This is a genomic window from Bifidobacterium adolescentis ATCC 15703 (assembly GCF_000010425.1).
Lineage (GTDB): Bacteria > Actinomycetota > Actinomycetes > Actinomycetales > Bifidobacteriaceae > Bifidobacterium > Bifidobacterium adolescentis.
Genome location: NC_008618.1, coordinates 692059 through 807401, shown reverse-complemented (window position 1 = coordinate 807401; position 115343 = coordinate 692059). Strand labels below are relative to the sequence as shown.

The 115343-nt window shown below is 60.0% G+C and carries 97 protein-coding genes and 2 tRNA genes (2 of these 99 only partly in view); 39 read left to right on the top strand and 60 right to left on the bottom strand.

Going from position 1 to position 115343, the window contains the following annotated elements; translation table 11 throughout:
• The 4 genes from mfd to BAD_RS03410 form a co-directional block, all read right to left on the bottom strand.
• Positions 1–1903, bottom strand: the 5' portion of a protein-coding gene (gene mfd, locus BAD_RS03425) for a transcription-repair coupling factor (RefSeq protein ID WP_011743074.1). Its footprint begins 1664 nt before the window's first position; the window shows 1903 of its 3567 coding nt (coding positions 1–1903); its start codon is at positions 1901–1903; its stop codon lies off the left edge, out of view.
• On the bottom strand, positions 1893–2492 hold the full coding sequence (pth, locus tag BAD_RS03420) for an aminoacyl-tRNA hydrolase (protein WP_011743073.1): 600 nt from the start codon (positions 2490–2492) through the stop codon (positions 1893–1895). Before pth ends, mfd begins: the two co-directional genes overlap by 11 nt.
• A gap of 73 nt (positions 2493–2565) precedes the next feature.
• Positions 2566–3090 (bottom strand): GNAT family N-acetyltransferase, encoded by a 525-nt coding sequence (locus BAD_RS03415; RefSeq protein WP_011743072.1) that lies wholly within the window; start codon positions 3088–3090, stop codon positions 2566–2568.
• A gap of 94 nt (positions 3091–3184) precedes the next feature.
• Positions 3185–6436, bottom strand: coding sequence for a UPF0182 family membrane protein (locus tag BAD_RS03410; RefSeq protein ID WP_011743071.1), 3252 nt, complete (start codon positions 6434–6436; stop codon positions 3185–3187).
• Positions 6437–6574: 138 nt separating this feature from the next.
• Here BAD_RS03410 and BAD_RS03405 point away from each other — a divergent pair, with 138 nt between their 5' ends.
• Positions 6575–7804, top strand: a complete 1230-nt coding sequence (locus tag BAD_RS03405; RefSeq protein WP_035011272.1) for a glycoside hydrolase family 3 N-terminal domain-containing protein — start codon at positions 6575–6577, stop codon at positions 7802–7804.
• A 30-nt stretch (positions 7805–7834) separates the two neighbouring features.
• Here the strand turns inward: BAD_RS03405 and BAD_RS03400 are convergent, their stop codons facing one another.
• On the bottom strand, positions 7835–8170 hold the full coding sequence (locus BAD_RS03400; protein WP_026645783.1) for a branched-chain amino acid transporter permease: 336 nt from the start codon (positions 8168–8170) through the stop codon (positions 7835–7837).
• On the bottom strand, positions 8170–8946 hold the full coding sequence (locus BAD_RS03395; RefSeq protein ID WP_003808935.1) for an AzlC family ABC transporter permease: 777 nt from the start codon (positions 8944–8946) through the stop codon (positions 8170–8172). Before BAD_RS03395 ends, BAD_RS03400 begins: the two co-directional genes overlap by 1 nt.
• A gap of 238 nt (positions 8947–9184) precedes the next feature.
• On the opposite strand from BAD_RS03395, the gene BAD_RS03390 reads away from it, so the two are divergent.
• The 4 genes from BAD_RS03390 to BAD_RS03375 all read left to right on the top strand — a co-directional run bounded on the left by BAD_RS03390 (position 9185) and on the right by BAD_RS03375 (position 12537).
• Entirely contained in the window at positions 9185–9700 is a 516-nt protein-coding gene (locus tag BAD_RS03390; RefSeq protein ID WP_011743068.1) for an NAD(P)H-dependent oxidoreductase, read from the top strand.
• 182 nt (positions 9701–9882) lie between these two features.
• Positions 9883–10728, top strand: coding sequence for a DUF3737 family protein (locus tag BAD_RS03385; RefSeq protein ID WP_021913604.1), 846 nt, complete (start codon positions 9883–9885; stop codon positions 10726–10728).
• 20 nt (positions 10729–10748) lie between these two features.
• Positions 10749–11954, top strand: coding sequence for a MalY/PatB family protein (locus BAD_RS03380; RefSeq protein ID WP_003808927.1), 1206 nt, complete (start codon positions 10749–10751; stop codon positions 11952–11954).
• 52 nt (positions 11955–12006) lie between these two features.
• Complete coding sequence (locus tag BAD_RS03375; RefSeq protein ID WP_231837107.1) at positions 12007–12537, top strand: flavodoxin; 531 nt, start codon at positions 12007–12009, stop codon at positions 12535–12537.
• Here the strand turns inward: BAD_RS03375 and BAD_RS03370 are convergent.
• Entirely contained in the window at positions 12506–13063 is a 558-nt protein-coding gene (locus BAD_RS03370; RefSeq protein ID WP_041777283.1) for a methylated-DNA--[protein]-cysteine S-methyltransferase, read from the bottom strand. The genes BAD_RS03375 and BAD_RS03370 overlap by 32 nt on opposite strands.
• A 242-nt stretch (positions 13064–13305) precedes the next feature.
• On the opposite strand from BAD_RS03370, the gene BAD_RS03365 reads away from it, so the two are divergent.
• The gene (locus BAD_RS03365) at positions 13306–14100 is read left to right on the top strand and encodes an SDR family NAD(P)-dependent oxidoreductase (RefSeq protein WP_041777282.1); all 795 of its coding nucleotides are present in this window, start codon (positions 13306–13308) and stop codon (positions 14098–14100) included.
• On the opposite strand, the gene BAD_RS03360 is transcribed toward BAD_RS03365, so the two are convergent.
• Positions 14090–15538, bottom strand: coding sequence for an MATE family efflux transporter (locus BAD_RS03360; protein ID WP_113736391.1), 1449 nt, complete (start codon positions 15536–15538; stop codon positions 14090–14092). The genes BAD_RS03365 and BAD_RS03360 overlap by 11 nt on opposite strands.
• 89 nt (positions 15539–15627) lie before the next feature.
• Between BAD_RS03360 and zwf the strand changes: the two genes are divergently transcribed.
• From zwf to pgl, 3 genes are read left to right on the top strand one after another with little or no spacing between them, the layout of a single operon-like run.
• Positions 15628–17190: a glucose-6-phosphate dehydrogenase gene (gene zwf, locus BAD_RS03355; protein WP_011743063.1), complete on the top strand. Its 1563-nt coding sequence runs from the start codon at positions 15628–15630 to the stop codon at positions 17188–17190.
• Positions 17187–18134, top strand: a complete 948-nt coding sequence (locus BAD_RS03350) for a glucose-6-phosphate dehydrogenase assembly protein OpcA (RefSeq protein WP_011743062.1) — start codon at positions 17187–17189, stop codon at positions 18132–18134. Before zwf ends, BAD_RS03350 begins: the two co-directional genes overlap by 4 nt.
• Before the next feature lie 35 nt (positions 18135–18169).
• The gene (gene pgl / locus BAD_RS03345) at positions 18170–18961 is read left to right on the top strand and encodes a 6-phosphogluconolactonase (RefSeq protein ID WP_041777281.1); all 792 of its coding nucleotides are present in this window, start codon (positions 18170–18172) and stop codon (positions 18959–18961) included.
• Between the two features lie 522 nt (positions 18962–19483).
• Here the strand turns inward: pgl and gndA are convergent.
• The 3 genes from gndA to BAD_RS03330 all read right to left on the bottom strand — a co-directional run bounded on the left by gndA (position 19484) and on the right by BAD_RS03330 (position 25092).
• Positions 19484–20932 (bottom strand): NADP-dependent phosphogluconate dehydrogenase, encoded by a 1449-nt coding sequence (gene gndA, locus BAD_RS03340; protein ID WP_041777280.1) that lies wholly within the window; start codon positions 20930–20932, stop codon positions 19484–19486.
• A 120-nt stretch (positions 20933–21052) separates the two neighbouring features.
• Positions 21053–23641 (bottom strand): bifunctional lysylphosphatidylglycerol flippase/synthetase MprF, encoded by a 2589-nt coding sequence (locus BAD_RS03335; protein ID WP_011743059.1) that lies wholly within the window; start codon positions 23639–23641, stop codon positions 21053–21055.
• A gap of 50 nt (positions 23642–23691) precedes the next feature.
• Entirely contained in the window at positions 23692–25092 is a 1401-nt protein-coding gene (locus BAD_RS03330) for an alpha/beta hydrolase (RefSeq protein WP_011743058.1), read from the bottom strand.
• Between the two features lie 139 nt (positions 25093–25231).
• Between BAD_RS03330 and BAD_RS03325 the strand changes: the two genes are divergently transcribed.
• Both BAD_RS03325 and BAD_RS03320 read left to right on the top strand, forming a co-directional pair.
• Positions 25232–26005 (top strand): ABC transporter ATP-binding protein, encoded by a 774-nt coding sequence (locus tag BAD_RS03325; protein WP_011743057.1) that lies wholly within the window; start codon positions 25232–25234, stop codon positions 26003–26005.
• Positions 26002–26790: an ABC transporter permease gene (locus tag BAD_RS03320; protein WP_011743056.1), complete on the top strand. Its 789-nt coding sequence runs from the start codon at positions 26002–26004 to the stop codon at positions 26788–26790. Before BAD_RS03325 ends, BAD_RS03320 begins: the two co-directional genes overlap by 4 nt.
• 84 nt (positions 26791–26874) lie before the next feature.
• Here BAD_RS03320 and BAD_RS03315 read toward each other — a convergent pair whose 3' ends face one another.
• The 9 genes from BAD_RS03315 to BAD_RS03275 form a co-directional block, all read right to left on the bottom strand.
• Positions 26875–29061, bottom strand: a complete 2187-nt coding sequence (locus BAD_RS03315; protein ID WP_011743055.1) for a DEAD/DEAH box helicase — start codon at positions 29059–29061, stop codon at positions 26875–26877.
• Between the two features lie 97 nt (positions 29062–29158).
• Complete coding sequence (locus tag BAD_RS03310; RefSeq protein WP_003808901.1) at positions 29159–29869, bottom strand: SDR family NAD(P)-dependent oxidoreductase; 711 nt, start codon at positions 29867–29869, stop codon at positions 29159–29161.
• A 157-nt stretch (positions 29870–30026) separates the two neighbouring features.
• Positions 30027–31316 carry a uracil-xanthine permease family protein gene (locus tag BAD_RS03305; RefSeq protein ID WP_011743054.1) on the bottom strand — a complete coding sequence of 430 codons (1290 nt, stop codon included), beginning with the start codon at positions 31314–31316 and terminating at the stop codon, positions 30027–30029.
• A gap of 160 nt (positions 31317–31476) precedes the next feature.
• Complete coding sequence (locus tag BAD_RS03300; RefSeq protein WP_003835331.1) at positions 31477–32289, bottom strand: histidine phosphatase family protein; 813 nt, start codon at positions 32287–32289, stop codon at positions 31477–31479.
• Between the two features lie 223 nt (positions 32290–32512).
• Positions 32513–33259 carry a helix-turn-helix domain-containing protein gene (locus BAD_RS03295; protein ID WP_011743053.1) on the bottom strand — a complete coding sequence of 249 codons (747 nt, stop codon included), beginning with the start codon at positions 33257–33259 and terminating at the stop codon, positions 32513–32515.
• A 55-nt stretch (positions 33260–33314) separates the two neighbouring features.
• Positions 33315–34154, bottom strand: coding sequence for a sulfite exporter TauE/SafE family protein (locus tag BAD_RS03290; protein ID WP_011743052.1), 840 nt, complete (start codon positions 34152–34154; stop codon positions 33315–33317).
• 120 nt (positions 34155–34274) lie between these two features.
• Positions 34275–34865 (bottom strand): hypothetical protein, encoded by a 591-nt coding sequence (locus BAD_RS03285; RefSeq protein WP_003808861.1) that lies wholly within the window; start codon positions 34863–34865, stop codon positions 34275–34277.
• Between the two features lie 49 nt (positions 34866–34914).
• The gene (locus BAD_RS03280) at positions 34915–35541 is read right to left on the bottom strand and encodes a uridine kinase family protein (RefSeq protein ID WP_041777279.1); all 627 of its coding nucleotides are present in this window, start codon (positions 35539–35541) and stop codon (positions 34915–34917) included.
• 11 nt (positions 35542–35552) lie between these two features.
• A complete protein-coding gene (locus BAD_RS03275; protein ID WP_041777278.1) occupies positions 35553–36467 on the bottom strand; it encodes a DUF362 domain-containing protein in 915 nt (304 codons plus the stop codon).
• A 177-nt stretch (positions 36468–36644) separates the two neighbouring features.
• On the opposite strand from BAD_RS03275, the gene BAD_RS03270 reads away from it, so the two are divergent.
• Positions 36645–37709 carry a YeiH family protein gene (locus tag BAD_RS03270; protein ID WP_041777492.1) on the top strand — a complete coding sequence of 355 codons (1065 nt, stop codon included), beginning with the start codon at positions 36645–36647 and terminating at the stop codon, positions 37707–37709.
• Here BAD_RS03270 and BAD_RS03265 read toward each other — a convergent pair.
• The 8 genes from BAD_RS03265 to BAD_RS03230 all read right to left on the bottom strand — a co-directional run bounded on the left by BAD_RS03265 (position 37706) and on the right by BAD_RS03230 (position 45845).
• Positions 37706–38653 (bottom strand): DMT family transporter, encoded by a 948-nt coding sequence (locus tag BAD_RS03265; protein ID WP_011743048.1) that lies wholly within the window; start codon positions 38651–38653, stop codon positions 37706–37708. The genes BAD_RS03270 and BAD_RS03265 overlap by 4 nt on opposite strands.
• Positions 38654–38721: 68 nt before the next feature.
• Positions 38722–39582 (bottom strand): hypothetical protein, encoded by an 861-nt coding sequence (locus BAD_RS03260; RefSeq protein WP_050731450.1) that lies wholly within the window; start codon positions 39580–39582, stop codon positions 38722–38724.
• 47 nt (positions 39583–39629) lie between these two features.
• Positions 39630–39962, bottom strand: coding sequence for a hypothetical protein (locus BAD_RS03255; protein WP_011743046.1), 333 nt, complete (start codon positions 39960–39962; stop codon positions 39630–39632).
• 5 nt (positions 39963–39967) lie between these two features.
• On the bottom strand, positions 39968–41935 hold the full coding sequence (gene feoB / locus BAD_RS03250) for a ferrous iron transport protein B (protein ID WP_011743045.1): 1968 nt from the start codon (positions 41933–41935) through the stop codon (positions 39968–39970).
• A gap of 137 nt (positions 41936–42072) precedes the next feature.
• Positions 42073–42414: a FeoA family protein gene (locus tag BAD_RS08620; protein WP_050731449.1), complete on the bottom strand. Its 342-nt coding sequence runs from the start codon at positions 42412–42414 to the stop codon at positions 42073–42075.
• A 108-nt stretch (positions 42415–42522) separates the two neighbouring features.
• Positions 42523–43623: a redox-regulated ATPase YchF gene (gene ychF, locus BAD_RS03240; protein ID WP_011743043.1), complete on the bottom strand. Its 1101-nt coding sequence runs from the start codon at positions 43621–43623 to the stop codon at positions 42523–42525.
• A gap of 17 nt (positions 43624–43640) precedes the next feature.
• Entirely contained in the window at positions 43641–44441 is an 801-nt protein-coding gene (proC, locus tag BAD_RS03235) for a pyrroline-5-carboxylate reductase (protein WP_011743042.1), read from the bottom strand.
• Between the two features lie 60 nt (positions 44442–44501).
• The gene (locus tag BAD_RS03230) at positions 44502–45845 is read right to left on the bottom strand and encodes an alpha/beta fold hydrolase (RefSeq protein ID WP_011743041.1); all 1344 of its coding nucleotides are present in this window, start codon (positions 45843–45845) and stop codon (positions 44502–44504) included.
• A 177-nt stretch (positions 45846–46022) separates the two neighbouring features.
• On the opposite strand from BAD_RS03230, the gene BAD_RS03225 reads away from it, so the two are divergent.
• The gene (locus BAD_RS03225) at positions 46023–48632 is read left to right on the top strand and encodes a sensor histidine kinase (protein ID WP_011743040.1); all 2610 of its coding nucleotides are present in this window, start codon (positions 46023–46025) and stop codon (positions 48630–48632) included.
• A 76-nt stretch (positions 48633–48708) separates the two neighbouring features.
• Positions 48709–49458, top strand: coding sequence for a response regulator (locus BAD_RS03220; protein ID WP_011743039.1), 750 nt, complete (start codon positions 48709–48711; stop codon positions 49456–49458).
• A 66-nt stretch (positions 49459–49524) separates the two neighbouring features.
• Here the strand turns inward: BAD_RS03220 and BAD_RS03215 are convergent, their stop codons facing one another.
• The 7 genes from BAD_RS03215 to BAD_RS03185 all read right to left on the bottom strand — a co-directional run bounded on the left by BAD_RS03215 (position 49525) and on the right by BAD_RS03185 (position 58871).
• Positions 49525–52170: an ABC transporter permease gene (locus BAD_RS03215; protein ID WP_011743038.1), complete on the bottom strand. Its 2646-nt coding sequence runs from the start codon at positions 52168–52170 to the stop codon at positions 49525–49527.
• A gap of 57 nt (positions 52171–52227) precedes the next feature.
• Positions 52228–53019: an ABC transporter ATP-binding protein gene (locus BAD_RS03210; protein ID WP_011743037.1), complete on the bottom strand. Its 792-nt coding sequence runs from the start codon at positions 53017–53019 to the stop codon at positions 52228–52230.
• Positions 53020–53151: 132 nt separating this feature from the next.
• Positions 53152–54171 carry an Lrp/AsnC family transcriptional regulator gene (locus tag BAD_RS03205; protein WP_011743036.1) on the bottom strand — a complete coding sequence of 340 codons (1020 nt, stop codon included), beginning with the start codon at positions 54169–54171 and terminating at the stop codon, positions 53152–53154.
• Positions 54172–54180: 9 nt separating this feature from the next.
• On the bottom strand, positions 54181–54993 hold the full coding sequence (locus BAD_RS03200; RefSeq protein ID WP_011743035.1) for an energy-coupling factor transporter transmembrane component T family protein: 813 nt from the start codon (positions 54991–54993) through the stop codon (positions 54181–54183).
• Positions 54993–56618 carry an ABC transporter ATP-binding protein gene (locus BAD_RS03195; protein ID WP_011743034.1) on the bottom strand — a complete coding sequence of 542 codons (1626 nt, stop codon included), beginning with the start codon at positions 56616–56618 and terminating at the stop codon, positions 54993–54995. Before BAD_RS03195 ends, BAD_RS03200 begins: the two co-directional genes overlap by 1 nt.
• A 157-nt stretch (positions 56619–56775) precedes the next feature.
• Positions 56776–57327: an ECF transporter S component gene (locus BAD_RS03190; protein ID WP_041777277.1), complete on the bottom strand. Its 552-nt coding sequence runs from the start codon at positions 57325–57327 to the stop codon at positions 56776–56778.
• 233 nt (positions 57328–57560) lie between these two features.
• Positions 57561–58871: an O-acetylhomoserine aminocarboxypropyltransferase/cysteine synthase family protein gene (locus BAD_RS03185; protein WP_003808765.1), complete on the bottom strand. Its 1311-nt coding sequence runs from the start codon at positions 58869–58871 to the stop codon at positions 57561–57563.
• Between the two features lie 330 nt (positions 58872–59201).
• Here BAD_RS03185 and BAD_RS03180 point away from each other — a divergent pair, with 330 nt between their 5' ends.
• From BAD_RS03180 to BAD_RS03150, 7 genes are all read left to right on the top strand, one after another.
• Positions 59202–60077 carry a PfkB family carbohydrate kinase gene (locus BAD_RS03180; RefSeq protein ID WP_003808760.1) on the top strand — a complete coding sequence of 292 codons (876 nt, stop codon included), beginning with the start codon at positions 59202–59204 and terminating at the stop codon, positions 60075–60077.
• A gap of 169 nt (positions 60078–60246) precedes the next feature.
• Entirely contained in the window at positions 60247–60699 is a 453-nt protein-coding gene (locus BAD_RS03175; RefSeq protein WP_003808759.1) for a YraN family protein, read from the top strand.
• Complete coding sequence (locus tag BAD_RS03170; protein ID WP_011743032.1) at positions 60699–62228, top strand: YifB family Mg chelatase-like AAA ATPase; 1530 nt, start codon at positions 60699–60701, stop codon at positions 62226–62228. Before BAD_RS03175 ends, BAD_RS03170 begins: the two co-directional genes overlap by 1 nt.
• The gene (locus BAD_RS03165; protein ID WP_011743031.1) at positions 62225–63529 is read left to right on the top strand and encodes a DNA-processing protein DprA; all 1305 of its coding nucleotides are present in this window, start codon (positions 62225–62227) and stop codon (positions 63527–63529) included. Before BAD_RS03170 ends, BAD_RS03165 begins: the two co-directional genes overlap by 4 nt.
• A gap of 68 nt (positions 63530–63597) precedes the next feature.
• A complete protein-coding gene (locus tag BAD_RS03160; RefSeq protein WP_011743030.1) occupies positions 63598–65454 on the top strand; it encodes an FAD-binding protein in 1857 nt (618 codons plus the stop codon).
• A gap of 58 nt (positions 65455–65512) precedes the next feature.
• Positions 65513–66430, top strand: a complete 918-nt coding sequence (locus BAD_RS03155) for a succinate dehydrogenase/fumarate reductase iron-sulfur subunit (protein ID WP_011743029.1) — start codon at positions 65513–65515, stop codon at positions 66428–66430.
• 1 nt (position 66431) lies between these two features.
• Complete coding sequence (locus BAD_RS03150) at positions 66432–67103, top strand: O-methyltransferase (protein ID WP_011743028.1); 672 nt, start codon at positions 66432–66434, stop codon at positions 67101–67103.
• Between the two features lie 96 nt (positions 67104–67199).
• Here BAD_RS03150 and nhaA read toward each other — a convergent pair whose 3' ends face one another.
• The 8 genes from nhaA to BAD_RS03110 all read right to left on the bottom strand — a co-directional run bounded on the left by nhaA (position 67200) and on the right by BAD_RS03110 (position 74929).
• On the bottom strand, positions 67200–68561 hold the full coding sequence (gene nhaA / locus BAD_RS03145; RefSeq protein WP_041777276.1) for a Na+/H+ antiporter NhaA: 1362 nt from the start codon (positions 68559–68561) through the stop codon (positions 67200–67202).
• Between the two features lie 190 nt (positions 68562–68751).
• Positions 68752–68825, bottom strand: a tRNA-Arg gene (locus BAD_RS03140).
• A 41-nt stretch (positions 68826–68866) separates the two neighbouring features.
• Positions 68867–68943: transfer RNA gene (locus BAD_RS03135), tRNA-Arg, on the bottom strand.
• Positions 68944–69030: 87 nt separating this feature from the next.
• Positions 69031–70344: an ATP-dependent Clp protease ATP-binding subunit ClpX gene (clpX, locus tag BAD_RS03130; protein ID WP_041777275.1), complete on the bottom strand. Its 1314-nt coding sequence runs from the start codon at positions 70342–70344 to the stop codon at positions 69031–69033.
• 104 nt (positions 70345–70448) lie between these two features.
• A complete protein-coding gene (locus tag BAD_RS03125; protein WP_011743025.1) occupies positions 70449–71150 on the bottom strand; it encodes an ATP-dependent Clp protease proteolytic subunit in 702 nt (233 codons plus the stop codon).
• 2 nt (positions 71151–71152) lie between these two features.
• Positions 71153–71773: an ATP-dependent Clp protease proteolytic subunit gene (locus BAD_RS03120; RefSeq protein ID WP_011743024.1), complete on the bottom strand. Its 621-nt coding sequence runs from the start codon at positions 71771–71773 to the stop codon at positions 71153–71155.
• A 105-nt stretch (positions 71774–71878) separates the two neighbouring features.
• Positions 71879–73390 (bottom strand): MDR family MFS transporter, encoded by a 1512-nt coding sequence (locus BAD_RS03115; RefSeq protein ID WP_011743023.1) that lies wholly within the window; start codon positions 73388–73390, stop codon positions 71879–71881.
• 138 nt (positions 73391–73528) lie between these two features.
• Complete coding sequence (locus BAD_RS03110) at positions 73529–74929, bottom strand: replication-associated recombination protein A (RefSeq protein WP_003808733.1); 1401 nt, start codon at positions 74927–74929, stop codon at positions 73529–73531.
• A gap of 83 nt (positions 74930–75012) precedes the next feature.
• On the opposite strand from BAD_RS03110, the gene BAD_RS03105 reads away from it, so the two are divergent.
• Positions 75013–77571 (top strand): DEAD/DEAH box helicase, encoded by a 2559-nt coding sequence (locus tag BAD_RS03105; RefSeq protein ID WP_011743022.1) that lies wholly within the window; start codon positions 75013–75015, stop codon positions 77569–77571.
• Here BAD_RS03105 and BAD_RS03100 read toward each other — a convergent pair.
• The 9 genes from BAD_RS03100 to hisS all read right to left on the bottom strand — a co-directional run bounded on the left by BAD_RS03100 (position 77553) and on the right by hisS (position 87969).
• Positions 77553–78554: a PPK2 family polyphosphate kinase gene (locus BAD_RS03100; RefSeq protein ID WP_050731448.1), complete on the bottom strand. Its 1002-nt coding sequence runs from the start codon at positions 78552–78554 to the stop codon at positions 77553–77555. The genes BAD_RS03105 and BAD_RS03100 overlap by 19 nt on opposite strands.
• 118 nt (positions 78555–78672) lie before the next feature.
• Positions 78673–79800, bottom strand: a complete 1128-nt coding sequence (locus BAD_RS03095) for an amino acid ABC transporter permease (RefSeq protein WP_003808726.1) — start codon at positions 79798–79800, stop codon at positions 78673–78675.
• A gap of 6 nt (positions 79801–79806) precedes the next feature.
• Positions 79807–80484, bottom strand: coding sequence for an amino acid ABC transporter permease (locus BAD_RS03090; RefSeq protein WP_011743020.1), 678 nt, complete (start codon positions 80482–80484; stop codon positions 79807–79809).
• Complete coding sequence (locus BAD_RS03085) at positions 80484–81296, bottom strand: glutamate ABC transporter substrate-binding protein (RefSeq protein ID WP_011743019.1); 813 nt, start codon at positions 81294–81296, stop codon at positions 80484–80486. The genes BAD_RS03090 and BAD_RS03085 overlap by 1 nt, the downstream gene beginning before the upstream one ends.
• Before the next feature lie 66 nt (positions 81297–81362).
• Positions 81363–82121, bottom strand: coding sequence for an amino acid ABC transporter ATP-binding protein (locus tag BAD_RS03080; RefSeq protein WP_172458549.1), 759 nt, complete (start codon positions 82119–82121; stop codon positions 81363–81365).
• 173 nt (positions 82122–82294) lie between these two features.
• Positions 82295–83035, bottom strand: coding sequence for an amino acid ABC transporter ATP-binding protein (locus BAD_RS03075; protein WP_003808719.1), 741 nt, complete (start codon positions 83033–83035; stop codon positions 82295–82297).
• Positions 83032–84582, bottom strand: coding sequence for an ABC transporter substrate-binding protein/permease (locus tag BAD_RS03070; protein ID WP_041777273.1), 1551 nt, complete (start codon positions 84580–84582; stop codon positions 83032–83034). The genes BAD_RS03075 and BAD_RS03070 overlap by 4 nt, the downstream gene beginning before the upstream one ends.
• A gap of 148 nt (positions 84583–84730) precedes the next feature.
• Entirely contained in the window at positions 84731–86530 is a 1800-nt protein-coding gene (gene aspS / locus BAD_RS03065) for an aspartate--tRNA ligase (RefSeq protein ID WP_003808714.1), read from the bottom strand.
• 47 nt (positions 86531–86577) lie between these two features.
• A complete protein-coding gene (gene hisS / locus BAD_RS03060; protein ID WP_011743016.1) occupies positions 86578–87969 on the bottom strand; it encodes a histidine--tRNA ligase in 1392 nt (463 codons plus the stop codon).
• Positions 87970–88083: 114 nt separating this feature from the next.
• Here hisS and BAD_RS03055 point away from each other — a divergent pair, with 114 nt between their 5' ends.
• A complete protein-coding gene (locus BAD_RS03055; protein ID WP_011743015.1) occupies positions 88084–89511 on the top strand; it encodes a DUF349 domain-containing protein in 1428 nt (475 codons plus the stop codon).
• Positions 89512–89705: 194 nt separating this feature from the next.
• On the opposite strand, the gene BAD_RS03050 is transcribed toward BAD_RS03055, so the two are convergent.
• Positions 89706–92300: an ATP-dependent Clp protease ATP-binding subunit gene (locus BAD_RS03050; protein ID WP_011743014.1), complete on the bottom strand. Its 2595-nt coding sequence runs from the start codon at positions 92298–92300 to the stop codon at positions 89706–89708.
• Positions 92301–92439: 139 nt separating this feature from the next.
• Between BAD_RS03050 and BAD_RS03045 the strand changes: the two genes are divergently transcribed.
• Entirely contained in the window at positions 92440–93447 is a 1008-nt protein-coding gene (locus tag BAD_RS03045; protein ID WP_021913929.1) for a universal stress protein, read from the top strand.
• Positions 93448–93524: 77 nt separating this feature from the next.
• On the opposite strand, the gene BAD_RS03040 is transcribed toward BAD_RS03045, so the two are convergent.
• The 5 genes from BAD_RS03040 to BAD_RS03020 form a co-directional block, all read right to left on the bottom strand.
• Positions 93525–94922: a DUF3027 domain-containing protein gene (locus BAD_RS03040; protein ID WP_011743006.1), complete on the bottom strand. Its 1398-nt coding sequence runs from the start codon at positions 94920–94922 to the stop codon at positions 93525–93527.
• Positions 94923–94928: 6 nt separating this feature from the next.
• Positions 94929–95321, bottom strand: coding sequence for a cold-shock protein (locus BAD_RS03035; protein WP_003808704.1), 393 nt, complete (start codon positions 95319–95321; stop codon positions 94929–94931).
• A gap of 151 nt (positions 95322–95472) precedes the next feature.
• Positions 95473–97254, bottom strand: a complete 1782-nt coding sequence (locus tag BAD_RS03030) for a HAMP domain-containing sensor histidine kinase (protein WP_011743005.1) — start codon at positions 97252–97254, stop codon at positions 95473–95475.
• A gap of 74 nt (positions 97255–97328) precedes the next feature.
• The gene (locus BAD_RS03025; RefSeq protein WP_003808701.1) at positions 97329–98060 is read right to left on the bottom strand and encodes a response regulator transcription factor; all 732 of its coding nucleotides are present in this window, start codon (positions 98058–98060) and stop codon (positions 97329–97331) included.
• Between the two features lie 3 nt (positions 98061–98063).
• Positions 98064–98957 (bottom strand): TPM domain-containing protein, encoded by an 894-nt coding sequence (locus tag BAD_RS03020; RefSeq protein ID WP_041777272.1) that lies wholly within the window; start codon positions 98955–98957, stop codon positions 98064–98066.
• Positions 98958–99036: 79 nt separating this feature from the next.
• On the opposite strand from BAD_RS03020, the gene BAD_RS03015 reads away from it, so the two are divergent.
• The gene (locus tag BAD_RS03015; protein ID WP_003808696.1) at positions 99037–99327 is read left to right on the top strand and encodes a WXG100 family type VII secretion target; all 291 of its coding nucleotides are present in this window, start codon (positions 99037–99039) and stop codon (positions 99325–99327) included.
• A gap of 104 nt (positions 99328–99431) precedes the next feature.
• Here BAD_RS03015 and groL read toward each other — a convergent pair whose 3' ends face one another.
• Both groL and BAD_RS03005 read right to left on the bottom strand, forming a co-directional pair.
• On the bottom strand, positions 99432–101048 hold the full coding sequence (gene groL / locus BAD_RS03010; protein WP_011743003.1) for a chaperonin GroEL: 1617 nt from the start codon (positions 101046–101048) through the stop codon (positions 99432–99434).
• A 274-nt stretch (positions 101049–101322) separates the two neighbouring features.
• On the bottom strand, positions 101323–102021 hold the full coding sequence (locus BAD_RS03005; protein ID WP_021913933.1) for a LytR C-terminal domain-containing protein: 699 nt from the start codon (positions 102019–102021) through the stop codon (positions 101323–101325).
• 152 nt (positions 102022–102173) lie between these two features.
• Between BAD_RS03005 and BAD_RS08995 the strand changes: the two genes are divergently transcribed.
• From BAD_RS08995 to BAD_RS02935, 14 genes are all read left to right on the top strand, one after another.
• The gene (locus BAD_RS08995; protein ID WP_011743002.1) at positions 102174–102878 is read left to right on the top strand and encodes a uracil-DNA glycosylase; all 705 of its coding nucleotides are present in this window, start codon (positions 102174–102176) and stop codon (positions 102876–102878) included.
• Between the two features lie 18 nt (positions 102879–102896).
• Positions 102897–103964 carry an AAA family ATPase gene (locus BAD_RS08990; RefSeq protein WP_011743001.1) on the top strand — a complete coding sequence of 356 codons (1068 nt, stop codon included), beginning with the start codon at positions 102897–102899 and terminating at the stop codon, positions 103962–103964.
• A complete protein-coding gene (locus tag BAD_RS02990; RefSeq protein WP_011743000.1) occupies positions 103961–104914 on the top strand; it encodes a DUF58 domain-containing protein in 954 nt (317 codons plus the stop codon). The genes BAD_RS08990 and BAD_RS02990 overlap by 4 nt, the downstream gene beginning before the upstream one ends.
• Positions 104911–105435 (top strand): hypothetical protein, encoded by a 525-nt coding sequence (locus tag BAD_RS02985; protein WP_003808681.1) that lies wholly within the window; start codon positions 104911–104913, stop codon positions 105433–105435. Before BAD_RS02990 ends, BAD_RS02985 begins: the two co-directional genes overlap by 4 nt.
• Positions 105436–106503, top strand: a complete 1068-nt coding sequence (locus BAD_RS02980) for a VWA domain-containing protein (RefSeq protein WP_011742998.1) — start codon at positions 105436–105438, stop codon at positions 106501–106503.
• The gene (locus BAD_RS02975; RefSeq protein ID WP_003808678.1) at positions 106500–107519 is read left to right on the top strand and encodes a VWA domain-containing protein; all 1020 of its coding nucleotides are present in this window, start codon (positions 106500–106502) and stop codon (positions 107517–107519) included. Before BAD_RS02980 ends, BAD_RS02975 begins: the two co-directional genes overlap by 4 nt.
• A complete protein-coding gene (locus BAD_RS02970) occupies positions 107516–108088 on the top strand; it encodes a DUF6466 family protein (protein WP_011742997.1) in 573 nt (190 codons plus the stop codon). The genes BAD_RS02975 and BAD_RS02970 overlap by 4 nt, the downstream gene beginning before the upstream one ends.
• A 146-nt stretch (positions 108089–108234) precedes the next feature.
• Positions 108235–108564, top strand: a complete 330-nt coding sequence (locus tag BAD_RS02965; protein WP_011742996.1) for a hypothetical protein — start codon at positions 108235–108237, stop codon at positions 108562–108564.
• A 401-nt stretch (positions 108565–108965) separates the two neighbouring features.
• Positions 108966–110120, top strand: a complete 1155-nt coding sequence (locus tag BAD_RS02960) for an alpha/beta hydrolase (protein ID WP_229084238.1) — start codon at positions 108966–108968, stop codon at positions 110118–110120.
• Positions 110121–110159: 39 nt separating this feature from the next.
• Entirely contained in the window at positions 110160–111602 is a 1443-nt protein-coding gene (purB, locus tag BAD_RS02955) for an adenylosuccinate lyase (RefSeq protein WP_011742994.1), read from the top strand.
• Positions 111603–111749: 147 nt separating this feature from the next.
• Positions 111750–114185, top strand: a complete 2436-nt coding sequence (locus BAD_RS02950) for a lysylphosphatidylglycerol synthase transmembrane domain-containing protein (protein ID WP_011742993.1) — start codon at positions 111750–111752, stop codon at positions 114183–114185.
• Positions 114186–114339: 154 nt separating this feature from the next.
• Entirely contained in the window at positions 114340–114621 is a 282-nt protein-coding gene (locus BAD_RS02945; RefSeq protein ID WP_003808664.1) for an HU family DNA-binding protein, read from the top strand.
• 144 nt (positions 114622–114765) lie between these two features.
• Entirely contained in the window at positions 114766–115125 is a 360-nt protein-coding gene (locus BAD_RS02940; protein WP_011742992.1) for a hypothetical protein, read from the top strand.
• Positions 115122–115343 carry the 5' end (the start) of a dioxygenase gene (locus BAD_RS02935; protein WP_003808645.1) on the top strand. 579 nt of this gene lie beyond the right edge of the window, so 222 of the gene's 801 nt are visible here — the first part of the coding sequence; its start codon is at positions 115122–115124; the stop codon falls past the right edge of the window. The genes BAD_RS02940 and BAD_RS02935 overlap by 4 nt, the downstream gene beginning before the upstream one ends.

The window sequence follows — 115343 nt, the reverse complement described above, 5'->3', positions numbered from 1 at the left end:
AAGCGTCCTCCAGCTCCTTCTGCCACGGCGTGTCCTTGCTGAAGGCATAGCCTTTCGTACGCTGGCGTGCCGAGTAGAGCTTGACCAGATCCTCGGCGATCTCATGCACATGCTTGCGCGCCTTGGCTTTGGTGGCGGCCCAGTCGGAACCGCCCAGCTTGTTGAGTTTCGGCGTTTCGGCGCCGATGTATTTGCTGACCTGGTCGAGCTGGTCGGTGGGGATGAACAGTTTGTCCGCCGGCGCGCCTCGTTTGCTGGGAGCGTATTCGATGACCAGGTATTCTCGGGTGGTCTGGTTCTCGCCTTTGCCGATGGTACGTTGGCGCATCTCGACGAACCGGCCGATGCCATGCTGTTCGTGCACGACGTAATCGCCCGTTTTGAGTTCCATCAGGTCGATGGCCTTGCGTCGGCGTTTCGGCGTTTTCGCCTGTCCTGCGGCGGATGTGCGGCCGGTCAGGTCGCGTTCGGTGAGCAGGGCGATTTTCGCGGCGTCGTCCACGAAACCGTCGATGGCGTGCGATCGGACGCAATCGAAATTCGCGATGCCGGTTTCGTTGATCGCACGCTTCAGTCGGGTGAGTGTGCCTTGGGCCGCGGCCGTGATCGTCACCGCATAGCCGGCGTCGAGCAGTCCTTCGATGCCGGAGGCCGCTTTGTTTTCGTCACCGCGGTATTCACCGGGTTTGGTGGCATCAAGTTGGATGTGGCCTTCCCGGGTGGCGTCGACGCCGAAGCTGGTGAGTTTCCACACGTCATGTTTGGAGAAGACGAGTGCGGAGATGGTTTCCTCGAAATCGTAGAAATTCGCCTGGTCGAAGGTGATCGGCGCTCCGGCGCCATGTCCGGATGCGGCGACGTGCCAGCTTGCGGCAAGGAATTCGTTGGCGGTTTTCGCCAGATCGTCGGCGGCGCGACGAAGTTTTTCCGGGTCGGACAGCATGACCAGCGCATGCTTGGGCAGCATGCCCTGCACCGGTTCCATATCGTCGACCAGCGCGGGCAGCAGCGATTCCATGCCTTCCACCGGGATGGCGTTGGCGATGGATCCGAGCATGTCCTCGGCGTTGGGAATGGAGCCGATCAGCGATTTCGCACGTTGGCGAATCTGGTCGGTCAACTGCAGTTCACGGCATGGCGTGGCCCATACGGTGGAAATATCCTTACCGTAGGTGCGCTGGTCGGATGCGTGGAATTCACGTATGGTGTCGATCTCGTCGCCGAAGAATTCGATACGCACCGGATGCGGCAGAGTGGGCGGAAAAACGTCGATGATGCCACCGCGGACGGCGAATTCGCCACGGTCCATCACCAAGTCGACGCGCGTGTACGCGTTTTCCACCAGTTTGCGGGATGCTTCGTCAAGAAGCAGTTCCTCGCCTTGGGAGAACACGAGTGGTTCGACGTCCCCCAAGCCTGCGACCACCGGTTGGATGAGGGAGCGCACCGGCATGACCAGAATGCGGATGGGGCCGAACAGCGTGCTGCCCTCTTCGGGATGCTTCAGCCTGCGGAACACCGCCATGCGGCTTGCCACAGTGTCCGCGCGTGGTGAAAGCCGTTCATGGGGAAGGGTCTCCCATGCTTCAAGCTGCGCCACATCGTTTGGGTCTCCGTCATACCAGGAACGGATGGACTCCACGGTTTCCTCAGCTTCGCGGCTGGAGGCGACGACGAGCACGACCGGCTGTTTGCCCGCAGCGCCGGCTGCGAGCGCCGGGCGTAGGCCGTCCGGCACACCGACGGTGATGCTGGGGTCGATGTCTGATTCCGGTTCTTCGATTTCCCCGGCGATGAGCGCGCGGAAATCGTCATCGGTTTCCAGCACGTCGAGGATGCCGGCAAGCGAGCCTGCGGTCGGCAGTTGCGGTGGTTGCGCCGGAGACGTCGGTTCAGCGGCCATTGAATCGCTCCTGGGCTTTGGCGAGACCGTCGAAGATGATGGTTTCGGCCGCGTCGGCACCGTCGGCGAGGAATTCGGGGAGCTGCTTGCGTTGGTCCGGTCCGAAGCCGCCCAGCACCCAGTTCACGGTGTTGTCGTGCGCGTGGGCTCCGCGTTGGGCGTGGCCGACGCCCATGCGCACGCGCGCGTATTTCGGGGTGCCGAGCGAACGGTCGATGGATTTGATGCCGTTGTGCCCGCCTGCGGAGCCGCCGGCTTTGACTTTGATTCTGCCGAAGTCGAGGTCCATGTCGTCGTGGATAACCACGATATGGTCCGGTTCGATCTGGTAGTAGGCGCTGATGGAGGCGACCGCGTTGCCGGATTCGTTCATGTAGGTGAGTGGCTTGGCGAGGAAGAATTTGACGTTGCGGCCGGATAGGTTCATCACGCCTTTGCCGAGCATGGCGAGTCCCTTGTGGTCGGAGAAGTTGACGGACCAGCGTTCGGCCAGCACGTCGGCGGTCATGAAGCCCATGTTGTGGCGGGTGCCCTCATATTTGGAGCCGGGGTTGCCCAGTCCTGCGATCAGCCAGAAATCAGATGCCATAATAATCGTCCATTCCTCTGTGTTCTTGCGTGCTCTCGTCTTGTTTAACCGCACAGATTCTACTGTCAGGTGCTTACAGGTCGAGATGCCAGTAGCTCATGTCGCGCATGGTTCCGGTGGAGTCGGTGGCGGCTTGGGGCATGAGTCCGAATTGGGTGAATCCGAAATGTTTCATCAGTGCGATGGATCCGCGGTTGTCGGCGAAGATGATGCCGCAGGCTTTGCGCATGTGGCGGTTTCGGCATTCGTCAAGCAGTCTGGCCAGTGTGAAGGTGCCCGCTCCCCTGCCCTGCCATTCGGGGGCGATGTAGTAGGCGAGGTCGGTGACGCCGTCGTAGCCGGCGCGGTCGTAGAACACGGACAGCGCGGAGAAGCCGATGATCCGTTCGCCGCCTTCCGTGGCTGCATCCGTGGCAGGCACGGTGGTGACGAACACCGCATATGGATCGTGGTGCGATTCCACCCATGCCTTGCGTTGCGCGTAGGTACGTGGCGTGGTGTCGGCGGACGAGCCGCCGCGGATGACTGCCGCGTTGTAGATGTCGGTGATCGCTTGGATATCGTCTTGCGTCGCGATGCGGAAAGAATAGTCGGCCATGCGCCCAGCATACCCGGCGGCGAACGACAACAGGGGCCGGTTCCTTTGGAAGGAGCCGGCCCCTGCGTATTTCATGAAGGGAATCGGACGGGAATCACTGTTCGAGTTCGATGGCCTTGTTCAGTGCTTCCTGAAGCTGCTTCTGAGCGTCGCCGTAGGCGGACCAATCGCCCTTCTTCATGGCGGCATCGGAATCCTTCATGGCCTGTGCGGCATCGTCGAGTGCCTTCTTCAGGTCGGCGCTCATCGTGCCGGACGAATCGCCATTATTGCCGCCGGTCTTACCGTCGGTATTGGATGGCGTGTCCTGCTTGCCGTCAGTGTTGGTCTTGCCATCGGCGGAATCGTCGTTCTTAGCATCCTGCTTGTCATCGGTGGTGTCGCCCACGTTTTCGGCGTCGCCTGCGGACGCGCCGGAATCGCCGCCGAACACCTGGTCGAGAGCCTCGTCCAGCGTGTCGGCGAAGCCGACCTGGTCGCCGAATGCGACGAGCACCTTCTTCAGCAGCGGGAAGCTGGTGGAGCCGGACGATTTGACGTACACCGGCTGCACGTAGACCAGGCCTCCGCCGAGAGGCAGGGTGAGCAGGTTGCCGCGCTGCACATTGGTCGAGCCGGATTCGAGCAGGTTGAGTTCCTTCGACACGTCGGCGGACGCGTTGAAGTTGTTCTGCGCCTGGCCGGGGCCCGGCACGTTGGAATCCTTCGGCAGTTCCTGCAATCGTATGGTGCCGTAGCTCGAGCCGATTTTGCCTTTCTCGTGGCCCGCGTCGGAATCGACCGACAGGAAGCCGGTCAGGATTTCCCTGGTGGACGAGCCTGCGGGAATGTACGACGAGGTCAGCGAGAACACCGGTTCGCTGGAGCCGCCGGTCTGCAGCGTCAGATAGTACGGCGGCTGCAGGATGTCTCGCTGTTGCGCCTGCTGCGATTCGGTCGGGTCGACGGGGGTCTGCCAGAAATCCTCTCCGGAGAAGAACTGGTTGGCGCTGGACACGTGGTATTTGGCCAGCAGTTCGCGCTGCACCTTGAACAGGCTTTCCGGATAACGCATGTGGCTCATCAGGTCGCCGGAGATTTCCGACAGCTGGTGGTACTGGCCGGGGAAGATCTTCTCCCAGGCTTTGACGACCGGGTCGGACTGGTCCCATACATACAGGTCCACGGAACCGTCGTATGCGTCCACGGTGGCTTTCACGGAATTGCGGATGTAGTTGGCGTTCTTCGAGTTCAGGCTGCTTACCGTGTCGGAGGATTCCGTGGTGGAGTCCTTGGTGGCCTCGCCCAAGTCGGTCATCTGAGAGTATGGGTAGGCGTCCGAAGTGGTGTAGCCGTCCACGATCCACTTGACCCGTCCGTCCACCACGGCCGGGTATACGCGGCCGTCAAGCGTCAGATACGGCGCGACTTTGGCCACACGTTCCTTCGGGGAACGGTCGTAGAGAATCTGCGAATTGGAGTTCACACGGTTGGAGAACAGGATCTGGTCGGAGCCGAAGCGGATGGCGTACAGCAGTCTGGAGAAGATGTTGCCGATCTTCGGACCGCCATCGCCCTTGAAGGTGTTGGTGGCGCCTTCCGAACCGGTCGGATAGTCGAATTCCCAGGATTTGGTGCCTTCCGGAGCGCCTACGATCGAATATTCGGTGGCGTTCGGAGAGAAGTAGATGCGCGGCTCGTACTTTTCGGAATCGGTGAGCTTGCCTTGGGTGGGGATGCCCGCTTCGAAGAACTTCGGCTGGCCGTCGGCGGTCACCTTGTTGCCGTAGGCGGCCACAACGCCATAGCCGTGCGTGTACACGGTGTGGTCGTTGACCCAGTTGCGGTTGTCGAGACCGTCCAGATCGAGTTCGCGCGCGGCGATCACCGTGTCCTGGCTGACGCCGTCGACGTCGTATTTGTCGACCGCGACGGTGTCGGCGAACGTGTAGTACTGCTTGGACTGCTGCAGCTGTTTGAACGTCGGGGAGATAATCTGCGGGTCGAGCAGGCGGATCTGAGCGGTGGATTCCGCGGAATCAGCCAATGCGCCTTCCTCGCCTTCGGTGGTGGCCTTGTACTGTTCGGCCTTCACCTTGTCCAAGCCGTACGCGGCGCGGGTGGCGTCGATGTTGCGCTGGATATAGGTGGATTCCATTTCCTGCGCGTTCGGATTGACGCGGAAGCGCTGCAGCAGCACCGGCCAGGCCACGGTAAGCACCAGGCTCACCACGATGGCGGAGGCGATGGCCACGGTCGGCACCTTCCACGCCTTGAGCGCTTCGGAAGCACGTGCCGCGATGGGTGCGGAACCTTCCAACGTATGGGATTTCATAATCCACAGGCCCAGTATCACGCCAAGGATGGCGGTGATGGCGGCCATGATGAACGTGACGGGGATGGTGGCGTTCACCGTGGTGTAGGTGGCACCGGTGATTCTGCTGCCTTCCTCGGTCAGGTGCGAGAACACTCCCAGAACCTGATTGGCGGCCCAGGCGAACATGTTGAGCATCAGCCAGATGCCGATCTGGCGGCGGGCGCGTTTGGTGATGCGGAACAGGCCATGGCCGTTCACCGGCATGGTGATGCGGATGCCGCCCATAAGCACGTGGGTGACGATGGAGAAGATGATGCCAGCGAGCAGCAACAGCGAGACAGCGGACATGATGAGTTTCAGTCCGGGCAGCACGAACACGTAGAAGCCGTTGTCGATGCCGAACTGCGGATCCTTGGTGCCGAAGCTTTGCGAGTTGAACATGAGCAGGATTTCGGACCAGTTCGCGTTGAACTGGGAGCCGAACACCAGTCCGACAATCAGGGAGATGACCACGGCGATGCGTCGAGCGCTCTTGGAGCTCACGCTCTTGCCGATTTCGATGGTGTCGCCGTTCACGCGGATGGTGGAGCCGTCCGCAGCGTCGGGACGCGCCCATATCGCCAGCGTGGCGGAGATGAAGCCGACTGCGGCGATAAGCACCGCGTACGCCAGCCAGAGGCCGACCCTGGTGCCCAGCTGCGTCCAAATCACGCTTTGGAAGCCGAGCTGGCTGTACCACATGACATCGGTGACGAACTGCGCGAGCGCGAAGAACAGTCCGATGACGATGGCGAGCGCCAGCACCACGCCGATGAAGATCTTGCTGCCGTTCGACGGTTTGCGCGGACGGTTCGGCTTGCTGGTGATGCGGGGGCCCGAAGGTCGTTTCGGGGGAACGTTCGACGATGGTTGCGGACCGTCCCCTCCGTCGGTTTCGACGTTGAGGATGATCGGATCGTCGTTGCTGGGTTTGCGCGGATTCTGCCTGCCGGCACGGTTCGAGCCGCCTTCGGGATCGAACATGGGACCAAACATATCAAAGAAAGACATGCTAATAGCCTAGCGACAGGCGAGGAACGCCGTTAAGCCGCCAGCCGAACGGATCTGGCCGTGGGCTGAATCGGCTGTTCCGTGGCATGTTCGTATGAAGGGAACATATGGGGAATGCCGGCATGCCATAATGGCGGTATGAAGAAGGCTCATGGGTTTTTCACACGATTGGTGGCTGCCTGCTGCGTGGCGATGCTGCCGGTCACGTTGGCCGCATGTTCCGGCGACGCTTCCCCATCGGACGCCGCCACCGCAGCTTTTTCCACTCGCCGGCCGACGGTCACGCATGATTCCCTCGACAAGGCGCAAGTGCCGTCCGTCCGCGACGATTCGCCGCATGCCAAGGCGGTGCGGGCCGTGGAGTCCATGAGTGTCGAGGAACGGGTCGGGCAGCTGGTTATGGCACCATTGTTCGCTGGTTCCGATCCGTCATCGTTGTATGACCTCATTGCGAACAGGCATGTTGGTTCGGTTTTGATCATCGGCAACTGGACTTCGGGGATCGCCGGGGTCGCGGCCGCCACATCCACGCTGCAATCGTATGCTCCGGGCGACAACCAGCTGTTGATGTCCACCGATCAGGAGGGTGGTCTGGTCCAGCATCTCAAGGGGGCCGGGTTTGATACCATGCCTTCGGCCACCCAGCAGGGCGCAATGGATGTCAGCCAGTTGAGGCAATCGGCATCCGCATGGGGCACGCAGCTCAAGGCTGCGGGCATCAATGTCGATCTGGCGCCCGTCGTCGGCACGGTGACCGTGGACCGTTCGTCGAACGCCCCGATTGGCGCGCTGTACCGTGATTTCGGTCTTGATCCGGCCGGCAATGCGGACCATGCGAAGGCGTTCATACAGGGCATGTCCGATTCGGGGGTAGGCAGCGCCATCAAACATTATCCGGGTTTGGGATCGGTGACCGGCAATACCGATTTCACCGCGAACGGCATCCTCGACACCACCACCACGTTGGATGGTCCGGAAATCAGCGCGTTCAACGGCACGTTGGAGGCAAGCCCTTCGATGGTGATGATGTCTTTGGCCACATATCAGGCGATCGATCCGAATAATCCGGCCGTGTTCTCATCAACGCTGGTCACCGGCTATCTGCGCGGGAAAATCGGCTTCCAAGGCGTCGTCACTTCCGATTCCCTGTCCGCAACGGCTTTGAGTGGCGTGCAGCCGAGTGATTTGGGTGTGCGGCTGGTCGAAGCCGGCGGCGATTTGGCATGTATCGGCGCCTCTTCCTACGTGCAGCCGGTGTTGGACGGATTGAACGCCAAAGCGGCCGGCGATGCGACGTTCGCGCGGAAGGTGCAGCAATCCGCCATTCGTGTGATGACGCTCAAATACGAGATGGGGCTCGCCAGGTAATCGCAATGCCAAGCACAGGCGGAAGCCGTCTTACGAGAAAACCAGCTGTACCAGCAGCATATAGACGGCGGTGCCGCCGGCGATCGACAGCAGCATGTTCCTTTTCCATATGTGCAGCAGGGCGATTGCGATAATCGCCAACAATTCGGGAATGCCGTGGCTGCCTGACGTCAGGTGCACTCCTTTGAGCGAGTACACGACGAGCAGGCCTGTCATGGCATACGGCAGGACGGTGCCCAGGTAGGTGATGAAACGCGGCGGTTCCTTCGATTCGGGGAACAGCAGGAACGGCAGGAAACGTGTCAGCATGGTGCCGAGCATCGCCATGATGATGGTGATGACGCCTTGCCACGTGGTCATGATCATCATGCGTTCGTCTCCTTGTCCGCGTTGTTCGTTTCGTTCTCCCCGTCCGTCTTGTCGATCTTCAGGTCGTCCAGGTATGGCCGCAGCAGAATGAACATGACGAGCATGGCGACCAGGGATGGGATCATGAAATTGTCGGCGCCGAACACCCCCAGACAGATCGCGGGCACCGCTATGCCGGTAAGCGCGGCCATGTGGCTTTTGCGTTTCGTGGTCAGCCATTGATCCACGAAAATGACGGCGAACATGGCGGTCATGATGAAGTCGAGACCGGAGGTGTTGAAGGTGATGCGTTCTCCGAGAAGGCCGCCAAGCGTGGCGCCGGCCACCCATGATGACTGGTTGAGCAGGCCGACGAAGAAGTAGAACCATCCGCGATCGACGTCGGCCGCAATGATGGTGCCGTTGTCGATGGCGAAGGTCTCGTCGCACAACGAGAAAATGAGATACGGCTTCTTGGCGCCCATGTTCTTGAACCGGCCGAGCATGGAGATGCCGTAGAACAGATGACGGGTGCCGAGCATGACGGCCAGCATGAACGTGACGAACGGGTTGAACGCGGACACCAGCAGATTCACGGTGACGAATTCCATGGAACCGGTGAAGATGAACGCGCTCATGCACATGGGCCACAGGAACGAAAAGCCGCGCGTGCCCATCAGCACGCCGTACGACAACGCCAGAAGGAAGAAGCTGATGCAGACCGGCGACGTCCGCGGCAACGCCGTTCTGAACGCCTTGCCCATGACAGCATTCCTGTTCTGCGTCCGCACCATTAAATATCAGCCCTTCTTCCGTCCGTTCCCATGCTTCTCTTCTCATGCCTTCTCTTGCCGCGCCCTGATATACCCCGACGCGCCACAACGACGGCCAACATACTATCGCCGACCCCGACAAAACATGCGCAACCGTATCGGCGCGTGGACATCGACGGATTACGTACAAAGCAAGCGCGGCGAGATTATCATGCTGCATACTGGAACGTAACAAAAAACCTTTGGACAAGGAGCATGAATGAAGACACTGGTTCTGGTGTTCCACCCGCATCTGGAGAAGTCGCAGGTCAACCGCAAGCTCATGGACGCGGCCAACGAGACCGGCGACGTGACCGTGATGGACGAGTACGCCGCATATCCCGACTTCAAAATCAACGTCGAACATGAGCAGGAGCTCATCGAAACGCATGACCGCATCGTGCTGCAGTTCCCGTTCTACTGGTACAGCTCCCCCGCGCTGCTCAAGCAGTGGGAGGATGACGTGATCAAGGCCGGCTGGGCCTACGGCGGCGGGCGGGCGCTCGAAGGCAAGGAGTTCATGTTGGCCGTGTCCACCGGCTCTCCGGCGGACTCCTACACGCGTGAAGGCAGCCATGTGCGCACCATGGAGGAGCTGCTTTCCCCGTTCGAGACCACGTTCCGTCATACGCATGCCACATATCTGAAGCCGTTCCTCATCCAAGGCGTCGCCACGTCCACCGATGAGCAGATCGACGCCGCCGCGGCGAAGTATCCGGCAGCGCTGATCGGCTGATTCCTCTGCCTGTTTCGGCGCGCATTTCCCGATTTTCCGCAGGGAGCCGTGTTCGCTCCAGACGAACGTGGCTCCCTGTTTGACTTCAAGTACTTGAAGTTCCTATTCTCTTCCAACAGAGCATGAAGGAGCATACGGTGAATAACACTCCAGATACATTTACATCCGCTGCGGAGCAGGACATGTCCGAAACCCGCCAGGCGTTCCTCACCGGCGAGCGCGCGGAGTTCTTCGCGCATGACCGCCGGTACGTCGATACGATTTTCGACGATGGCGAATCGCCGTTGAAGCATGCCCATGACATCGAACTGAGGTCGAGCTCGTTCAAATGGAAGTATCCGCTGTGGTATTGCTCGGATATCGATGCGAAGGACTGCACGTGGTTTGAGATGGCACGTGCGGGCGTATGGTACACGGACCATATCACGGTGGAGGATTCAACGATCGAGGCGCCGAAGAATTTCCGCCGCTGCCATGACGTGACGTTACGCAACGTGGATTTTGTCAACGCCGAGGAGACATTGTGGGCCTGTTCCGGCGTGACGTTGGACAATGTGAGCGCGCATGGCGACTATCTGGCGATGAATTGCGCGGATGTGAAAGCCGACAACCTACGTTTGGTGGGCAATTATCCGTTCGATGGCGCAAGGAACGTGGAGATTTCCAATTCCCGTCTGATTTCGAAGGATTGTTTCTGGAACTGTGAGAACGTGACGGTGCGCGATTCGTTCATTTCCGGCGAGTATCTGGCGTGGAACTCGCGTAACGTGACGTTCGAGCATTGCACGATCGAAAGCCTGCAGGGCCTGTGCTACGTGGACCATCTGGTGTTGCGTGACTGCCGGCTCGTCAATACGACGCTCGCGTTCGAATATTCCTCCGTCGATGCCGACGTGCGCGGCACGATCGACAGCGTGTTCAATCCTTCGTCCGGCACGATTCGCGCCGACCATATCAACGAGCTGACGCTCGATCCGGCGAAAATCGATCCGACGGCCACGACGATCGTGACAGCCGACGCCGCATAACAGTAGGTAGGATTGGCGGTATGACTTACGATTTCGATACTCCGATCGACCGTTCCGGCACGTACTCGCTCAAATGGGAGGAGGCTGGCGACGCGCTGCCCATGTGGGTGGCGGATATGGATTTCCAGACCGCGCCCGTAATCCGCGAGGCGTTGCGTCGGCGCGTCGAGCATGGCGTTTTCGGCTATTCGATCGTGCCGCCAGAATGGAATCAGGCGTACGTGGATTGGTGGGGACGCCGTCATGGGCTTGCCATCGACCCGGACTCGCTGGTGTTCTGCACCGGTGTGGTGCCGGCGATCTCCAGCATGGTCAGGAAACTCACCACGCCGAACGAGAACGTCGTGATCATGACGCCGGTCTACAACATCTTCTTCAATTCGATTCTCAACAATGGCTGCCGTGTGCTTGAATCGCCGCTCGCCTATGACGGCGAAGGACATTACGAGATCGATTGGGCTGATTTCGAAACGAAACTCGCCGACCCGCAGACCACGCTGATGATTCTGTGCAACCCGCATAATCCGATCGACCGTATTTGGGATTGTGAGACTTTGGAACGTATCGGCGAACTGTGCTGGAAGCATCATGTGACGGTGGTCAGCGATGAGATCCACTGCGATCTGACCGATCCGGGTTTCGATTACGTGCCGTTCGCCTCGGTGGGCGAGCATTGCGCGATGAATTCGGTGACCTGCATGGCTCCGACCAAAACGTTCAACATCGCAGGACTGAATTCCGCGGCCGTGATGATTCCGAATCCGGTGCTGCGTCATAAGGTGTGGCGAGCTTTGAACACCGATGAGGTGGCGGAGCCGAACGCCTTCGCCATGGACGCCACCCTGGCCGCGTTCAACGAGGGCGAACCGTGGCTGAACGAACTGCGCGCTTATCTGGCCGGCAACAAGGCGACCGCGCGTGCGATGTTCGACAAATACAACGCTTCGGTGCCGGCCGACCGGCGCATCATCATGGTCGAAGGACATGCCACCTACCTGTTGTGGGTCGACTGTTCGGCCATCACGCATGACACGGATGCGTTGTGCGATTATCTCAAACGCGAGCATAAGGTGATGTTCTCCGAGGGTTCCGAATATGGTGGCAACGGTCATGATTTCGTGCGTATCAACGTGGCCTGTCCGCGTGCACGCATGATCGAGGGTCTTGCACGGTTCATCGACGGTCTGCTCGCGTATCGAGCACAATCGTTTCCAAAGATGGACTGATAAACCCTTGGACTGACGCATGACGGATGCGGCAACGGCCTCTTCAAGGACCATGAAAGGACGCAACATGGTGGTGGTGTTTTTCTCCCGCGCCGGCGAAAACTACGAAGTGGGCGAGGTGACGGTCGGCAATACCGCGAAGCTTGCCCAAGAGGTGGCCCGGCGGACCGATTCGCCGATGATTGAAATCGCACGTACCGAGCCTTATCCGGAACGGTACGCCGCGACCTCAGAAATGGTGCAGGAGGAGCAGCGTGTCAACGTGCGTCTGCCGTTCACGCTCAGCGGCGATACCGATGCGCTCGACTCGTCCGATACCGTGTTCCTCGGCTATCCGATTTGGTGCGGCGATATGCCGATGCTCGTGTACGCTTTTCTGGAAAGCCGCGACTGGTCCGGAAAGACCATTTATCCGTTCTGCACGCACGGCGGCAGCGGGCTTGGACGGACTCCGGAACGTATCGCCGCAATCACCAAGACGACGGTGAAGCCGGGGCTTGCGGTCATGGGGACCGACGCACAGAACAACGCAAGTAAAACCGCCGAAGCCGTCAGCGGGTGGATCGCCAAATCCGGTCTATAGATTCGCAATCCACATCCATCCGTTCCGTCTGCTTCAGCACGCCTTCGAGTTGGAGCAGACGGATTTTGGTTTCAATGCCTCCCGCATAACCGGTGAGACTGCCGTCAGCGCCGACGACCCGATGGCAGGGCACGATAAGCGCGATCGGATTGCGGTGCACCGCTCCTCCGATGGCGCGTGCGGATACCCTACGCCCGTCCGCACGTTTCAACTCCAATCGACGTGCGAGTCCGCCGTATGAAACCGTTTCGCCGTATGGCACTTTCCGCAGCAATGCCCATGCTTCCTTGCGGAATGGCGTGCCTTCCAGCAGCAACGGCACTTCGGTCCGAGGTATGCAACCTGCAAAGTATTCGTCCAGCCATCGTTTCGCGGCGCCAATCGTCGGCGAATCACCCAAAACCGCGGAATCATCGTCCGCATAGCCTGGCTGCCAATCGAACCACAGGCCGAGCAATGCCGTTTCGTCGGCGATCAGCGTGATGCCGCCAAGCGGCGAATCGTAATGCGACTTTGTTTTCACCACTGTCCTCCACCCCTCCACAAAACACCTATCTCGCCTATGGATGGCGGATTTCGTCTTTCGACACATGTTATCTCGCTTATAGATGGCGGACGGCAAAGTGAAAAGCCGCGCTTTTTACCCCCATACACTATCTCAGGGGGTATAAGTCGAAAAACATCCGCCATCTATAGTGGAGATAGCATCAGGCAGACCCGCGAATCCGCCATTCATAGGCGAGATAGGACCAAAACGAAGGAGTTGGCATGGGATACGCACTCATCACGGGAGCGTCCGGCGGCATCGGACGCGAACTGGCGGCGCTGTTCGCAGCGGACGGACATGACCTGGTGATCACCGCCCGCAGCCAGGAACGGCTTGACATGGTAAAAACCAAGCTCGAGCAGCGTTTTGGCGTGCATGTGGTGACGTTCGCCATAGATCTGAGCGAAGCAAATGCGCCGAAGAAACTCCATGATTTCACCACATCACAAGGTATTGCGGTCGACCATCTCGTTAATAACGCAGGCTTCGCTGACTGGACGGATTTTCTCGACGCCGACTGGAACCGGCAAAATGAGATGATGCAGCTCAACATGCATGCGCTCGCTGAGTTGACGTATCGGTATGGCCGAGACATGCGCGCCAACGGGCATGGCAGGATTTTGAATATTTCGTCCGTCGCCTCGATGATGGCAGGCCCATACATGGCGATGTATTTCGCGTCGAAGGCATTCGTGCGTTCGCTATCCGAGGCAGTGGCCCACGAATTGCGCGGCACGGGCGTGACGGTGACCTGCGTATGTCCCGGTCCGACCACGACCGGCTTTCAGAAGGCTGCGAATATGAGTGGCCGCAACTTCTTCACCATGACCAAACCGGCCACCGCACGTCAGCTTGCCACGTACGCCTACCGCAGGATGATGCGCGGCTCAACCCTCGCCTACCATGGTCCGCTCACCAAGGCGGGCGCGCTCGCGGAACGGGTTCTTCCCCGCGCTTTGACCCGGCGAATCGCCGCGTTCATGGACGGCGGCAAGCCGCACACGCTCAAGGTTTAACGGCGAATCGCTTGGACGGACGGTAGCAGAGCAGAGCAATGCCGATGAGTACGGCGGTTGCGGCGAGGCTAATCGGGTAGACGATCATAATGGCCTCGAACGTGCGATGCGCGGGGAACGCGAACGCGATCCAAGTGATGCGCACGCCGACCACGCCGATTACGGTGAGCAGCGCCGGCACCAGTGAGATGCCGAAGCCGCGCAGATATCCGGACATGACCTCGTATAGCATGCTGAACGTGTAGGCGGAGAACACCATGACGAGTCTGGTGTAGCCGACGGAAATGACCTCCGGTGTCGCATCGAACAACGCCAGCAGACTATGGCCGAAGAACAGCACGACGGCGATGGTGGCCGCGGTGACGATGAAATCCTCCAGAATGCAGATGCCAAGCACGCGCTTGCAGCGTCCAATCCGTTTGGCTCCATAGTTTTGCCCGGTGAAGGTGGCGCAGGCCTGGCTAAACGAGTTGAGCACGTAGTAGGCGATGATTTCGATGTTGAACGCGGCGCTGGAGGCGGCCATGACAACGGTGCCGAGACTGTTGATGGCGGCTTGGATGATGATGTTGGCCACGGCGAACACCGCGCTTTGCACGCCGGCGGGCAGTCCGATGCGCAGAATCTGACGCAGGGTGAACCAGTCGATGCCGAACTCGCGCAAATCAACATGGATGGCTGCGTCAGTATGAACCAGTCGATACAGCAGAATCATGGAGCTGACGACGTTCGCGATGACGGTGGCCGTCGCGACGCCCGAAACACCCCAATGGAACAATACGACGAAAATCAGTCCCATGGTCACGTTGAGCACGCCGGAAATGGCGAGTACGGCGAGCGGAGCCTGGGTGTCGCCGATGCTGCGGAAGATGGCTGTTTCGAAATTGTATAGCAGGATGACGGGCATGCCGATGAGGTAGATGCGCAGGTATGCGAGCGCCAGGGGGAACACGTCGGCGGTCACGTTGAGCATGCCGAGAAGCGGGCCGGCGAGCAATTCTCCGATGATGGCGACGATCACGCCGCCGATCAGGGCGGTGACGATGGACGTGTGCACGGCGTTGCGCACCGCTTCGCGGCTGCCTCGTCCGATGGCGTTGGCGATGACGACGTTCGCGCCGAGAGCGATGCCGATGAACAGGTTGAGGATGAGTCCGGTGACGGGCGCGTTGGAGCCGACGGCCGCGACCGCGGCGGTGCCGTCGGATTGGGAGAAGTTGCCGACGATCATGATGCCGGATGCGTTGAAGAGTTGTTCCAGAATGCCGGTCGCCGCCACGGGGAGCGCGAATCGCAGGACTTTCGTCCATATGCGCCCGTGCAGCATGTCTATGCCCTGCTTGTTGTGCACCATGTTTTTGTCTCCGCCAGCCGCAGCCGGCTCGTCGTTCTCTTCCGGAGGCATTGTAGTGGCGGCACCAAACGAGGGAATCGCCATGCCGTTTTGTAGGATGCTCTAAAAAAGGGCCATGACGTTTTCGAATTCCCTTTGGTGGCGAGTGGAGCCCGCGCGTTAGTATGAAAGGCATGAGTGAAACCGTTTCAACCGCATCCAACGCGGCCGACGCATGGACGAATCCGCTGCGCGACCCGCGCGATCTGAGACTTCCCCGCATCGCAGGCCCATGCAGCATCGTGATTTTCGGCGTGACCGGCGATCTGTCCCGTAAGAAGCTGCTCCCCGCCATCTACGATCTGGCCAACCGTGGCTTGTTGCCGCCAAGCTTCGGTCTGACAGGCTTCGCACGCCGCGACTGGACCGAGGACCATTTCAAGGACTTCGTCAAGGAGAACGTGCAGGCGCATTGCCGTACGCCGTTCAAGGAATCGACTTGGAAGCAGCTTGCGGCCGGTATCCGTTTCGTACAAGGCACGTTCGATGATCCGAAAGCGTTCGAGCGTCTGTCCGACACGGTCGCCGAGCTTGACCGCGACCGTGGCACGCGCGGCAATCACGCGTTCTACATGTCGGTGCCGCCGCGCGCGTTCCCGCAGGTGTCCCGTCAGCTGGCCGACTGTGGTCTGGCGAAAAGCGACAAGGGCGCTTGGCGTCGTGTGATCATCGAAAAGCCGTTCGGTCATGATCTGGCCAGCGCCAAGGAGCTCGATCGCGTGGTCTCCGAAGTGTTCGACCCGTCGAGCGTGTTCCGCATCGACCATTATCTTGGCAAGGAGACCGTGCAGAACATGCTGGCGTTGCGTTTCGCGAACGCCATGTACGAGCCGATCTGGAACAACAATTACGTCGACCATGTGCAGATCACCATGGCCGAGGACATCGGCGTGGCTGGTCGTGCCGGCTATTACGACGGTATCGGCGCCGCACGCGACATCATCCAGAACCATCTTCTGCAGCTTATGGCATTGACCGCCATGGAAGAGCCGGTCTCCTTCTCCGCCGCCGATCTGACCGCCGAGAAGACCAAGGTGCTCTCCGCCGTGCGCCTGCCCAAGGATCTGGCCGCGCACACCGCGCGAGGCCAGTACGCCGCCGGATGGCAGGGATCGCACGAGGTGGTCGGCTACTTGGACGAGAAGGGCATCGATCCCGAATCCACCACCGAGACCTATGCCGCGATCCGCCTGGACGTCGACACCCGCCGTTGGGCCGGCGTGCCGTTCTATCTGCGTACCGGCAAGCGCCTGGGCAAGCGTGTCACGGAGATCGCCGTGGTGTTCAAACGCGCCCCGCATCTGCCGTTCGAATCGACCGCCACCAAGGAGCTCGGCAAGAACGCCGTCGTGATCCGCGTGCAGCCCGACGAGGGCGTGACCATGCGCTTCGGCGCGAAGGTGCCGGGCGGCACGTCGATGGAGGTGCGCGACGTGTCGATGGACTTCGGCTACGGTCGCTCGTTCACCGAATCCTCCCCTGAGGCATACGAACGCCTGATCCTCGACGTGCTGCTGGGCGACCCGCCGCTGTTCCCCACCACCGAGGAGGTCAACCTTTCGTGGAAGATCCTCGACCCGATCGAGGAGTTCTGGTCGACGCTCGGCCAGCCGCAGCCGTATCGTTCCGGCACGTGGGGGCCGGAGGAGGCCGTTGAAATGCTCGCCCGCGATGGACACCGTTGGAGGATGCCGTGATCATTACCCTGCAAGACACCGAGACCCGCGAGATCTCGGCGAAAATCGACGAACTGCACGAGGAGCGCGGCGAGGCGGCCCTGGGCCGTGTGCTCACCCTGCTCATCTCCACCAACGAGGCCGAGCTCGAGCATGATCTCGAAGTCGCCAACAATGCGAGCCGCGAGCATCCCTGCCGTGTGATCGCGGTCGCCCCGAGCAGCCGCAAGATCAGCCCGGAAGAGGAGCATCCCACCTTCCTTGACGCCGAGATCCGCTTCGGCTCCGACGCCGGTGCGGGCGAGATCATCGTGCTTCGTCCGCGCGGCGGTCTGGTCCGTCACGCCGACACCCTGGTGATCCCGCTGCTCGTGCCCGACGCCCCCGTGGTGGCATGGTGGCCGAACGAGGCGCCCGCGAATCTGTCGAAGGACCTGCTCGGCTCCATGGCCAGCAGCCGCATCACCGACGCGATGCACTCCTCGAACCCGCGGCGCACGATGGACGATCTGCGCCGCAACCGCTCCGCCAAGGACGTGGACATGTCGTGGACACGCCTGACCGTATGGCGTGCGATGATCGCCTCGATGCTCGACCAGCCGCCGCACCTGCCGGTGAGCAATGTGCGCGTGACCGGGCAGAAGGATTATCTGCCGTTGGATCTGCTGGCCGCATGGCTGCGACTGCGCCTGAACGTGCCGGTGATGATCGAGGAGGATCCGAACGCCACGGCCGTCACCGGCGTGTACCTGACGCGCGGCGACGGCGTGCTGAGCCTGGAGCGCCCCTCCACCGACGACGGGTTCGCCGTGATCAGTGTGCCCGGCCAGTCGCCGCAGACCATCAGCGTGCCCGCGCGCACGCTTGAGGAATGCCTGAGCGAGGAGCTTGGCCGCCTCTACCCCGATGAGATCTACAGCGAGGTCGTCTCGCAAGGACTGGATCTCGTCAAGCCCAGGCAGTAGCCACCAAGCGTCGAACCATAATACAAGGAGTGAACGTGACAGAACGTAAAACCGTCGTATACCCCAATCCGCAGGTACTGGCGGAGGCTGTGGCCGCGCGCACGCTGCTGACCATCATCGATCTGCTGGCCGAGCCGAATCGTAAACGTGTGGATATCGCCGTGACCGGCGGCACCGACGGCAACCGTGTGTTCGCCGCGATGAACGCCAGCCCGCTGAACGATGCCGTGGACTGGAGCCGTGTGCACATGTGGTGGGGCGACGAGCGCTTCGTGGCGGCCGATGACGACGACCGCAACGCGAAGCAGGCTCGCGAGGCCTGGTACGGTGCGCTTGTGGAAAGCGGGCGCATGCCGGCGGCGAATATCCATGCGATGCCGGCCGATACCCGCGGCGCCGAGGAGATCGCCGCCGCCTCCCCCGAACAGACCGATGCGGTGCTGGCCGAGGCCGCCGCGGAGTACCAGCGCGAGCTCATCGAGCAGTTGGGCGAGAATCCGGCATTGGATATCGCGATGTTCGGCATGGGGCCGGACGCGCATTTCGCGTCCCTGTTCCCCGACCACGGCGAGGCCGAGATCGACGACCCGCACGTGCTGGTCGCAGGCGTGCGCGATTCGCCGAAACCGCCGCCGCTGCGCCTGACATTGACCGTGCCGATGATCGCCCGGTCGAAGCATACGTGGGTGTTCACCTCCGAAGAGCGTAAGGCCAGCGCGGTCAAGGCCGCCTTCGCCCAGCGCAACAACCCGCATGCCCCAAGCTCCTACGCCGATGGCGAGGAACTGCTCTGGCTCATTGACGAGGGTGCCGCTTCCAAGTTGTGAGGTTCATCCGAAACAGGTAACAGGGGTGTCCCGCGACTCATGCCGTGAGACACCCCTTTTTTTTGAGTGTTGATTGATTGTTGAGTGTCGTTTTGACGCAGGTTCCCGCTGGACTGCAGCTTCGTAGGCGGTTTCGCGTTTCCGTAGGCGGTTGCCCCAAGTATCGGGGTCATGGAAAAGGCCGGTTTCCGGCCTTTTCCGCAGCAGGCTCCCAAGACCAACCACCTATGGAACGCAAAAACCACCTACGGAATCCCAATCCGCCGCCTATTTCGCCCCATAGCTTCCGAAAACCTCTCGAAAGGAGGTTAGACGATGGCATTAGACTCCCCTAGAAACGCAAATGGGATGCATCACAACCACAAGTACCATTCGTTCTGCTTACGGAGCGACACTATGCTCCGTCAATGCAACGGTACGGCAATATCGCAGCTCAGTAATATGCATATGCCAGAGGTCTTGCAATGGAACACATCGCAAGACCTCTGGCATATCCGCCCTGACACGGAGGCAAGGAAAAGATCAGGCTTCGATCTCTTCGCGGCCCGGCTCGGCCCACAGGGTGTGGAACGCGCCCGGCTGGTCCACGCGCTGGTAGGTGTGGGCGCCGAAGTAGTCGCGCTGGCCCTGGATGAGGGCGGCCGGCAGACGCTTGGAACGCAGGCCGTCGAAGTAGGACAGCGACGAGGCGAACGCCGGGGTCGGCAGACCGTTGATGGCGGCCTGGGCGACCACGTTGCGCCAGGACTTCTCGGCGTTTTCGATGGCGTTCTTGAAGTACGGGGCGAACAGCAGTGACACGTTGGCCTCGCCGGATTCGAACGCTTCGGAAATGCGGTTGAGGAACTTCGCGCGGATGATGCAGCCGCCACGCCAGATGCGTGCCACGGCGGCGAGGTCGATGTCCCAGCCGTATTCCTTGGCGGCGGTGGTGATCTCGTTGAAGCCCTGTGCGTAGGCGACGATCTTGGAAGCGTAGAGGGCCTGGCGGATGTCTTCGATGAAGGCCTTCTTCTCGTCGTCGTTCAGGTTGAGCTTGCCGTCGGGGCCGGCGAAGCCCTGCTTCTGGGCTTCCTCACGCAGGTCGGCTTCGGAGGACAGGCCGCGGGCGAACACGGCTTCGGCGATGCCGGTGACCGGCACGGCGAGGGACAGTGCGGTCTGCACGGTCCAGGTGCCGGTGCCCTTCATGCCGGCGTGGTCGACGATGAGGTCGACGAGCGGCTTGCCGGTCTTCTTGTCGACCTGGTGCAGCACTTCGGCGGTGATTTCAATGAGGTAGGAGTCGAGTTCGGTCTTGTTCCACTCCTCGAACACGTCGCCGATCTCGGCCGGGGTCATGCCCAGGCCGCGGCGCATGAGGTCGTAGCTTTCGGCGATGAGCTGCATGTCGGAGTATTCGATGCCGTTGTGCACCATCTTGACGAAGTGGCCGGCACCGTTGAGTCCGATGTGGGTGACGCACGGTTCGCCTTCGGCCTTGGCCGCGATGGATTCGAAAATCGGCTTCAGGGTCTTCCAGGATTCCTCGGAACCACCCGGCATCATGGACGGACCAAGCAGGGCGCCTTCCTCGCCACCGGACACGCCGCAGCCGACGAAGTGCAGGCCGCGGGCGCTGATTTCCTTCTCGCGGCGGATGATGTCCGGGAAGTAGGCGTTGCCGGCGTCGACGATGATGTCACCCGGCTCCATCAGGTCGGCGAGCGCGTTGATCATGGCGTCGGTCGGCTCACCGGCCTTGACCATGATGATGGCGGTGCGCGGCTTGACGAGGCTGTCCACGAATTCCTCAAGCGTCTTCGCCGGATAGAACTCGCCTTCGCCGCCATGCTCGTTCATGAGCTTTTCGGTACGGGCGTAGGTGCGGTTGAACACGGCCACCTTGTTGCCGTGGTGAGCGAGATTGCGTGCGAGGCTGCCGCCCATGGCAGCCAGACCGACGACGCCGACGTTTGCTTCAGCTGACATACTGTTCCCTTTCATGGAGAAACGTAGTACTTTTTATGAACCTTCCCCAGTGTAGCCCCGAGCGCACCCAAAGCGACGGCCCATCTCAGGGATGACGGGCCGTCAACCAATCACATGGTTTCAGTTCGTTTTCGTAGGCACGATGGTGCGTACGAATCGCATGGCTTCGGCTGGGGTGAGCGACGGCACGTAGGCCTGCGCGACGGCAAGCGAGATCTGCGGCAGTTTCGCCGGATCCGGATAGCAGATGTACACTTTGGCTTCATCCGGATGGAACTTGAGTTTGAAGCGGAACAGGGAGTGGAATCCGTAAGCCGGTTCCATGATGTCGGCCACCATCTGCAGCACGTGGTCGAGTACGGCGCTCTCCCCCTGTTCGTGGCCTTCGCCGCTCATGCCGGCAAGTGGCGCCGCGGACAGGCTCATGAATCGCACTTCGCCTTCGTCGCGCAGCCGTTCGGCCATGCGGGCGATGAGGAATTCCATGATGCCGTTGACGCTGTCGGTACGGTGACGCATGAAGTCGAGCGTCCATCCGACCACTTTGCCGTTCTCATAGGTCGGCAGCCAGCTGGTGACGCCCAGCACCTTACCGTCCGTGTCCACCGCGTACAGCAGTTTGACGCGTGGATCGACCAGCTCGTCCACGCCACCCAGGGTGAAGCCCATTTCAGGCAGGGCCTTCTCACCGGCCCATTGCGTGGAGATCTCACGGATCTGCGTCTGCACGGAGAACGGCGATTCCTTGAATGTGGCGAGCACGTCGGTGATGCCGTCGCGCTTGGCTTTGTTGATGGCGGTGCGCACGTCCTGCCATTTCTTGCCGCGCGTCTGCCATGCGGCCGGGTCGATCACCATTTCGGTGCCGACGTCGAGCGCGTTCCAACCGGCGGAGACCAACTCGTCACGTTGTTCGGCGTGCACGCTGTAGAACACCGGCGTCAGGGAACGTTGGGTACAGAAGCCGGCGAACGCACGCAGATCGTCCTCATATTCGTCGGGGTCGCCGAAAGGTCCGGTGACGGTCAATGCGATGCCATACGACACGCGGTAGGCGATGGCGGAACGGCCGGTGGCGGAGAACCAGTAATCGTTGCCTTTCCAAGTGGCCATGAACGACATGGATTCGCCGCCGAGTCCGATGATCTCGTCCACGCGGTGGCGGTACGCGTCGTTGATCATGGAACGGTCACGCAGGCCATCCCATGTGCAGCACAGCGCGACCAGCCAAAACATCGGTCCGACGCACTGGTAGACGATTTCGGAAAGCAGTCCGACCGGCACGAACGCCGGTTCCACGCCACTTAGCAGGCCAATCGGCAGCAAACGCTGCACGTAGTCTGCGATCAGATCGACCAGCAGCGGCGTTTCGTTGAAGCCGGACGGCATGGACAGGCCGTAGCCGACGTACAGCAATCCCAGTAATACGAATGCGGCGAACGTGATGGCGATACCGCGCAGCACGGTCTCGCTTTTCGTGCGAATGGTGAAACATGCGCGGAACAGGATGATGATGACGATGCACAGCAGCGGCAACGCCATCGTGGCCAGCATCGCGTGGAATGCGCCGTGCCGTTGCAATGCGGATATCGCATCCATGTATGCACCGGCGTCGGAGCCGTCCACGTAGGACAGCGGAATAGCCACATAGAACACCGTCGATAGGGCAATGGTGCATGCGTTGAACACGATGCTGAGCGTGGCTGCGAGATGACGGCCTCGATACAGACCCCAGGCGATGAGCAGCAGCATCAGCGTCGGCGTGATGGATACCAGCCAGTTGCCGGGCATGGTGAAACGCATCATGCGGTATTGCGTGAAGCAGTCCGTATGCGAGGCGCCGCTGAGGCAGTCGACCACACGTCCGGTGTCGAAGTCGGTGGAGCCGGTCAACAGTCCGAACATGGACAGCAGGCCGAACGATTGGCGTGACGAGACGGCGACGAGCGAGCCGATGGCCTGCACGCCCGCGACGATGCCGATAAGCCGACGCGTTTCGTAGATGGCGCCATGCCGGTATTCGTCGCCATGTGTGCGGGAGGCCATCAGATAGCCGAGCACGTGGCCAATCACCGAAGCGGCAAGCAGGCAGTAGTCGCTCACCTCGCCTCGGTAGAGGAACATGATGAGCACGACCGCATAGCCGATCACGCGGATACGGCGGCGCCACAGCATGGTTGTGAACGCGCTGGCGCACATAAGGGTGCCGGCGACGAGAATCAGCGGACCAAGGATGGCGCCATCATGCGAGATCGCATGCCATTGGGGGCTGCGCCCGTCGGATAGGGAGCACAGTCCCATGCCCAAGGCCACGCCACCCAGTGTGGTGATGACGGACACCCATGCGGTTTTGATTTTGCCGATCACCGATTCGGCCAGGCCGAACGCAACCAGCATGAGCGGAACGTCGATGAGCAGACGGCCCAGATTCGGCACGTACAGCATGGATATCGGCGCGGTGTACCAGCGGCCGCGTGCGAGCGCTTCGAAACTTACTTTGGCCAGGCTCGGCGGGAACGGCTGACGTATGAGCGCGCACACGATCTGCGTGCCCACGTTGATGAGGATGACGAACAGCACGAGGCAGACGGTGAGCAGGTGTCGTCTGATCCATCCGGCCAGATCGGCGAGCAGCGCGCGGAAGCCGAACAGTGGTTTCGCGGGTGATGCCTCGGCTGGTTTAGCAGGTGCGGTTTGCGTTTGAGTCATTTCTTTCCTTTTCTGGGATTCTCAGGCTTGCGGGTTTGTGTTCAGAATCGTCATATCGTGATGCGTTTGAGATTCGGATAGTCGGATAGGTTCGGGTTCGCACCATCCAGTCCGGTGTCGTGGCCGAATACGGCGAGCCCGTAACGCAGCACGTCCTGCACGGCGTGCCAGTCGTGTGCGTTGCCGGACGATTCGACGGCGGCGACGCGCATGCCGGCTTTCGCCGCGACCGGCGCGATTGTTTTGACGTTGCGTATTGAGGTGGTGTCCTTCTCCCCCGCGCCTATGATGAGCATCTGATGGGTGGGCGCGTGGTTGCGGATGGCGTTGACCGGCACTTGGTTCTCATAGGCTGTGGTGTCGCCGTCGAAGAACCGGTCGATCATTTCCTGTCGGCTGCCGTTGGTCGGTTTGATTTCGCTGTCGGTGGGAATCATGGTGCCAAACAGGTCGGGATGGTTCACGCCGATCTGCAGCGAACATGTGGCGCCTTGCGAGAATCCGGCGATGGCCCAATCCTTGGCATCCTGTGCGGCGGGCAGGTTGGTTTTCACCCAGTCGACCACGTCCTGCGTCAGGTAGGTCAGCGCATTGCCGTACACCTTCGAATCCACGCATAGCGTGTTGTGCGAATCGGCGCCAAGCTGATCGGCTGCGATGACGATTGGGGCGAGTCCGTCGTGGGTTTTCGCATATCCGTCCATCATGGTTTGGATGCCGCCGGCTTGGAAGACGCGTCCCGGACTGCCCGGCTGCCCGCTCAGCATGAGGACGACCGGCAGGGCCGGCTTGCGTTTCGAGTCGGCCAATGCCGCCGGAGGCAGGTAGACGAGGGCTTTGCGTGCTTCAAACTGCGATTTCGTGGCCGGAATGTCGATTTTGTTGACGGTTCCGTTCGCCGGAATATTGCGGATTGTGCCGTTGGCGGCCTGTTTGCGCCACTGTGCGACGGTGATGAGGTCCTTGCGTTTGGCCAGTCCGGTCAGATCGGCTTGGCTGTAGGAATCCTCGCCGAACAGCGAGCCGATGGTGGCGTATTCGCCGTACGATTGGTCGATACCGATCGCCGCGGCCAGTATCGCGAATACGGTCAAGATGGCCGCGGCCACGCGCATCATGCCCCTGCTCAACACGATATGCGCGATGGCGAAACCAGCGATGGCGAAACCAGCCGCCACCCAAGCCATCACACGGGATCCCAATCCGACGCCGAACACCACGAACACGTCGGACAGCAGCCAAGCTACCACATAGCCGATCATTCCGGACACGGCCGCAACGCCGATCGGCAGCACGGTAGCCAGTATGCGTCCGTCCCGTTTCGAAACGGCCGCGCTAACCAGCAGGGTTACGGACAGCACTGCGACGACGGCGAACGCCGCCGCCGGAAACCAGCCTCCGACCAGGCTTATGTTCATAAGCCACTGACGCATCTTTCCCATCCCCAACATATAGGTTTTCCTTCAACTTGACAGTTGTAGTACGCAAAATAACGGGCACGCGTCATCCTTATGGCTGATTTCGCCTCAAAACTCAGGGAAAACCCTGAAACCGCCGTGAACCGTTCGCTATTGGCGTATGGTTTTGGCTATGACATACGTATTCGAAGCATCGAACGTGCGCTGTTCGATTATGGTCGACGGCGAACGCCGCACCATATTCTCCGGATTGTCCTTCGCCATCGAGCCTGGCGAAATCGTGGACTTGGTCGGACCGTCCGGCGCAGGCAAGAGCTCGCTGCTGACCGCTTTCGCACGGCTCAATCCGCGCGCGTCAGGCGATTTACGGTTGGATGGCCGTTCCGCCGACGATTTCACCCCGCAGCAGTGGCGCGCGCAGGTCGCGTACCTGCCGCAGAAGCCGGTGCTGTTGGGCGAGACGGTGGCGCAGGCGATTCGTCTGCCGTTCACGCTTGCCATACGCCAGTCGGCGAGAACGAAGCAGGGGCCGCGCAGAATCTCCCCCACCGATGCGTTGCCGGACGGCAGAATCCGTGAAACCTTGGACAATATGGGCTGTGCCGACATCGATCTGAACCGTCCGCCGCACGACTTGTCCGGCGGTCAGGCGGCGCGCGTGAGCCTTGCGCGTACGTTGCTGACCTGTCCGAAGGTGCTGCTCGCCGACGAAGTGGACGCCGGATTGGATGACGACAACGCCGAGAAAGTGGCGCGCATCCTCGCCAAAGCGGCGGCGGACGGCATGGCGATCGTTCGTATCCGGCACCGGCCGCCGGATGGCCGTGCCACACGTGTCATGCGTCTTGCCGATGGCACGCTCACGCAGTCCGGCAACGCCGAAGCGGACGGTACTGCGACGGGTAGTACTTCGACGGGTAACACGGTAGAAGGGAGCGTCGCATGAACGGCAACTACTATGCGATCGACATCTGGGGTCTCATCGCCGCGCTGGTGATGGTGGCCATCGCCGCCGGCATCTCCGAAACCATGCGTATGGGCGTGGGGCGCACGCTTCTGTGGTCGGCTTGCCGTGCGCTGCTGCAATTGTGCGCGATGGGCTTCATCATGGAGTACGTCATCCGTTCGAACAATCCGTGGCTGGTGCTGCTGCTTGTGGCGTTCATGCTCATCGCGGCCGTGCAGATCACTCTTTCGCGTGCGAAAGGTGTGCCGAAGGGCTTGGCTGGACCGGTGTTCCTGAGTCTGGTCGTGACCATGCTCATCATGATCTCGTTGGTCACCGAACTCATCATCCGTCCGCAACCGTGGTATGCGCCGCAATTGGTGGTGCCGTTGACCGGCATGCTGCTGGGCAACACCGTTTCGGCGTTGGCGGTGGGGTTGAGCCGGTTCTTTGAAAGCATGAAGGAACGTCGTGACGAAGTGGACACGCTGCTGGCGTTGGGTGCCACCACGTGGGAGGCGGCACGTCCAAGTATCGTCTCGTCGATCCGTCTGGGATTGCTGCCCACCACCGCGTCGCTCGCCTCCGCCGGCATTGTGGCGGTGCCGGGCATGATGGCCGGTCAGATCATCGCCGGCGGCAACCCCATCGACGCGGCGAAATACCAGTTCATGATTCTCGCCACCATCGCGGCGCTTACGCTGCTGGCGGACAGCATCATCATGCTGATGGTCTATAAACGTTGCTTCACCGCGCTCGACCAGTATCAGCCGGTCAACGGCTGATACTGCGATATCCCGTATAGAAAAAGCCGTTCATTCCTTGCGATTGCTGGAATGAACGGCTTTTTGCTTGACCGTTGACGTACGTCAGCGGGAGCGGAACGGCGCCTTGCGGATCTTCGCATGCTTGCGGTACGGCTTGCCCTGCCTTTCGCCCGCATGCTTGTCGTGGCGTTCTCCGTGACCGCCACGACGACCGGAATCGCCATACTTGGCTTCCATGCGACGGTCATAACGCTTCGCGTCCTCGCCACGCTCGTCATGAATCACGCGGATTTCCTTGCGATGGATGCGTTTGCCGCCCTGACGGCGGTCGTCGCGTTCGTCGCGGTTCCTGCGGTATTGGCGATCGTCCTCGTAACGGCGTTCGGCACGGGCTTCGGCCTTGCGCTGCTTCTTGGTCGGCGCGCCCTGCTTTTTCGCATACTGCTTTTTGCCGGGCTTCCTATCGGATTGGCCACGCTGATCGGAACGCTCGACGGAGCGCCGCTTGCGATTGTCGGTTCCACGCTGTTCGCCGGCTTCGGCACGCTGCTGCTCATGCAGCCGCGCGTACTTTTCGCGACGCTTGTTGTTGCGCTTCTCCTCGTGCTTCTCGCGCTTCTCCTCTTGGATTTCAGGATGTTCCCAACGATGCTCGCGTGCCTCGTATTCGCGGTTGTCGCGGCCTTCGAACTTGGCGGCGCGACGTTCGGCGCGATTCTGTTTCGGTTCGAAACGCTGCTCGCGTTCGGCGACTTCGGCGCGCTCTTCACGTCCCTTGCGATTCGCGCGGTCCTTGCGTTCGGACTTGAACGGCTTGCCGCCCTTGTCCTTGCCCCGGTCCTTGTTGCGTCCACCGGAACGGTTGCGTCCGGAGCGTCCACCGTTTTCCGCGAAACCGTCGCCGCCCTTGCCATGCCTGCGACGCGGATTGCCCGCCGGCTGGGACTGCTCAAGCGTCCAACCGAAACGCGGTTCGGCCGACTCGCCCACCAATTCCAACACTTCCGGGGAATCGTGGGTCACTTCGATCGGCTTGACCTTCAGTCCGGCCTCATGCAGCATGCGGCGGGTGCGGCGGCGCTGGTTCGGCAGAACGATGGTCACCACATCACCGGAATGGCCGGCTCGCGCGGTACGTCCGGAGCGGTGAAGGAACGATTTCGGGTCCTCCGGAGGCTCCACCTGCACCACGAGCTCCACGCCGGACACGTCGATGCCGCGGGCGGCCACATCGGTGGCGACCATGACGTTCACGTCGCCGGATTCGAAGGCTGCGAGATTGCGGTCACGCTGGTTCTGGCTCAGGTTGCCGTGCAGCTCGGCCGCCGGAATGCCGTTCTTCGTCAGGTCCTTGGCGAGCTTCTGGGTCTGGAATTTGGTGCGGGTGAACAGGATGCGGCGTCCCTTGCCGGAAGCGAGGGTGCGGACCAGCTCATGACGGTCGCCCTGCGTGGTTTCGAACACGTGGTGTGTCATTTCGTCGACGGCCGCGGTGGCGGAGTCGACGCTGTGGATCTTCGGATCGGTGAGGAACGTGTTCACCACCTCGTCGACGCCATGGTCGAGGGTGGCGGAGAACAGCATGACCTGCGCGTCGAACGACACTTGGCCGAGCAGGCGCTTGACCGGCGGCAGGAAGCCCATGTCGGCCATTTCGTCGGCTTCGTCGATCACGGCCACTTCGACCTTCTCCAAGGTCAGCGCATGCTGTTCGAGCAGGTCCTCAAGACGGCCCGGGCATGCGACGACGATATCGGCGCCAGCCCTTAGATCGCGAATCTGGCGGGCGTAGCGCACACCGCCATACACGGTGGTGGTGGTCATGCCGTACATCTGCGCGAGCGGCATCAGCACGTCGTTGATCTGGTTGGCCAGCTCACGGGTCGGAGCGAGCACCAGGCCGCGCGGGTGCGGCAGGAAATCGTCGGCGCGCCGCTCCTCGGCATGCCCCTTGCGCACCTGTTCCACCTCATGGCGGAACTGGCTCATGTTCTCGTACTCGTCGGCGTCGACCTCACCCAGTCGCGCGACCAGCGGAATCGAGAACGCCAGGGTCTTGCCGGAGCCGGTACGGCCTCGGCCGAGAATGTCACGACCGGCCAGGGAATCGGGAAGGGTGTCGGCCTGGATCGGGAAAGCGGTTTTCTTGCCATCGGCCGCGAGCACGCGTACCAACGGGCCGGGAACGCCGAGTTCGGCGAACGTCTGGGGGCGTTCCTCCTCCTCGCCCGCCTCATCGAAATCGGCGGCGAGGGCATCTTCATTTTCAATCACAGCGGTATCGGGCACAATGGCCTTTCATGTCAAACATTGCGCACGTTGCGCAAACCTGTTAACAGTAGCCCATGCCCGATACTTTTGCCTTGGCTGTGACTGGTGGCCGACGCTACCGGTAGTTGCGTTCGATGAGGATGTCGGAAACCGTCAGATTCGCGTCGTTGACGAGGTTGAATAGCACTACTTCGGCCAGTTCCGCGGCGCTCATGAAGGAATGCTGCTTGTCCAACGACACGTAATCGTGGCTGTCATGGTAGAAGTCGGTGTCGATGCCTCCCGGATACACGCCCACAACCTTCACACTGGTTCCCTTGTAGGCCGCCTTGAGGCTTGTCGTATACCCCTTCTCACCCCACTTGGTGGCGCAGTAGACGGATTCGTTGGCGTTGCCGCGTGTGGCGGCGGTGGACATGACATTGGCGATTTTGAGGTCCTGCTCGCCGTCGGCCTTCAATGTTTCGACGCTCCACAGAATCATGCCTTTGAGCCCCTTAAGGCACTTGTCCACGTCGGCGGCCTCGTAGTCGACCGGCTTTTTGAACGACGGCTGTCCCGCGTTGTTGATGAGCAGGTCGATGTGGCCGATCTCCTTGATGGCCGCGACGGAGTCCTTCACGAACGCCTCGTCGCTGATGTCGCCGACGAAGGCGCGGTATTCGTCCGCGCCGAACGTGCGGGACAGTTCCTCCTGACGGGCCGTGTTGAAATCGATGCCGGCCACGAACCAGCCTTTGCCGATCAGCTGACGTGCCAGCTCATATCCCAAGCCAAGCGCGGAACCGGTCACAATCGCGATTTTCTTTCCTGCCGCAGTGCTCATGTTGCCTCCTTTGCCACATTGCGCAATCGCTTACAGATACCATCATAAAACGTATGCGACGCAACACGTCAATCGATTGACGAAAACGGCAATGAAAAACGCCCGCCGACCTTTTTGGCCGACGGGCGTTGAACTAGCCAGCGTGAGATGCGATCCGTTACAGGATGTCCGGATCGTCCTTGGCGATGGTGCCGGTCGCCTTGCCGATGGCCTTCAGGCCGTGGTAGGCGACGAGGATGACGACGGTGCCGATGGCGATGCCGTTGAAGGAGATGCCGTTGAAGGCGAACTCGAACTGGCCGACGGCGATGATCATGGTGATGGCGGCCACCATGACGTTGACCGGCTTGTCGAAGTTGACCTTGTTCTCAACCCAGATGCGGATGCCGACCATGCCGATCATGCCGTACAGCAGGGTGGTCACGCCGCCGAGCACGCCGGCGGGGATGGTGTTGATGATGGCGCCGAACTTCGGGCACAGGCTCAGGATCAGCGCGAACGCGGCGGCGCACCAGTATGCGGCGGTCGAGTAGACCTTGGTGGCGGCCATCACGCCGATGTTCTCGCCGTAGGTGGTGGTGCCGGAGCCGCCGCCGAAACCGGCGATGGTGGTGCCGAGACCGTCGGCGAACAGCGCGGTGCCGATCTGGTCGTCATAGTCGCGGCCGGTCATCTGGGAGACGGACTTGACGTGGCCGACGTTTTCGGCAACGAGTACGAGCACGACCGGGATGAACATCGGCAGGATGGTGAAGTCGACCTGCGGCAGACGGAATTCCGGCAGACCGACCCATGCGGCCTTGCCGATGGCTGAGAAGTCGACCTGGCCACGGAAGCAGGCGTACGCGTAGCCGATGATCACGCCGATGAGGATGTTGAGTCGGCCGAGCAGACCCTTGAACAGCACTGCGACGAGCAGCACCGCGACGAGGGTGACGATGGCGGTGTCGGGAGCGACTTTGAAGTTGTTCCACACGCTCGGAGCCAGGTTGAAGCCGATGATGGCCACGATGGCGCCGTTGACGACCGGCGGCATGATGATGTCGATCCACTTGGCGCCCGCGTAATGGACGAGCACACCGATCAGGGCCAGCAGGATGCCGGTGACCATGATGCCGAAGGATGCGACGGCGAGGCCCTTGTGGGCGCTGGCGACGGCCGCGATCGGGGCGATGAAGCCGAAGGACGAGCCCAGGTAGCTCGGCAGCATGTTCTTGTTGATCAGCAGGAACAGCGCGGTCGACATGGCCGTGAAGAACAGGGTGGTGGATGGGTCGAAACCGGTCAGAATCGGCACCAGGAACGTGGCGCCGAACATGGCGATGACGTGCTGCGCGCCGATTTCCGCGGTGCGCGGCCAGGTCAGCCTCTCGTCAGGTTCGACGACCTCGCCGGGCTTCAGCGTTTTGCCGTCGCCGTGGAGCTTCCACGTGAACAGATTGGACATACGATTGTCTCCTTAACTCTCTTGCGCGGCAAGCAAAAACGCGCCGCGTGTCACAGCCATTGTAGTGGGGCGTGGACACGGGCGCGTTGCGCACGCGAGATGGGGGCATCAATCGTCGATATCAGCCAATCCGATCATGCAATCAACAGACCAACACACATCACAAGTGACGGTCAACCGCATGAACAACGTCCACCAAATCGCCATTCGACAGCACTGGACGCTTGAATTCACGCCAATCGTCCACTTTCACCGCCCAACGACCTTCCGCATCGTCGAACACCGGGCGGGCGGTCTGCTCCCAACAGAACCGCTTATGCGTACGCCCGGTCGCCGGATCACGGCGCGAATAATGGAAGCACGTACAATTAGTGATCTTCCATTCGTCGGACGCCGCACGGTGCATGAATTCCTCGTCGGACAAGTCCTCCAAAGTGAGCATAAGCGCCAGCATGAGGTCGCCGTGACTGACCATCACCACGGATTCTGCGTCCGACTTGCGGTTCAGGGATGTGAGCAGATTATGCACGCGGTTTTCGGCCACATCGGCGATCGATTCGCCCGCCGGCGGACGCCAATACAGTGGATCAGTGTTCTTGAACATCCAGTTGCGCGCGTAATTGGTTTTGAAATCGTCTTTCGTGATGGTATTGATCTCACCCCAGGAGCGTTCGCGCAGCACGCGTGTCTCCTCCCATTTCGCCTTAGGCAGGGCCATCGTGGCAGCCGTCTCACGCGTGCGCACGTACGGCGAAACGAGGTAGCGGTCGAACAACGGCTGCTGTGAGACCAGCCAGCGGCCGATGCAGTCCGCCTGCTTGCGGCCGGTGGCCGTAAGCCTCCACGAACGGTCGGGCACGGTGACGTTGTCCTGCGTATACAGCGAGTTGTCACCCTGTTCACCGGCACTGATAATCACGTTCGCTTCGGATTCGCCATGTCGAATCACATACAAATCAAGGGGCATTCCCATATCCGTTTATTCCTTCGCTTTCATCCACATCCTGCGCGCACGTTCCTTGTTCCGCCGTTCATTCGGCCGGTGGCGCGCATCATCATTGAATGCTTCCACCGTAGCTGATTCGCGCGTGTTTCGCACGCGCGGACACGTCGATTTCACGATTGGCACACCCGAATTTCGCGGTGCCGTCACCGGCGGTTCACCGCAACCGGCGTGGTAGACGCCGTGATCGCAATCACTCCGGCCAGATGCCGTTCTGCGCGTACTTGGTGCGGTACTCCCCCGGCGTCATGCCGGAATGTTTTTTGAACACCTTCGAGAAGTGGCTTTGCGACCGGTATGCGAGGATCTGGGCGATCTCGTCGAAGCTGTATTCCGAGTATTTGAGCATGTTCTCGGCCGCTTCCATACGCTTGTCGGTGATGTATTGCGATATGGCCGTGCCCGTTTCGCGTTTGAACAGCTCCGACAGATACGTGGGATTCAGATGCACATGCTCGGCGAGGATGGGCACGGTGATTTTCTCATGCAGATGGTAGTGGATGTAGTCCAGGCATTCGTTGACGGCTTTGGAATGTGTTTCCGCCTTCTGCATGTCGGCCATGGCCCATGTGAAGAATGTCATCATGTCGGTGTGCAGGCGGCGCACGTCGTCGGGCGTTTTGCAGTTTTCCAGGTTCTGGATGTACAGGTCGGAGGCGTTGTAGGCGTCCTCCTCGTCCATACCGCCTTCGATGGCGAAACGTGTGGCGAGCGTGATGGTGGTGACGAACCGGTATTTCGCGTTTTTGAGCGGATCGTCCGACAGGTAGCCGTACAGTCCGGAGTTCCACAGACGTGTGCTTTCGGCGATGGCGTTGATGTCGCCGGAACGCATCATGTCGTATTGCTTCATTTCCTCGACGTACCGGTGGTGGCGTACTCGGTCCTCACGCGAAAGAAAGTCGAGATACCGCAGTTTCGCCTCGTCAACAACCGCCATGTTTCTCCCCCTGTCGCTTAGATTCCGGCAATCCGCACATCTTATTTTAGAAAATTTAGAAGTAGGTGCTCCAGCCGAGTTTCGCGGCGAGGATGATGCCGGTCAGCACGGCGGCGGCACGCATGATGTTCTCCGGAATATGCCGGGTGACGGGCGGTGCGATCGCGCTGCCGATGGTGCAGCCGAGGCACATCATGATGGCGAACGGCCAATCGACGGAACCGCGGATGATGAACATGATCGCGGCGGAGATGTTCGCGCCGAAACCGACCACGGTTTTCAACGCGTTGATCTGGTGGAACGGGCCGATTTTGCCCAAGTCGAGGATGGCCAGGGCGAGCGTGCCGGCGGCGGCGCCGAAATAGCCGGAATACACGCCGACGAAACTCACGCCCGCCCACAGCCACCATGGATCGTTGCGCAATGTGCCGTCCGCCGTTTTGCTGGCGATTCGTGCGGCCCGCTCACCTTGATGCGATTGCGGCAGCGCCTGCGCCACGGCGTCGCGCGCGGCGGCTTTCTTACGTGGGTTGAGCGCGATGATAAGCGCGCTGAACAGGATGAGCGGCGGCACGGCGAATTCGAAGACCTTCGCCGGCAGTTCGAGCAGCAGCAGGCCGCCGATGATGCCGCCGACCAGGCCGATGCAGGCGTAGACGGCCACGCGTCTGCCTTGGCCTTTGAGCTCCTTGCGGGCGGAGAGCAGGCCGCCAATGCCGGTGCCACATACGCCCACCGTGTTCGTGGTGTTGGACAGCACGGGCGGAATGCCGAACGCCAGCAGCGCAGGATAGGAGATCAGCGAGGACGCGCCTACCGCGTATCCGACGAATCCCGCCCCGATGCCGGCTGCGAGCACCAGCAGCAAAGTGGTGATGGACACTCCTGCGATCATGACTGCTTCCCCTTCGTAAAACTCCTACGTAGTCCTCCTATAAGTAACGGGAGCCAAGCTTAACGGCTCGGCTCCCGCATATCACGCGTTTGCCCAGAACGTGGCCGGGCAAACGTCATATCAGTGGTTGCGCTTGGCGATCAGCGACTCGGTCCAGTAGGCGGCGAGCGGAATCAGGGCCCACTGCAGCGCGAGACCGGGCAGGCCGGCGGCCAGGTCGCTCGTCCATGTGGCGGCGATGGCCTTGCTGGAACCGAACGCGAACACGGCGATCGCGGTGGCTGCGGTCAGCACCACACGTCCGGCGAGCTGTGCGATGACCACCTTCGCCAGGCTCGGCAGCTTGATGCCGCGCAGCAGACCGGCCACCAGGCCGTATGCGCACAGTTCGACCATCATGAGCGGCAGCATCGCCAGCATCGGCATGCCGGACAGCAGGAAGCTCACGAGCGGAGCGGCGGCGCCGGCGATCGCGCCGACGGCGGGGCCCGCGATCAGGCCGACGAAGATGATCGGCAGATGCATCGGCAGGAACGCGACGCCCAACATGGTTCCCTGTCCGGAGACGGCGCCGATGACGTGGAACAGTTGCGGCAGCACGACCGCTGCGACGATGGCGAGCAGGGTGGCTGCTGTCTTGGTGCCGAGACTCAGTTTCGGCAGGTCGGTGCGGCGCAGGGCGGCCGCGGGCATGGTTGCGGAATCAGACATTTTGTATTCTCCTTGATTTTTGTTCTTTTCTTCCGGATATGCGGATATGTCACGTATTGGCCGGCTCGACGACCGACCCACCGTCCGACAGCGCGGTGTCGACCAGCAAATCGGCGACGGCTTGGATATTGGTCGCTTCGAAATAGCGGTTTTCCAACGGAATCCACTCGTCGACGAATCGTTGCAACATGCGTGGATTGCGTCGTTCGAGCCGACGCAACTGTTCGGCAGGATCGACCGCAAGACAGATCATGCAATCGTAATACCCCCGCAAGGCGGGGTGCATGCTGTAGCTGCCTTCCACAATGGTCAGCTGGGCCGGTTCGACGGCGTACGCGACGGCGAAATCGCCTGTATGGCAATCCCATGGCCGGTATTGCGCGGCTTGTCCGGCGGCGAGCGGTGCCAACACTTCCGTTTCGAACCGTTCACGGTCCACGTTGCCGCCGGGTTCGGCGAAACGTTCCGGCGTGCGCTGTTCGGGACGGAGGAAGAAATCGTCCATGTGCAGCACGTTGCCGCCGAAACGCCTGTTGAGCATCGCGGCAAACGTGGTTTTGCCGGATGCGCATGGCCCGTCGATTGCGACGAACACACAATCGCGTTCGGCAAGCAACGTTTCGATACGTGCGATTGCGATGCTGGCTTCCGTAGGCTTCGCGGGTTTCGTGACCATTGCGTTCGCCGTCAGTCGAGTACGGTCAGACGGTACGCGCGCGAACCGATGCCAAGTTCCTCGGCGTATTCGAGGATGTGTTCGCCGTGGAGCGAGGCGATGCGTTCGGTGACGGACGCTCCGTCGGGGTCGGTGTGGATGAGGTCGACGCATACCTGGTCGAGTGCCACCGGGTCGAGCGAGGACAGCACGCCGATGTCATGCATGTCCGGTTCCGTCGGGGAGGGCAGGCAGTCGCAATCCACCGACAGGCGGTTCATGACGTTCAGATACATCATCTTGCCATGCATGTGGCTGATCACGGCCTCATCGGCTTCGGCCATCGATTCGAGGAATGCATCCTGAGGAGTTTCCACCCACTTGTCCTTGGTGACGCCGGCGGAATGGATCCAGCGTTTGCCGTTCGACGAGGCTATGCCGATGGACACGTTTTTGAGCGCGCCGCCGAAGCCTCCCATCGGATGGCCTTTGAAATGCGACAGCACGAAAATGGAATCGTAGTCGTCGATATGCTTGCCGACGATGTCGTAGGCGATGTGGCGGTGCTTGGCCACCGGGATCTCGATTTCACCGCCCATGTCCATGATCTGGATTGGCGCAAGATCGGCGTATCCGTGCTTTTTGAACGTGGCAAGGCTTTTTTCGGGGGTTTCACGATTGCCGTCGTATGCGGTAGAGCATTCCACGAGCGTGCCGCCGATCTCCTGCACGAGGTCCTTGACGAGCGAAGGATTGAGATTATTGGATTTTTCCGATTCGCCGGAATGGACTTTGATGGCCGTTTTGCCTTCCGGCTTGCGTCCGAGCGCATGGTAGGCGGCGACGAGGCTTTCCGGTGTGATGATCGGCGTGAAGAACACTTCCGGTGCGGACTGCGCGTCGGTGCGGTGTTCCAGTCCTTCCAGTCGCGAGGCTTCGAATTGCATCTTGACCCTCCTTGATTCTGCCTGTGTTTTTGGCTTGCATCTCCAGCGTACCAACTTAAACCCGACTTGAAGCAAACAGACCTCAAACCCGTTCGAGATATGTTGCAAAATATGGATTCCCGCGCGCGTCTCCCCATCCGGCCGGCTTGTCCGCATGAACCGGAACACTTGACGCTCGTGATTGATTTTTGCAAGAAATGGTGGACTCGCATAGCCACCAAGGAAATGGCGTTCATTGGCATCGTCACGTTGGCGGCCTCTCTGGTGGCTTCGTGGCTCAAGCAGTTTCCGGGATTCAGCCTGTTCGGCGCGTTGATCATCGCTCTGCTCATCGGCATGGTCGCGCAGTTCCCGATCCGCAAATGGTATTCGAGCCGTTCCGCCGAACATAAGGCCGGTGTGAAGGATGCGGCCGGGCTCATTTCGAACAAGCTGCTTCGCCTGGGCATCATCCTGCTTGGCTTCAAGCTCAATCTGACGGTGCTGTTCACGCAGGGTATCAAGTGTCTGCCGATCGCGGCAGTGGTGGTGACGCTCACCATCGTGGTGTGCTACAACATCGCACGCAAGCTTGGCGTCGATCCGCAGCTCGCCATTCTCGTGGCGGGCGGTACCGGCATCTGTGGCGCGGCAGCCGTCATGGGATTGTCCGGCTCCATCAAGGTGCCGCCGGAAAAAGAGGATGAGAAGGCCAACAATGAGGTGATGGCCGTGGCCATCATCGCCATCATGGGCACCATCTTCGCATTGCTGGAAATCGCCCTTGGGCCGTTGACGGGCCTGAGCAAGACGCAGTTGGGCATCACCGCTGGCGCGTCCCTGCACGAAATCGCCCATGCCGTGGCCGCCGGCGACGCGTTCGGCGCGGTGGGCATCGCCACCATCATGAAGCTTTCCCGCGTGCTGATGCTGGTGTTCGCGGCCATCATCATCGCCATCTGGTGGGACAGAAACCATTCCGAAATGCCGGCCGACGGCAAACGCAAAGTGTCGTTCCCGTGGTTCATGCTCGGTTTCATCGGCGCTTCCATCATCGGCACGTTCGTGCCGTTCATCGACGCCATCGCACCGAATCTGGTGGACTTCGCCTACATCGTGCTCGGCATGGCCATGGCGGCGCTCGGCATCAATGTGAATTTCAGCGCCATCGCGAAGAAGGGACAGAAGGCGTTCCTGGCGAGCTTCCTCACGTCCGTGCTGCTCATGTGCTTCGCGGCGGGAATCGCGGCGCTGTTCTTCTAATCGCCTTCCGTTGTGCCACGCTGTCGTTTTGCGGAGGGCAGTTGGATTTCGGACAGCAGAATCGCACCGAAAATCAGCGCGAAACCGCATAACGACGGCACGGTCAGCGTTTCGCCGGTGAAAATCACGGATACCAGCATGGCGAAGATGCATTCCGTGCTTAAGATCACGGACGCCTCGGAAGTGGGCAGATTCTGTATGGCGATGGTTTGAAACACTTGGGCGATCACCGTGGAGCCGACCACCAGGTAGGCGATGCACAGCACGATGTCCCACCGCGCCCAAGCCATGGACGGTCCGCCTTCGGTAAGCACCGCGCCAGCGCCGAACAGCAGGGCGCACCACACGAATTCGGCAAGCATCAGCGCGATCGCGTCGAAATCCTTGCCGATGAAACCAACCAAAACCAGATTCAACGCGAAGAAAAACGCGCCGATGATAGTCATGGCGTCACCGAAGCTCATATGCATGAGTTCCGCGCCACCGCCGCCGCTCAGCGACACCAGACCAATGCCGAACGCGCAGACGAACGCGGCCACCAGATGCTGCCAGCTGGGGCGTTTGCGCGTGAACGCCCACACCACGAACGGCACCATCACGCAATAGGTGTCGGTGAAGAAGCTGTTGCGTCCGGGAGACGTGGTTTCAAGTCCTTTGAGCTGGAAGATGAATCCCAGCCAGTAAGTCAACGCGAGTATCAGACCGGGAACGATATAGCGGCGCAGGCGAATCCTGCGAAGACGTGGGAAAAACACGATGGCCATAAGCAGTACCGCCGAAGCCATGCGGAAGAACATCATCCACTGTGTCGGCATGTTCTCCTGCACATGCTTGAGCATGGTGTAGCCGGATCCCCATACCGCCGCGTTGACCAGCATCATCACGCGGGCGACCGGCTTCGATACGCTAATGCCTTCCGATGATTCCTGCCCCGCGTCTGCCATCCGCCCCCCCCCTTACACGCTTCCACACATCCGACGTCGTATTCACGTCATGCTTTCCGAAGGAAACTTTAGACGTGGCTGCGGAAGCAACACGCGGGAGCATGCCACTGCGCTTTGGCCGCCTGGCTGTTCACCCAGTTGTCAGCCATGTCAATGGCTTCGTCAAGCGTGACCTTGGCCGCCTTGTAATACTTGGAATCCTTGATGTTGCCGCTTTCGACGAGCTTCTGTCCGGAGTCCGCGGCCTTGGACAGCGCGGACAGCAGTTTGCGTCCGGTCAGGGTCAGGGAATCGTCCTTGCTGAGTTTGTCGACCAGTTTGTCTGCCTTGTCGATCGACTGTTGCAGTTCCTTTTTGGATTCATCCGACGATTTCGTGTCGGAGGTGCCGTTCGAAGAAGTGCTGTTCGAAGAGGCTCCGTTCGATTGCCCGGATGGGTTATTGGACGATTGTCCGGCTGCCGCGCCATCCGAATCGGCCTTCGGATCCTGCAACGCGGTTTCGGCGTTTTTCTCTTGGATGCTTTTCAGACTGGCGTTCAGGGAATCGGTGGCGCCGTCCAACGTTTTGGCTACGAGATTGAGCTGCGTGATGGTGGCTTCCGCCTTGCAGCCTTCCGTATCGACTGTGTTCTCGGCGCTGGTGGCCGCGTCCGCGAACGCGTCGATGATGTCGTTCACGCCGAGCGCGCCTCGAATCAGCTTCTGCAGTTCGCTGCCGTTTTCGGAAGTGTCGAGCACGGCTTTGCGGGCCGAGCTGAATTCCGCGAGCGATTGCCGGCATGTGGCCAATGCTTCCTGCTGCTTGTTGCGGTAAACGCACACGCCGGCACCGCATGCCACGATGAGGGCCACGACCACGGCAAGGACGATCGGCCATGCCTTGCGGGGGCTGGAAGGCTGTTCAGTGGTCTGGTACTGATAATCCATACGTGTCACCCCTTGCGAACCGATAACTGTCATCGTTCTTCGTCTTGTTAACCTTGCCTATTGTACGGGCTTGAAGATGGGAATATCCTGAATGGGCATCCTGCGCACACCAATGACGCAGGATCGGGCTGGCATATCGTCTCTCCGCAGGCGTGCCGCATGTCCATCACGGCCAGCAGCCCCCGTTTGTCCGCGCGTTCGACAGCCATGTCCACGAAATCGACCGGCAGATGCCGTTTGTCGGCGATTTGCCGCACCGTCAATCCTGCGGCGATGTCGCCGGCGATGCGTGCGACGATACCGTTCCGGCCGTCGCCGTATGTATCAGCCGTACGTGGCGTGCGCCGCCATCCGTGCGCGGAAGCGCCGGACCGTTCCATACCGCTCACCATATCAACCGCAATGTTTGGAAGGCGATGATGGCGATGACGTATGCCACGGCCAAGCTCAGCAGGACGGATCGCGCCGCGACTTTCGTGCCGAACTGCCGTCGCATTTCGGCGACCGTCGCAAGACATGGCGTGTAGGCGAGCGTGAACAGCAGGAAGGCGATGGCCGCCGCCTTGCCGTGGCCGTGCGATGACTGGTCGAACGAGGCGCGCAGCTTCTGTCCCAGCGTTCCCTCCCCGGCTTGTTGGGAAGCCGCATCATCCGGTTCGTCCGCATGGTAGGACTGCGACATCGAACCGACCACGACCTCTTTGGCCACGAATCCCGTGATCAGCGCGGCCGAGGCATGCCAGTCGTCGAAACCGGCCGGCGCGAACACGGGAGCGACCGCGTCGGCGAGCACGCCATACGCGGAATCATGCACGTCGTCGACATGAGCGAAACCGCCTGCGTTGGCGGTTACCGGAATGCCCTGCAGCAGCCACAGCGCCGTGATCATTGAAATGATGATCACGCTGGCTCCACGGATGAAGCCCCATAGACGCAGCAGTACCGAACGCGCCAGCTGCAACGCGCGCGGGCATTGGTATGCGGGAAGCGCCAGCATCAACGGTTCGGGTTCGAGGCCGCGGAACATGGTGTGGCGCAGCAGCACGCCGACCAGCAGGATGACCATGACCGAAGCCACGTACATGAGGAAGACCACGAGACCGGCGTATTTCGGGAAGAACGCGTGGGCGAGCACCAAAAACACCGATAGTCGTGCGGAACATGCCGCGAACGGCACCAGCATGCCGGTAAGCACCCGTTGCCGGGAATCGGATAGGGTTCGTGTGGCGGCCAAAGCCGGCAGATTGCAGCCGAAGCCGACGATGATCGGCAGGAACGCGCGACCGTCCAATCCCAAGGCGCGCATGGCACGGTCCATCACGAACGCGGCGCGGGCCATGTAGCCGGAATCCTCCAAGATTGACAGCAGCAGGAACATGATGCCCATCACCGGAATGAACGTCAGCACGGTGACCACGCCGTCAAGCAGTCCGTCCACCAGCAGCGAACGCAGCCAGCCGCCGCTCACGGATGGTCCGAACAGGCCGAGCAGCAGGTCGAGTCCATCTGTGCACCATCCGCGGAAGGTCACGTCGATCCAATCCTGCATGGGGCTGGCGAGCGTGGTGGTGGCCTGGAACACGACGAACAGCACCGCAAGGAAGACGAGGACGCCAATCACGGGGTGCAGCAGCACGCGGTCGATGCGGTCGGACAAGGTGACGTGGTCGACCGCATGCATGTCGAGACCGCGCAATATGCCGGCGGTCCAATCGAGTCGTGCGTCGGCCCGCAATTCGGCCCAGACGCTCAGGCCGTCGGCGGTTTTCATGTCGGCGTCGGCTGTCACGGTTGGCAGTGCGGTCAGCCCGTGCGGAACGGGCGTTCCCTCGAAACTTGCGGCGATCGCGTCGGCCAAAGCCTTGCCGCCGTCTCCGGTACGTCCGTCAATCGCGACGACCGGCATGCCGTCCAGCAAATGGGACAGTCGTTCCGCATCGACGCCGCAGCCGTTGCGGACGGCGAGGTCGTTCATGGTGAGTGCCACGACGGTGGGCAGCCCGAGCTCCACCACCATCGACAGCAGGTACAGCGATCGGGACAGCGCGGTGGCGTCCAGCACCACGACGGCAAGGTCGGGAACGGGCATGCCTGACATGCCGGTCAGCGCGTTGACGGCGACCTGCTCATCGGGACTCATCGGCGCCAGAGAATATGTGCCGGGGGTGTCCACAAACTGCCAGTTTTGCGCGTTTCCCGCTGTTTTCGGTTTTTCGTAATGGTATTGCCCGCAGGTGATGGACACCGTGGTGCCGGGCGCGTTCATCGTGCGGGTTCTCGCGCCGAGCAGTGCGTTGAACATGGAGGATTTGCCGACGTTCGGATTGCCGACGAATACGACGCGTCTGGTCATTTCGTCGTTGCCGATTCCATCATTGCGGGCGTTGCCGTGCGTGCCGTCATTCGCGGACATTCCCATACGGCAATCGCAATGCCGGCAACAATCGTCCTGTGGACGGCAGCAATCACCACCTCTTAGGCTTCGTAGACTCAGCATTCGTGCGTGTTTCCGTTCTCTTCATGCCGTGCGGTCTTGTCTTGCGCGGCACTATCCTGTACTGCCCAGTCCTGCGCAAACCGTACGCGGACGGCGCGCGCGGTACCACCATCCACCGCTACGCGTTCGTTGCCGAAGGCGATGACCCTTCCGCCGAACGCGCCCCGCTGCACGACCCGCAGACCGGTGCCCGGCGCCAGTCCGATCTCGCACAGGCGGAACCGATGCCGATCGTCCAAATCGATGCCGTCCACGACAACGCGCGCGTTCAGCGGACAGTCATGCAATGTCATAGTCGGGTTGGCCGCGTCACGAACCGCGCGTGAAGTACTCATGGTTCCACCCTTAGCAGGAAAAACGGCGATATACAAGTCTTTTACGCGAAAAGCGCCCGAACCGACCGGTCCGAGCGCCTGACGCACTATACGACAAGTACGAAAACCTTACTTGCCCTTGGATACATTGAACTTGAATTCGACGATGTCGCCGTCCTGCATGACGTAGTCGCGGCCTTCCTGACGGAGCTTGCCTTCCTCCTTGATCTTCGTCATGGAGCCTTCGGCGGCAACGAAATCGTCATAGGAGACGATATCGGCCTTGATGAAGCCCTTTTCGAAGTCGGTGTGGATCACGCCGGCGGCCTGCGGGGCGGTGTAGCCCTTGTGGATCTGCCATGCGCGCACTTCCTTCTCGCCTGCGGTGAGGAAGGTGGACAGGCCGAGCGTGTCGTAGCCGACGCGTGCCAGCTGGTCGAGGCCGGATTCCTCAAGGCCGGCGTCGGCGAGCATTTCGCGCGCGTCGTCCTCGTCGAGTTCGGTCAGGTCGGCTTCGAATTGCGCGTTGAGGAAGATGGCCGGAGCCGGAGCCACGGAGGCGGCGAGCTTGGTCTTGAGATCCTGGTTCTGCAGTTCGGAATCGTCCACGTTGAACACGTAGATGAACGGCTTGGCGCTCATCAGGTGCAGGTCGTAGACGGAGTCCTTGTCGAAGCGGCCTTCGCGGGCGGCCTTGTCGATGGTCTCACCGGCTTCGAGGATCTCCTTGGCCTGCTTGACGGCGTCCATGTAGGCCGGCTCGATCTTCTTGCCGCGCAGATCCTTCTCCAGCTTCGGCAGCGCGTTCTCGATGGTCTGCAGATCGGCGAGGATCAGCTCGGTGTTGATGGTTTCAATGTCGTCGGACGGATCGACCTTGCCGTTGACGTGCACGATATCATCGTCTTCGAAGGCACGCACAACCTCGCAGATCGCGTCGGCTTCGCGAATGTTGGCGAGGAACTTGTTGCCCAAGCCTTCGCCTTCCGAAGCGCCCTTGACGATGCCTGCGATGTCGACGAAGGTGACGGTGGCCGGCACGATCTTCTCCGTGTGCACGAGCTTGGCAAGCACCGGCAGACGGTCATCCGGCAATGGCACGATGCCGGTGTTCGGTTCGATGGTGGCGAACGGATAGTTTTCCGCCAGTACGTTGTTACGGGTCAATGCGTTGAACATGGTGGACTTGCCGACGTTCGGCAGTCCGACGATTCCGATAGTAAGAGACATGGTTCCTTAGTTTAGTATTAGGCTTCGATGGCGTCGACGGCTTTGATCACGGCACCACGGAACGCGCTTTCCTCCAACGAGGCCACGCCCTTGATGGTGGTGCCTCCCGGCGAGCAGACGGCGTCCTTCATGGCACCCGGATGCGTTTCGTTGGCCAGGTACAGTGCGCCGACGCCTTCCACCATCTTTGCGGCCAGACGGTAGGCGGTGGCGCGTTGCAGACCGTATTTCACGCCCGCGTCGCCGAGCGCCTCGATGTACATGTCGGTGAATGCGGGCGCGCAGCCGGCGATGCACATGCCGATGCCCATATGCGCGGAGTCGACGCGTTCGATGAGGCTGATCGATGAGAACAGCTTTTCGAACGTCTCGTTTTGCGCGTCGGTCAGCGTGTTGTCGGTTTCCGTGACGAGCACGCCTTTGCCGACGGCCATCGGCGTGTTCGGAATGGTGCACTGGATGTGCATCGCGCCGAAATCGGCGCCGAACAGTTCACGGTATTTGGCGAGATCCCAGCCTGCCGCAATGGATACGACGAATGTGCTTTCGTTGGCGAGCGCGCCGGCGATTGGTTTGATGACGCTTTCGATCTGGTACGGTTTGATGGCGATGATGACAACGTCGGCCGCGTCTGCGACTTCGGCAGCGGTGCGCAGCGGTGTGGCACCAACCTTCGCCGTGGTTTTCTCCAGTTTGTCGTAATGCGCGGCGCACGCCACGATGTCAGTACCGTCGATTGCACCTGCCGCGACAAGTCCTTCGGCAATGGCCTGTGCCATGTTGCCGTATCCGATGAATCCGATGGTTGGGTTGGACATGGTTTCTCCTTGTTGTTCCCGGTTCCTATTTGATATCGATATATGGATGGATTGTCTGTGTCAGAACAGTTCTTCCAGATCTCCCCTGTTCAGTGCTTCGTTGAACAGGCGTTTGAAGACCACGGAACCATGCACGCCGTCATGCTCGAATTCGTTGGTGGTCCAATAATGTGAACGACCGACGCGGGACAGCGTGTCGAGCTGCAATCCAGAATCTACGTACATGTCGTCGAAATAGACGGCAGCCTGCAGCGGAACCTCATTGCGCGCCAACTGGTCGGCATCGTAGATCGTGCCGAAATGCGTGTCTTCCATAAGCACGTCCATGGCTGGTTTGAACGGACGCAACGCACGTTCCTGCTCGAACATCCACGGGAACATGGCCTCGCCGGTGAAATTAAGCGGACGAATGTCACCCGCGAATTCCGGATGCTCGCAGCGCACGCGCTGGGCGGCCCAGCAAATCGGCGTTTCCAGCTCACCGTTGGCGTAGATGAACTCCTGCAACGGCCAATACAGCGGGCGAGACGAGGTCGCATTCATCACGGAAGACAGGAATTCGTCAGACAGTTCCGCCGAGGTTGAGGCCGAACCGTCGCCGTCGAGGAATGCCTGGTCAAGAATCCAATGCACGCGTTCGAAACTTGGCTTCATGCCGAAATCGGATCCCAAGCATTGGAAGCGTTCCACCGTGAGCGGATCGCCGTTCGGCAATGCGACCTTGCGCGACTGCAGAATGTCGGCGACGGCCGCGGCGCGTTCGATATCGATCGGGTAACGCTCGTAGAACTGCTTCGTCTTTGCCGCCATGCGCGGGAACGTATGACGGTACACGTCGGTCGCATCGGCGGGAACATGCGGAATGCCGCCCGTGGTGAAACTGGCGATGACTCCTTGCGGGAACAGCGAAAGATACGTCAGCGTCAGGAATCCGCCATAGCTTTGACCAAGCGTGACCCAACGTGCGCTCCCGAATTCGGTACGACGCAGATGCTCGAAGTCACGAACGATCGAATCGGCGAGGAAGCGCTTCAAAAACGCGGCACCGGCCTTGCCGTCGCCGTCCATGCCCTCAATCACATGCGTATCGACGCGGGACGAACGCCCCGTACCACGTTGATCCGGCAACACCACGCGGAAATGCTTGATGGCCTCCTCAATCCAACCATCGGAACTTGGACCGAGCGGACGCGGACCGGAACCACCGGGACCACCCTGCAGGAACACGAGCAGCGGAAGATCATCATGCACATGTTCGGGAGCGGTGACCACACGGTAGAACAGGCTGATCGATTCGCCATCGAACCCATGACCAGGCTCGTGGCCCGTCCAATCCAACGGCACCTTGATGGAACGATCCTCAATATGCAATCCGGGCACGTAGTATTCGCTCAGCAACGTCATGCATTCACCTTCCCTTTGGCATCATCGGCATGTTCAATTCGGGTAGTGACTTTTTGATGGCTTCCATCTCACCCACATGCGGAGACAACCTTACCTCACAAAAGCGGCTTTATCTTACCGCTATTTCATTCCTGCGCATGATGGCGTCACAGCATATCTGGCGCTAGGGTGGAACGTATGTCGAATTTCAAACAGCGTCTCTTGTCATGGATGCATGGCCATGTTTTCGCCGGCGATCTCATCATCACGCTTGTTATAGGTGTTCTGCTGTTCGGCGTGACCGGCGGCATCACCTATAATCCGGGATTGCTGTTTGACCTTAAGCCTTCCACGCAGATGGCATGGGAAGCGGCAATGCTTATTCCACTGCTGATCCGTCGATGGCGGCCGCAGACCGGAGCGTTGCTCTGCGTGGCATTGACCTTGGCGCATCTCATATTCGGCCCTTGCCTGTTGGGCGCCGATATTCTGGCATTGTTCATGCTGTATTCGGTGATCATCTACGGCAATCCCAAAAACACGAAAGCCTTCATTATTCTGGCGTTGATCATCGGTCTTCTGGCTTCGGCGCTGGTGGCATGGACCATGACCAATGGACCATTGCTCACCGGAGGCAAAGTGCATACATGGAGCAGCTGGAATGACCCAAATCCAAATGGCGTTATGGTCACGAAAGACACTCTCGGTTCCATCTACACAGGAACATCCATGTCGGAAGTCGCCGACATGATGGCGCAATACATGCTGGTACTGACGCCGATTTTCGAAGTATGCATTATTTCCACCGTCATTGTAGCGTTCTGGCAGCGTGCCCGTCTGGCAACCGTTTGCATGATGCGGGAACGCAATGAGGCAATCGCCGCGCGAGACCAGAATGAACGCGATATCGCCGCGTTAGCGGAACGCGCACGCATCGCACGTGACATGCACGATGTGGTGGCGCACACCCTGTCAATCATCATCGTGCAGTCTGATGGCGGTCGCTATGCAGGCACGCATGATCCCGCGGTGGCCAGAAACACCATGGAGACGATTCGACACGAATCGGAACGCGCACTGCATGACATGCAACGTCTTCTGGGAGTATTCGGGGGTTCACCGCACGCCGATTATAACGATATCGGCAATCTTGTGGAACAAGCGCAAAACGTCTCCCCCGACATTCGAATCCGACGGAATATCACCGGCACCGCCAGCCCAGAACAACTCGGCGAACAAGCCTCGATAGCTTCCTACCATGTAGTGCAGGAGGCGCTGACGAATATCCGCAAGTATGCGGGGCCGCACGTCGATGTACATATTAAAGAGTCATGGAACAACGGTTTGCTCACTTTGACCATCACCGACAATGGTCATGGCGCGGCGGCCAATATCGACGGGCATACGCCAGGTTACGGCCTGCTGGGCATGAAAGAACGCATCGAATCGGCCGGAGGCTCGTTGCAGGCTGGCCCTCAACTCGGCGGAGGCTTCGAAGTCATGGCCACCCTGCCTTACGGCGGTAAAGAACAGGTGACAGAAGAAACCGGCGAACAGTATGCCTCGGAACAGTCCGAATCTTGCAACACAACTGCCATATCCAGCAAAGCGAAACTATCCGACGAAGCAATCGCACCTCACACAGTCGTCAACATATCGGCGCGAATCCCAGATCAGCCATCGGAGCAGACGCAGGAAACCAACCAACCGACCGGTCGCGATCATCGTTCGAATGCCCTGCAACATTTGCGCATCACCGCACCCAATCTGCATGATTTGCTCAAATCGTTGAAACTGAAATCCGTAGAACTTGCAAATACATCCAATTCGCGAGGGCTGAATTGGGTGGAACGCGTTTCCGCGTGGACGCAGCACCATTATGCGCTCATGGATTCCGTTGGTGCCGTGGCATTGGTCATGCTGCTGAATCGCATGTCGGTTACGTTCTTTTTTGATAGTTCACCTCATGCGCAGCTCTCAAATGCGATCGCCGCATGCTGCTTGCTGGCGCTGGCTCTTCGACGCAGGTTCCCCGAGACTTGCGCGCTTATTGTGTTCGTATTGTCGGTTGTGCAATTGGTGTTTTTGGGATCGATTGAGGTCGGGCACATCGTAGCGTCGCTGTGCGCACTGTATTCAGCCGTATTGTATGGGCGTGAACACGCATGGCGTTGGACCGGTCTTGCCGCTGTCACCTGTTCAGCTCTGATGGGCTTGAAAATCGCAGCCGACCAACATGGATATGCTACCTTGTTCGACGCTATCGCCGCTTCCGTGGGCTTGACAAAACCGGTTTCAGCCACGTCAAGCAGTACTGCGGCGTTTTTTACCGGCGTTATGTATACGGTTGCGGTGTTGATACTGTGCGCCGGCATTATGGCATGGGCGCGTTGGACTCGCTCCAGTGATTCAAACGCACTGGTGTTGCAGGCGCGAGAGGAAGCGCTGGTGGCCGAGCAGGAGAAGCAGCGTATTCTCGCGGCGAATATGGAACGCGACCGTATCAGTGCCAGCATTCAGGCTGAAGTCACCGCCACGCTGAACAGCGTGATTAGTCAAGCCGTCGATGGTATCCGCATGTTGGACGCTGCCGAAGCACAAGGCAAAGAGCCTACTGCCGACGAGATTTCCGCAGCGTTCAAAGCCATCGGAGAACAGGGGCGCGCCGCGCTTAAGCGTATGCGCGAACTGCTCGGAGTGCTTCGTGAGACTGGTTTCAGCGATGACGCTCATGCCGGTAGCGCGAGCGAACTGCAGTTGAGGCCCGCAGCACCGCTGGAGGAGCAGCTGCAGCGCGCGTCTCGATAGCCGGTTCAAGTTTTTCAGGGAGATTTAAGGGGTTGTTTCGCGCTGTGAGCGGAACGATGCCGATAAGGTGGAGAGTATGAGTGAAGAACAGAAGATTCGTGTGGTCATCGCCGATGATCAGGAATTGGTACGTGCCGGTTTCGCGATGGTGATCGGCTCGCAACCGGATATGGCGGTTGTCGGCCAGGCGCGCGATGGCGCGGAAGCGGTGGCTTTGGCGGAGACGCTGCATCCCGACGTGGTGCTGATGGATGTGCGTATGCCCGGTATGGACGGCATTGAGGCGACACGTCGGATCAGCGCGTTGCAGCATCGTTTCGCACCCGATGGCAGCGCGCTTGACGATGCGCATACCCGTGTGATCATTCTGACGACATTCGATTTGGACGAATACGTGATGGCCGCGATCAACGCCGGCGCGTCCGGCTTCCTGCTGAAGGACACGGAACCGGAGACGCTGCTCAATTCGATTCGCACCGTGTACCAAGGCAACGCGATCATCGCGCCATCCGCCACGAAACGGCTTATAGAGAAGATGATGGATGGCGATTTCGCAGGAACGGCCGCCGCAGCGCCCGTTTCCGCAACGTCCGCTTCCGCTTCGACGGCAACTATGTACACCGATCCGGAATTGGACGAACTGACCGACCGCGAGCGCGAGGTGCTCATCGAAATCGCGCATGGCCTGTCGAATCAGGAGATCGCGGACAAGCTGTTCATCAGCCTGCCTACCGTGAAAACGCATGTCGCGCATATCCTGTCGAAAATCAATGCGCGCGACCGCGTCCAAGCCGTCGTGTTCGCCTACGAAAACCATCTCGTATAAAATCTTCATAAAACGTATTCGGCAACAAAAATGCTCCTTCTTTCGAAGGAGCATTCCGTTTATCGCCTAAGCTTCTGCGAGCGCCTCAACAGGCGGTACTTTGACCGCTCTGCGGGCAGGTGCGATGCTGGCGAGCAACGCAGCCACGGCGGCCACGGCGAGCACGATGCCGTTGACGCCCCATTCGAAGGGGAACACCACGGTGCCGTACAGGCTGAACACCACGTATGCGCCCAGCCAGCCGAACAATGTGCCGAGCAGGATGCCGGCGATGCCGGAGACGAGCGAGATGAGCAGCGCTTCGATGGCGAGCGATGCCCTGAGCTGGCCGCGGGTCATGCCGATGGCGCGCAGGGTGGCCGATTCGCGGGTGCGTTCGATCACCGACAGGGACAGCGTGTTCGCCACGCCGATCAAGGCGACCAGCACCGCCACGGCGATCAGCCCCACCATGAGCATCATCATGGAGTCGATCATCTGCGCCCAGGTGACACGTTCGGCGATCGGACCGGACACCGCCGCGTCCGCGCTCTTCGACAATGCCGACTGGATGCCGTCGTACAGGTCGTTCACGGACGTTCCGGATTGGTCGGTGTCGGCTTTCACCAGCAGCATGTGCGTTGTGGTGTCGAGGTCGCCGTTGGCGAAGTGCCGTTCGTCGACGAATCCGACGGCGCCGTAACTGTCGAAAATGCGCCGATAGTCGCGTTGCGTGACATGCAAGGTCAGCGGACGCGTCATGTCGCCGTTCTTATTCCTGGTGGTGTCGAACTCGGCTTTGCCGTTGGCGAAGGCGAGTTTCTTGCCGGTCTGCGCATTGTATGAGGGCATGAGCACGTCGTCCGCGCTGAGGCTGGTGTCGCCGAGGTCGACGCGCATCACATGCTTGACCTGGTCGATGTTCTTCACACCGATGAGCAGCACGGTGGTCGGTTTGGCAGCGTCCGTACCATTCAATGTCACGGATGCGGCCGGCGCGTACACAGTGTCGGTCACACCTTTGATGCCGGCGACCTTGTCCGCCATTCCTTGGGTCAGGTCTTCGCCGGAGGCGACGACGTCGACGCTGTAGCGGGTGGCGAGCGTGTTGTTCATGGTTTGTTTGACGCTGGCCGCTCCGGTGGCGATGGTGGAGACCAAGGTCACGCCGATGAGCAGGGCCGCGCCTGTAGCTGCGATGCGTCGCGGATTCTTCTGTATGTTGCCGTGCGCGATTTTCGCGGACGGCCCGGCAAGCGACACCAACGTTCCGGCGCCTTTCATCAGTGCGGGCAGCCAGAAGACGGCGGTGAGCACCATGCCGAGGAATATGAGCGCGGCGCCGGCAATGGCGATCAGCACCGCCATTGTGAATTCGTTGGCTTGAGCCGTCTGTCCGCCGTTGGTGGATTGAATGCGCCAGACTGAGAACACCGCCATCGCAATGCCTGCGACGACCATCAGAATGCCGAGAACGGCGCGTACGATGCCGGCGCGCTTGGTGTCAGTCAGTTCGATCGGGCGCAGGGCCTCCAGCGGGGTCACCGAGGTGGCGGAACGTGCGGAGCCGAGGGCTGCGAGCATGGTCATGATGATGCCGAAGATGATCGGCACGACGAACACCTGCCAGGAGAAGATGAGCCGCATGCCCTGCCGTATGACGTTGCCGGCGCACATGCCCCACATGATGAGGCTGCCGAACGCCACGCCAAGCACGGACGAGATCAGGCCGAGCGCACAGGCTTCGAACAGGACGGAACGGTACAGTTGTCCCTTCTTCGCGCCGATGGTGCGCAGCAGGGCGAGCGTGCGTCGGCGTTGCGCGACAAGCACCTGGAAGGTGTTGGCGATCACGAGCGCGGCGACGAACATGGCGAGGATGCCGAAGCACATAAGAAATATGGTGACGACGTTGGTGCCGTTGCCGCCCAACGATTTGACGGCCTCGTCGCTGACATTCTGGCGCGAGCTCAATTCGTAGTGCGCGGGCAGCAGTTTCTGTGCGTCGTTGAGGGTTTTCGCGGCGACGGTGTTGCCGTCCATGGCGAAATCGAAGTAGACGGCGGTGGCGTTGACCGCGTTGAAATCGTCCGCGCCTTGCATCAGTGCGATGAGATTGTCCGAGCCGACGATCGCGCCGCCGTAGAACGAGTACGCGCCTTCCGGATCGGCGGTCAGGCCCACCACGCGCACGTCGTTCGCTTTGGTTTTACCGCCGGTTTCGGTCGTGGCGTATCGGGACGTCAGCGTCACCGTGTCGCCGACGTTCACGCCCAACGTTTTCGCCGTCTGCTCAGGCAACGCGATTTCGTTGGCATCCTTGGGCTGGCTGCCTTGCGATATGCGCACCGGCAGCATCGACGCGTCGGATGCGCCGGTGATCAGTTCGCCGCTGACGTTGTCGTCGTCGCTGGAGACGGTGACGGCGCTTTCCGACGCGACGCGCACGGCTTTCACACCTTCCACGGCTTTCAGCTGGTCGACGTGGAAATCGCCGACGGTGACGGAATACGCTTTGTCGATTTCCTTATCGCTGAGGCCATCGACGTTCGCGGTGGCGGCATAGTTGGCGCCACCGAACATGGCGGTCATCTGTCGGGCGAGCGAATCGCCCATGGCGTTGCCGAACAGGAAGGTGCTGGCGATGAACGCCGTGCCGATCAGGATGGCGATGCCGGCGGGGATGAGCATGCGCTTGGTTTTACGCATGAGTTTCAAAGTGATGGACCACATGGGAGTTCGGTTTCCTTCTTCAAGTACATTTTGCGAAAGCGGGTTTTACGAAATGCGTCAGCCGGCGTGGCGGGCGGGGTATATGGTCTGCGTGGCCGATTCGCGCTCCTTCATCAGCAGATCGTTCATCTGCTCGGCGCTTGGCTGGTCGACGTCGGCCACAATCTGCCCGTCGGCGAACACGATGGCGCGGTCCGCGTAGGAGGCTGCGACGGCATCGTGGGTGACCATGATGATGGTCTGGCCGAGTTCGTTCACGGAGCGTTTGAGGAAGCTCAATACTTCCGCGCTGGACACGGAGTCGAGGTTGCCGGTCGGTTCGTCGGCGAACACGAGCTGCGGCTTGGTGATGAGCGCGCGTGCGATGGCGACGCGCTGCTGCTGGCCACCGGACAGTTCGTTCGGACGATGGTTCAGACGCTCCTTCAGTCCAAGCGTTTCGACCAGCAGGTTGAGCCACTGGCGGTCCGGCTTCTCGCCGGCAAGGGTAAGCGGCATGACGATGTTCTGTTCGGCGGTGAACATCGGCAGCAGGTTGAAGCTTTGGAAGATGAAGCCGATCTGGTGACGGCGCAGCAATGTCAGCTGGTCATCGTTCATACGGGTCAGGTCCTTGCCATCGAACATGATGTGGCCGCTGGTGGCCGAGTCAAGGCCGGCCAGAGTGTGCATCAGCGTGGATTTGCCAGAACCGGACGGTCCCATAATCGCCGTGAATTTTCCTTTTTCGAAAGCGACGTTGACGCCACGCAACGCATGCACCGTGTTATTTCCGGAACCGTAGTCCTTCACAAGATCCACTGCTGCAATGGCCGTATTGGTAGCTTTGATGGTGTCCCTGATATCCATGCTGTCATTCCTTTCTTTGGATTACCTCCAAAATTACGGAAAAACAGCTGATTCGAATATCATGCGTTGGTCTGAATTATCATCTCATCCTTGAGAATGAGCAAAAATGAGACGCCCCATGCCATTGATTCATCAATCGTCGAGGAGCACACCATCCTGCGGAGGTTCGAGCCAGTACGACTCTTTTTCCACGCTGACGGTGGAAGCCCACCAGGCCTGCTCCACGCCTGGCAATGGTCGAATAGACTCGTCCACCACGCGCCATAGGTCCTCGTCGGTGTCGGCGATGACCTCGATCAGGTAATCGGCGCCGTTCAATCCGACGCCGCTCATCGCATACGTCACCTCATCGATCGCCAGCAGCTGTTCGGTGTCGAGCCGATAAGGCGGTTTCACACCGAGGCCGAGGAACGCTTGACGGAATCCACCCAAACGCATGGGGCTGACGGTGGCCATGATGCGCATCACGCCGGATTCCTCCAGCTTCTTGATGCGCCCACGAATCGCGGTATGCGTCACGCCAAGCCGCTCCCCCAACGTCGCATAGCTGGCTCTGCCGTCATGCTGCAACTCGTTGAACGTACGCACGAAGCGCATATCCAGACGGTGTGCGGGAATGCCAGTGCCAACGCTCGCCTCACGTTTGGTCAGGAAACCGGTCTCGCCATGCGCGGCCAGGAGCCGGTTGACCACGCTGACGTTGTGGTCGTCAAGTACCAGCCGTCCGCAGGAGAACACCTGCAGACGTGTCAATCCCGGCAATGCGCGCAGATCATGCTTAAGGAAATGGTCCATGCCTTCGGCGGAATACACGACGGCTTCGGCGATGATGTCGGCATCGCCCAACGCGCAGACCACATACGTGACCTGCGGCATGGATTTGAGCATGGCAAGCGCCTTGTCGAGGTTGCCGTTGATGCGCAGGCCCACCAGCACCTGGCTGTAGTTGCCTAGGTTCAACGGATTGCATACCGGCACGATGCTCATGATGTTGGATTCCGTAAGCCTGCGGTAGCTTTCCGTAGCCGCGTATACGGAAATGCCGACCTTGTCGGCAAGCGCCTGCATGGTCATGCGGCCGTCGCATTGCAGGGCCGAGACCACTTTCAGGTCGCGTGCGGTGATGGTGATGCGTTGTTCGTTCTGGAACATTGGCCTACCTCAGAACTGCCACAGCATCAGCCAGATGCTGCCTGTCGTCGCGGCGGCAGTGACCGCAAGGATGATCCAATCGGAGAGTCTCATCTTCAGCTGTATGCGGTAGGTGCGTCTCACGCCTTGGAGGTTGAGCCCGCGCGATTCCATAGCCCAGCCGACGCTTTGGCTCATTTTGTAGGCGCGGATCAGCACCGCGATGATGATGGGCAGATACGATTTGAACCGGTCCACCAAGCGTACGAATACGTTGCGTTTCTTGCCGGTGGCGTCTTTCTTGCCGTTCAAGTCGAGTCCGCGGGCCCGTTGCGCGGCCGATACGGATTGGAAGATGGAGAAGAACACCGGAATGTAGCGCAGCGCGGTGGCGAGCGTGAGTCCGGCCTTGTACGGCATGCCCAGGGAGGTGAGCCCTCGGATCAGCTTGGTCTGGCTGGTGGTGAACAACGTGAGGAAGCACGCGAATCCGAGCGCCGGAATGCGCAATCCCATCACCGCGGCCATGACGAGGTTCTCTCGCGTGAGTTTCAGCCATCCCCACTGCCACAGCACGTGCGTGCCGGATGGGTCGAAAATCGGCCAGAGCACCACGATGAACACGATGATCACGGCGAGGATCTTCCACACCCAGCCGATGCGTTTCAGCGGCACGCCGTCGGTGATGAGCATGAGATGTTCGATGATCAGAACGTCAAGTATGAACGCCCAGTTGCGCCATACCAGGCACAACACCAACATGACCACGGTGATGAGGAATTTCACACGGGGGTCGGCGCGATGCAGCCAGCCGTCGCCCGGTACATACAAATCGGCGTCCATCAGTGTCGTCCTTCCTCATGCTTGGTGACTTTCAGCAGCACATGCGTCGCCGAAACGGGCCCATTGGATTTACGCGGTTTGCGGATGGTCCGAGATTGCTTCTGCGCCGCTTCGGACCTGTCGATCGGCCCATACTGCACGACTTTTCCGTCCTCCAATTCCAGCACATGCGTGCAGTACCGGTATACCGCGCGCATGTCGTGGCTGATCATGACGATGGTGACGCCGCGCTGGTTGAGTTTCTCGATGGTGCCGAGGAAGCGTGCTGCGAGACGGTGGTCGAGACCGGCCGTAGGCTCGTCGAGCACGAGGATCGGCGTGCGCATTGCAAGCACGGATGACAGCGCCACCGCACGGCGTTCGCCGTAGCCGAGCGTGGCCGGCGAGACGTCTTCATAACGGTGCAGGTCGAACAGCGTCAGCATCTCGTCGACGCGTTTGAACACGGTGGCTCCGTCCAGTCCAAGCGCGGTAGGACCGAATGCGATTTCCTCCTTGGTGGTGGAGCAGAAGATCTGATGGTCGGGATTCTGGAAGACGAATCCGACGTGGGCCGCCATTTCGCCGACGCTGTGTTTGGAGGCGTCGAGCCCATCCACCGTCACCGTGCCCTGCGTGGGTCGGATCAGTCCGTTCAGATGTTTGGCGAGTGTGGTCTTGCCGGAGCCGTTACGTCCGATGAGTCCGATGAATGAGCCACGTTCGATGTCGAACGTCACGTCGTCCAGAGCTTTCGATGCATTGCCGCCGCGCTCATATTGGTAGGAGACATGGTCCAGGCTGATGACCACGTCCTTGGACCGTTCCGGCTGATTCTTTTTGTCCTTCTTATGCTTTTTGCCCTGCTGTACGGCCTTGACCTGCGGCAGCGGATCGTCCGCGACCTGCACGCCGGAGGATTCCAGCAGTCCTTTTTCACGGACGAACAGGCTGGCGTCGCCGTTGCGCACCAATTCCCCATTGACCATGAACAATACTTGGTCGGCCCAATAGGCGATATGCTCCGTGTCCTGTTCCGCCATGATCACCGTCATGGAACGGGTCTGCCGGATGCGTTCAAGCACATCGAAGACTTCCTGCTTGCCTTCCGGATCGAGCGCCGCAGTCGGTTCGTCAAGGATGAGCACGTCGGGTTCCGCCGCCAATGCCGCCGCGATGGCCACACGCTGCATCTGCCCGCCCGACAGGCTGGCCGGCACGCGCTTGCGGTAGCCGGTCATGCCGACCAGATCGAGCATGACGTCGATCTGCTTGTCGATGATGTCCGGTGCGATGCCGCGGTTTTCCAAAGGAAAGGCGATCTCATCCTCAACGCTCGCGCAGAACAGCTGCGCTTCGGGATCCTGCTGCACGTAGCCGATACGTTCGGACAACGCCGATACGGAATGACGGCTGGTGTTCATGCCGTTGACTTCCACCAGTCCGGTCATGGTGCCGTCCGCCAGATTCGGGATGATTCCGGCCAAAGCCATGCACAGGGTGGATTTGCCGGCGCCGGTCGGTCCGATGACGCCCACGAACGAGCCTGATTTGATATCGAAGCTGACATGCTTGAGGCTATCCACCGGCTTGCCGCCATCCACCAATGGCTCATACTGCCAACTCAAATCACGTACCGTGATCATGCGCTCTTCTCCATATCTTTCAGCACATCAGCCCATTGCACCGGCCGCGAACACAGCCACTACGGATACTATATGAACGAATATGTATAAATAAAGCCCGTGGAATCGCCGTTCATCGGTGAACCCACGGGCTTTATTTATGCAAGACAATAATGTATCACTCGCCGGCCTTGACGCTGAGGTTGCCGAGTCGCACCAGCGGCGGATAAGCCTTGCGCACTGCGGAGAACAGTGCGAAGCCAACGATCAGGCCGACAACCATCTGGAATGAGTTGCCGATGATTTCGCCTAGGGCCGGACCGAAGCCGGACAGGATGCCGCCGGCGATGAAGTAGCCGAACACCTTCCACACGCCGGCCACCAGAGAGCCGATGACGACGTTGGCCGGTTTGAATTCACGGACCAGCAGACCCACGAGCACCGCCTGCAGACCGTCGATGATGAAGGTGAAGATTGCCCACTGCGGGTATCCCGAGATGAGGTCGGACAACGCCGGTCCAAGACCGCCGACGATGCCGCCGACCCACGGGCCGAACGCATAGGAGCTGAAGAAAATCATCGTGTCGGACAGGTTGAGGTATCCACGGGTCGGGGTCGGAATCTTCACGAACATGGTCAGCACGGTGGTGACCGCGGTCATGATGGCGATCAACGGGATGGTGTTGACCTGAATAGCTTTCTTGATATCGTTCTTGACGTCCTGCGCCATAATACAGTCTTCTTCTCTCTTTTTTACCAAAATAGCAAAATCATCTTGCTTTTCCTACGATTTGTAAAGAAATCGCAAGGAATTTCTTTCGATGTATCAAATTGCGACATACCATATCGCAACAAGCGAAAATTTTATCCCATCCGCGTTACAAGCGCAGTGCAAAGCGGGCGGCCCGCAACACCCCCTTCTCATGGTGCAGCGGACCGCCCGACAGTTGTTTCAGACCAAAGTCACTTGGCCAGACCGGATTCGCGCAAGGCCTTGAAGCCGCTTTCGAGGTCCTCGATGATGTCGTCGATGTTCTCCAGTCCGATGGACAGGCGGATGGTGCCCTGGTGGATGCCCTGGTCCTCGAGCTCCTCCAACGTCTCCTGGGAGTGCGTGGTGGAGGCCGGGTGGATCACGAGGCTCTTGGCGTCGGCCACATTGGCCAGCAGGCTGAACAGGTGCAGGTTGTCGATGAACACGCGTGCCGCGTCCTTGCCGCCCTTGATGTCGAAGGTGAAGATGGAACCGCCGCCGTTCGGGAAGTACTTCTTGTACAGGTCGTTGTCCTTGCGGCCTTCGATGGACGGGTGGGAGATGGACTCGACCTCCGGCACGGTCTTCAGGTAGTCGATGACCTTCAGCGCGTTCTGGACGTGGCGTTCGACGCGCAGGGACAGGGTTTCGGTGCCCTGCAGCAGCAGGAAGGCCGCGAACGGGGACAGGGTGGCGCCGGTGTCGCGCAGCAGGATGGCGCGCACGCGGGTCACGAAGGCGGCGCCGCCGAGGGCCTCATAGAAGTTCAGGCCATGGTAGGACGGATCCGGCTCGGTCAGGGTCGGGAACTTGCCCGGCACTTCGGCCCAGTTGAACTTGCCGCCTTCCACGATCACGCCGCCGAGGGTGGTGCCGTGGCCGCCGATGAACTTGGTGGCGGATTCCACAACGACGTCGGCGCCGTGCTCCAGCGGGCGGAACAGGTACGGGGAGGCGAAGGTGTTGTCCACGATCACCGGCAGGTGGTGCTTGTGGGCGATGGCGGTGATGGCCTCGAAGTCGGGCAGGTCGGCGTTCGGGTTGCCGAAGGTCTCGAAGTAGACGAGCTTGGTGTTCTCCTGGATGGCGTCCTCGAACTCCTGCGGGTTCTCGGCGGAGACGAAGGTGGTGGTGATGCCGTCGCGCGGCAGGGTGTGGCGCAGCAGGTTGAAGGTGCCGCCGTACACGTTCTTGGCTGCGACGATGTGGTCGCCGGACTGGGTGATGTTGCGCACCGCGTATTCCACGGCGGCCGCGCCGGACGCGACGGCCAGGCCCGCGGTGCCGCCTTCGAGGGCCGCGATGCGGTCTTCGAACACGCCCTGGGTGGAGTTGGTCAGACGTCCGTAGATGTTGCCCGGGTCCGCCAGTCCGAAGCGGGCCTCGGCGTGGTCGAAGTTGTGGAAGACGTAGCTGGTGGTCTGGTAGATCGGCACCGCGCGGGAGTCGGTGGCCGGGTCGGCCTGCTCCTGGCCGACGTGCAGCTGCAGGGTTTCGAAACGATAGTTCTTGTTTGCCATGATGCGCTCTCCTTGGATAAGGGTTCGTTGTTCTCGTCTTGGTTGGCCACCCGCCCTGCCGTGTAGGGCGCTTGGCCAGGTGTTGGTAGCGACAATAAACCGGCCGGCGAGCGCAACGCAAGCCGAACGTTATCGCACTTGCCTATATCCCCTTATAAACCGTTGGAATCATTGGCTTTCCCCACTCCCCCAACCGTTGAAAAAACCATTCGGAACCATTCGACACGCCGAAGTCCCGCATGCCGGTGACCCACCGTGAGGAACGGATGCGCGTCAGGTCAGGGGAACGGCTAAAGTCATGGGCAGGCAAATCGCAAGAGAGGTTCCGATATGAGCGATGAGATTCTGTACGACCGTGATCCGCGGTATATTCCGCGCGTCGCCGCGGTGCATGACATGTGCGGTTATGGCAAGTGTTCGCTGACGGCGGCCATTCCGATTCTGTCGGCGGCCGGCTGCGACGTTTGTCCGGTGCCGACGGCGCTGTTTTCCGCGCACACGCGCTACGAGGTATTCACGTTCCACGATACGACCGAGATTCTGGACGGCTATCTGGACGCATGGCGTCAGGAGAACGTCGATTTGGATGGCGTCTATTCCGGTTTTCTTGGTTCCGCGGACCAGGTCGCAATCATCAAACGCCTATACGCGGAGTATCCGCATGCCTTGCGGTTGGTGGATCCGGTGATGGGCGACGGCGGAGAAATCTACGCCACGTACACTCCTGAGCTGTGTCGGGCGATGGGCACGCTGGTGGATGGCGCGGATGCGCTGATGCCGAATCTTACCGAGGCATCCATTTTGACGGGCCGTGACTATCCAGGCCAGGATATCGACGACGCGCAGGTGGATGAGATTCTTGGGGCGTTGCTTGCCGCCGGCGCGAAGAACGTGGTGCTTAAGGGCATCGATCGAGGGGATGGCATGATTCGCAACTATGTGGCGTCAGCTTCGACGGGCGTCGCCGGAAAACAGGAGCTGGCGCATGCCAAGCTGCCGTTCATGACCCACGGCACCGGCGACGCGTTCGCGTCGGCGCTGTGCGGCGCGGTGATGGCTGGCCGTCCTCTGGCCGAGGCCGCGAACATCGCCGGCGAGTTCGTCCGCCATGCGATGGAAAGCACCCAGTATCAGCCGAATCATGAGGAACGAGGCGTGAGCTTCGAACTCAATCTCGACGAATTGACCGCTTTGACCCGTCGTTGACGGTTCATCGGTCACTCTTTTCGCACAGAGGCCTTGGATCGTGTTGTGGATAGGTGTGGATAGCGTCGACTCATCCACCGACTATCCACGACACGCCCGAGATACGTAAGTTATCCACATTAGCCTATCGGCCTTGTCATGCGTGGCTTCTGTCTGTTGGACTAGGGACATGAACCATTCATCATCACATGATGTTCCGGCCCCAACGCAGCCGCCGGAGCAGATTCTCGATTCCCTAGCGCGGCGTCTGCATGACGGCACGCTGCGTTCCCGACAGATTGGCGAGCTGGGAGAACAGTACGCCGCCGCATGGTTGGAAAGCCAAGGGTGGCGGACGCTCGACCGCAACTGGCATTGCCGATACGGCGAACTCGACGTCGTGTCGCGCAATCCGATGGGCCAGATCGTTTTCGTCGAGGTCAAAACCAGACGTACGATGCGCTACGGCACCCCTCAGGAGGCGGTGACCGCTTCCAAGCAAATCAATCTGCGCCATGCCGCCGTGCAATGGCTGACGGCGCCGGAGCACCGCATGCCGAACAGTGGCGTGCGTTTTGACGTCGTCACCGTCGTGGTGCAGGGAGACAGACCTTTGCTGCATCATATCGAGGGAGCGTTCTGATGGCCATCGGCAGCGCCCTTTCCGTAGGACTGATCGGTTTGAAAGCCTTCATCGTCCAGATTCAAGCGTTCGTATCCCCTGGACTTCCCTATTTCTCCATCATCGGCCTGCCCGACACCTCATTGTCCGAGGCGCGCGAACGGGTCAAGTCGGCATGCCAGGCAAGTGGTTTCAAATGGCCGGAAACCCGTGTCACGGTCAATCTCTCCCCAGCGTCCATGCCGAAGAAAGGCTCTTCGCATGATCTGGCCATCGCGGCCAGCGTGCTCAGCGCGGCCGGCGCAATCGCCCATGACTGTCTGGCCGGCACCATCGTGCTTGGCGAGGTGAATCTTGACGGCACCGTATTGCCCATCAACGGACTGCTGCCCATCATGCTGCATGCGCGGGAGCAGGGAATCGCAACAATCATCGTGCCTTACGCCAACCTTGATGAGGCCCGTCTCGTTCCGGATGTCAAGGCGATCGGCGTGAGGCATGTCGGAGAGCTCATCGAACTGATGGGAGGCGATGCGGACTACCGGATTCCCGAAGCCACGCATGCCGTGAACGCCGATGTCGGCGCCACGGGCATGTGCCCTCCGCCCGGCGACATGAGCGAAGTGATGGGCCAGCAAGCGGCCAAATGGGCGTTGGAGGTGGCTGCCGCCGGAGGCCATCATCTGATGATGACCGGTCCGCCCGGCACAGGCAAGACCATGCTCGCTTCGCGCATTCCCGGCATCATGAGTCCTTTGAACGAGACGGAACAGCTTGAAGTGGCCTCGATTCGTTCGTTATGCGGCACGCTTCCCGGATACGGAATCAGCGACGTTCCACCGTTCGAGGCGCCCCACCATACCGCGTCGACCGCCGCGCTGGTGGGTGGAGGCGCAGGATTGGCCCAGCCCGGAGCCATCACCCGCGCGCATCGCGGCATCCTGTTCATGGACGAGGCTCCGGAATTCTCGGCGCGTACGCTGCAGACGCTGCGCGAACCTTTGGAATCCGGATATGTCGCGATTTCCAGAGCGAAAGGCACCACATACTATCCGGCTCGCTTCCAACTGATTATGGCGGCGAATCCCTGCCCGTGCGGCTACGCGTACGGCAACGGCGAGCGCTGCACCTGCCGAGAAAAGGACCGCGTCAAGTATTTCAGCCGGCTTTCCGGACCGATCCTCGACCGTATCGACATCCAGATCGAGGTGCCTCCGGTGGAGCGGATAAGTCCGGGGAACGCTCCCTCCGGCGATTCGAGCCATGCCATACGTCTGCGTGTCATCGTTGCCCGGCAGATGGCGCAGGAACGGTTCCGCGAATTCGGCTGGTGCTGCAACGCGCAGGCTACCAGCACCTGGCTGAGAGCCAACACCTCCCCCAAGGCCATCGAATTGGTCAACCGCGCCTTGGCGAGCGAGCGGCTGAGCCTGCGTGGCGCCGACCGTGCCATGCGGCTTGCGTGGACATTATCCGATCTGGCGGGAAAGACTTCCCCAGGACCTGAGGAAATGATGCAGGGAATATCCATGAGAACGAGGCTGGCATGATGGTGACGATCGACGACGAGACCCTGGCCCGCGCGGTGCTCACCTTCTGCCTGGACAGCGCCGACGCGATGATGTACGCGCTGGTCAAAGGCACCGGCTCCGCGGCAAGCGCGCTACAGCTGATCGCTGACAGCGGCCCTGGCAATCACGAAAATGTGACGGCCGCGGCCTGCACGTCATTGGATGCGGCGTTCATCAACGGCGTCACTCGTTGGGGACGCACCATCAACGCCCGCGGGATGGCTTCGTTCCATGGCTCGCTGGTGTCATGGCAGCAACGTCTGGCATCGTTGCCCAGCAAGGATCCGGACGCATTGCGAGACTGGTTCACAGCAGACGGCACGCAGTGGATCATCGCCCCGCATCACCCCTGTTGGCCCAGCCAACTGAACGACCTTTCACTGCGCACCGACTGGGCCTCCCCGCTCTGCCTATGGGGCAAAGGCGATCCGAAGGCGCTGGTGTCATGCCCCGAGCCGGTGGGTATCGTCGGCTCACGGGGCGTAAGCGACTACGGTAGGCAAAGCGCCCACGAGTTGGCCCTTCGGATGGCGCGTGCCGGACATCTGGTGGTATCCGGCGGCGCGCTGGGCACCGACGCCGCGGCACATTGGGGCGCGGTCAAAGCCATGGACGAAATGAGCGCCGCGCTGGCAGGACGCACCGTCGCCGTATTCGCTGGCGGACTGAACCATATCGGTCCGAAAAGCAACCAGAACCTGTTCGAGCAGATCGAAAGCCATTCGGGCGCTTTGATTTCCGAACTGTGCCCCGGAACCGTGCCGGAGGCAAGACGGTTCCTGCTGCGCAACCGTCTGATCGCGGCATTGTCATCCACTCTGATCGTGGCGCAGGCACGTGCGCGTTCCGGCGCGCTCAACACCGCAGGCTGGGCGAACGAACTCAACCGCAATCTGTTCGCCGTGCCGGGAGACATCACCATGCCGCATAACACCGGCTGCAATCGCCTTATCCAAGACGGCAGAGCCACCATCGTCTGCTCACTGGCGGAGATCGACGAACTATGCCATAGCGCGCATCGCCCGCAACATGTCGACCTGCCGGATGACACCGAACATCCGCAGGAATCGACAGATGAATCCGACGATGCCATACTCGCCGCCATTAAAACTTGCGCCGAAGCAAACGGCCACGTCTCCGCCGACAATCTGCTCGATCTAATGGACAAGACGCATCCGGGAGAATATCCCGTCTCGCGAATCATGCGCGAACTGGGCTCCTTGGAGCTTGAAGGCCGCATCAGCATGCGGTCCGGATGGATCATCGCCGAGCAGCGATAGCAGGCCCGGCACCTCCACCTCAGCCGCGTCGAACGTGCGAGGTCACACCTTGTGCGAGAATCGGTGGTATGAGTCCGAAGCATGTTGAAGATATGTATGATGCAGTGATCGTCGGCGCAGGCGCGGCCGGCCTGTCCGCAGCGTTGGGAATGCTCCGTAGCGAGCGGATGCGCCAGATGAGGGCGGACGGCATCGAACCGAACGTCCTGGTGATATCCAAACTGCAGCCGCTGCGTTCGCACACCGGCTCCGCGGAAGGCGGCATTGCGGCCAGCCTTGGCAACGTGGAGAAAGACGATTGGCATTGGCATTACTATGACACAGTCAAAGGCGGCGACTGGCTTGTCGACCAGGATGCGGCGAAGCTGCTTGCCGAACAGGCTCCTGCCACTGTGATCGCGCTGGAGCATGCCGGCGTCGCGTTCTCGCGTACCGATGACGGCCATATCGCGCAGCGCCGTTTCGGAGGCCATACCAAGGATTTCGGCAAGGAACCGGTCCGCCGCGCCGCTTATGCGGCCGACCGCATCGGGCATCAGATTCTGTTCTCGCTGTGGCAGCAGTGCGTGGCCGAGGGCGTTGAGTTCGCCGAGGAATGGTATGTGACCGATCTGGTGGTTTCCGAAGACCACGGCAAGGTCGAGGGCGTGGTGGCGTTCGACACGCACAAGGGCGAGACGCATGCCATCCACGCACGCAATGTGCTGATGGCCACTGGCGGTGCCGGCCGTCTGTTCCATACCACGTCGAATTCGTGGGATCTGACCGGTGACGGCATGGCGTTGACATTGTCCGCCGGCCTTCAGCTTGAGGATAGCGAGTTCGTGCAGTTCCATCCGACCGGTCTCGCCCATACCGGCATTCTGCTGTCTGAGGCGGCACGTGCGGAAGGCGGCATGCTGCGCAACTCCGATGGCGAGGCGTTCATGGAACATTACGCGCCGGGTCATGCCGACCTTGCCGCGCGTGATGTGGTGAGCCGTTCCATCATGGCTGAAATCGACGCCGGACGAGGAATCGCCGATCCGAAGGATCCGGATGGGCCGAAGGATTGTGTCTGGCTGGATATGACCGGCATCGATGCGGATCATATGCATGAGGTGCTGCCGCAGGTGGTGGAGACCATCGAACAGTATGCCGATCTCGATCCGACCCGCGACTATGTGCCGGTCAAACCCACCGCGCATTACACCATGGGCGGCATCCCCATCACCACCGACGGCGAAGTCTACCGTTGGGTCGATGGCGAACGCGCCGTCGTGGACGGTCTGTTCGCCGCTGGCGAATGCTCCTGCGTGTCGGTGCATGGCGCGAATCGTCTGGGCGGCAACTCGCTGTTGGACGCCTGTCTCTTCGGCACCCGTTCGGGCAAGGCGATGGCTGAACGTGTCGTCGATAATCCAGTGAACGATCCGATGGCCGAGCCTGCCGACGAAGCATCTATCGACGCGGTGTCGCAGGCTGCCGACAAGCGTTCCGCGCAGGTCAAGGAACTGTTGACGCGGCCGTCCGATGACGACGATGCGTCGTCGGACAATCCGTACCAGCTGATGGCCGATTTGGGATCCGTCATGGAGCAGGCGGTCGCGGTGCGTTGCGACCGGAACAGCATCGAACAGGCGTTGGCTACGCTGGACGATACGCTCACGCCGCGTGCCGAGGCGCTGCATGCGCATTCCGACTCCCCCACGTTCAATCAGGAAATCACCGCCATCTGGGAGGTGCGCCATCTGTTGGAGCTCGGCAAGGCCGTGCTCGCCGCCTCCGATGCGCGTCACGAATCCCGTGGATCGTTGAAGCGTCTTGATTTCCCGGAGCGTGACGACGAGCATTTCCTGGCCCATTCCATGACGGATGTTTCCTGCCAGGTCTCCTGGCAGCCGGTGCACATCGTGGACATGCCGCCAAAGGCCCGTGAATACTGACACCCTGGGCACGGCGTATGGCAGACTGGTTGACGGTTTTTTATCGAAAGGCAGGTATATGAGCGGCATGGAGAACGGCATGGAAACGGTGACGTTGCGGGTGAACAGGTTCACGCCGCGTCCCGAACGCGGCCGTGAACGAGGCGGCTCGCCGTTCGCTAGGAAGAGCTCTCCCTTCGGCGATTCCGGATCCGCGCGCAGGCGTCCGCGAGGCAAGCAGTGGGTGCAGGATTACGTGGTGCCGGCGCGTCCGGAGGACACCGTGCTTGACTGCCTGCTCAAAGTCAAGCGCACCATCGATCCGACGCTTGCCTTCCGTTATTCGTGCGGTCATGGCATGTGCGGTTCCGATGCCGTGTCCATCAACGGCACGCCTACGCTTCTGTGCACCGCCACGGTGAAGGCTTGGGCAAAGCAGCCATCCGACGCACAGGTGGATGAGGACGGCTTCCGTCATACGGGAGAAGACGTTCAACCCGCGCAAACGCAGGATGCCGACGATTTGGGTGTCATCGAGCTCGCACCGCTGCCCGGTTTCCCCGTGCAGCGTGATTTGATCGCCGATATCGACCAGATGCTTGGCCAAATCAGGAAGCTCAAGCCGTATCTGCAGGCCAGTGGCGAACTCGCCACCACCGCGGACGGCAAGATCAACGCATTCGAATATCTGCAGAATCCCCAGCAGCTCTCCAAGTATGAGCTGCTGAGCAACTGCATAGCCTGCGGCACCTGTGAGGGAAGCTGTCCGGTATATGCAGGCGGCGAGGCGTTCATCGGCCCTGCGGCTCTTATCGCCGCCTCCCGTTTCATCAATGATTCACGCGACGGTCAGACGGATGCACGTATGGATGCCATCGATTCCGCCGATGGCATCGCCGCGTGCCAGTCGGTGCGCGCCTGCACGCGTGAATGCCCGCGTGGCATCGATGTCGGTGAGGAGATCTGGCAGCTGATCGCCCAAATCAAGGAGCGCTGAAATGGATAGGACGTCATATACCAATCTCGCGAAATCGTGGGAATACGTCGAGGATCATGCGTTCTCACGCCAGTCTGCCGAACTCAATGCGATCAGAACCGCGGCCGAGGAAGCCGGCATTCCCCAAGGATCCGCGGCGCAGGCCGAATTGCTGCGCATGCTGGTGCGGATGTTGGACGCCTCGTCGGTGATCGCCATCGGCACCGGTTCCGTGGTGGAGACGATGCAGCTGATCAACGGTCTTGACAATGCAGGCCAGCTTACGGCCGTCGATTCGTCCACGCAGGGCATCGCGCTGATTCGCAAACTGTTCAATCGTCTGTCCGATGACACCGAAACCACATTGCGTGCCGTGAACGCGTCCGCAGGTGTGTTTCTGCCCCGCCTGAACGCCGAGAATTACGATTTGATCGTCGTGGCCGGCGATTCGGAGAATTATGCTGCGGCTTTCGCTCAGGCTCCACGCCTGCTGAAACCGCATGCCGCGATTGTCTTCACCGATGTGCTTGCCTTTGATTCGGCCACATCGGCCGGCGGCGTGCTGAATCCCGCCAATCGTGATGCCAAATCCATCGCGATGCGCGAATTGCTGGAAACGGTGGAGTCGGATGAACGGTTCGTCACTGCGTTGACGCCGACCGGCACTGGTCTGCTGGTTGCCGTCAAGAAATAGACCAATCAGATTAATCAGCCGTGCCGCAATGGCACGCATATGTTGAAAGGGCCATGCATGGGGATGCGTGGCCCTTTCAACATATGGAGATTCCTTTTACTGTTCCTGGTGGGTGCCGATTATCTGGCTGACCACCACGGTACCGTCTTCCAGCACCGTCTCAACTTCGTTCATGGCGTCTTCGTCGCCGGTATGATGCTTATGCTTCGTACCGTCCTCCAGTTCGAATCGTTTGGATTGACGGCTCAGCAGAATACCTGAGATCACGGCTGCGACCATGGACCCCACCAGGACGCCGAAACGGGCTTCAGCCGATAGTTCGGCATCCTGATACGCCAGCGACGCGATGAGAAACGACACCGTGAAACCAATGCCGCAGGCGCAGGCAGCGGGGAACATGTCGCGCACGCGCAGTCCCTTGGCCATCTTCAGACCGCCCACGTGCGTGGACAGCCATGCGGTGGTCATGATGCCCAGAGGTTTGCCGACCACGAGCGCCACCATCACGGCAACGACCACCGGCGAGACGAACAGCGCCAAGGTCAACGACTCGAAGTGCACACCAGTGGCGAACAGTGCGAAGATCGGCAACGCCAGCAGTGCGGAGAACGGCTGCAGCTTGTCGGCGTAACGTTCCGCACGCGGCGTCTTCTCACCGAAACGCTCATGCGCCGGCGTGAGCAGTCCCACGAGCACGCCGGCCAAAGTGGGGTGCACGCCGGCTTCGAACATCATGACCCATGCCAGCACGCCCACGATGGCCACGGCCAGCCACGGTACCTTGCGCATGCGGACAAGGAAGTACCAGACGACCGCGCATACGGCTATGCCAAGGAACCAGTACCATGCGTTCACCGATGAGAAGAACACCGCGATCAGGATGATGGCCAGCAGGTCGTCCACTGTGGCCAATGTCATCAGAAAAGCGCGGATGGATCCCGGCAACGCTTTGGCGAACAGGGCCAATACGGCCAATGAGAACGCGATATCCGTGGCTGTGGGCACCGCCCAGCCATTGGACATCTGTGCGAAGGAGAACGACGTTCCTGAAGCGATGACGAGTTGCCCTGATCCTGCCGCCGCGAACAATGAGATCACGCCGATGAACAGTACCGGCGGCGCAAGCATACCGCCAACCGCGCACAGCATCGGCACGGCCGCGGCTTTGGGATTGGACAGTGATCCCGTGGTGAGTTCCTGCTTCAATTCCAGCCCTACGGTCAGGAAGAACACCGTCAGCAGGCCATCCTGCACCCAATGGCCCAATCCCATGTCGATATTGGTGTGTGGAATGGCTATATGGAAGTTCTCAAGCTGTTCGAACGCATGCGCGGTGAACGGCAGATTGGCGAGCAATAGGCCGGCAAGAGCGAAACCGAGCATAATCAGACCGGATATGCGGTCGGACGCGGCTATGCGTCGGATTGTTGCCCAGGTTCCCCTCTTCGATGTGGCCATCATGCTCCTTGTCTTGCGGTCCCCGTTCGACCGCAGTATCCGTAAAACGTAGTATTAAGTGTATCGGAGGGTCTTGGCGTTCGTCCATGCCGCATATTGCGCTCCGCTGTGCGCGCAATCAATTGCAGGCTTCACAAAAATCCATGGAAAATAAAGAAAGCCTCCTCCGCATTCGCGAAGGAGGTTCATGTGCGCGAGACAGGATTCGAACCTGCGACCTGCTGATCCGTAGTCAGCTGCTCTAATCCGCTGGGCTACTCGCGCAACGTCATCTTATTTCTTTGCGCCACCTGATGACTGGTGGCTGGTGCGCGAGACAGGATTCGAACCTGCGACCTGCTGATCCGTAGTCAGCTGCTCTAATCCGCTGGGCTACTCGCGCAACGTTGTCTTGTTTTCGGCAACTCGAATAAGATACACCCAAATGAACTCCAGGCAAAATCTCGGCGTGTCGCAGGAGTTTTCGGCCTTACGCCTCACGTAGACGAGGAATTTTCTGCGTCGACACCTTGAGTAGTTTCGGAGTGCCCGATCCGGTGACTGCGGCTTCGTCTACGACCACCTCTTCGACGCCTTCCATGCTGGGAAGACGGAACATGGTGTCCTCCAGCGTCTTCTCAATAATCGAACGCAATCCACGTGCGCCCGTACCCCGCCGAATCGACGTCGCCGCAATCTGCCGTATCGCCCCTTCGGTAAAGGTCAATGTCACCCCATCGACGGCGAATAGCTTCTGGTACTGCTTGACCAGCGCGTTTTCCGGTTCGACGAGGATTCGGGCCAAATCGTCTTCGGTAAGTTCCTCAAGCACGCTGACTACCGGCAGACGTCCGATGAACTCCGGCAATAATCCGAAATCAGCCAGATCATCGGCGGAGACCTGCGCAAGCAGCTCACGCTTGGGAACCTCATGGTCATGCCAGACCGCACCGAAACCGCTTTCCCTGGCGCCCAACCGTTGCGCCACGATGTCGGCGAGTCCCACGAACGCGCCACCGCAGATGAACAGTATGTCGCGGGTGTCGATCTGCACGGTTTCCATTTCACGATGCTTGCGGGTCCCTTCCACCGGCACGGAGGCGACGGTGCCTTCAAGGATCTTGAGCAGCGCCTGCTGCACGCCCTCGCCGGACACGTCACGCGTGATGGAGGTGTTTTCGCCGCTTTTACGGGCGATCTTGTCGATTTCGTCGATATATACGATGCCCTGCTGCGCACGCGCCACATCCCCGTCAGCAGCCTGGATGAGGCGCTGCAGCACGGTTTCGACGTCATCGCCCACATATCCTGCCTCGGTGAGCGTGGTGGCGTCCGCTATGACGAACGGCACGTTCATCACATGGGCCAGCGTCTGCGCGAGATATGTTTTACCCACGCCGGTCGGCCCGAGTAGCAGGATGTTCGATTTCGCCACTTGCACGCCCTCGAACGAATCGTCATGTCCATGCATCCGTTCCTTGCCGATTCGCGACGACTCGCGCATTTCCATGTTGACGCGCTTGTAATGGTTGTACACCGCCACTGAAAGTGTCTTTTTGGCGGACTCCTGGCCTATGACGTGATTGTCGAGGTAGGCGCTGATCTGTGCCGGCTTGGGCAGTTGCAGGATATTGAGCTGGGCGTCCTTGTCCCGTTCCTCGGAAATGATGTCCACGCACAATTCGATGCATTCGTCGCAGATGGCCGCGCCCGAACCGGTGACCAGTTTGCGCACCTGGCTCTCGGACTTGCCGCAGAACGTGCATCTCGGCACCGCATCGTTGTAGCTGACCACGCGTCCCATTCGCAACCTCTTCGTTTCACATATCTGCCGTTTAGAAAACACAATACCCCTGCCGCGACCCGGCAGGGGTATTGCATTTGTGAAGATATCATTCCACCGCAGGCTCAGCTGCGATGTTCCAGCACCTCGTCAACGATGCCGTATTCCTTGGCCTCCTGGGCCGTCAGGAACGTGTCCACTTCGATGTCCTTGCGGATCTTCTCGATGTCACGACCGGTATGCTTGGCCAGCGTGTTCTCCAGCCATTCACGCATACGCAGCATCTCCTTGGCCTGGATTTCAATCTCCGTGGCCTTGCCGAAGCCCTGGTCGATGGCCGGCTGGTGGATGAGCACGCGGGCGTTCGGCAGCATCAGACGTTTGCCTTTGGCGCCGGCGGCCAGCAGGATGGCCGCGGCCGAGGCGGCCTGGCCGAGGCATACGGTCTGCACGTCCGGCTTGATGTACTGCATGGTGTCGTAGATGGCGGTCATGGCCGTCATGGAACCGCCCGGCGAATTGATGTACATCATCACGTCACGGTTCGGATCCTGACTTTCCAAAACCAGCAGCTGGGCCATGATGTCATCGGCGGAGGTGTCGTCCACCTGCACGCCCATGAAGATGATGCGATCCTCGAACAGGCGGGTGTACGGATCCTGCCTCTTGTATCCGTACGGGGTCTTTTCCTCGAACTGCGGCAGAACGTAACGGTTCTGCGGTGCGAACGCGGCCTCACGCGCCGCAGCCCCCTGGAAGCCGACCACACCGGTCGGTCCGGCCAGACGTTCGGCGCGGGCTACAAACTGTGCTTCTTCGCTTGCCATGGTCACTCTCCCTTGGTGGCGCTCATCGTGTCGTGGGTGGAAACGAGCTTGTCCACAAAGCCGTACTCCAACGCTTCTTGGGCGGTGAACCAGTGGTCGTACTCGTTGTCGCGGTAGATTTCCTCGACGGTGTGCCCAGTCTGCTCGGCGGTCAACTCGCTCATGGTCTTTTTCATGTCCATGATCAGCTCGGCGTTGATGCGCACGTCAGTGGCGGTGCCGCCGATGCCGCCGGACGGCTGATGCATCAGCACACGCGCATGCGAGGTCAGGAAGCGCTTGCCCTTGGTACCGGAGCTCAGCAGGAACTGGCCCATGGATGCGCACATGCCCAAGCCCACGGTGGCCACGTCCGGCTCGATGAGCTGCATGGTATCGTAAATGGCCATGCCCGCGGTGATGGAGCCGCCCGGGGAATTGATGTACAGCCAGATATCCTTTTTCGGATCCTCGGCGGCCAGCATCAGCATCTGCGCGCAAATGCGGTTGGCCATCTCGTCCTTGACTTCCTCACCCATCCAGATGATGCGGTCCTTGAGCAGGCGGTTGAAAATCGGATCGGTGGGTCCTGCCGGCATGTCTTCGCCAGCCATGACGGGCAGGGGTGCACTAAGGTTGCTCACCTTGTCTCCTTTTCCAGTGTTCTCTATAGTTTCACAGCCTACCGCTTCGAAGCGACGGGGAACAAAATTGCGCCCACAGTGGAGAAGTCGACGGCGAAAACACGGTTATTCGCGTTTCGCGCCGATGCGGAAGGCGGTAATCAGGCAGCAGATTGCAACGGCGACAATCACGATCATGACGGTGAACGTCCAACTGCCGCCAACCGCCGTGGCATGGCTGAATGCCTCGGTTCCTTCCTTGCCAGCGCCGGCCTGGGCCACGGACAGCACCGTGGAGAACAGCGCGGTTCCGGCTGCGCCACCGAACTGCAGGCAGGTGTTGAACACGGCGTTGCCATCCGGCATGAATTGCGGCGCAATGCTGCGCAACGCATTGGTCATGATGTTGGAGAAGCCAAGCGCATAGCCAAGTCCGAAGATGAAGTAGAAACCGGCAAGCGTGGCCGGCGTCAGCCGCATGGAGAAGACCAGCAGCAGGATCGGGCCGCAGATCGCCAGGAAGAACGCGCCCAGAATCGGGCGGACAGGGCCGAAACGGTCGTACAGCGTGCCGCCGATCGGTGCGAAGAAAGCGCCGATCAACGCGCCCGGCAGCACCAGCGCGCCTGCCAGGAACGCGTTCGTTCCCAGGGAAAGCTGGGCAAGATTGGTGATCACATAGCCGAAGCCGATGCCGACGATTGGCAGCAGCATGTAGGCGATCAGATGCAGCAGCACCATCGGATCACGCAGCCATCCCAAGCGAATCAGCGGCGAGAAGGAACGACGGGACGACCATCCGAAGAAGAAAAGCGATCCCAAGCCGACGATCAGGCTGATCACTGCGAAAATCGCCGGCGCTGTAGCCACACCACCCGAAACGGCGGCGGCAACAGCCACGCCCGCCTGGTTCAGGAACATCACTAGACCGCACAACGCCAGCACAATCGCCGCGAACTGCAGCGGATTCAGATGCGCCTCTTCCGTCGGACGGTGCTGTTCGATGCATTTGAGGCCGACAGGCAGCGAAATCAGCAGAATCACGGGAATGACGATGACGAAAATCGCACGCCATGGCAGAATGCTCGACACCGCGCCACCCACGGTCGGGCCGATGGCGGGCGCCACGGTGATGACGAGCGAACCGACGCCCATCAGTCGTCCGACCTTGCTGCGTGGGGACTGTTCGAGAATGATGTTCATCATCAGCGGTGTGGCCACGCCGGAGCCGATGCCCTGGATGATGCGGGCTACTAGAATCACCGGGAACGCATGGCCGAAGATCATGGTCAGCGAGCCAAGCATCGCAAGCGCCACCGCGGCGAGGAACAGGACGCGATGCTTGAATTTGCGGTTAAGATACGACGACAGCGGCATGGTGGCTGCGACCGTCAGCAGGTAGATGGTGGTGATCCACTGCACAGTAGCAGTGTTCACGTTGAATTCCCGCATGAGCTGTGGGAACAGCACCGTCATCACGGTTTCGGTGAGGATGCCGATGAAGGCGAGCGAGCCGACCGCCACGATGGCGCCGATGAGTTTGCCGGGAATGCGTTCGTCCGGCGTTTCCTTGATGTTTTCGCTATTGTTCCGATTGTTATGGTCGGTGGTTTCGAGCGTTGTATTCCGTTCTTTCATAATCACTTTCCGCGCACTTTTTCCTGCGGCCATGTGCGACGCCGCGATTGACGCATGGGCCTTGCAAAGCAAGCAGGCGTCAACCCCAGCGAAGAATTTTAGCGGAACCCCTGACCCAATGCCTGCAGGAAACGAACATCAGGCATTGCGCTGGCCGGAACGGCCGTCACCGTTATCGTCCTCTTCGTGCAGAATCTTCCGAATCCGCTCCAATCTCGGCTTGACCTCATGCTCGTAACCGCGGTCGTTCGGATGGTAATACTCGCGCCCCTGCAATTCGTCAGGCATGTACTGCTGCGGCGCCACCGCGCCCGGCCAATCGTGCGCGTACCGGTAGCCTTCGTGGTTGCCCCAGCTTTTCATCAGCGCGGTCGGCGCATTGCGCAGATGCAGCGGCACTTGGCCGATAAGCCCCGCGTCCACGTCGGCGAGCGCCGCGTTGATGGCGTTGTAGCTGGCGTTGGATTTGGGCGCGGTGGCGACGGCGAGCGCCGCTTCGGCAAGAATGATGCGCGCTTCGGGCATGCCGATCATGGCCACTGCCTGCGCCGCGGCTACGGTGACTTGCAGGACCTGCGGGGCGGCCATGCCGACTTCCTCGGATGCGGCGATCATGATGCGTCGTGCGATGAAGCGCGGGTCTTCCCCCGCGCGCAGCATGCGGGCCAGATAATGCATGGTGGCGTCCGGATCGGAGCCTCGCATGGATTTGATGAACGCCGAGATGACGTCGTAGTGGTCGTCTCCGTCCTTGTCGTAACGCACGGTGGCCACGTCCATGACCTTCGACACCACATCAGGCGTGATGATGGGCCGTTTCGCGCCTTTTTTGCGCTCTTTGTCACCAGTGAGCGCGCCGGCCGCGGCTTCGAGGATGGTCAGTGTCTTACGTGCGTCGCCGCCGGCCATGCGGATGATCTCATCCACAGCCTCGTCGGTGATTCTGATTTCGTTGTCAAGGCCGTGTTCGCTTGCGATGGCGCGATTGATCAGCGTTTTCAGATCGTCCGGTTCCAGCGATTCGAGTTTGACGACCACGGATCGGCTGAGCAGCGGCTTGATGACGGAGAAGCTTGGGTTTTCCGTGGTGGCCGCGATGAAGGTGACGTCGCGGTTTTCCACACTGGGCAGCAACGCATCCTGCTGCGATTTGGAGAAGCGGTGCACCTCGTCGATGAACAACACCGTTTCCTTGCCTTCGGAGACGAGACGTTCGTGCGCGCGTTTGAGCACGTCACGCACGTCCTTGACGCCGGAGGTGACCGCGGACAGTTCCTCGAAGACACGGCCGGACTGTTTGGCGACGATATAGGCGAGGGTGGTTTTGCCGACTCCGGGAGGTCCGAACAGGATGATGGAGCTCGGTGCGGTGAGCGAGCCTTTCGAAGCGGGGTTGGCGAGTCTGCGCAATGGCGACCCCTCCCCCAATACCCGTGATTGCCCCACCACATCGTCGATGCTCGCTGGGCGCATGCGTACGGCAAGCGGGCGCGTCACATCATCCGGCGCGTCCATCGCGGCAAACAAATCGTCAGTCATGCTTTCCACTGTACCGCAACACACCCAACAATTCGAACACACGTTCGATGCATGCGTTCGCCCCAACCGGTAGACTGGCAAGCATGGCAGACGATACGAATTATGGCTCGCTGGGCGCGTTGGCGCCGAATTGGGACGAGGGCGAGCGCAACATCGACACGGATGAGATCTATGAGCGTTTCTTCACCTGGGTGGAGGACGTCAAAGGCGTGGAACCGTGGCCACATCAGGAGGAGGCCATCATGGATCTGCTGGCCGGCGACCATGTCATTTTGAACACTCCGACCGGTTCGGGCAAGTCGCTGGTGGCACTCGGCATGCATTTCGCCGCGTTGTGCACGGGCCGCCGTTCCTATTACACGGCTCCGATCAAGGCTCTGGTGTCTGAGAAGTTCTTCGACTTGGTTGAAGTTTTCGGCCGCGAGAACGTCGGCATGATCACCGGCGACACGCATATCAACGCGGATGCGCCGATCATCTGCTGCACCGCGGAGATCCTCGCCAATCAGGCGTTGCGCGAGGGCCGCCACGCCGATGTCGGCTGCGTGGCGATGGACGAGTTCCACTATTACGGCGATCCCGAGCGCGGCTGGGCTTGGCAGGTGCCGCTGCTTACGCTGCCGGATACGCAGTTCCTATTGATGAGCGCGACGCTGGGCAATGTCGACGCAATCGCCGACAAGCTTGAGGACATGACGGACACCGACGTGGATATCATCGCCGATGCGCCACGTCCCGTACCGTTGACGTACGAATACACACTCGACCCGTTGGAGAAGACGGTGGAATTGGCGTTCGGCAAGGGCGAGACGCCGATTTACGTGGTGCATTTCTCTCAGGATGCCGCGTTGGAGACCGCCAACGCGCTGGCCAGCACGGGCGTGTCCAGCAAGGAGCAGCGCGCCGCGATCGCGGAAGCCATCAAGGGCACGAAGTTCACCACCGCGTTCGGCAAGATCCTGCAGCGTCTGTTGCGTACCGGCATCGGCATCCACCATGCCGGCATGCTCCCCCGCTATCGTCGTCTGGTGGAGCAGCTCGCCCAGCAGGGACTGCTGCCAGTGATCTGCGGCACCGACACGCTTGGTGTCGGTATCAATGTGCCGATTCATTCCGTGGTATTGACCGCGTTGACCAAGTTCGACGGCACGAAGATGCGCAAGCTGCGCGCCCGCGAGTTCCATCAGATCGCAGGACGCGCCGGACGCATGGGCTTCGACACGGAGGGTCTGGTCATAGCCGAAGCCCCCGAATTCGAAATCGAGAACGCCAAGGCTCTGGCCAAGGCAGGCAACGATCCGAAGAAACTGAAGAAGATCAAGCGCAAGAAGGCTCCTGAAGGTTTCGTAACGTGGAACGAGAACACGTTCGACAAGCTTATCGACGCGGCTCCGGAAACACTGGTGCCGCATATGAAGATCACCCATTCCATGGTGTTGAACGAGGTGGAGCAGGGCGGCGACGCCCGCTACCGCATCGACCGGCTTATCGACGATTCGGCGCAGACTCCGGAGCAGAAGGAGCGCCTGCACGCCCGCGCGGACGAGATCTTCCAGACCTTGTTCGACACGAACGTCATCGAGACCGAAGACCGTGACGATGGCGGCAAGGATTATTTCATGACCGTGGACATGCCGGACGATTTCGCCCTCGACCAGCCGCTAAGCCCGTTCCTGCTGGCCGCGTTGGAACTGCTCGACCCGGAGTCGGACACGTATGCGTTGGATGTGATATCCATGGTTGAGGCCACGTTGGAGGACCCGAAGCAGGTGCTGCGCGCGCAGGAACGTCAGGCGCGCGACGAGGCGATGATCCGCATGAAAGAGGATGGCCTCGACTATGACGAGCGTATGGACAGGCTTCAGGAGATCACCTATCCGAAGCCGTTGGAGGATATGCTGCAGGCCGCGTTCGATGAATACCGCCATGATGTTCCGTGGGCGAACGACTATTGGCTGAGCCCGAAATCCGTGGTGCGCGACATGGTGGAGACCGCTTCCGATTTCACCGGCTACATCGCCCGCTACAACATCGCCCGTTCCGAAGGCACGCTGCTGCGGTACCTGTCCGACGCCTACCGTGCGTTGGCGCGTACCGTTCCGCAGGAAAAGCGCGACGAGCAGCTTGACGACATCATCTCCTGGCTGCGCGTGGTGGTCCGTTCCATCGACTCCTCGCTGGTGGACGAATGGGAGCATGCCGGAACCGATACCGACGCGTCCGAAGCGGCCGCCAATCTTGCCGCGCCCGGCGCAAAACAGGCCGTGGTGGAGGATCGCCGTGGACTCACCGTATTGGTGCGCAATGCCATGTTCCGCCGTGTGCAGCTCATGGACCTCGACAAGCCGGACGAGCTCGGCGCGCTCGATAAGGACTGGGGCTACGGCGTGCACGAGTGGGAGGACACGCTCGACGATTACTACGACGAGCACGAATACGTCAACATCGACGCGAAGGCACGCAGCGGCGAACTGTTCATCCTCGACGAAAGCAAAGAGAACAGCGAGCACGCCTGGAAGGTGCGGCAGATCATCGACGATTCCGATGGCGACCACGATTGGGCCATCACCGGAACCGTCGACCTGGACGCCACGCAATCCAGCGGCGAGGTTGTCTTCTTCGACTACAGCGTGTCCAACTGACGGCGCATTTCGTCGGCGTCGACTTCGAGCGGCGGCCAGATCATGTTCATGTTCTTGAGCGTGTTGCGCAGCAGCTCGGAGACGACGGCCCTCGAATACCAGCGGTTGTCGGCAGGCACCAGATACCACGGCGCCTGCTCGGTGCTGGTGCGCAGGAACACATCCTGCCATGCGGCCATGTAGTCGTCCCAGCGGGCGCGCGCCTCAAGGTCGCTCGGATCGAACTTCCAGTATTTGGTCGGATCATCGAGACGGCTCAGGAAGTGGCGTTTCTGCTCGTCTTTGCTGACCACGAGGAAGATTTTGATGATGGCGCATCCGTCGGCCGTCAATTGCGATTCGAATCGGTTGATTTCGTCGTACCGTGCCTGCCACATTTCTTCCGGCTGCGTTTTGTAGATGCGCGGCATGACGATGTCCTCGTAATGGGACCTGTCGAAGATGGAGATCCATCCGTTGTTCGGCAGCTCGCGTTTGATGCGCCACAGATAGTCATGGTCCAGTTCTTCGCCTTTCGGCGCGCCGAACCCGTGATAGTGCATGCCCATCGGGTCGCCTTGGCTGAACACATGTCGTACGATGCCGCCTTTGCCTGACGCGTCCATGCCTTGCAGCACGATCAGCAGTCGCCGATGCGAGCCTTTCACGCCATTGGCGTACATAAGCCGCTGGTAACGGGCGATCTCCGACGAGCTGATGGATATGAATCGTTCGGCATCATCCTTGTTGCCGTCAAAACCAGGAGTGGAATCGCCATCTATGTCCGATACCTTCGTGTCGTGATGGAATCGCAATAGCTGGGTCGGCGGCAACGTCCATACCGAGCTCAGTAGTTCGCTCGCTTTGGCGGCGTTCGCCAATCCTTCGGCGACGGAATCGCAATTCTCGCTTTTTTCCAGCCGATCTTCCACTTTGTTCAGCGTTTTCGCGATCGACGACATTCTGGCGTCGTCTTTTTTCGCATCCTTGGTTTTATCCGCCATGTCAAGCCTCCCTGCTTGGTACGGACCACATGCGTGCAGTCCATCGTAGACACGAAAGGGGCCGCTTCCCCGTATTTCGCGGAAAAACGACCCCTACGCGTGTTATGCGATACCGGTGCTATTCGTCGGCTTCGGACTTGTTCTTGTCCTTGCCATCGCCCTTCGTCTTGAACGGATTGTCCTTGATCGGATGTCCATTCTTGTCGAATTTGACCTGGCTTTCCGGATGCGTCTCATCGAAGCCTTGGGCGTACCTGGTCTGACGCCACTGGTGGATGGACGCGTTGGTGCCGCGATGGTGCACATGGTAGACACGCTGCGCGCCACCCAGCGGCACGCCTTCCTTGGCCACGGCGATCTGGTTCACGTTCGACGGATCCATGATGGCGATCGGCGCGACCGGTTCCGGTTCGGCCGGTGCAGCCGTATGCTGCTGCATGCGCGACGGCAGCCATTCGGCCAGTCTGCTTAGCAGCCAGCAGACGATGAAATAGACGACCGCGGCCACCACCAGCGTCTGTAGGATGTTGAAATACATGGAGCCGAGTCGACGTGATTCCTGCAGCAGGTCAGTGTACATGATGATCGAGCCGAGCGCGGTGTCCTTCAACACGACGACCAGCTGGGTCACGGCCGCCGGCAGCATGGCGTAGATGGCCTGCGGCACTTCGATCTGCAACAGCGACTGCGTGCGGGTCAATCCCAAGGCGAGCGAGGCCTCACGCTGGCCGTTCGGCAGGTTGCCCACGCCGGAACGCACCAGCTCGGCCACCACGGATCCGTTGTAGATCACAAGCGCGAGCACCACCGCCCAATACGCGGGGCTGGGCAGACCTGCGAAGGCGAACCAGCGCCAGAAGAAGATCATGAGCAGCAGAACGGGGACGGCTCGTGCGAATTCCACGATCGCGCCGGAAATGGTACGGATCAGCAGGCTCGGCAGCAGTCGGCCCACACCAAAGACCAGGCCGAACACCACGGCTCCGACCACGGCCAGTACGGACGCGCGGATCGTGGCCCACAGTCCCGGCAGATAGAAGTCGGTCCATGCTTCGGCGTCAAGCGCCGGTTTCCACAGTTCCCAGCTCAGCTGGTTCTCGCCGTCCGGCGGATTGTGCAGACGCATGAGGATCAGCACGACCACCACCGCGAAGATGATGCCTGCGATCCAATTGACGATACGGATGGTTTTGCGGCCCTTCGGACCAGGCTGGTCGAACAGCACCGCGCTTTCATTGCTTGCCATGTCGCGTCACCTCCTCACCGCGAGCTTGTTGGACAGATACGTGGTCAGCATGCCGATCGGAATGATCAGAACCACATAGCCGAAGGCGAAGATCAGGAAGATCGGTACGATTTGGTCGGCGTGGTATTCGATCATTTCGCTCATCATCGTCGAGGTTTCGGTGGCCACGGATGCCGCCGCCGCGACGGTGGAGTTTTTCAGCAATGCGATCAGCGTGTTGCCCAACGGTGCCACGGAACCGCGGAACGCCTGCGGCAGGATGATCTGAGTGGCGGCCTGCATGAAGTTCAGGCCCAACGCGCGGGCGGCCTCGGCTTGACCAAGCGGCACGGTGTTGATGCCGGAGCGCAGCGATTCACATACGAAAGCCGCGGTGTACAGGCTCAGGCCCGTCACGGCCAGCCAGAAGAAGTTGGTGGCGAACGTGTCGGAGAAGCTGAACTTCAGCTGCGCGTACGCACCCAGCACCATGAACACCATGATGATGGTCAGCGGCAGGTTCTTGAACAGTTCGACGTAGGCACCGGAAACGGTACGGAGCGAGGCGATCGGAGAAATGCGCATCATCACGAGGATGACGCCCAGAATCGTGGAGAACAACGCCGACCACAGGGTCAGCTCGATGTTCACCAGAAACGCGCCGGGAATGTTGTATTGGCTGAACAACGCGAGGAATCCGTCCATCACTTATTCCCCTTTCCATTCGGCACCGGCGGATTGTACTTGGCGTTCGGCGTGTAGGCCACTCCCCTGGTGTTGTCGGAAATGGCCCTTTGCCAAGAACCGTCCTGAATCATATCGGTGATGGCGTTGTTGATTTTGTTCTTCAGCTCGGTGTTGCCCTTCTTGACACCGATGCCGTAATACTCCTGGGTGAACGGCTTGCCCACCACGCGCAGGCGTCCACGTGAGGCGGATGCGAGGCCGGCGAGAATGATGTCGTCGGTGGTGGCGGCGTCCACAATGCCGGAAAGCAACGCGGTGGCGCATTCCGCCATGCCGGGCTGTTCCATCAGCTGGGTCTGCTTGGCGAACTTCTCCTTGACGTTGACGGCGGATGTGGTGCCGGTCATGGAGCACAGCCGCTTGCCGTTCAGATCCTTAGGTCCGTCAATGCCGGTTTCGTCCTTGCGTACCAGCAGATCCTGTCCGGCCACGAAATACGGGCCGGCGAAATCGACGACCTTCTTGCGTTCGTCGGTGATGGAATAGGATGCGACGATGTAATCGACATCGCCGTTCTGCAGCATAGCCTCACGCTGCTTGGACGGCGATTCCTTCCATACGATCTCGTCTTCGGAATAGCCGAGTTTCTTGGCCACGTACTTGGCCACGTCCACGTCGAAGCCGACGTAGGTGCCGTTCTTCTTGAAGCCCAGGCCAGGCTGGTCGAATTTGATGCCGATGCGGATCTTGCCGGTTTCGTCCGCGCCGCATGCGGATACCGCGAACACGCACGCGCACGCGCAGAATGCCGCGACGGCTCTGCGCAACATGCGTTTCGCCGTGATCGAAAGTGGTTTCATATCAGGTTCCTTCTTCTGTCGTTATGTTCCGTCACTTCAGTGGGTGAGGATCTTCGACAGGAAGTCCTTGGCGCGATCGGTCTTCGGATGTTCGAAGAAGTCGTCCGGCGTGCTCTGTTCGAGAATCTGTCCGTCGGCCATGAACACGACCTTGTCGGCCACCTTGCGCGCGAAACCCATCTCGTGGGTCACGCACAGCATGGTCATGCCTTCGTGGGCGAGTTCGACCATGACGTCAAGCACTTCGTTGACCATTTCCGGGTCGAGCGCGGACGTTGGCTCGTCGAACAGCATGACCTTCGGCTGCATGGCGAGGGCGCGGGCGATGGCGACACGCTGCTGCTGGCCGCCGGAAAGCTGAGACGGCATTTTGGAAGCCTGCGAGGCCACGCCGACGCGGCCCAGCAGATCCATGGCAAGATCTTCGGCGGCCTTCTTGTCCATATGACGAACCTTGATCGGAGCCAGCGTCACATTCTCCAGAATGGTTTTGTTGGCGAACAGGTTGAACGATTGGAACACCATGCCCACTTCCGCACGCAGTTTGGCGAGTTCCTTGCCTTCCTGCGGCAGCGGTTTGCCGTCGATGCGGATATCGCCGGAATCGATGGTTTCCAGACGGTTGATGGTGCGGCACATCGTGGATTTGCCGGAGCCGGACGGTCCGACGATGACGAGCACCTCGCCTTTGCGCACGGTGAGGTTGATGTCCTTGAGCACATGCAGATCGCCATAATGCTTCTCGACATGGGTCAGTTCGACGAGCGGCCTGTTATCCGCTCCCGCGTCCGGCATGATGGGACGCTTCGCTTCGGTTTCTTTCATTTCAGACATAAAGGGTAGTATAAGAAAGCAATGCGAAATTCATGTTTCCTATACTGCCCGTTCACATCATTTCGTCCGGAATATGAGACATTTCATACCGTTTGACGAACATATTCATCAAACGGATCGCCGCCGGAGCAATGTCACAGCACCTTGGAGAGGAAGGTCTTCAATCGTTCGCTCTTCGGATGGTTGAAGATCTCGTCAGGGGTTCCCTCTTCCTCGATCACGCCGGCATCGGTGAAGATGACCCTCGTGGCCACTTCGCGTGCGAAGCCCATCTCATGGGTCACCAGCACCATGGTCATGCCTTTGGCGGCAAGGTCGCGAATCACTTCGAGCACATCGCCCACCATTTCCGGGTCGAGCGCGGATGTCGCCTCGTCGAACAGCATCACCTTCGGATTCATCGCCAGCGAGCGCGCGATCGCCACACGCTGCTTCTGCCCGCCGGACAGCGATTTCGGCATGGCGTCGGCTTTTTCGGCCAATCCTACGGTTTTCAGCAGTTCCATGGCGTGCGCGCGGGCCTGCTCATCCGTTTCATGATGCACCAGTTTCGGTGCGAGGGTGATGTTGTCGATCACGCTCATGTTGTTGAACAGGTTGAAATGCTGGAACACCATGCCCACCTGCTCGCGCACCTGGTCGATGTTCACATGGCTGTCCGTCAAATCGTGTCCGTTGACCACGATCTTGCCGCCGGTGGCCTGTTCGAGTCCGTTCAGGCAACGCAATATGGTGGATTTGCCGGCGCCGGACGGTCCGATGATGCAGATCACCTCGCCTTTGCGCACGGTCATGTCGACGCCTTTGATGACCTCGGTCTGCCCGTAGCTTTTGTGCAGATCCTTGACGTCGATGATCACGTCGTTCTCGTTCATCGGTTCACCTTCCTGTCCACGATGTTGGCCAGCCACGTCAGGATGGTGATGGCCACGAAGTACATGACGCCGACGATCAGCAGCGTTTCGGTTACGCGGAAGTTCGCCGCGTACAGCTGCTGCGCCTGGTACAGCAGCTCACCGAAGCCGATGGCGAGCAGCAGAGAGGAGTCCTTGATCATGATGACCAGCTGGTTGATGATCGAAGGCATGGCGATTTTGCTGGCCTGCGGCAGAATCACTCGGCGCATGGCCTGCCTGTGGTTGAGTCCCAGCGAACGCGCGCCCTCCATCTGTCCGGAATCGACCGATTGGACTGCGCCACGCACGATTTCCGCCAGGTACGCGCCGGAGTTGAGCGACAAGGTCAATGCGCCGGCGACCCAGATGTTCACGCTATGTCCGATGAGCTGGGGCACGCCGAAGTAGAAGAAGAACGCCCACACCAGGATCGGGGTGCCGCGGAACACCGCGATGTACACATTGGCCAATCCTGCGGCGATTTTGCTTTCCGAAACCTTCATCAGGCCGAACGCGACGCCGAGCACCAATGCGATCGCGAAGGAAAGCAGCGTGATCAGCAGCGTGTTCCTCAAGCCCGTCAGCAATGCCGGCATCGACTGTTTGACCAGTCCGAGGAAACCGACCTTCTGTTGTTCAGCGCTGTTGTCGCCATTGTCGGTGATCATGCCGGAAATCGATTTGGCCTGCTCTTTCGCGCCTTGCTTGCCAAGATATTGTGCGACGATTCGCTCGTATTCTCCCGAAGCGATCATCTTGTTCAATCCATCGTTGATGGCGGCCAGCAAATCTGCGTTCATGCCTTTGTTCACGGCCATGCCGTATTCGCCGTGCGGCACCTTCGGAGTCACGATTTTCAGACCGTTGTTCTGCGATACGCCATATGCCAGTACCGGATAATCGTCGAACACCGCGACGGCATTGCCGGATTTGACCATCTCGTACATGGTTGAGGATTGGTCGACGGAAGTCACCTTGTAACCGTACTTGTCGGCATGCTGTTTGGCGTACGATTCGCCCTCCGAGCCGGTTTTCGCCACAACCGTCCGGCCTTTGAGGTCCTTATAGCCGGTGACGTCGTCGTTGTTGGCCGCGACGGCCATCTGGATGCCGGATTGGAAATACGGATTCGAGAAATCATAGGAGGCTTTACGCTCGTCAGTGATGGACATGCCGGCTATGACGACGTCCACCTGGTTGGAGCTTAGGGCCTGCAACGCGGCGTTGAATCCCAGCGACTGTATCTCGACCTTAAAGCCCTCTTCCTTGGCGATGCCTCGGATTAGCTCCATGTCGATGCCGGTCATCTTGCCGTTCTCACGGTATTCGAACGGTGCGAACGTGGTGTCGGTGCCGATTTTATATGTCTTGCCCTTGACCGAGGCCGGATTGCCAGTTTCGGAGGCGAGCGCATGCGGAACGGTCGTCATGAATGCCGCAAAGACCACGGCGAGCACGGCGAACAGCGCGCATATGCGCATGCCGACCGTGTTCAGTCGCTTCTTGTCCTGTGTTTTCGATTTCATACCGCGCTTCAACCCTTTCTGGTTGCCGGATAATCAAACACGCTCCACTGTAATGACAGCGACGGAAAATAGACAACGCGAATAATAAAAAATGTCCGAGCATCATTGATGTTCGGACATTTTTCATTCATCTATGGGCGAAACCGTATCAGTCCTCGTCCTCATCCGGATCGTAATCGACACCGGTCTCGGCGCGCTGCTCAGCGGAGATCGGAGCCGGAGCGCCGGTCAGCGGATCGCGGCCGCCGCCAGCCTTCGGGAAGGCGATGACGTCGCGGATGGAGTCGGCGCCAGCCAGAATTGCGGCGGTACGATCCCAGCCGAGAGCGATGCCGGCGTGAGGCGGAGCGCCGTACTTGAATGCCTCAAGCAGGAAGCCGAACTTGTCTGCGGCCTCTTCCGGCGTGATGCCAAGCACGTCAAGCACACGGTCCTGAATGTCGTCGCGGTGGATACGCACGGAGCCGCCGCCCATTTCGTTGCCGTTGCATACGATGTCGTAGGAATCGGACATGGCGTGTTCCGGATCCTTGTCGAACTTGTCGATCCAATCCTTGGACGGCATGGTGAACGGGTGATGCATGGAGGTCCACTTGGAGTGGCCGACTGCCACATCGTCGTCGTCCGGGTCATCGGTCGGCTTGAACAGCGGGAAGTCCACAACCCAAGTGAAGGCGAAATCGTCGGGCTTGAGCAGGCCCGCGCGGCGGGCAAGCTCGACACGCACGGCGCCCAGCAGTTCCTGGGAGGAGGTGCGGCGACCGGCTGCGAAGAACACGGCGTCGCCGTCTTCGGCGCCGACGGCTTCCTTCAGACCGTTGCGTTCCTCTTCGGACAGGTTCTTGGCGACGGGGCCCTTGAGTTCGCCGTTCTCGGCGAACACCACATAGGCGAGGCCCTTGGCGCCACGCTGCTTGGCCCAATCCTGCCATGCGTCGAACTGACGGCGAGGCGTGGCCGCGCCACCCTTGAAGAGCACCGCGCCGACGTATGGGGCCTGGAACACGCGGAACGGCGTGTTCTTGAAGTAATCGGTCAGTTCGATCAGCGGATTGCCGAAACGCAGATCCGGCTTGTCGGAACCGTACTTGTCCATGGCGTCCTGCCAGGTGATGCGCTGGATCGGCAGCTTGATGTCGTAGCCGGCGGACTTCCAGATGGCGGCGATGACCTTTTCGGCCATGGCCATCACGTCCTCCTGGTCCACGAAGGCCATCTCCATGTCGAGCTGGGTGAATTCCGGCTGGCGGTCGGCGCGGAAGTCCTCGTCACGATAGCAGCGGGCCAGCTGGTAGTAACGCTCGACGCCGGAGACCATGAGCAGCTGCTTGAGCAGCTGCGGGGACTGCGGCAGAGCGTACCAGGAACCCGGCACCAGACGGGCCGGCACGACGAAGTCACGGGCGCCTTCCGGCGTGGACTTGATCATGGTCGGGGTTTCGATCTCCTCGAAGCCCATTTCCTCCAGCGCATGGCGGGCGGCCTTCGACATCTGGGCGCGTAGCTTCAGATTGCGCTGCATGGACGGACGACGCAGGTCGAGGTAACGGTACTTCAAACGCACGTCCTCGCCCGGCAGCTTGTTCTCGGACTCGTTCTCAAGAGCGGTGGAGACCTGGAACGGCAGAGCATCGGACTTGGCCAGCACTTCGATGCTTTCGGCCACGACTTCGATCTTGCCGGTGGCCAGATGCTCGTTCTCGTTGCCGTCCGGACGCAGACGAACCTCGCCGACGACCTGGATCACGAATTCGGAGCGCAGCGGACGGGCCATCTCCTCGTCATAGATGACGACCTGCACCAGACCGGTGTTGTCGCGAAGATCGATGAAGGCCACGCCACCGTGGTCGCGGCGACGATCGACCCAACCGGCGAGCGTCACCTTCTGACCGACGAGCTGTTCGGTCACTTCGGTTGCATGATGTGTTCTGTAAGCCGTCTGGCTCATGCTTCCCCTATTCCTTATCCTCTTGTATGTTGCGAAGTCTTGCGATTTCAGGCTTCAACGGTAACGGTTTGCTGGGCATACACAGTATCCGGCTCCCACGACTGTGCGTCAGCCGGCCGCTGGTCTCCTGTGATGATGTTCTTGACTTCGTCCTGGGCGCCCTCTTCGGAAGCGTCGGCCGGGAACCAGACGTACGGGATGCCGAGCTTGTCTGCATATTTGATCTGCTTGCCGAGCTTGGCCGCGGTCGGCGCCACGTCCGCCGCGATGCCACGGGAGCGCAGCTGGTTGGCGATCAGGTTGGACGCGGAGCGGTCGGCTTCATTCCATACCGCCACGAGCACGGATGCCGGAGACACACGGTTGGCGTGCGCGCCCGCGGTGTGCAGCATGTAGGAGACCAGGCGGGACAGGCCGATGGACAGGCCCACGCCCGGGTACTTCTTGTTGCCCTGCGATGCGAGGTTGTCGTAACGGCCGCCGGAGCAGATGGAGCCCAAAGCGGCGGCGCCGTCGAGGAACGTCTCATACACGGAACCGGTGTAGTAATCAAGACCACGGGCGATTTTCAGATCGGCGATCACGGAGCCCGGACGGATGCGCGCGGCCTCGTCGACGATCATCGCCAGCGTGTCGAGTCCCTGGCGTGCCAACACGTAGGCGTCGGAATCAGACGCGATGTCATGCTTGGCGCACAATGCGTCGAACTTGTCGGACAGTTCCTTGCCGTCGGCGGCGGTCAGCTCGGCCAGTTCGAGGCAGGCACGGGCCTGGGCTTCGTCGGCGCCGCAGCCTTCGACGAGCAGCTTGGCCACCTCATCGGCGCCGATCTTGTCGAGCTTGTCGATCTCACGCAGCACGCCTTCGATATCCGTAAGGCCCAAACCACGGTAGAAGCCTTCGGAAAGTTTGCGGTTGTTCGCATGCACGGTGGCCTTCGGCAGACCGAACTCGCGCAGACGTTCCAATGCGGACACCATGACCAACGGCAATTCGACCTCGTAATGGTCGGGCAGATCGCCATTGCCGATCACGTCGATGTCGGCCTGCACGAACTCGCGGAAACGTCCTTCCTGCGGGCGTTCGCCACGCCAGACCTTCTGAATCTGCCAACGTTTGAACGGGAACGCCAGATCGCCGGAATGTTCGACGACATAACGGCTCAGCGGAACGGTCAGATCGAAGTGCAGACCAAGACGATCCTCAATCGGAGTGTCGGACTCGTGTCCGACTTCCTGAAGACGGCTCAGCAGGTAAATCTCCTTGCTGGTCTCGCCTTTCTTGAGCAGGCTGGAACCCTGCTCAACAGCACGGGTTTCAATGCCTATGAAGCCATTGAGCTCGAATACATTACGGAGCGTGTCGATGACACGCTGCTCCACAACACGTTCAGAGGGGAGCCACTCTGGAAATCCTGAAATAGATGCACCTTTAGCCACGGTTCTCTATAATAAATGAGGTTACGGAAAATGCCGCGCGTTTTTCAAGGTGTGGAAGCGCACGTCACGGACCGTCACCTCTGCACTACATGAAGCTTACGTAAGGAGCTGGCCATGGCCGACGAGAATGTCACCGCGTCCGAGAACACCACTGAAACCAACGAGCAGGCAGCGACGCCCGCAACCCAGGCCAGCAAACCGGCCGTCCCGAGCCCAGCGGCCATGAAGCCGCATGCGCCGAGCCCCGCGGCCTTCGCCAAGAAGGCTCCGCAGCGTCCTGCAACCTCCACCGGATTCTCCGAAGCCGATATCAAGGCCACCGAAGCGTTCGGCCGTGTCGCCGATGACGGCACCGTGTTCGTGAAGGAAGGCGAGGGAGAACGCGAGGTCGGACAGTTTCCGGACGCTTCCAAGGAAGAGGCCCTGGCACTGTATGCCCGTCGCTATCTCGATCTGAAGGCAAAGCTCGACCTGTTCGCCAACAGGCTCAAGTCCAGCAATGTGAAGAACCGTGAGATCGACGAGTCCATCAAGACGCTTTCCGCCGAAATCGAGCAGCCGGCCGTCGTCGGAGATATTGAGGCGCTCAAGTCCCAGTTCGAAGCACTGAAGGAGGCCGGAGCGGCCAAGAAGGCCGAGCTGAGCGAGGCTCACAAGGCCGCCGTCGCCAAGGCGCTGGCCGAACGTACCGCGATTGTGGAGAAGGCCGAGGCTCTGGCCAATTCCCTGGGCGACAACACCAACTGGCGTTCCACCGCGGACAAGTTCCGTTCGCTGTTCCAGCAGTGGCAGGATCACCAGCACAATAGCGTCCGTCTCGACAAGGCCGACGCCGACGCCCTGTGGTCCCGTTTCTCCTCCGCCCGCACTACGTTCAACAGCGCCCGCCGCAAGTGGGCCCAGGGCCGCGATGAGGAGCGCAGCAACGCCAAGGCCGCGAAGGAGGCCATCATCGCCGAAGCCGAGGAGATCAAGGATTCCACCGCTTGGGTGGAAACCTCCCGCAAGTTCAACGAGCTGATGGATCGTTGGAAGAAGGCCGGTCGTGCGGGCCGTCGTGATGATGACGCGCTGTGGGCACGTTTCCGTGCTGCGGCGGACACGTTCTTCAACGCCCGTCAGACCGATCGCGAGCAGATTAGCTCGTCCGAAAAGGAAAATCTCGCCAAGAAGGAAGAACTGCTGACCAAGGCTGAGGCTTTGGTGCCGGTCAAGGATGAGAAGGCCGCCAAGCAGGCTCGCCAGGCATTGGCCGCCATTCAGGAGGAATGGGACCAGATCGGCTACGTTCCGCGCGATGACATGCACCGCATCGAAAGCCGTCTTGATGCTGTCGACAAGCAGATCAAGGCTGTTGAGGATGCCGCCTGGAAGCAGTCTGATCCGGAAGCCGACGCCCGTAAGTCCTCCTTCGAGGAGCAGCTCAACGCACAGCTCGCCGAACTTAACGCCCAGATCGCCGCTGAGTCCGATCCGAAGAAGAAGGCCAAGCTTGAGGCGGAGAAGGCCACCAAGGAACAGTGGCTGAACGCCATCAAGTAATGACGCTCCCATAGAGCGATACGGTTGTGGTTCCGCTTGGAAGCGGGCGGAACCACAACCGTCCAGCTGAACGAATAGCTGGACGAATAGGCATATGTAAAAAAGACCGGTGGGTTTCATGACATTCCATCATGAAACCCACCGGTCTTTTTGCATACGCGTTGCCGGGGTTCTTACCCCGGCAACGTTGGAAATCAGTTCTGTGACTGCGCGGAATCAGCCGGTTCCGTCGATGCCGTCGGTTCAGTGGCGGCATCGGTTTCAGTGGCCGTTTCGGTCGCCTCCGCCGGATTATCCTTCTGGTTCGGCTCTTCGAAGGCCTCGCCGGTGAACGTGAACTCACCCAGAATGCCTTCGCCTTCGGCGTCCACCCTCACGCGCTGGCCATCTTCGAGGTCGCCCATCAGGATCTTCTCCGAAATGGCGTCCTCGATGTCGCGCTGAATCACGCGACGCAGCGGACGGGCGCCCAGCAGCGGGTCGAAGCCCTTCTGTGCGAGCAGATCCTTGGCCGCGTCGGTCAGTTCGAGCGACATGTGACGGTCGAACAGACGGTCGTTGAGCTGCTTGACATCCAAGTCGACGATCTGACGCACCTGCGGTTCGGTGAGCTGCTTGAACACGATGATGTCATCCAGACGGTTCAGGAACTCCGGACGGAACTGCTGCTTGAGTTCGGCGGAGACCTGTTCCTTCATGCGCTGGTAGCTCGATTCGGTGTTCGTGCCCAGGTTGAAACCGGTGTTGGCGGCCTTGGCGATGTCACGAGTGCCGAGGTTGGTGGTCAGGATGATGATGGTGTTCTTGAAGTCCACCTTGCGTCCCTGGCCATCGGTCAGATGGCCATCGTCCAGCACCTGCAACAGCGTGTTGAAAATGTCCGGATGGGCTTTTTCGATTTCGTCGAACAACACCACGGAGAACGGCTTGCGACGCACCTTTTCGGTAAGTTCGCCGCCTTCTTCGTAGCCGACGTATCCCGGAGGCGCACCGAACAGGCGCGACGCGGCGTACTTTTCGGAGAATTCCGACATGTCCACGCGGATCAGCGCATCCTCATCGTCGAACAGGAATTCGGCGAGAGCCTTGGCCAGCTCGGTCTTACCAACGCCGGTCGGGCCAGCGAAGATGAACGAGCCAGCCGGACGCTTCGGATCCTTCAATCCGACGCGTGCGCGACGGATGGAACGGCTCAATGCGGACACAGCCTCATCCTGACCGATGATGCGCTTGTGCAGTTCACTCTCCATGCCCATGAGCTTCTTGGACTCGGCCTGGGTGAGCTTGAACACCGGAATGCCGGTGGTCTGGGAAATCACCTCAGCGATGACGTCCTCATCCACCACCATCTTCACATCGGACTCGCCCTCACGCCAAGCGGATTCCTTCTCCTTGCGCTCGGACTCGATCTTCTCCTGCTTGTCACGCAGCTCGGCGGCCTTCTCAAAGTCCTGGTCCTTGATGGCCTGGTCCTTCTCCTCGGCCAGCTTGGCAGCCTTGGCGTCCAATTCCTTGAGCTCCGGCGGAGCGGTGAGCCTGCGGATACGCAGTCGGGCGCCGGCCTCATCGATCAGATCGATGGCCTTGTCGGGCAGGTGGCGGTCCTGAATGTAGCGGCTGGAAAGTTCCGCCGCGGCCTGCAGCGCGCCATCGGTGATCGTCACATGATGGTGGTTCTCGTAACGCTCACGCAAGCCCTTCAGAATCTCAATGGTCTCGGCGATGGTCGGCTCGTGCACCTGGATCGGCTGGAAACGACGTTCCAGCGCGGCATCCTTCTCGATGTACTTGCGGTACTCGTCGGTGGTGGTCGCGCCGATGGTCTGCAGTTCGCCACGGGCCAGCATCGGCTTCAACATATCGGAAGCGCCCAAGGCGCCATCCGCGGAGCCTGCGCCCACGATGGTGTGAATCTCATCGATGAACAGCACGATGTCGCCGCGGGTTTTGATCTCCTTCAAAACCTTCTTCAGGCGTTCCTCGAAATCGCCACGGTAGCGGGAACCAGCAACCATGGAACCGAGGTCCAAGGAGTAGACCTGCTTGCCTTTCAGCGTTTCCGGCACATCACCGGCGTTGATCTTCTGCGCGAGTCCTTCGACCACCGCGGTCTTGCCTACGCCAGGCTCGCCGATCAGCACCGGGTTGTTCTTGGTGCGGCGGCTCAACACCACCATCACACGCTCGATCTCGTTGGATCGTCCGATTACCGGATCGAGCTTCCCAGCGGCAGCCTCAGCCGTAAGGTTGCGGCCGAACTGGTCGAGAATCGCGGAACCGGTCTGATTGCGACGGTCCTGCACGCCACCGGCATTGGCGAGTTCGCCCTTGCTATCGTTCTTGCCGTCGCTGGAATTGCCTCGGATCAGATCGATGGTGGCGCTACGCAGTTCGCCAAGGTTGACATCCATCTTGATCAGCACCTGTGTGCCGACGCCTTCGCCCTCATGAATCAGACCGAGCAGGATATGCTCGGTGCCGATATAGCTGTGCCCCAGCTGCAACGCCTCACGTAGCGACAGCTCCAACACCTGCCTGGCATGCGGGGTGAAGGGAATGTGGCCGTTCGGCGACGCATTTCCCTTGCCGATCATCTCTTCGACCTGCTTGCGGGTGTCGTCCAAGGTCACGCCCTTCGAGGCCAATGCCTTGGCGGCAACGCCTTCACCCTCACGAATCAGGCCCAGCAGCAGATGCTCGGTGCCGATGTAGTTGTGCTGGAGGGTCCGAGCTTCTTCCTGCGCCAACACAATCACGCGTCGCGCACGGTCGGTAAACCGTTCGAACATGCTTGTCCTTCCACTCTTGTTAGTCCTTCAACACTCTACCGATTCGCGGTGACGTTTATTCCGCCGGCGCGTAAATTGCGCTATGGACGCAAAGAAACGGATATGCTTGACTTATGGCAACGACCAAGGAGGTCACCAAATGAGCGACACCATCCTGCAATCAAATGATGTGATGGATTCCCGCCGAGGCGACATCGTCGTCGGCGTCGACGGGTCCGATGAATCCTTCGCAGCCCTGCGTTGGGCTCTTGGCGAAGCATCGCTGACCGGACAGCAGGTGAATGCGGTCTACGCATGGACCCATTCATGGGATATGGGATCCCAGCCGGAAGATGAGGAGCAATGGGCGCAGATGCGTCATGATATCGCCCGTCGGCTGCGCGAATGGGTGGCCCAGGCCTCGCAAGGCATGACGATTGACGAGAACCGCGTCAAACTCACCTCCGTCAAAGCCACCGGAACGGCAGCGCTTCTGGAAATCGGCAAGGACGCCCAACAGATCGTCGTCGGACGTCGTTCGCTTGGACGCGTGGCACGATGGTTTCTGGGATCGCTTTCCGCTTCTCTTGCAGAGGAGGCGAAGGTGCCCGTCACCGTGGTGCGTATCCTCGATGATGAAGAGGCATCCGTGCAGGACGCCATCGCCAATGCGCTTACGCCGACCGAGGAAACGGTCTCCTACACGATGCCGGGTTCTCCCCTGCCTCGGAACCAGCGTCCGGTGGTTGTAGGCGTTGATGGTTCGGAGACCTCCAAACACGCTTTGCGTTTCGCCATCGATTTCGCGGCCCTGCATCACGCTCCCCTGCAGGTCATGTTCTGCTGGCAGCTGAAAGATTTGGGCGTGGTCAAAGGGTATGAGAACGCCGTCGCCCCCATCTCCGTCGGCCAGGCGCAGGCGGAACGCATGCTTGATGAATTGCTCGATTCGGTTCAGGTTTCATCAGCGAACATTCCCGACGATTTCCAAATCGAATCGCACGCTTTCCATATTCCCGCCTCGAAGGGGCTTATCGCGGCTTCCCGCTACGCACGTCATCTAGTGGTCGGTTCGCGCGGCTTGTCCGGTCTGGACGCGCATTTCCTTGGATCGGTTTCCAAGCAAATCATCAACTTCGCAGACTGCACCGTCACCGTCGTGCACTGACCGCATAAAAAAGAAAACAAGATATGAGAGGGCCACGTACACATTCAGGTACGTGGCCCTCTCATATACGATGACGATTATTCGTCGGATTCGGCTTGGGCCGACGAATCAGCTTCCGTCATTTCGCTTTCCGTTGTTTCAGCCGCCGCCGATTCGGCTTCTGTTGACTCAGCTTCCGCCGATTCGTCTTCCATCGATTTGTTTTCCGTTTGCCCGGTGGTTTCAGCAGTCGGCTCAACTACCGTCTCATCCATCTGTTCAACCGGCTCGAACGACTCGGCGGAATTGACGGAATCGGCGGAATCAACCTGTTCAGCCTGTTCGACTGGCTCGTCCGATTCAGTCGGCTCAGCCGTATCAGTCGATTCGGTATCGTCCGACGTTTCCGGCTTATTCTCGTCGACCACGGTGACGGTGGTCTCTACTTCAGGCGCATCGTCGGAAGCCACATGCTCAAGCACATCCTCTTGGCTGGCGTCGTCGTCGATGGTGTTGGCTTCGATGTCCGCGTCCGAACCTTCCTCATCCTCATTCGGATTATGGTCGTCATCGGACGAAAGCTGTTCGATCAGCTCCACGGAGCCCCGCTCGTCACGCGGCGCCTGGGCGATGATATCGATATGCATGTCGTCGAACGCCGGCTTCGACTGCACCCACAGATGCGACGGCTCCGGTGGATCGATTTCGGAATGCTCTCCGCAGCCATGATCGATGGACACGACCCTGCCGTCATCCGGGCTCCACTTGTTGGCGCACACGCCGAACAGCAGGTTCAACTCACCCTTCAGCGGAATGAAGAATCCGCACGTGGAGCAAGGATTGCCGTCGGCCGTCTTGGTGGATAGCGATTTTGGCCCATGTGGGCCTTCGTACCAACGTTTCGCGGTCTGCGACCGGCCAAGCGGAGTCAACACGTGCCTGCGGGACAGGTCGAATTCCTCGACCGCCTCTTCGACATCCTCTTCGGACGTCACAGGCTGTTCGGAATCCTCCGAAACGTCCGTCTTCTCAGACTCATCCGAAGCGTTTCCATCCATCGCCGGTTCCTGTACGGTTTCATCCGCGACTGACGGTTTGTCGTCCGTATCGTCCGATGTCTCGGCATCCTGCGTCTTGCGGAAGCCCTCTTCCATGCGGGGGTCATCGGGATCGGTGCCGATTGAATCGGTCACCGCCAAATCGCCCGGCTCGAGACGGTCCTTCCAAGGAATCCATTTTGGCGGACGCAGGGCCTTGTCGGTCGGGACCAGGGATGATTCGTTGACCGTCCAATGGTCCAGTTCGACATCATGGTATAACGTGACCGACCATTGCCAGCCTTCGTAGCCGCGTACTCGGGATTCGAAGCGGAAATCGGTGACGTTGTCTCCCAGGTCGATGGCTTCCACGAAGTCGCCGACCTGACCGTCCTCGTCGGACACTGTGACAGCGACCGCTTGGGCGATTGCCTTGGGATCCATTGTGGTATCGGACATGAAACTCTATTCCTGTACGTCGAAATTGTCGGCGACCGCGCGCAGAAGCGTGGCGAGCTTCTTGCTTTCAGCCGGTGAAGGATAGCGATGTCGACGAAGCTGATTGCCCGCGGAGTCAAGCAGCTTGATCAGATCCTCCACGATGGCGGCCATATCGTCCGGCTTCGGACGGGTGGCTTTAACCAGCGACGGGGCCGAGGCAACCAGCGTCACTCCCATCGCCTGCGGCCCACGACGACCATCAATGACGGAATACTCGACCTTGGCGCCCTTACGCAGCGTCTTCACGCCCTCGGGAAGGGCGGCAGCGGGCAGGAACACATCATCCGTGCTCTCACCCGTCTGAATGAAACCATAGCCTTTGTTCGCATCAAACCAACGAACACGTCCGCTCGGCATTGTCACCTCACATTTTGCTGATCAGATACCTTCACGCGAATAGGTAAAACCATTCGCCCATTTTCAAACCAAAGATACAGTTTAGCGCAAGAGGTGGGCCGCACCCATCCTTCCGCGCCGATAGCGTCTGCTTTCCCGACGGAAAAGAGCGTTATTTCTTTGATTTGCGATTCTTTTTTTCGTTTTTTCGATTCTCGCTCGCCGTAATCGGCTGCGGCTTGGGTTCGACCGGGGCGATCGGCAGCACCACCGTCAGGATCAGTCCCGTTCCTTCGCTGCCGGATGCGCAGATGAATCCATGATGCGCCTTGACCACGGATTGCGCGATTGCCATGCCGAGTCCCGTACCGCCCTTCTGACGCGCACGCGACGGGTCGGCGGTGTAGAAACGTTCGAAGATCTTCGACCGTGCCTCCGGCGGCACGCCGGGACCGTGGTCGCTGAATCGCACAATCGCGTAGTTCATACCCACTTGCATGGACTGCCCCACTTCGATGGCTTCGACCAGATGGCGAAGCGACTGCTCATTGGACGGCATACGGGATAGGGATTCGGGACTGATCGACGCGGGGAGCACACCCATAGAGATCTCCACAGGCGAGTCCGCCGGCGTATACCGGTGGATATTGCCCACGATGTTGGTGACCACTTGACGCAGTCTCGAAGCATCACCCTTCAACTCAATCTGGGGCATCTGGCCATTTTGGAAGGCGAATTGGGCGGGATGGTCCATATCGGTACCTGGTTGGAGCACGACCTGTCCGCAGGAAATGCCGCGGTCGGGGTCGAGCGCATGCAGGTCATCGGCTGCGTCGCGCACCACGGAGGTCAGCTTCACCTGCTGCGTGATGTCGATGCCACGTCCTTCGTCCAAACGAGCCAAAGACAGCAGGTCCTCCACCAGAACCGTCATACGCGCGCTGGATGCCTCGATATGTTCGATGGATTCGTCAGCCCTCTCCAAAGCCCCAGGCATGTCGCGCTGCATTTTGTACAGCTCGGCGTACCCGTGAATGGCGGCGAGCGGCGTACGCAATTCGTGACTGGCGTCCGAGACGAACCGCTTCATTTTTTCGGTGGTCTCTTCCTGCGCGTGGAAGCTCTCCTCGATGCGTGTCAGCATGGTGTTCAGCGACATGGACAGAGAGCCGACCTCCGTGCTTTCCGGCAGGTCTGGCACACGTTGGCTGAGATCTCCCGCGGCGATTTTCGCGGCGGTTTTTTCAATCCGCTTCAAGGGCGCGAGCGTGCTTTGCACCAGAATGGTGCCGAGTATCGCGCCGATCAGCACCACCGCGATGCCCACCATCGCGCAGAATCGCGTCAATGTGTTGGCCGTGTCGATCTGATCGCTCAGCGACAGGCCGATGAACACGACGCCACTGTCCTTGACTTGCCCGGTCCGTGTCTTCTCGTTCCAAGGCAACGCGACAACACGCCATGGCGACTGCGCAGCCTGCATGATGGAATGATCCGGGGTGCGGCTTGTGGTGATGTGCACCACCGCACGTGTCGTGAATGGCTGTCCAAGAGTGACGCCGTCGATGCTGCCGTCGGCCGGCAGGCTTGGTTCCGAAACCACTCCGTCACGGAGCATGGGCACCGATCCGGCACCCGTGCTTTTGTATTCGCTGTCGCGCACCTCCACGTAATACGTGTTCATGAGGCTGCGCCCGTCATCGCCGGTGTCGCTGCTGAGCGAGTCCATGCTGTTGAAAATCAGCTGGGCTTGGTTGATCAGCTGCGTATCGGTCTTCTGCAGCAGATAATTGCCCACCAACGTACGTATGGAAAAGGAGATGCCGATGGTGCCGATGGTCAGCAGCACGATGATGCAGGTGACCAGTTTCGTGCTCAGCGGAATCGCTTGAATCCTGCGGGTGAAACGGCTCCATACCTTGTTCTGCTTCGGCAGCGACCGGGGAGGCTGCATGGGGGCCGGAATGGCCGAAGGATTGGAGGCGTGGCCCGTGGACGGCGAATTGGGATTCTTGCTCATGGCTGAATCTAGTTCTTGGGAGCGCGAATCATATAGCCAATGCCGCGCTTGGTTTCGATCAGCGGCGTTACCTTGTGCTTGTCGCCGTTCTCATCCTCGATGACGATGCCATCGACCTTCTTGCGAAGATAGGAGATGTACGATTCGACGATGGCCGCGTCCCCGCCCCAATCGTATTGCCACACGTGATCGAGAATCTGCGCCTTGGACAGCACGCGGCCTTCATTGTCCATGAGGTAGCGAAGAAGCTTGTATTCGGTGGGGCTCAGGTCGATTGGCTGTCCGGCTCGGGACACGTCGTGCGAGTCCTCGTTGATTTCGAGATCGCCCACACGGATGATCGGATCGTCCTCCACCTGCTGCTGGGTGCGACGCAGGATGGCGCGGATTCGGGCCACGACCTCTTCGAGGCTGAACGGCTTGGTCACATAGTCGTCGCCTCCCACGGTAAGCCCCATGACCTTGTCTTGGGTGTCATCGCGAGCGGTCAGGTACAGCACCGGCGTGGTGATGCCTTCCTGCCTGATGCGTCGGGTCACCGTGAACCCATCGATGTCCGGAAGCATCACATCAAGCACGATCAGATCCGGCTGCAGCCTTTCGATGACCTCGATGGCTTCGGATCCCGAAGCGGCCGTGTTCACTTCGAAACCGGCGAAATGCAGGGATGCCACCAGCAGCTCTCGGATGGACGGCTCGTCATCGACAACGACAATGGATGCTTCAATAGGCTTGCTCATGGCTTAAGCATCGCTCCCTTCACTGGATGTTTCCTGAACGGATTCTGAATCTTGCGTTGAAGCGGTATCCGGATTGACATAATCCTCGTTTTCCGATTCGGCGCCCCACTCTTTGACCGGTTGGATACGTTCGGCGACCGCACCATGACGGCCGCTATGGCGGCCCTTACGCCGATGCCCGATCACGTCCTTCTTGCGCAGGATATGGAACACCACCAGAATCACCACCAGAAGCAGCAGCGCGCCGGCGAATCCTCCCACGCCAATCCATATGGTCCGCGACGAAGTCGAGGTCTTTTTCTGCACCGAAATCTGATTCATCATGTCGGTCGCGGACTTCGCCCAGTCCGGATCGCTTTCCATCAACGGTTTTTGCGCGGCATCGGACAGCGCGTCGACGGTCGACTTCTTCTTCAGCCATTCCTCCGAGTTCGAAGACACGGCCACCACCAGATTGCCGTCATTCGAGGCAACCGCCAACATCACGGTATTCGGTTTCGGGTTCAACGATTCCAGCAGCGCGCTCACCCATTTATCTGGCTTGCCTTTGGCGTTGAAACTGTCCAGATACACCAAACGGACGGTGACGCCGGTCTCCTTTTTCGTCTGGTTGATGGCGTCCGTGATCTCCGAGACATTCGAACCGAGCAGATTCTGCGTGTCGGTGATGTCGTCCGTGGCTGTAATGCCCAATCCGGCACTGTCATCCGCATGGACCGGCGGAGTTATCCACAGCATCAAACACAAACCCAGCACGCTCGCCAGCAACATGCAAATCGCGATATTCCAACCTTTTGCCGTTCTGCCGCCGTTTCGCGACACGCCGACGGAACCCAAATGCATATGTTCTCCGACCACAGCTCCGTTTTTTTCGTTGCACACGCTCACTGATGACATAGCATCCACTGTACCGTCCGGTTGCGCCAACCGCGATCGCATGGAGAAACACACCAATCATCATTGAAAGGACCGGCACATGCCACAGTATCAAGTCGACAGCGAGCAGATTCAGTCCTCGAGCGCCGCCGTCAACGCCTCCATCCAATCCATCCGACAGGCCGTGCAGGGCATGTACGGCAATCTCAACAATCTGCAGAGCGTTTGGCGCGGCGGGGCTGCGACGCAGTTCACAGCGGTCGCCGAACAGTGGCGTGCCGCGCAGCAGCAGATGGAGCAGTCGCTTGAATCAATCCAGCGCGCATTGATGCAGGCCTCCACGTTGTATTCGGAGACCGAAATGCAGGCGTCGCGTTTGTTCGCGCAGTAGAAAGCGCGCGTAAGGCGCCTTCCAGATAAGCAAAGGCCCGCTCCCCATCGGGAAGCGGGCCTCATATCAGCTATTTGAGCCTATGGAAGCTTCCGGTCTTTCAATCAGTAGCCCATGTCGGCGCCAGCTGCCGGAGCGGCTGCCGGCGGTTCCGGCTTGTTGGCCACCACGGCTTCGGTGGTCAGGAACAGTCCAGCGATGGAAGCTGCGTTCTGCAGAGCGGAACGAGTCACCTTGACCGGGTCGGTGACGCCTGCGGCCAGCAGGTCCTCGTACTCGTTGGTGGCCGCGTTCAGGCCCTGGCCGTCAGGCAGGGAGCGGACCTTGTCGATCACCACGTCGCCGGACAGGCCAGCGTTTTCGGCGATCTGCTTGATCGGGGCTTCGACGGCACGGAACACGATCGCGGCACCGGTGGCCTCGTCGCCTTCGAGCTTGACGTCGTCCTTGGCCTTGGCGGCAGCCTGGATCAGGGCGACACCGCCGCCCGGCAGCAGACCTTCCTCGATAGCGGCCTTGGCGTTGCGCACGGCATCCTCGATGCGGTGCTTGCGTTCCTTGGCCTCAACCTCGGTGGCAGCGCCGACCTTGATGACGGCGACACCGCCGGCCAGCTTGGCCAGGCGCTCCTGCAGCTTCTCGCGATCGTAATCGGAATCGGTGTTGGCGATCTCGCCACGGATCTGAGCGACGCGAGCGGCCACGTCCTCCTTGGAGCCGCCACCGGACACGATGGTGGTCTCATCCTTGGAGACGATGACCTTCTTGGCGGTGCCAAGCACGGACATGTCGACGGAGTCGAGCTTCAGGCCCAGCTCATCGGACACCACCTGGGCACCGGTCAGGATGGCCATATCCTGCAGCATGGCCTTACGGCGGTCGCCGAAGCCCGGAGCCTTGACGGCGCAGGACTTGAAGGTGCCGCGGATGTTGTTCAGAATCAGGGTCGGCAGAGCCTCGCCGTCAACGTCCTCAGCGATGATCAGCAGCGGCTTGCCGGTCTTCATAACCAACTCGGCGATGTGGACGACATCCTGCTGGGAGCTCAGCTTGCCGGAGGTCAGGAGGATGTACGGATCCTCGAGAACGGCGGTCTGGTCCTCGGCGTTGGTCACGAAGTACGGAGCGATGTAGCCCTTGTCGAAGCGCATGCCCTCGGTGAAGTCAAGGTCAAGACCGAAGCGGTTGTTGTCCTCGACGGTCACGACGCCATCCTGGCCGACCTTGTCCAGAGCTTCGGCGATCTTCTCGCCGACTTCCGGATCAGCGGCGGAGATCGTTGCGGTGGCAGCGATCTGATCCTTGGTCTCAACGTCCTTGGCCGCTGCGACGAGTTCCTTGACGATGGCGTCGGCGGCCTTCTCGATGCCACGACGCAGCGCGATCGGGTTGGAACCGGCGGTGACGTTCTTCAGACCCTCGTGCACCAGGGACTGGGCCAGCACGGTTGCGGTGGTGGTGCCGTCGCCTGCGACGTCATCGGTCTTCTTGGCGACTTCCTTGACCAGTTCGGCGCCGATACGCTCATACGGATCGTCCAGATCGATTTCCTTTGCGATGGAAACGCCATCGTTGGTGATGGTCGGAGCGCCGTAGGTCTTGTCAAGCACCACATTGCGGCCCTTCGGACCAAGGGTGACCTTGACGGTGTCAGCGAGCTTGTCGAGACCCGCGAGCATTCCCTGACGAGCTTCGTCGTCATATGCAATCATCTTTGCCATTGTTCCTCCACATATGGCTACACGGTATTATTTCCACCTTCGGAGCGACAATCAGAACCAGCCGTCAGCCGCCAGTTATCACTCTCACTCGTCGAGTGCTAATTCGCAGATTAGCACTCTCACGTCGAGAGTGCCAAACCCGATGACGTTCTTTGCGCTGTGAGCAAGATGCCAGTCGCATCGAATCAACTTGAAAAACGCCGGATTTCCAAGAAAATAAAAGAACCTCGCCTATGTTCGGGCGAGGTTCCAAACCGGTTCGGACGGCGTTTTTTCAGTTCAACAGCACCACAACGATCGGCGTGACCAATCCGCTGCTCTGCTGGACATTGGAGATTCCCAGCGTCTGCGCGACATTCTCCGCCGTCGCCTTGTCGGCCTCATTCTGATACCAGACAACCGTCTGGCTGGGAACGTTGCCGGTCGGATTGCTGGGCGTCACGCTGGTGTATCCGGCCTGGGTCAGGGCATCGGCCTTGCTCTTGGCGTAACCGGTGATGCTGGTGGCGTTCACCACGCGGATCTCGGTGGCCAGATTCACGCTCTGCTCAGAAGCCGCATCCTGGCCATTGTTCTGATCGTTATTCTGTTCCGCGTTCTGGTTGGCGTCCGAAGCGTCCTTCGACTGGCCATCCGAAGTACTGGTCTTCTTGCCGTCCTCGGACTTCTTGTTCTCCGTCTTGGCGTCTTTGGACGTGTCGTCCGTCTTCTTATCCGCCTTATCCGCCGTGGAGACGGACGATGAAGAGTCCTCCTTGGCCGACCAAGGCATTCTCAGGTTGCTGATCTCACCAGAATAGACTCCCCAGAACAGCAGGCCGGCGAGCAGAGCCACAATCACGACAATCACATACGGCAGAGCCCTGGACGCCATGGAACGTGCGCCACGGTGCACGCCCATCGGTCCCGCCGGAGGATTGTCGAACATATCCTTGGCGTAGGATTCGTAGGTCTCCTTGTCCTGCTTAGCCATTTTCTGCAACCTCATTTCTCACACTTACCGCCCCAGTGTACCGGCCCGTGCAGTCAGCCCACAATCAGCATCGTCGATTTTGCGCGTATTCGACACGTTTCCGCATGGAATCGGCATGGACATCCACAGGGCACGTCGTACAGTGGGAAAGTATGACTCATATCAAACCATTGAAGGATCTTGTGGAGCCCGGATGGGCCCAGGCCCTCGCCGATGTCGAACCCCAGATACATCTCATGGGAGACTTTCTGAGGTCGGAAATCGCGGCGGGACGTAAGTACCTTCCGGCCAGCAGGAACATTCTGCGCGCGTTTACCATTCCATTCGACGACATCAAAGTGCTTATCGTCGGCCAGGATCCCTACCCCACGCCGGGCCATCCGGTGGGACTGAGCTTCTGCGTGGCACCGGACGTCAAGCCCATTCCGCGCAGTCTGGCGAACATCTACACCGAGCTGACCGACGATCTGGGCGTGCCCATGCCGGCCAACGGCGACCTGACACCCTGGACCAAACAGGGCGTCATGCTGCTCAACAGATGTCTGACCGTCGAACCGGGAAAGCCGGGAAGCCATCAGGGGCGAGGCTGGGAAGTGGTCACCGACGCGGCCATCAGCGCATTGAACAATCGCCGTCGGCCTGACGGCAGCGTCAAGCCTCTGGTCGCGATTCTGTGGGGACGAAAGGCGCAGACGTTGGAGCCCCTGCTCACCAACGCTTTCATCATCAAATCCCCCCATCCAAGTCCGATGTCCGCCCGCTACGGATTTTTCGGCTCGAAACCGTTCTCCCGCGCCAATCAGGCGCTAATCGAAGCAGGAGAACAGCCGGTGGATTGGACCCTCCCGTCAGCTTGACCCGTTAGAGTAGCAACCATGGCTTTATTCCCTCCAAAGAATCCGGCGCCAGCACCGGCACCCATCCCCATGCCCGCAGCCGCAAGACCAACCACGCTGTCGGCCGAAGACATCGCACGCGCCAGGAACATCGGTTCGCAGATTCGCGGACGTTTCGCGCAGACCCTGGTCGGACAGGACAATCTTCGTGAATCGCTGATCACCACTTTGGTGGCCGGCGGTCATATCCTCATCGAATCCGTCCCGGGTCTGGCAAAAACCACTGCCGCGCAGACCTTGGCCACTTCGGTGTCCGGCTCGTTCAAACGTGTGCAATGCACTCCCGATCTGATGCCTTCGGACCTGGTCGGCACTCAGGTCTTCGATTTCGCCACGCAGAAATTCTCCACGCAGATCGGCCCGATCCACGCCAATTTCGTGCTGCTCGACGAAATCAATCGTTCCAACGCGAAAACCCAGTCCGCCATGCTTGAAGCCATGGCGGAGGGCGCGACCACCATCGGAGGCCAACGCATCGCGCTGCCGAAACCATTCATGGTCATCGCAACGCAGAATCCAATCGAGGAAGAGGGCACCTTCAATCTTCCCGAGGCGCAGATGGACCGTTTCATGATGAAGGCCGTACTGACCTATCCGACAGAGCAGGAAGAGCAACGCATGCTCGCCATGCTGACCCGCCGCGGCTCCGATACCGTAGACCAGCACGCGCTCACCGGTGACACCGTTTCCATCAGCGACGTCGAATTCCTGCGTTCCGCGGCACGTCGTGTGCACGTGTCCGATGCGATCATGCAGTATGCGGTCGATATCGCGGCCACCTCCCGTGGCGCTGGAACCAAGCCCGTCCAAGGACTTTCCTCGCTCGTCAGGCTGGGCGCCTCGCCGCGCGCGTCCATCGCGCTGGTGCGCATAGGACAGGCCAACGCGCTCCTGCAGGGACGAGATTACGTCATTCCTGAGGATGTGAAGGCGTTCGCCCACGAAGTGTTGCGTCATCGTATTCTGATGACGTTCGAAGCACTTGCCGATGGCGTCACCAGCGACCAGGTGGTGGATTCGATCGTGCAGGCGGTCCCCGTTCCATGATCGACCAGATCCGTTCCGACGATCCGATCCGCAGAAAAATCGAGACGCTTGGAACCACGCTGAGTCTGCCGACGGTACGCAAGGCGCTCGGCATACTCGAAGGCGCGCACGCATCGAACAAACGCTTCGGCGCCGACGATGTCGTGGATATCCACGCCTATGAGCCGGGAGACGAGGCGAAACGCATCGATTGGAAGACCAGTGCCCGAGCGGGACGTCCAATGGTGGTGCAGCGTGAGCGTCCCTCCACTTCGAAGGCATGGTTGCTGCTTGACGTCGGACAGGAAATGACCGCCGCATGCCCTTCCTCGGAACAGGCGTACCAGGTGGCGGCAAACGCCTTATGCATGTTCGCCGCGCTCAGCCTGCGCCGAGGCGACGAAGTGTCCATGGTGTTCGGCGACAGCGCTTCCATCACCCGGGTGCCGTTCAACGGTGGCCTGGCGCAGTTCGAACGAACCTTGGATACGGCATTGCAGCGCGAGTGGACCAGGCCCCGCAATATCGACGCGTTGCTGGAATACGCGCGCCGCATTCGGGACAAAGAGGCGCTGGTCGTCATCGCCACCGAGGAGCATGCGTTGGAGGAACGTCATTTGAGCGCCATCCGCATGATTGCAAGGACACATCCGATGGTGCTCATCGATGTGGCCACCATCAATCCGTTTGATGTCAGCCATGCGCGCGTGGTGCTTGACGGGGCTGGAAAACGACGCGTGCCTGCGTTCCTGCGTAGGGGAAACACAGCTGGGCAAGTGCGAACGCATCGTGAATACCTGGCTGCGTCCATTCGCCATGAGCTGAATCGCTGTGGCTCGACGGTAATTCGATCCGATTCCAGCGAACGCATGTTCCATGAGTTCGTGCGCATGGTTTCCACGGCTTTGGCCCAGTCCACACGTAACCAATTGAGAGCCCCGTCCGTATTGTCGTTGGGAGACAAGGCATGATGCTCTTCCTTGCCGAGGATGACCTCGTCATCAAGGACCAGATTCATCTTGAGAACGGTTTGGCCGTCGTCATCGCGGTCTGTCTGTTGCTTGCCGTCGTTTTGGTGGCTCTTGTGGTCTGGCTTGCCCGGCCGAGCCGGAAGCCCGCAAAAATAGTCAATCGCGGCCGACATGACGCGCTTGCCGGCAAAACCGTCTGGCATCAGCGTATCGATGATGTTGTGTCCCGCCATGCCCGGGGGGAGCTGGAGCGCGAGGAGGCTTTCGCACAGCTGGCCGCAATCGCCAGGGATTTTGCTTCCACTGCCACCGGAACGGACGTGCGCAACCAGACGCTCACCGACATCGAAGAGACGCCTCGGACCACGGGGAACCAGCAGGGTCTCACCTTGCTCAGGCAAACCATCGAGGCATTGTATCCGCCGGAATTCGCGGATGCCGAGCGCAATCACATCGCCAGGCAGGCCACGGTCGAGCAGGCTGGCGAATGGGTGGCCAATCTTGTGGAAAGGTGGCGATAGATGCAACTGTCATGGCATTGGCCTTGGGCCTTTCTGGCAGGCGTCATCGTGGTGCTGGCCGTTGCCGGCGTCACGTTGCTGGTGGCCGCGCGCCACAAAACCGATGGCATCGAGAGTGCCCGCACCTTCAGCCTGGATGATGACCTCAACACGGAATCCGCATCGAGATTATTCCGCCAGTGGAGGGTTCTTTCACGTTTGGCGGTGATTCTTCTAGTGGTCGCGTTGGCACTCGCCACGGCTCTGGTGGCACGTCCCAGCACCGTGGATGAAGGCGAGGAGAAGGCCAGCAGCCGAGACATCGTGCTGTGCTTGGATGTTTCCGGCTCGGCGCTCCCCTACGACCGCGAGGTCATCGACACCTACCGTCAACTCGTCGACAGCTTCAAGGGCGAGAGAATCGGCCTGAGCATCTTCAATTCGACGTCACGTACCGTTTTTCCGTTGACCGACGACTACGAACTGGTGTCCAAACAGCTTGGCAAAGCCAGCAGCATCCTCGCAGGCGTCGAGTCCCAAGACGATATCGACAAGATGAAGGACAGCGATTATCAGGCGATTTCCGACTGGCTGGAAGGCACGCAGAACCGTAAGGAGTCCACTTCGCTGATTGGCGATGGCGTGGTGAGCTGCGCGGCCATGCTTCCCGGATTCGCCTATGGGAACGCAAGCGCCGACAATGCCGAGCGTCAACGCGCCGCATCCATCGTGCTTGCCACGGACAACGTCGTTTCCGGAAAACCAACCTATACGCTTGACGAGGCGCTGAACCTGACCAAGCAGGCCCAAATCACCGTGGATGGATTGTTCTCCGGACCGAAGCAAAGCGAGGCCGACGAGACCACCCAGAAATTCAAATCCGCCATCGAAGCTCATCATGGGGTGTTTCTCACCCAATCGAATGGAGCATCCGTCTCTTCGCTGGTCGAGGAAATCGAATCTCGGCGGAACCATGAAAACGAGTCGAGCAACAAGGCCGCCATGGTGGATGCTCCCGGATGGTGGACACTGGCCTTGGCCATCGTTTTGATGGTCTGGCTGGCATTGGCTTGGAGGTTGAGGAGATGAACCATCTGACGCTTTCCCCTGCTTTGGGTTGGCCTGTCGGCGGAGCCGTCGCCGTGGTTCTGCTGGCCTGCGCCATTGCGCAGATCGTATTGCATGTCCGTCGCCGCGCTGACAGCGACGAAACCGTTTGGGCATGCGTTCGGCGCGTATTGCTTTGTCTGACGGTGTCGGTCATGGCATTGACGCCCAGTATCGTGGCGCCGACCAATAGCCGTGCGGTGAACGCCACCGACGTGGTGGTGGCCGTTGACGTGACCGGTTCCATGGCCGTCAAAGACGCGCAATATGGTTCAGCCGAACAGTCAAGCCGTCTCGACGTGGCAAAACAAGCCGTGAAGGACGTCACCGCGCTATATCCCAATTCCAGTTTCGCCGCTTTGCGATTCGGAGCTTCCGGCACGTTGGACGTGCCGTTGACCCCGGATTCGAACGCGATCGACAATTGGGCGGATACACTCGCGCCCGAGGCGACTTCCGTTTCGGCCGGTTCGACGTTGGATGCCCCTATCGACCAGCTGCTGCTGACCTGCAAGTCCATTCATGATCAGCATCCCGATGATGCGATCGTGCTGTACCTGTTTTCCGATGGAGAACAGACCTCATCAAAGGCACGGCGCACGTTCTCATCATTGCGACGATACCTATCCGATGCCTTCACCGTAGCCATCGGCAGCGAGCAGGGAGGCAACATTCCCGTAATCGCCGACGGCGTCGATGGAAATGCGGACCAGTGGGTCACCGACCCTGATACCGGCAAACCCGGAGTGTCACGCATGAACAAGGATGAGATGGCGTCCATCGCCGACGAGTTGAGCGGTACCGCGCTGGTGTTGAACGCCTCCAACACCATGCGTGACGGCGTGTCCAAGGAAGCGTCCGATAAGTGGCGAGTCACCCAAACCACCAAGAAGCGCACCAGGACGATGCCCGTCGTATGGCCACTGGCCATCGTCACGCTGCTGCTGCTCGCATGCGAATTGGGGGCTTGGATAATTCAGTCGAGGAGTTTGCTATGACCAGAACAACCATGAAACCGCGTGCCTCGCTGACGGTTCGCATCGTTTTGGCCGTCATGGCGGCGTTGCTGGTCATGGCCGCCCTATGGGCCATAGTGAATCTCGCAGCCGTCAATAGCTACAACCAGGCCACGCAAAGCCTGCAGGAGAACATCTCGACCAGCAGAAAAGACGATGCCGATTGGGACAAGCTGCACACCAGGCAACAGCAGACGGACGCCCAATTCAACGAGGCATCAGCCATGAAGCCGCTGCTGCTGCCCCAAGTGCGCGAATCAATCGAGCATAACAGTCATGTTTCCAGCCAGCTTACGGATCACGCGTCCAAGAAGATCAAAGCCGAGCAGAGCGATCAGTCCGCCTCCACGGATTCAAACACCGCCGACGCTCAGGAATCGGATAAATCAAGTCACAAGAACGACGAAAACCTATCCGACGAACAACGTCGGAAAATAGAGGAGCTATTGGCTCAGAACGCCCAATCCACGCAATCGGATCCCAATGACGATTCAGGTTCGGCTGCGAAAAAGAACCCAAGCACGTCATCCTCGCAGACCAAACCCTGGTAGGGGGCTTTTTCGAATATAGTTATCCACATGCCGTCGACGTGGTTTTCGTTGTTTTCCCAATAACGACACGCCGACGGTTTTTCATAGACTCGTTCTTTGACCACAAGCTCTGTTTTCCGATTGGCGTCAACACCGAATGTGGTCAAATGGCTGCCATGAACGTTTCAAATGCTTTTCTTGGTGCCGCCCCAGGCGTCGCAGCCTTCAATTCGTTGGCATCCCTGTCGGGAATGTCCTGTCGTTGCCGAATTGGCGTGCGGACCACCCAAACATTGATCAATGCGAAACTTGTTGCCGCGTCACGGCTTCTCGATGAACTTGATGCGGCAATAGCCTCCAACAGACTGGCCGACTGGACCGGCACCGCGGCCGAGGAATACCGCACCCGTCTCAATCGCATCGCACGGCAATCCGCTCTGCTACGTGACGATATGATCGCCACGTCACGTCTTCTCTGGTCGGCAGGTGCGGCATGAACCAACGAGTGACGGCCCGCATCGTTGGCGGAAAGAGATTCACCACCGCCGAATACCGGGAATACTTCAATGCTTCAAGAATCCTCAGAGATCAAGCGAATCGTCTTGGCACTTCCCGTAGATCCTTCATTGCCGCAGGCTATGAACTCAAAATCCACCCTCGCGCCACACCGCTCCTGTCCGCTTTGACCGGGGCAAGTCCACGGTGTACGGCGCAGGACCATATCGAATTGCCGTACCGGCAGCTGCTCGGACGTTGCGAAGCACATGCCGAGGCCCTGCAATCCATGGCATCCCAGCTTAATGAGCTATCATCATTGATCGCACAAGCCCAATCCTTATACGCCCAAGCTGAGGAAGCCAGTAGGAAAGGGCTGGATATCATGTTGCGAGGGCTTTTCATGTCATCACGGGAATCCGCGATTCTCGCCTTGACCGCCAGCGCACTGATGGGGGTAAGACGCAGTTACGCCAAAGAGGGGAAATTCAACAAATTCTATCTTGTGGAATCCACCGCATGGATGCAGGAAAGCTTCGTGAGCGTCCTCGGAGAGCATGCGAGCCGATTGAACATACAGGAACGACCTTCAAAAGACACGTCCATCCTGGAATACATCACGAAAACCTTATTCATGGTCACCAAACCGGGAGCGGTTATAGCAGAGGGGCTTTCCGGCAAAGGCTCGGTCAATCGCGGTCTTAAGAAAATCGACAGACTGCTCATACCGTACTTCGACAAAGACCATGGAGACAATCTCTCCGTAACCCGTGTGTATCCGAAAACCAAAGTGGTCAGAGGCGGTACAAGCACGAAGGACGCCATCGCCGACCAACGGCGGCTGTCCGAAGGACCTCTCAACGGCGAACGTGAAAGCGGTCTGGAATACGGAACCATCGCATGCTGCAAGTACCGCAAAGCCGATGGCACATATGCTTGGAGGATCATCATTCCCGGGACCGACGGCAATCACGATTCGCCTATGGACTGGTACACCAATTTCGAGCTGATGAGTGCCGATGAGCGGCAGCGCGGAACCGCGGAAAGCCTCCGTTTCCTGGATGAGACCATGAAACAGGCTGGCATCCAGCCGGATGATCCCGTGGAAATCGTCGGCCATTCGCAGGGCGGCATCATCGCGGCAGCGGCGGCGACGGATTTCCAAGACAAATACGACATACAACATATCGCCACGCTTGGCTCCCCGATAGCGAATTTCGAGATTCCCGAGAAAACACGGGTCACCGCCATCGAGATGGATGATGAAGGCATCGCGGCACTTGACGGGGAGGCCAACCCCCATACGGAGAACTGGCTCACCATACGATGCTCCGTCCATGAGGAAGATGCGCCGAAGAGGGCTTTTCCAGGAGCCGAAGTCAGTGATTCGTCCGGGGAGAAGAACTCCACGCACTACCCGAAATACCATGAGGCGGGATACCGGTACGCCTACGACACCGGAAGCAAATCCGTGCTGGACCATGACCGTCATTTCCAAGAGGTCGTGGAAGGCGAGCTGGAGGAGGTCCAGTATTATGAGGGACGCATCAGCAAATGACGGGACCAATGGTTCACGGCTGAACGTATGCTGTTGTCTATGAAGCTTACTGACATCTCCCCCGCAATCGCACTGACCCCTCTTGACGGCCGCTACCACAAGCAGACCGCTCCCCTTGTCGAATACATGAGCGAACCGGCGTTGAACCGCGAGCGCATGCGCGTCGAAGTCGAGTGGATGATTCTGCTTGCCAACGGTTTCGAGGGCAACGGCAATCAGACCATCGTTCCGGGTGTCAAGCCGCTCACCGATGATGAGCAGGCGTATCTGCGTTCCATTCCGGAGAATTTCGGAGCCGAAGGCATTGCCCAGCATGCCGCTTATGAGGCTAAGACCCACCATGATGTGAAGGCCGTGGAGTATTACATCGACGACCAGCTGGAGAAGGCCGCCGATGTGTTGGGTCATGACACCCAGCTGACCGGATTGAAGACTCTCGTGCATTTTGCCTGCACGTCCGAGGATATCAACAACCTATCCATCGCCCGTTGCGTGAAGAACGGTGTGGAGCAGGTGTGGCTGCCCGCAGCACAGGCCATTGTCGACCATCTGGCACAGAAGGCCGACGCCTACCGCGACAAGGCCATGCTGTCGCTGACCCATGGCCAGCCTGCCACGCCGACCACGCTGGGCAAGGAACTGGCTGTTTATGTGTATCGTCTGAACCGTCAGCTCAACAAGGTCAAGGCCCAGGAATATCTCGGTAAGATCAATGGCGCGACCGGCACGTTCGGTGCGCATCTGGCCGCCTGCCCTGATGTTGACTGGGTGGCCGTCTCCCGCGAGTTCGTCACCAACCGTATGGGTCTGACGTGGAATCCGTTGACCACGCAGATCGAATCGCATGATTGGCAGGCCGAACTGTACGGTACCATCAGCCACACCAACCGTATCCTGCACAACCTGTGTGTGGACGTGTGGATGTACATCTCCCGTGGCGTGTTCGCGCAGGTACCGGTCAAGGGCGCGACCGGTTCCTCCACCATGCCGCACAAGGTCAATCCGATTCGTTTCGAGAACGCCGAAGCCAATCTGGAGATCTCCTGCTCGCTGTTGGACACTTTGTCGGCGACGCTGGTCGAATCACGTTGGCAGCGCGATCTGACCGACTCCACCACGCAGCGCAACATCGGCTCCGCGCTGGGTTATTCGCTGCTGGCGTTGAACAATCTGATGGGTGGTCTGAACTCCATCCATCCGAACGATGTTGTCATCCAGGCCGAGCTCGATTCCAATTGGGAGGTGCTCGGCGAGCCGATTCAGACCGCCATGCGCGCCTGCGAGCTTGCCGGACTGCCGGGTATGGATAAGCCGTACGAGAAGGTCAAGGAGCTCATGCGCGGTCACGAGATCTCCAAGGATGACGTCGAACGGTTCATCGACCAGCAGGCCTTCGACGAAGCCACTGCGGCGCGTCTCAAGGCGTTGGCTCCGGCGACATACACCGGAGTTGCCAGCAAGCTGGTTGACTTCGACCGCTGATAACGCATCGCCACACTCATCTTGCGGATGATACGCCTTGGGGCGGCTGTGTTTTCACACAGCCGCCCCAAGGCGTATCATCGGAGACGATAATAGGTGCATGTCACCCGGACGTATTCACCCACGTACCTATAAAGCAGGTCAATAGTGTCTCACGACTTCCCAACCAGCAAACACGAAACGCGCATTGAGGATGTTCCGCCGAAACGGAACCGCGATTTCGCGGATCTGCTCCATGCGCTGTTCGCCGTGCTTGTCGGCGCGGCCGTCATCCTGTTCTCCATCTACTTGCATGGCACCACCTCCGGAGTGGAGTCCGACGTGCGTTCCGCGGGCCACGTGGTCAGTTGGCTCATGGATGTGCCGACATCGCTGTTGCAGCAGATCGCCATAGTTTTCATTACCGTCAGCGTGCTTATCCAGCTGCTCATCGCCAAGGAATGGCTGCAAAGTGTGGTTTCCGCCATCGCCCTTATTCTCGGTTTCGCTGCGATATGGGGTATTTCCGCTCTTATCAGCGGCTCGGGCAATGGCACCCTCATCATGTCCATGATGTCCAACGGCACTTCCGTGGGAACCGGACTGCTTCCCGATTTTTATGCGGCGATGGCCTCATTCCTTACCGTCGCCGGACCGCGTCGCACCCGTTCCGGTACCAAATGGGGCTGGAACATCCTCTACACGGTCGCAGTGCTGTTCGTGGTGCTGTCATGGAATTCGCTTTCCGGCGTGCTGGTCTCCTTTGCCGCGGGACGTGCCTTGGGTATGCTGATTCGTTTCATGCTCGGCACACAGACCAACGGGGCTTGGGGCAACCAGGTGGCGCAGGCGCTCCGTTCCATCGGCATCGACGTGGCGTCGCTCTCCCGCAGGCTCGCGACCTACACCGATTCCGGCATGCTGAAGACCACATTGGACGATGATCTGACCGAGAACTCACGCATCTACGACGCCATCGACGTCGACGGCCACCAATACACGGTATCCGTTCTCGATAACCAAGTGCATATGGCAGGCTATCTCAACCAGCTATGGCAATGGGTCAGGCTGACCGGGGTCTCCATGCGCCGTGACCGTTCCTCCTTCGACGCCATCCACCACCATTACGCGATGATTCTCGGCCTGCAGAACGCCGGATTGACAGTGCCGGGAGTCTACGGAGTCGCAGACAGCAGCGAATCGTCCATTCTGGTGTTTCACCGCGACCACATGCCCTTGGAATGCAATCCGAACACCATGTCCGACCATGACATGGAATTGTTCATGACCTATCTGTCCGAAGCGCACCGGCACGGCTTCACCCATCGTCGAATCACTCCCGAAACGTTGTCGCGCATGGAAAACGGACAGCCGGTGATCGCAGGATGGCAGAATGGCGACTATGGCAGCGCGCCGCCAAACTATGCGCTGGACAAAGTACAGCTGCTGGTTCTGCTCGGAGCGTTGAACGGCATCGACCGTGCGATCGCATGCGCCCGCAGGACGTGGGGCGACGAGCAACTGATCGATCTGGCGCCATTCATCCAGAAGACGGCGGTTCCGGCGGCGACACGCGCCCTGTCCACCTGCGACAAGCACATGCTCAACACGCTGCGTTCCCGTATCGCGGCTTTGGCTCCGCAGGAGGTCGCGGATTCCATGGAAACGGTCACGCTGTCGCGGTTCAGTTTCCGTTCCTTCATCGCGATCGCGCTGCTGGTCGTCGCCGTGTATGTGGTGTTCACCCAGATTCAACCGGCCGAAATGATCAAGGCGGTCAAAGAGGCCAACATCGCCATGGCTCTGGTATGCGTGCTGTTCGGACTGCTGGCTTGGTTCGGATCGGCCATGACCCTTGGCTGTTTCATGGATGCCGATAAACGCAATCCGATCGGCTTGTACTGTTCCCAAATGGCTTCGGGCTTCACCGCGGTCTCCATGCCCGCCGGCGTCGGCCCGGCCTTTGTCAACCTGCAGTTCCTGCGCAAGAGCGGCTACCGCAATACCGCGGCCACCGCCATCATGAGCGCCGTATGGGCAGTGCAGGGCGGCACCACCATCATTCTGCTGCTGCTGATCGGCATCTTCACCGGACGCAACACACTGTCCGGCATGATTCCCACCAACACGCTGATTTTGGTGATCACCATCGTCGCATTGGTGATTTCCGCGGCCATGGCCATTCCCCCGGTGCGGCACATCGTCACGGAGAAGTACCTGCCCATCGTCAAGTCCTACGCACGTAGTCTCATCAACGTGCTGTCCCATCCGAAAGAACTGGCCTTCGGCATTCTCGGTGCGCTGATACTCAACATCTCGACCGGATTGGGATTCTGGATTGCATTGATGGCTTTCGGATGCCACACCAATCCGGTGGAGACCACATTCATCTTCCTGCTGGCGAATACGCTCGGTTCCGCAGTGCCGACGCCAGGCGGCCTTGGCGCGGTCGAAGCCGCGTTGTCCGTGGCCTTCACCGCCGTGGGCATCCCCTCCACCATCGCCGTCTCCGCTACTCTCGTCTACCGAATCGCCTTCTATTGGCTGAGAATTCCAATGGGAGCCGTGGCTATGAAATGGCTGGACAGGCATAATTTGATCTAGCCCAACCCCCCTTTAGGGTTTTTCTCCCCCCTATGCTGAATCAAAAGGGCCAAAACCCTTGGAAAATGGCATTTTTGGCACATGCGTGCGCTATTATTGCAATGAACGTGGATGTTCATAAGCGGAATATCCCCTGACTCAAGAAGGATGCTTTATGGCATACAACAAGTCTGATCTCGTCTCGAAGATCGCCCAGAAGTCCAACCTGACCAAGGCTCAGGCTGAGGCTGCGGTGAACGCTTTCCAGGACGTGTTCGTCGAGGCAATGCAGTCCGGCGAAGGCCTGAAGCTGACCGGCCTGTTCTCCGCCGAGCGCGTCAAGCGCGCAGCCCGCACCGGCCGCAACCCGCGCACCGGCGAAACCATCGAGATTCCGGCAACCTACGGCGTTCGCATCTCTGCCGGCTCCCTGCTGAAGAAGGCCGTCACCAAGTAAGTCGACCACGCAGACCTATATGAGAGGTTTCAACCACGGATGGTTGGAACCTCTCTTTTTTTCTTTTTATAACAGGCAAAGGCAATGTCATCCCACACTATGCGCTATGATATTAGACAATATGACTAGATAAAGGGGGATGTCATGGTCGACCAACGCAGACAGATCATCGACGAAATCCACAAACTCAACATCCTGCTCATCCACACCAAGCTCAAAACGACACGTGCCCAGACCATGGCACGCGCCACCACACACGTGCGGAACGTCGACGCGGCAAGACGGGGAATGGTTCCACGGCCCAAGCCGTCCAAACCCATCGAAGCCGACGTTCATATGCTCGACTGCCTGAACGACGAGGAACTTTCCACTCTCGGCGAACTGCTGCAGCGTATCATCGACAACACCGATACCAAACTTCTGGATGAGGAGATTTCCGAACGCCGCAAGGCGATCCACGAATTCCTCATGCTGAACCATACGGATGAGGAGGTGCGGGAATGAGCGTCGGGCAGGAACATGATTCCGGTGCGGACGATCCGGATCTCATCCGTCTCAACAAGCGTTCGCTATTCACCCCCAGCGCGTCAGTGGCTGTGGAGCAGCATTCAGCCGTGCCGCACGTGTCGCGAAGCACCTACGGTACGGCGAAGGTCGAAGGCAGACTCACCTCCCCCAATGCCAGGGTTCCGGAAATCATCACGCAGCGTTGCGGCGGCATC

What these genes read in the sequence shown, in the direction of transcription:
- BAD_RS03260 (WP_050731450.1), bottom strand. Translation starts at nt 39,582, where the DNA reads ATGGATTATCAGTACCAGACCACTGAACAGCCTTCCAGCCCCCGCAAG.
- BAD_RS03400 (WP_026645783.1), bottom strand. Translation starts at nt 8,170, where the DNA reads ATGATCATGACCACGTGGCAAGGCGTCATCACCATCATCATGGCGATG.
- BAD_RS03300 (WP_003835331.1), bottom strand. Translation starts at nt 32,289, where the DNA reads ATGGGAATGCCCCTTGATTTGTATGTGATTCGACATGGCGAATCCGAA.
- feoB (WP_011743045.1), bottom strand. Translation starts at nt 41,935, where the DNA reads ATGACCAGACGCGTCGTATTCGTCGGCAATCCGAACGTCGGCAAATCC.
- BAD_RS03280 (WP_041777279.1), bottom strand. Translation starts at nt 35,541, where the DNA reads ATGGTCACGAAACCCGCGAAGCCTACGGAAGCCAGCATCGCAATCGCA.
- BAD_RS03360 (WP_113736391.1), bottom strand. Translation starts at nt 15,538, where the DNA reads ATGGCGATTCCCTCGTTTGGTGCCGCCACTACAATGCCTCCGGAAGAG.
- BAD_RS03005 (WP_021913933.1), bottom strand. Translation starts at nt 102,021, where the DNA reads ATGGCTAAGCAGGACAAGGAGACCTACGAATCCTACGCCAAGGATATG.
- BAD_RS02940 (WP_011742992.1), top strand. Translation starts at nt 114,766, where the DNA reads ATGGTCGACCAACGCAGACAGATCATCGACGAAATCCACAAACTCAAC.
- BAD_RS08990 (WP_011743001.1), top strand. Translation starts at nt 102,897, where the DNA reads ATGGCTTTATTCCCTCCAAAGAATCCGGCGCCAGCACCGGCACCCATC.
- groL (WP_011743003.1), bottom strand. Translation starts at nt 101,048, where the DNA reads ATGGCAAAGATGATTGCATATGACGACGAAGCTCGTCAGGGAATGCTC.
- BAD_RS03405 (WP_035011272.1), top strand. Translation starts at nt 6,575, where the DNA reads ATGAAGAAGGCTCATGGGTTTTTCACACGATTGGTGGCTGCCTGCTGC.
- BAD_RS03210 (WP_011743037.1), bottom strand. Translation starts at nt 53,019, where the DNA reads ATGGATATCAGGGACACCATCAAAGCTACCAATACGGCCATTGCAGCA.
- BAD_RS02960 (WP_229084238.1), top strand. Translation starts at nt 108,966, where the DNA reads ATGTCATCACGGGAATCCGCGATTCTCGCCTTGACCGCCAGCGCACTG.
- BAD_RS03095 (WP_003808726.1), bottom strand. Translation starts at nt 79,800, where the DNA reads ATGGCAAGCAATGAAAGCGCGGTGCTGTTCGACCAGCCTGGTCCGAAG.
- BAD_RS03205 (WP_011743036.1), bottom strand. Translation starts at nt 54,171, where the DNA reads ATGTTCCAGAACGAACAACGCATCACCATCACCGCACGCGACCTGAAA.
- BAD_RS03230 (WP_011743041.1), bottom strand. Translation starts at nt 45,845, where the DNA reads ATGACGTTGCTGAGCGAATACTACGTGCCCGGATTGCATATTGAGGAT.
- BAD_RS02970 (WP_011742997.1), top strand. Translation starts at nt 107,516, where the DNA reads ATGACCAGAACAACCATGAAACCGCGTGCCTCGCTGACGGTTCGCATC.
- clpX (WP_041777275.1), bottom strand. Translation starts at nt 70,344, where the DNA reads ATGGGACGCGTGGTCAGCTACAACGATGCGGTGCCGAGATGCACGTTC.
- BAD_RS03295 (WP_011743053.1), bottom strand. Translation starts at nt 33,259, where the DNA reads ATGGCGGTTGTTGACGAGGCGAAACTGCGGTATCTCGACTTTCTTTCG.
- BAD_RS03180 (WP_003808760.1), top strand. Translation starts at nt 59,202, where the DNA reads ATGAGCGATGAGATTCTGTACGACCGTGATCCGCGGTATATTCCGCGC.
- BAD_RS03105 (WP_011743022.1), top strand. Translation starts at nt 75,013, where the DNA reads ATGGCAGACGATACGAATTATGGCTCGCTGGGCGCGTTGGCGCCGAAT.
- BAD_RS03395 (WP_003808935.1), bottom strand. Translation starts at nt 8,946, where the DNA reads ATGGTGCGGACGCAGAACAGGAATGCTGTCATGGGCAAGGCGTTCAGA.
- purB (WP_011742994.1), top strand. Translation starts at nt 110,160, where the DNA reads ATGAAGCTTACTGACATCTCCCCCGCAATCGCACTGACCCCTCTTGAC.
- ychF (WP_011743043.1), bottom strand. Translation starts at nt 43,623, where the DNA reads ATGTCTCTTACTATCGGAATCGTCGGACTGCCGAACGTCGGCAAGTCC.
- BAD_RS03190 (WP_041777277.1), bottom strand. Translation starts at nt 57,327, where the DNA reads ATGGCGCAGGACGTCAAGAACGATATCAAGAAAGCTATTCAGGTCAAC.
- BAD_RS03225 (WP_011743040.1), top strand. Translation starts at nt 46,023, where the DNA reads ATGTCGAATTTCAAACAGCGTCTCTTGTCATGGATGCATGGCCATGTT.
- BAD_RS03185 (WP_003808765.1), bottom strand. Translation starts at nt 58,871, where the DNA reads ATGGCAAACAAGAACTATCGTTTCGAAACCCTGCAGCTGCACGTCGGC.
- BAD_RS03085 (WP_011743019.1), bottom strand. Translation starts at nt 81,296, where the DNA reads ATGTTGCGCAGAGCCGTCGCGGCATTCTGCGCGTGCGCGTGCGTGTTC.
- BAD_RS08995 (WP_011743002.1), top strand. Translation starts at nt 102,174, where the DNA reads ATGACTCATATCAAACCATTGAAGGATCTTGTGGAGCCCGGATGGGCC.
- BAD_RS03215 (WP_011743038.1), bottom strand. Translation starts at nt 52,170, where the DNA reads ATGTGGTCCATCACTTTGAAACTCATGCGTAAAACCAAGCGCATGCTC.
- BAD_RS03310 (WP_003808901.1), bottom strand. Translation starts at nt 29,869, where the DNA reads ATGAGCACTGCGGCAGGAAAGAAAATCGCGATTGTGACCGGTTCCGCG.
- BAD_RS02990 (WP_011743000.1), top strand. Translation starts at nt 103,961, where the DNA reads ATGATCGACCAGATCCGTTCCGACGATCCGATCCGCAGAAAAATCGAG.
- BAD_RS03335 (WP_011743059.1), bottom strand. Translation starts at nt 23,641, where the DNA reads ATGACTCAAACGCAAACCGCACCTGCTAAACCAGCCGAGGCATCACCC.
- BAD_RS03155 (WP_011743029.1), top strand. Translation starts at nt 65,513, where the DNA reads ATGAGCGGCATGGAGAACGGCATGGAAACGGTGACGTTGCGGGTGAAC.
- BAD_RS02985 (WP_003808681.1), top strand. Translation starts at nt 104,911, where the DNA reads ATGATGCTCTTCCTTGCCGAGGATGACCTCGTCATCAAGGACCAGATT.
- BAD_RS03115 (WP_011743023.1), bottom strand. Translation starts at nt 73,390, where the DNA reads ATGAAAGAACGGAATACAACGCTCGAAACCACCGACCATAACAATCGG.
- proC (WP_011743042.1), bottom strand. Translation starts at nt 44,441, where the DNA reads ATGTCCAACCCAACCATCGGATTCATCGGATACGGCAACATGGCACAG.
- BAD_RS03365 (WP_041777282.1), top strand. Translation starts at nt 13,306, where the DNA reads ATGGGATACGCACTCATCACGGGAGCGTCCGGCGGCATCGGACGCGAA.
- BAD_RS03195 (WP_011743034.1), bottom strand. Translation starts at nt 56,618, where the DNA reads ATGATCACGGTACGTGATTTGAGTTGGCAGTATGAGCCATTGGTGGAT.
- BAD_RS03410 (WP_011743071.1), bottom strand. Translation starts at nt 6,436, where the DNA reads ATGTCTTTCTTTGATATGTTTGGTCCCATGTTCGATCCCGAAGGCGGC.
- BAD_RS02965 (WP_011742996.1), top strand. Translation starts at nt 108,235, where the DNA reads ATGGCTGCCATGAACGTTTCAAATGCTTTTCTTGGTGCCGCCCCAGGC.
- BAD_RS02980 (WP_011742998.1), top strand. Translation starts at nt 105,436, where the DNA reads ATGCAACTGTCATGGCATTGGCCTTGGGCCTTTCTGGCAGGCGTCATC.
- BAD_RS03255 (WP_011743046.1), bottom strand. Translation starts at nt 39,962, where the DNA reads ATGGAACGGTCCGGCGCTTCCGCGCACGGATGGCGGCGCACGCCACGT.
- BAD_RS03125 (WP_011743025.1), bottom strand. Translation starts at nt 71,150, where the DNA reads ATGGCAAGCGAAGAAGCACAGTTTGTAGCCCGCGCCGAACGTCTGGCC.
- gndA (WP_041777280.1), bottom strand. Translation starts at nt 20,932, where the DNA reads ATGTCAGCTGAAGCAAACGTCGGCGTCGTCGGTCTGGCTGCCATGGGC.
- BAD_RS03170 (WP_011743032.1), top strand. Translation starts at nt 60,699, where the DNA reads ATGGCCATCGGCAGCGCCCTTTCCGTAGGACTGATCGGTTTGAAAGCC.
- BAD_RS03090 (WP_011743020.1), bottom strand. Translation starts at nt 80,484, where the DNA reads ATGGACGGATTCCTCGCGTTGTTCAGCCAATACAACATTCCCGGCGCG.
- zwf (WP_011743063.1), top strand. Translation starts at nt 15,628, where the DNA reads ATGAGTGAAACCGTTTCAACCGCATCCAACGCGGCCGACGCATGGACG.
- BAD_RS03325 (WP_011743057.1), top strand. Translation starts at nt 25,232, where the DNA reads ATGACATACGTATTCGAAGCATCGAACGTGCGCTGTTCGATTATGGTC.
- BAD_RS03110 (WP_003808733.1), bottom strand. Translation starts at nt 74,929, where the DNA reads ATGACTGACGATTTGTTTGCCGCGATGGACGCGCCGGATGATGTGACG.
- nhaA (WP_041777276.1), bottom strand. Translation starts at nt 68,561, where the DNA reads ATGGCCACATCGAAGAGGGGAACCTGGGCAACAATCCGACGCATAGCC.
- BAD_RS03390 (WP_011743068.1), top strand. Translation starts at nt 9,185, where the DNA reads ATGAAGACACTGGTTCTGGTGTTCCACCCGCATCTGGAGAAGTCGCAG.
- BAD_RS03045 (WP_021913929.1), top strand. Translation starts at nt 92,440, where the DNA reads ATGAGCGACACCATCCTGCAATCAAATGATGTGATGGATTCCCGCCGA.
- BAD_RS03030 (WP_011743005.1), bottom strand. Translation starts at nt 97,254, where the DNA reads ATGCAGCCTCCCCGGTCGCTGCCGAAGCAGAACAAGGTATGGAGCCGT.
- BAD_RS03375 (WP_231837107.1), top strand. Translation starts at nt 12,007, where the DNA reads ATGAAAGGACGCAACATGGTGGTGGTGTTTTTCTCCCGCGCCGGCGAA.
- BAD_RS03330 (WP_011743058.1), bottom strand. Translation starts at nt 25,092, where the DNA reads ATGTTGGGGATGGGAAAGATGCGTCAGTGGCTTATGAACATAAGCCTG.
- BAD_RS08620 (WP_050731449.1), bottom strand. Translation starts at nt 42,414, where the DNA reads ATGAGTACTTCACGCGCGGTTCGTGACGCGGCCAACCCGACTATGACA.
- BAD_RS03415 (WP_011743072.1), bottom strand. Translation starts at nt 3,090, where the DNA reads ATGGCCGACTATTCTTTCCGCATCGCGACGCAAGACGATATCCAAGCG.
- BAD_RS02975 (WP_003808678.1), top strand. Translation starts at nt 106,500, where the DNA reads ATGAACCATCTGACGCTTTCCCCTGCTTTGGGTTGGCCTGTCGGCGGA.
- BAD_RS03265 (WP_011743048.1), bottom strand. Translation starts at nt 38,653, where the DNA reads ATGGCAGACGCGGGGCAGGAATCATCGGAAGGCATTAGCGTATCGAAG.
- BAD_RS03275 (WP_041777278.1), bottom strand. Translation starts at nt 36,467, where the DNA reads ATGCAATTCGAAGCCTCGCGACTGGAAGGACTGGAACACCGCACCGAC.
- BAD_RS03035 (WP_003808704.1), bottom strand. Translation starts at nt 95,321, where the DNA reads ATGCCGAGCGGACGTGTTCGTTGGTTTGATGCGAACAAAGGCTATGGT.
- BAD_RS03080 (WP_172458549.1), bottom strand. Translation starts at nt 82,121, where the DNA reads ATGCCGGACGCGGGAGCGGATAACAGGCCGCTCGTCGAACTGACCCAT.
- BAD_RS03070 (WP_041777273.1), bottom strand. Translation starts at nt 84,582, where the DNA reads ATGAAATCGAAAACACAGGACAAGAAGCGACTGAACACGGTCGGCATG.
- BAD_RS03015 (WP_003808696.1), top strand. Translation starts at nt 99,037, where the DNA reads ATGCCACAGTATCAAGTCGACAGCGAGCAGATTCAGTCCTCGAGCGCC.
- BAD_RS03160 (WP_011743030.1), top strand. Translation starts at nt 63,598, where the DNA reads ATGAGTCCGAAGCATGTTGAAGATATGTATGATGCAGTGATCGTCGGC.
- BAD_RS03100 (WP_050731448.1), bottom strand. Translation starts at nt 78,554, where the DNA reads ATGGCGGATAAAACCAAGGATGCGAAAAAAGACGACGCCAGAATGTCG.
- BAD_RS03050 (WP_011743014.1), bottom strand. Translation starts at nt 92,300, where the DNA reads ATGTTCGAACGGTTTACCGACCGTGCGCGACGCGTGATTGTGTTGGCG.
- BAD_RS03290 (WP_011743052.1), bottom strand. Translation starts at nt 34,154, where the DNA reads ATGATCGCAGGAGTGTCCATCACCACTTTGCTGCTGGTGCTCGCAGCC.
- BAD_RS03075 (WP_003808719.1), bottom strand. Translation starts at nt 83,035, where the DNA reads ATGAACGAGAACGACGTGATCATCGACGTCAAGGATCTGCACAAAAGC.
- BAD_RS03055 (WP_011743015.1), top strand. Translation starts at nt 88,084, where the DNA reads ATGGCCGACGAGAATGTCACCGCGTCCGAGAACACCACTGAAACCAAC.
- BAD_RS03040 (WP_011743006.1), bottom strand. Translation starts at nt 94,922, where the DNA reads ATGTCCGATACCACAATGGATCCCAAGGCAATCGCCCAAGCGGTCGCT.
- BAD_RS03385 (WP_021913604.1), top strand. Translation starts at nt 9,883, where the DNA reads ATGTCCGAAACCCGCCAGGCGTTCCTCACCGGCGAGCGCGCGGAGTTC.
- BAD_RS03380 (WP_003808927.1), top strand. Translation starts at nt 10,749, where the DNA reads ATGACTTACGATTTCGATACTCCGATCGACCGTTCCGGCACGTACTCG.
- BAD_RS03150 (WP_011743028.1), top strand. Translation starts at nt 66,432, where the DNA reads ATGGATAGGACGTCATATACCAATCTCGCGAAATCGTGGGAATACGTC.
- BAD_RS03220 (WP_011743039.1), top strand. Translation starts at nt 48,709, where the DNA reads ATGAGTGAAGAACAGAAGATTCGTGTGGTCATCGCCGATGATCAGGAA.
- pth (WP_011743073.1), bottom strand. Translation starts at nt 2,492, where the DNA reads ATGGCATCTGATTTCTGGCTGATCGCAGGACTGGGCAACCCCGGCTCC.
- BAD_RS02945 (WP_003808664.1), top strand. Translation starts at nt 114,340, where the DNA reads ATGGCATACAACAAGTCTGATCTCGTCTCGAAGATCGCCCAGAAGTCC.
- BAD_RS03320 (WP_011743056.1), top strand. Translation starts at nt 26,002, where the DNA reads ATGAACGGCAACTACTATGCGATCGACATCTGGGGTCTCATCGCCGCG.
- aspS (WP_003808714.1), bottom strand. Translation starts at nt 86,530, where the DNA reads ATGAGCCAGACGGCTTACAGAACACATCATGCAACCGAAGTGACCGAA.
- BAD_RS03285 (WP_003808861.1), bottom strand. Translation starts at nt 34,865, where the DNA reads ATGTCTGATTCCGCAACCATGCCCGCGGCCGCCCTGCGCCGCACCGAC.
- BAD_RS03165 (WP_011743031.1), top strand. Translation starts at nt 62,225, where the DNA reads ATGATGGTGACGATCGACGACGAGACCCTGGCCCGCGCGGTGCTCACC.
- BAD_RS03175 (WP_003808759.1), top strand. Translation starts at nt 60,247, where the DNA reads ATGAACCATTCATCATCACATGATGTTCCGGCCCCAACGCAGCCGCCG.
- BAD_RS03200 (WP_011743035.1), bottom strand. Translation starts at nt 54,993, where the DNA reads ATGGACGCCGATTTGTATGTACCGGGCGACGGCTGGCTGCATCGCGCC.
- BAD_RS03020 (WP_041777272.1), bottom strand. Translation starts at nt 98,957, where the DNA reads ATGTCATCAGTGAGCGTGTGCAACGAAAAAAACGGAGCTGTGGTCGGA.
- BAD_RS03025 (WP_003808701.1), bottom strand. Translation starts at nt 98,060, where the DNA reads ATGAGCAAGCCTATTGAAGCATCCATTGTCGTTGTCGATGACGAGCCG.
- BAD_RS03305 (WP_011743054.1), bottom strand. Translation starts at nt 31,316, where the DNA reads ATGTCCAATCTGTTCACGTGGAAGCTCCACGGCGACGGCAAAACGCTG.